This window comes from Microbacterium sp. H37-C3, assembly GCF_027157935.1.
Lineage (GTDB): Bacteria > Actinomycetota > Actinomycetes > Actinomycetales > Microbacteriaceae > Microbacterium > Microbacterium plantarum.
This window is the reverse complement of record NZ_JAPVLR010000005.1, coordinates 56,078-168,003: the sequence shown is the minus strand read 5'-3', so window position 1 is coordinate 168,003 and position 111,926 is coordinate 56,078. Positions and strand designations below refer to the sequence as shown.

Here is a 111,926-nt window from a genome sequence, read left to right as displayed (position 1 = left end):
CGTCGATGACGTCCCCGCCCATCGGGACTTCCGCCACACCCTGACCAGGCACGGCTTCGTCGTGCCGCCGAGAAAGGACTGATCCCGTGCTGGATCTCTTCCTCGCCACGCCGACTCCCGTCGTGCCGACCCCGACGACTCCTCCTCCCGGCGGTGCTGACTTCTTCAGCACGATCATGTGGCCGTTCAAGTTCCTGGTCGAGGCGATCCTGGTCTTCTGGCACTGGGTTCTCACCGCTGTCGGCATGCCGGCCGCCGCGGGCGCGACCTGGGTCATGTCGATCATCGGTCTGGTCATCGTCGTGCGTTCGGCCCTGATTCCGCTGTTCGTGCGGCAGATCAAGAGTCAGCGCAAGATGATGGAGCTCGCGCCCGAGATGCGCAAGATCCAGGAGAAGTACCGCGGTAAGCGCGATCAGCTATCGCGCGAGGCCATGAGCCGCGAGACGATGGCTCTGTACAAGAAGCACGGCACGACGCCGGTGTCGAGCTGCCTTCCGCTGCTGGTGCAGATGCCCATCCTCCTCGGCATGTTCTACACGCTGAGTGACGTCAAGAAGCACGCCGAGTGGGGCGTGGGCGGTGTCGGCCTACTCAACGTCGACCTCACGAAGCAGTTCTACGACGCGCAGCTGTTCGACGTGGCGCCGCTTCACACGAACATGATCGAGGCGATCAACCTCGGTCAGACGGCAACCGTCACCATCCTCGTGATCCTCGTCGTGCTGATGATCGCGTCGCAGTTCATCACCCAGCTGCAGATCATCTCGAAGAACCTGTCGCCCGAGGCGAAGACCGGCCAGGCGTACCAGATGCAGAAGATCATGCTCTACGTGCTGCCGCTGGCGTTCATCTTCTCCGGTGTCTTCTTCCCGCTCGGCGTCGTCATGTACTGGTTCACGTCGAACATCTGGACCATGGCGCAGCAGTTCATCGTCATCCGCAACCTGCCGACCCCCGGCTCGGAGGCGGCGAAGGCCCGCGAGGAGCGCCTCGCGCGCAAGGGCAAGGCGCTCGACGCCAAGGGTCGCGTCGTGTCCATGGAGAAGTACCAGGCCGAGCAGCAGCGACTCCTCGAAGAGGCTGAGCGTGCCCGCGCGGCTCAGCCGAAGCGCCAGCAGCCGATGAGCAAGCAGCGCGCGAAGAAGCAGTCGAACAAGGATGGCTCGCAGGGCTGACCCTGCCGGCATCCCTCATCGCACAGATCGAACCACGCGAGGAATCATGACGAACCCCACCGAGTCCCCGGCGGCTGAGCGCGCTGACACGACGGTCGAAGAGCTCGAGCACGAAGGCGACATCGCCGCTGATTACCTCGAGGGCCTGCTCGACATCGCCGACATCGACGGCGACCTCAACCTCGACGTGCGCGCCGGACGGGCATACGTATCGGTAGAGGCGGACGACCCGAGCGCGCTGCGTGTGCTGTCGGACCCCGACGTCGTGCAGGCGGTGCAGGAGCTGACGCGGATCGCCGTTCAGACGAAGACCGGACGGTTCTCACGCCTCATCCTCGACATCGGGGGATCGCGGGACGCGCGCCGGCGCGAGCTCGAGCGTCTCGTCGACCGTGCCGTCGAGCGTCTCAACGACGGTGCATCGCAGGCATCGCTGCCGGCGATGTCCAGCTACGAGCGCAAGCTGGTTCATGACATCGCATCTGAGCGTGGTGTCGTCTCGGAGTCGTACGGCGAAGGCGCAGACCGCCACACCGTCATCCGACATGGCTGATGTTTCACGTGAAACACCCGTGATCGAGCTGGAGCCGACGATTGCCGTCGAGGCGCTGTTCGGCCCTCGGGTGGACCTGGCTCGGCATTACACCGCTGCGCTGGCAGCGCACGGCGAGGAGCGCGGCCTGATCGGCCCGCTCGAGTTGCCGCGGCTGTGGACTCGACACGTCCTCAACTGCGCGGCCGCGGCGCCACTTTTCACGGGCCGTGTCGGAGATGTGGGATCCGGCGCGGGCCTGCCCGGCCTCGTTCTCGCGATCGCGCGACCGGACGTCGAATGGGTGCTCATCGAGACGATGGAACGACGAGTCACCTGGCTTACCGAGCAGGTAGCGGATCTCGGGCTCGACAACGTCGAGATCATTCGATCCCGCGCCGAAGAATGGAGCGCCGCTGGGACGCTGGATGGCGTCACAGCTCGCGCTGTCAGCGCCTTGCGGACACTCGTCCCGATCACGGCACCGCTCGTTCGGGATGGGGGAGAGCTCTTCCTGCTGAAGGGCGCGAATGCTGAAGCCGAGATCGCCGCTGCCGACAAGGTGATCCGGCGCTTCAAGCTGCGTGATGTGCGCGTGGAAATGGTGGGAGAGTCTGTCCTCGCTGAGCCGACGCGCGTTCTGCGCGCGACGGTGCGGTGATGTTTCACGTGAAACAGCGGATCCCGCACGTTGCCACCTCACGTTTCACGTGAAACAGCGCCGACGGCCGTTTCACGTGAAACGTCAGAGGCCGTCCGTAGAGTGAGACCACGAACCGAGGAGTTGAACGAATGGCAGAACCCGAATCGGGCCGCGCGTCCTTGACGTTCGATTCTCCCCTCGCACGCGAGCTGGCGGATCTGACATCGCGCCGTCGGGCCCTGGACGCCGTTTCGGTCGACTTTTCCGGGGATACGCGCGTCATCACCGTCTCTAATCAGAAGGGTGGCGTCGGGAAAACCACCACCGCGGTGAACCTCGCCGCTGCATTGGCTTCGCTGGGCGCCCGCGTGCTGGTGATAGACCTCGACCCGCAAGGGAACGCCTCGACCGCCCTGGGCGTGCCGCACAGCGCTGACGTTCCCAGCGTGTACGACGTGCTGATCGACCAGTTCCCCCTCTCGGACATCGTGCAGGCAAGTCCCGAGTCCCCCAATCTCCTCTGCGCGCCCAGCACGATCCATCTCGCGGGCGCTGAGATCGAGCTGGTCTCGCAAGTCGCACGTGAGCACCGACTGCGTACGGCGGTCGAGGACTACCTTGCTTCCACGGATGACCGCATCGACTTCGTCGTGATCGACTGCCCGCCGTCCCTCGGGCTCCTGACGATCAACGCTTTCACGGCCGCGCACGAGCTGCTGATCCCCATTCAGTGCGAGTACTACGCGCTGGAGGGCCTCAGTCAGCTTCTCGGGAGCGTCTCCATGATCCAGAAGCACCTGAACAGCCGTCTTCACCTGTCGACCATCTTGTTGACAATGTACGACGGACGTACCCGTCTGGCGCAGCAGGTGGCCGAGGAGGTGCGGTCGCACTTCCCGAATGAGGTCCTCCGCACCGTGATTCCGCGCTCGGTTCGCGTCTCGGAAGCGCCGAGCTTCGGTCAGACGGTCATCGCCTACGATGGGCAATCGGCTGGCGCGGTGGCCTACCGCGAGGCAGCCGTCGAGATCACGCAGCGTGCATCTGCGGCGGCACAAGGAAACAAGGGAGAAGCCTGATGGCCAAGCGCACCGGATTGGGCCGAGGAATCGGCGCACTCATCCCCACGTCCGAGGCAACCGAGGCTCGGCCTGTCGATGTCTTTTTCCCCGGTGGCAAGACGACGACAGCCGCCACGGAGGCGCCGGCGCCCGCAGAAGTGAAGGCGGACGAGGGCCCCGAGCTCGTCTCGATTCCCGGTACCGCACTGATCCAGGTCGATCCGAACGAGATCGTGCCCAACCCGCGGCAGCCCCGTACCCACTTCGACAGCGAAGACCTCGCCGAACTGGTGCATAGCGTTCGCGAGTTCGGCGTGCTCCAGCCGGTCGTCGTCCGCACGAACGAGGACGGCAAATACGAACTGATCATGGGCGAGCGTCGCACCCGCGCCGCTCGCGAGGCCGGTCTGACGGCGATCCCGGCCGTCCTGCGCGACACGTCGGACGAGAACCTCCTCCGCGACGCGCTCCTCGAGAACCTGCACCGCTCTCAGCTGAATCCGCTCGAGGAGGCATCCGCCTATCAACAGCTGCTCGAGGACTTCGGGATCACCCAGGAGGAGCTCGCGACTCGTATCGGACGCTCACGGCCGCAGATCAGCAACACCATCCGCCTTCTGCGCCTGCCGGTTCCGGTCCAGCAGCGTGTTGCGGCCGGCGTGCTCAGCGCCGGCCACGCGCGCGCGATCCTCTCTGTCGACGGTGCGGACGGCATGCAGCGCCTCGCCGACAAGATCGTGAACGAAGATCTCTCGGTGCGTGCTGCGGAAGCAGCGGCGAAGACGATCGAGGCCGCAGGAACTCGGCGCCCCGCCCCGAAGGCCGGGGGAGTCCGGGCGCACCTGGACGAGGTCGCCGGACGTCTCGGTGACCGCCTCGACACCAAGGTGAAGATCTCGCTCGGCGCGCGCAAGGGGCAGATCGTCGTGGACTTCGCGACCATTCAGGATCTGAACCGTATCCTCGCCGAGCTGGGCGAGGACGCGTACGGCGCACGCTGACCCTCGTGTCGGTGGCGCGACGTAGGCTTGTTCGGTGACAGACGAGCGGAATCCCAGGCGTGCCAGCGTCGAGTTGCTGCGGGCTGAAGCAGCGGATGAACTTTCCGTCCTCGTCGAAGAGCGGCTCCGCGCCGGCGAAGACCCGTGGGAGTTCATGGAGGAGCTGCCCTCCGTCGACGAGCTCGTCGTTCTCATGCTGCGCGCCGAGAACATCGCCGCTTACGGCGGGGGTCGCCCCAGCTCGTCGCGCAACTATCGCGTCCTCCGTCAGATCGCGATGGATCACCCCGAACTGACGCGAGCCGTATGGCGCCTGCTGGGCAGTGAGCCGCACCGTCGGTGGGACGCGGCGACGCGCGCCGACGCCTCCTGACGAACCGCGACAGCAGCGCGCTGACACGAAAAAGCCCCGGTCAGATCAGTGATCCGACCGGGGCTTTTTCGTGTCAGCGGGTCAGCCGATGTAGGAGGCGAGGTCCTGCTCGAGTGCGAACTTCGGCTTCGCGCCGATGATCGTCTTCTCGACCTCGCCCTTGTTGAAGACCTTCATCGCGGGGATGGAGGTGATCTGGTACTGCATGGCGAGGTTGGGGTTCTCGTCGACGTTCAGCTTGAGAACCGTGATCTTCTCGGGGTGCTCGGTGGCGATCTCGTCGAGGATGGGTCCGACCATGCGGCACGGACCGCACCAGGCGGCCCAGAAGTCGACGAGGACGGGTCCATCGGCGTCGAGGACGTCCTGCTGCCAGGTGCTCTCGGTCGTGGCCTTGGCGGTCATGGTGATCTCCTTCGAAAGGGTGTCGCCTACGTCAACGACGTGGGCGGGTGAATTGTTCCGCGGTGCGGCCGTCAGGCCGCGTCGCTCTCGTCGTTCGTCTCGGTCTCGGCGACGAGTGACTCGAGGCCCTCGTCGGGGCGACCGCGGAGCGGGGAGCTGTCGGCCGCGGGCTCGGACGCTTCGCCCAGGGCGGCGAGGTAGTGCTCGACATCGAGTGCAGCGACGGTTCCGCTGCCCGCGGCGGTGACCGCCTGGCGGTACGTCGGGTCGATGACGTCGCCGGCCGCGAAGACGCCGGGGACGGAGGTGCGCGAGGAGCGACCGTCGACCCAGACGGTGCCGTGCTCCGTGAGGTCGAGAGATCCGTGCACGAGGTGCGTGCGGGGGTCGTATCCGATCGCCACGAAGATGCCGTCGAGCGCGAGCTCACGCGTCGAGCCGTCGACCGTGTCGCGGAGGACGACGCCCGTGACGGCATCCTCGCCCAGGATGTCGGCGACCTCGCTGTTCCAGACGAACTCGATCTTGTCGTTGTTCATGGCGCGGTTCTGCATGATCTTCGAGGCGCGCAGCTCGTCGCGACGGTGGATCACGTAGACCTTCGACGCGAACTTCGTCAGGAACGTCGCCTCTTCCATGGCCGAGTCGCCGCCGCCGACGACGGCGATCGTGCGCTCGCGGAAGAAGAAGCCGTCGCAAGTGGCGCAGTACGACACGCCACGGCCCGACAAACGGCTCTCGCCTTCGATGCCGATCTTGCGCGGGGCCGAGCCGGTCGCGAAGACCAGGCTGTCAGCTTCGTGGGTGGCGCCACTGCCGAGGGTGACCTTCTTGACCGGTCCGTCGATGTCGAGCTCGACGACGTCGTCGTAGAGGACCTCGGTGCCGAACTTCTCGGCCTGCTCCTGCATCTTGGTCATGAGGTCGGGCCCCATGATGCCCTCGGGGAAGCCGGGGAAGTTCTCGACCTCGGTGGTGTTCATCAGCTCGCCGCCCGCTTCGACCGAGCTCGCGATCAGCAGCGGCTTCAGGTTCGCGCGCGCCGCGTAGATCGCGGCCGTGTAACCGGCGGGGCCGGATCCGATGATGATGACCTGTCGCACGTCGACATCCCTTTCTGGGGTCTGGAATCCGCGTCGCGGATACCCCGACACGTCCAACCCATGGTAGCCGCGAGGCATTCCCCGGCGGCCGTGGGGGAGGGGTGTCAGCGGCCGAGGATGCGGCGCACCGTGCGAACGGCCGTGGTCAGCTCCGGCGCGCGCAGAAGGGCGAGGAGGATGACGTAGACGACGAGGGTCGCCAGGCCGATGACGGCACCGCCGAACAGGGCTCCGAGGTAGCCGCCGGCGACCCAGCCCGCGCTACCGCCGAGAAGAGCGAAGACGAGCCAGCCGACCGCGGCGGCGGGGATGCCGGCGACGACGAAGCGGACGACGGCGCGGACGGCTCCGCCGAGGCCGAGCGGACCGATCTTGCGTCGCAGCAGGATGACGGCGAGAGCGAGCTGGACGACGTTCGCGAGCGACTGCCCGAGGGCGATGCCGACAGCGAGGTGCTCGAGGGGCAGGATCGCGGCGGCGATGAGGGCGGTGACGACCACCAGCACCGCTTGGGCGAGAGTGAAGAAGAAGGGAGTGCGAGTGTCCTGGTGGGCGTAGAACGTCCGCTGCAGCACGAACTGGAACGACAGCGGCAGGAGGGCCACCAGGTACGCCGCGAGGACCCAGGCGAAGGCCTGGGCGGCATCCGGGGTCTTCGTGAAGACGCGGGAGATCGGAACGATCGCCGCCACGATCGCCGCGAGGGCGCCGACCATGAAGATCCCGATGGTGCGGGTCGCCGAATCCAGGTCGGCCCGCAGTGCGTCGGGCCGGTTCGCGGAGACGTGTTCGCTGAGGCGCGTGAAGTACGGCGTGCCGATCGACAGCACGATCACCGAGAAGGGGAGCATGAAGACGAGCCAGGCGTATGACAGGACGGCGATCGACGGGCCGCTCGATGACGCCGAGCCGACGATGTTGGTCTGGATGAGCCCGGCGATCTGACCGACGACGACCATGAGGAACGTCCACCCGGCCAGTCGTCCGATGTGGCGGAGCCCGATGCCGCGCCAGTGGAAGTCGGGGCGGACGCGCAGCCCGGCACGGCGCCAGAAGAGCAGCAGGACGAGGGCCTGAAACACGATGCCGAGCGTCGCTGTGCCGCCCATGATCGCGACCATCGTCGGGGTCCAGCCCGCGGCATCCTCACGGACGCCGAACATCCAGATGAACACCAGGAAGCCCGCGATCGAGACGACGTTGTTGATGATCGGCGACCACGCGAACGGCCCGAAGACCCGGCGGGCGTTCAGGATCTCGCCGAGCAGCGCGTACAGGCCGTAGAAGAGTAGCTGGGGGAGGCACCAGTACGCGAAAGCCAGCGCCAGCGCCTGTGTCTCGGGCGCGAGCTTGTCGCCGTATGCGATCACGAGCAACGGGGCGGCGATGACAGCCAGCGCCGTCGTCACCGCCAGGGCGATTACCCCGAGGGTCAGCAGCTTGGACACGAAAGCGCTGCCGCCGTCGCGGTGCTTGGCCGCCTGGATGATCTGGGGGACGATCACGCCGGCCAGGAGGCCGGAGGAGATGATCGCGTAGATGTTGTTGGGCAGCTGCGTGGCGAGCGTGAAGGCGTCCGCCGCACCGGCGCCCACGGTCCCCAGCGCCGCGGCGAGGACGATGTTGCGCACGAGGCCCGTGACCCGGGAGACGAGTGTTCCCGCGGCGACGACCGCTCCTGCCCGGCCGATTCCGCTCACTCGGTGTTCTCCTGCTGTTCGGGGATGCCGTTCTGTCCGGAGGGGGTCTCGCTCCGCCGACGTCGGAGCTTCAGAATCGTCCGGATCACGCCGCCTGCGATGAGGACGACGACGATGATGACGATGGCGGTGATGCCGACCGACTCCCACTCGGCGCGCACGGTGAGGCCGATGCGCTCCGACGCGCCGATCGGCACGGCGGCCGTGCTCCGCAGTTGCAGGCTGAGGGTGGTCTCGCCGCTTCCGACGCGTGCCTCGACCGGCACGTCGACGCGGGTGTTCTGCTGCGCGCCCGCTTCGACGACCGTCGCCTTCTGCACGATCAGGCGGGGGTCGCCGGTCTCGGCGAAGAGCACGAGCGAGACCGGCCAGGGCAGGTCGTTACGCACGGTGACGGGGATCGGGGCACTCGTCGCGAGGAAGTTGATCGTGCCGGGGTTGGCGATGCCGACCGCGTCCAGCGTGCTCTCGGTGTTCTCCTCGTGCTGCGCCACGGCCGCTGCCCAGCCGATCGGCTCGGCCAGCCAAGCGTCGCCGATCAGCTGGAGGATGGCGGTGCGTTCCCGCGCCGTCAGTTGCGCGGGTTCGACCAAGGCCGTGGCGAAGGTCGCGAGCCGTTCCTCGTCGGCGAGGAAGCGCTGCAGGGCTGCGACGCGATCGTCATCGGCGGGGATATCGGCAACGGTGACCTGGGCACGGTCGGCGGCGCGGAGATCCTGGAGTGAGGTCGGCGTCGCTCCCGGGCTGCCGGTGACCGCCGTGATGGCCGCTCGGACGCTGGCGCGTGAGCTCGTCGCGGGACGGTCGATCGTCGCCACGATCGGACGGTCGCCGCTCAGGGCGACCTGCGCGTTCGCCGCAGCGAGCTCGGCGTTTCGAACCGATGCGTCGTCGGATGCCGCGGCGACGCGCGCCAGCTCGGCCGACACGACCTGGTCGTACACGAGCAGGTCGGCGTCACCGATAGCGGCGCGAACCCCGCCATCGCCCCCGGAGACGGTGTCGGACGGCACGAGAGTCAGCGCGTCGGCATCCGCTCCGGCCTGAGCGTCGACGGTCGTGACGACGTTCGCGCCGGCGGTGCCGCTGGCGGGCCAGAAAACGTCGCGAACCGTGTTCGCCGCGGTTCCGACCGCGAGGAGCTGACGCGTGTCGGGCACGCTGGCGGGAGCGGTGGAACCCGCTGCGGCGCTGAAGTTCGCCGGGTCCGCGTACGGCTCGAGCGTCGTGGGTTCGAGCGGGGCTGTCAGGCCGGCGTGCACCTGGGTCGCGAGGTCGGCGTCGCCGAACTGCAGGGCGAAGCGCTCGTTGGGAAGCGCCATGAGGCTCGTGAGCCAGCCCACGGCATCTGCCGGCGCGCCCGAGCCCAGCACGCGGATCGACGCCACGACCGCGGGATCGATCGCGAGAACCGCAGTCGTCCCGGTGACGGCGTCGAGAACCGCGCTGAGCGCCCCGTCTTCGGCGGTGAGCTCCGTGAGCTCGGTCGCCGTGAGCAGGCCTGTGGTGCGGGCCCCTGCGGTGATGGGGACGATGACGGTCGCCGTGCGTGCCGGGGCGTCGGGACGGGGCACGGTGATGACCGTGCGCGCCGAGCCGCCGGGGCCCGACACGGCGATCGGGTACACGCCGGGGGCGAGACCGACGAGGTTCTTCTCGGTCGCCGGGATCGATACGTCGGTGGCGCGCTCGTCACCCGCGGGGAGCTCGGCGACGTCGGCGCGCGCGACCTCTTCGAAGGCCGGCAGGGCTTCGTCAGCGTCAGCGTCGGGCCGCAGCCAGTCGACGACCGCCTGTGGGGAGGTCAGGGCCGAGCGTGACAAGGTCACCGACAGCGCGCCGGCGGGCAGCGCGCGCGGCGATCCGTTGCGCTGGTCGACCGAGATGACGGCGTCCGCGCCGGTTGCGACGATGCCGCCGCTCGCGGGAGCGGCGATGAGCGAGGCGATGCCGGGGGATCCGGGCGTCGCACTGGCCGTCGGGGTCGGCGCCGGGCTCGGCGGGGAATCGGCGAGAGCGGCTGCCGGAGAGGCGAGAGGGGCCAGCGCGATCGCGGCAGCGGCGAGCCAGCCGAGCACGCGGGCACCGCGACGGCCGCGACGGGCGCGTGTGGTGGCAGGGGAAATGTCGGTCATGGCGGCTCTCGACCCGCTGCGATACCCGACCGCAGGGTCGCACAGAGTCTAGGGCGGCCCTGCTGTGCGTCATCCGAGGCGGGCCGGGCCTGCGGCTTTTCGCGCGTCGCAGGGTTGAATGGTCGTGTGACCCTGTACCCCGAGGCCGGCCGCTGCGCGGCTCTCCGTACCGACCTGGATGCCGCGGGATACCGCGCCGACGCCGTGCGAGCCCTCTGGGGAGGGATGGTCGACACCGCGGTGGGTCACGGACTCGTCGAGCCCGCCCGTCGCGTGCTCGCGGGGCGCTCCGATGCCCTGGCAGTGCTGGCGGGGCTGCTCTTCCTGGGCGGGCCGGCATCGCGCGCTGCGGTGGATGCCGCACTGCCGTCTCTGGGAGCCACCGGGCTCGCAGAGCTCGGACTGGCGCACCTCGAAGATGATCTCGTGGTCCCCGACGCCCTGGTGCGCCCGCAGGACATCGCGGATGCCGCGGGCGAGGGCCACTGGTGGATCGCGAGTGATCTCGACGAGGCGGCAGTGGGCGGCCCGCTGCCCACGGGTCATGTTCTCGGCGTCGGCGGTGCGTCATTGACACTCGCGGGACTGCAGCTGACGTCACGGGTCGGGCGCGTGCTCGACATCGGCACGGGGTGCGGCATCCAGGCTCTTCGCGCGCGGCGCGCGGGTGACAGGGTCGTGGCCACGGACGTCTCTGAGCGCGCTCTCGCCTTCACGCGTTTGAACGCACTCCTCAACGACGTCGACGGGATCGAGACGCGGGCCGGCAGCCTGTTCGAGCCGGTCGCCGGCGAGCAGTTCGAGCGGGTCGTCTCCAATCCGCCGTTCGTGATCACGCCGCGCGTGGAGGGCGTCCCCGCGTACGAGTACCGCGATGGCGGGATGTCGGGCGACGGCCTCGTGGCGGCTTTCGTGCGCGGCGTCGGTCCGGTGCTCGCTCCCGGCGGTGTCGCGCAGCTGCTCGGCAACTGGGAGTACCGCGCCGGCGAGGACGGCCTCGATCGCGTGCGCTCCTGGGTGTCGGAGTCGCCGGTGGCCCTGGATGCCTGGGTCGTCGAGCGCGAACAGCTCGACCCGCTCGCCTACGCCGAACTCTGGGTCCGCGACGGCGGCACCGCTCCGGGGTCACCGGCGTATGCGCCGCTCGTGCAGGCGTGGCTCGACGATTTCGCCGCGCGGGGGGTCATCGCCGTGGGGTTCGGCTACATCACGCTGCACCGCCCGACCGTCATCCCCACGCTCGCCCGATACGAGCGCATCGCAGGCAGCATTCCCGGCGCCCTCGGCCCGCATATCGGAGCGTCGCTCAGCGCGTGGCAGCGACTCTCGAGCATGACGGACGCCGATCTGGATGCGGCGGTGCTGCGGGTCGCGCCAGATGTGACCGAGGCCCGCCATCACGTTCCCGGAGCCGAGGACCCTCAGGTCATCGAACTGCGTCAGGGAGCGGGCTTCGGCCGGGTGCTCGAGGTCGATCCCGCGCTCGCCGCCCTCGTCGGGGCCAGCGACGGTGATCTGCCGGTCGGTGTGCTCGTCGCGGCGATCGCCGACCTGCTCGACGTGGATGCCGTCGCCCTGCGTGCCGACCTGTTGCCGCGCGTCCGCGAGCTGCTGTTCACGGGTTTCCTGCGTTTCGCCGACTGATCGCGGACTCGGGAGCTCCGGGGGAGGGCCGGTAGGCTCGGAGGCATGCTGAACATGGCCGAGGGTGTCGCGCGCCTGGGTGCCCTGGCAGCGTCTCCCGTCGTCTCGGCGCTCGCCGACGCGTTCGAGCGCGCGGGCTTCGAGCTGGCCATCGTCGGGGGGCCCGTGCGTGATGCGCTGCTGGGACGCGCGACCAACGATCTCGACTTCACCACGAACGCCCGACCCGACGACATCCTTCGGGTCGTCGACCCTCTCGCCACCGCGACGTGGGACATCGGACGCGCCTTCGGCACGATCGGTGCGAAGGTGCGCGGTGAGCAGATCGAGATCACGACCTACCGCGCCGACAGCTACGACGGACTGACCCGGAAGCCCACGGTGGAGTTCGGCGACACCCTCGAGCAAGATCTCGCGCGCCGCGATTTCACCGTCAATGCGATGGCCCTGCGCGTTCCGGGACCATCCCTGGTCGACCCGACGGGCGGAGTCGAGGACCTCGTCGCGACGACGCTGCGCACGCCGAGTGATCCCGCGGTGAGCTTCGGCGACGACCCGCTCCGGATGCTGCGCGCCGCGCGCTTCGCCTCCCAGCTCGGCTTCTCGCTCGATCCCGCCACCGAGCAGGCGATGACCGAGCTGCGCGAGACGCTCTCGATCGTGAGCCCCGAGCGGGTGCAGGGCGAGTTGGTGAAGCTGCTCCGCACCGACGACCCCGCGCGCGGCATCCGACTGCTCGTCGACACCGGCCTCATGCAGCTCGTGCTGCCCGAAGTGCCGGCGCTGCGCCTCGAGATCGACGAGCACCATCACCACAAGGACGTCTACGAGCATTCGCTGACGGTGCTGCGCCAGGCGATCGAGCTCGAGCACGAACGGCATCCGGGCGCGGAGCCCGACGTGGTGCTGCGCCTCGCGGCGCTCCTCCACGACATCGGCAAGCCCGCGACGCGCAAGCTCGAGCCCGGTGGTGGAGTGAGCTTTCACCACCACGACCTCAAGGGCGCACGCATGGCACGCAAGCGCCTGCAGGCCCTCCGCTTCGACTCCGACACGATCTCGTCGGTGAGCCGTCTGGTCGAACTGCACCTGCGCTTCTTCGGGTACTCCGAGGGCGCGTGGACCGACTCGGCCGTACGGCGGTACGTCCGTGACGCGGGCGACGAGCTGGAGCGACTCCACATCCTCACGCGCGCCGATGTCACGACGCGGAACAAGCGGAAGGCCGCGCGCCTGAAGTCGGCGTACGACGACATCGAGCGCCGCATCGACGAGCTGGCCGCGGCCGAGGAGCTCGGCGCCATGCGCCCGGAGCTCGACGGCAATCGCATCCAGGAGATCCTCGGGATCCGTCCGGGGCGTGAGGTGGGTGAGGCGTACCGGTTCCTCCTCGACATCCGCCTCGACGAGGGGATGATCGGCGAGGATGCCGCGGAGCAGCGTCTGCGCGAGTGGTGGGCCGCACGCTCGGACGGCTGACGAGCGCGGTCAGCCCTACCGCGACGGGTTCGTCCGGCTTAGGCTGAGGGCGCTCCTTCACCGCCGATCGGAGTCGTCCGTGTCCTCGTCGTGGTCCGCGAAATGGGATGTCGCTCCCGAGTCGTCCCGTCTGCTGATCGAACGCGCGCGCGACGAGCTGCTGGCCGGGGCTGACGCCGAGCGTCGACTGAACGACGTCCGGTCGCTCGTCCGCGAATCGTGGCGCCGTTCGATGGCGAACCTCGTCGGCGCCGAGGCACTGCCACCGCTCGAGTTCGACGAACGAGCGCTGGCCGCATACCGTAGCGCCCACCCGCTCGCCGGGGTCATGGACATGGTCCGTGCGCTGCTCGTGCCGAGCACTGATTCCGGAGTGGTCGTCGCCGTGGGGGATGCCGCCGGCCGTCTGCTGTGGGTCGAAGGCGACACCAGCGTGCGGACCCTCACCGGCGACATGGGCTTCGTGGCGGGGGCGAACTGGTCGGAATCCGCCGTCGGCACCTCGGCGCCCGGGACGGCGCTTCAGCTCGACCGGTCGGTGCAGATCCGCGGGGCGGAGCACTTCAACCGCCTCGTGCAGCCCTGGTCATGCACGGCTGCACCGGTGCACGACCCCGAGACCCGCCGACTTATCGGCGTCATCGACGTGACCGGTCGGGCGGAGGCGGCCACGCCGCAGGCGCGACTGCTCGTCGACGCGACGGCGCGGGCGATCGAGAGTGAACTCCTGGTGGCGCGACTGCGTTCCCGGGTCGACCCGCCACGCGGCTTCGCCCGGCAGCGTCGACGGGATGCCGCAGCACCGACCGCCTCGACCCTGCGTGTGCTCGGTCGCGATCGCGCTCTCCTGGAGACCACTGATGCCTCCGGAGAGCGGATCGTCGAGGTGTCGGCTCGGCACGCCGACATCCTGCTGATGCTCGCCACCTACCGTCAGGGGCTCTCGGCGGAGCGACTCGCCGAGCTCGTCTACGGTCCCGACGCGACGGACACTCTTCGACCCGAGATGGTTCGGCTAAGGCGGGTGCTCGAGCAGGCCGCCCCGCACCTCGTGCCGTTGTCGCGGCCCTACCGCCTTCCGGCCGAGCTCGAGACCGACGCGCAACAGGTGGCGTCCCTGCTCGACCGCGGCGCTCACCGCGTCGCCCTCGCGGCGTACGCGGGCCCGGTCCTGCCGGACTCGAGCGCTCCCGGGACGGAGGAGGTTCGTGATCGGCTTCGCGCCTCTCTGCGTGAGGCTCTCCTGGCGGAGGCATCGGTGGACGTGCTGCTGGAGTACGCCGACACAGACGATGGCGCGGACGACGTCGATGTCCTGCGTCTCTGCCTGCAGCTGCTTCCGGCACGTTCGCCGAAACGGGCGGGCATCGTCGCACGACTGACCTCCCTCGGCAACCCCGCGGACTGACCGTTTCGTCGTGGCGCCGCCGCTGGGAGGATGGCCGGACGATGTTGCACGTGAAACATCCGAGGAGGCGACCGATGAGGACGACACGAATCTCATGGACGAGCATCGGATCCGTCGAGACGCTCGACCGGTGTACCGCGGAGTATTCCGATGACGGCATCCGCATCGTCGGAGAGGTCGATGGTGGAGACGGACCCTGTCGTTATGCGGTGCGAATCGATGAGCACGGCCTGTTCCACCACGGGGCGATCGAGTCGGGCGGGCGGACACTTCACGTCGAACTCGTGGACGGCGTGTGGTCGGTCGACGGTGAGGCGCGCCCCGATCTCGCCGGCGCGACCGACATCGACATCACGGCCACGCCGGCCACCAACGCTCTTTCGATCCGACGGCTGGGGCTCGCCGTGGGCGGCCGAGCCGACGTCGAGGTTGCGTGGGTGCAGGTGCCGTCGCTGGATGTCGCTCTGGGGCGCCAGCGCTACACGCGCGTCGGGCCGCGCGCTTACTGCTTCGAGTCGCGGGATCGCGACTTCCGGCGCACGCTCACCGTCGATGATGACGGCTTCGTCCTGAGCTACCCGGGAGTCTTCGAGCGGGTGACGGGATCGTGACCGACGTGGCGATGAGGAGAAGACGATGACCGATGCGGCCCCCGACGACGCCCCGACGCCGGCTCTCGTCTCGCTCGCCAGGGCATACGGCATAGCCACCGAATACTCGTCCTTCTCGGGCGAGCATGTCGATGTGCCCGCCACCACCCTCCGTGCGGTGCTGGCGGCCATGGGTGTGGTCGCGGATGACGACGGGGCAGCCGAGCAGGCGCTCGCCGAGTCGATAGCCGAACCCTGGCTGCGGCTCGTACCCGCCTCGACCGTCGTGCGCCGGGGTGGTGGGACGATCGAGCTGCATGTCGCCGACGGCAATGACGTCGAGGTGGCCATCGTGCTGGAAGACGGCTCGGTGCGTCCCCTTTCGATACCCGCGCAGCAGCCGGTCGCGCGCACGGTCGACGGCCGGACGCGCTGGCGGGTGCGCGTGCCGGTGCCCGAGGATGTCCCGCTGGGATGGCACACGGTCCAGGTGCGCCAGTACGGCGGGGAAGGCGATGTGCACGACAGTGGGGCGCTGATCGTCACGCCGGAACGCCTCACACCGCCACCCGCCGAACCGGGCCAGCGCTCGTGGGGACTCATGGCGCAGCTGTACTCGGTGCGGTCGCGGCGATCGTGGGGGATGGGCGATTTCGCCGACCTCGCCGACCTCGCTGCGATCGCGGGGGAGTCGGGCGCCGACTATCTGCTGATCAACCCGGTGCACGCCGCGGAGGTCACGACGCCTGTCGAGCCGTCGCCCTACCTGCCGTCGTCGCGCCGATTCCTCGCGCCGCTGTACGTCCGCCCGGAGCTCATTCCGGAAGCGGCATACCTCTCCGAGTCCGGTCTCGATCGCTTCCACCGGCTGCAGCGGGACGCAGCCGCCGCCAACACGGACGCGGAGCGCATCGATCGGGATGCGGTCTGGAGCGCGAAACGAGAGGCGCTCGCGCTCGTTCATGACGTCGATCTCTCTCCCGCCCGGCGCGCGCAGCGTGACGCCTTCGCGCGGCGGGAGGGGTCGGCACTCGCCGACTTCGCCCTGTGGTGCGCGCTGCGCGAGCACGAAGCGGAAACGGGCGACCGGCTCCCGGACGGAATCGCAATCGACGACCCCTCGGTGGGTGCGCTGAGGGAACGGCTGGCGGAGCGCGTCGAGTTCCACGTGTGGCTGCAGTGGGTCGTCGACGAGCAACTCGGCGAGGCGGCTGCTGCGGCCGCTGCAGCCGGAATGCGGATCGGCATCATGCACGACCTCGCTGTCGGCGTCTCGACGACCGGGTCGGACGCGTGGTCGCTCCGTGATCTGTACGCGCCGGGCGTCGTGGTGGGCGCACCTCCCGACATGTACAACCAGCAGGGCCAGAACTGGAATCAGCCACCGTGGCTGCCGCGTGCCCTCGCCGAGCATGCCTACGCGCCGCTGCGTGACATGCTCCGGTCGCTGCTGCGGCACGCGGGCGCCCTGCGGATCGATCACATCCTCGGATTCTTCCGCTTGTGGTGGATTCCAGAGGGGCTCGGGCCGGGCGAAGGCACGTACGTTCGCTATGACCACGAGGCCATGATCGGCGTGCTGGCTCTCGAAGCCCAGCGAGCCGGTGCGGTGATCATCGGTGAAGACCTCGGCCTCGTGGAGCCGTGGGTGCGCGATTATCTCGCCGAGCGCGGCATCCTCGGCACCTCGGTCCTGTGGTTCGAGAGCGACGACGACGGGGGACCGCTGCCTCCCGAGCGTTACCGTACCGACCTGCTCGCGACGGTCAACACGCACGACCTGCCGCCGACGGCCGGCTACCTCGACGGCGAGCACGTCGCCCTGCGCGCCCGGCTCGGCCTGCTGACCAGGTCGGTCGACGACGAGCTCGCCGATTTCGAGCGCGAGCGCGACCGGATGCTGGCGGAGCTGCGCTCCCGCGGGCTGATCTCCGACGGCGCGAGCCAGCAGGAGGTCGTCGAGGCTCTGCACGTCTTCCTCGCCGCATCGCCATCGCGCTTGCTGGGCGTCTCGCTCGTCGATGCCGTCGGCGAGAAGCGCGTGCAGAATCAGCCCGGCACCGACGACGAGTACCCGAACTGGCAGGTTCCGCTGGCGGATGCCGACGGCAGAGCCGTGCTGCTCGATGATCTCGCCTCGTCACCGAGGTACCGCTCGCTGGTGGATGCTGTCGAGCGGGCCCTGCGCGGCCGCTCGTAGAGGTCGCGCGCCGGGCTTGTCAACCCGGTACGTCTCGTACCCCGGGGAACCCGTACGGTCGGGGCGTCGGACGAGAGGAGACGCCATGGTCGACACCGCACCCCTGACGCGTGCGAAATATCCGCGGTCGCTGATCGCGGGGCCCTACGGGCACCCCTTCCACGCGATCGCGATCATCCTGCCGATCGGCGCCTGGGTGTCGGCATCCGTCTTCGACGTCATCGCCGTCATGAGTCCGGATGCCGCCGTCTTCGCCCTCGGCGCCCGCATCCTCATCGCGATCGGTCTTCTGGGCGCCGTCGTCGCGTCGGTGCTGGGGCTGATCGACTGGAGCAGCATCCCGAAGGGCACCCCGGCGCGGGCGACGGGGCTGACCCACATGATCCTCAACCTCATCGCGATGGCGGTGTTCGCAGGAAGCCTCGCGCTTCGCGTCGACGAGGAGACCGTGCCGACCCTGGCGATGATCGCGAGTTTCGGTGGACTCGCCCTGCTTTCGGTGTCGGGCTGGCTGGGCGGGAAGCTCGCCCACACCTACGGCGTCCGCGTCGCGACCGAGACGACCCAGGCCGAGGGCCTGGAACCGCTGCCCTGACCGAGGAGAGATCATGACCGACCTGGACACCCGTCCCGACAAGCGGCCCGCGAACCCCCTCGCCGGCCCCTACGGACACCCGTTCCACCCGATCGCCGTCACGATCCCGATCGGGGCGTGGATCGCGAGTTTCGTCTTCGACATCATCGGCCTGATCGTCGCCGACCCGACCCCGTATGCCGTGGGTTCGCGCGTCCTGATCGGGATCGGGCTGGTCGGCAGCGTCGTGGCTATCGTGCTGGGCATCTTCGACTACCTGCGCATCCCCGATCGGACGCGCTCGTCGAGCACCGCCACGATCCACATGGGGCTGAACTTCGTGGTGTGCGGCGCCTACCTGTTCCAGCTCTTCCTGCGGACGTCGACCGACGACATCCCCATCGCGGGCGTCATCTTCAGCGCCGTGAGCCTGCTGACCCTCAGCGCGTCGGGATGGCTCGGGGGCAAGCTCGCCTATCGCTACGGCGTCCGCGTGGCCCACGAATCGAAGCAGGCCGAGGGATTCGTCACGCGACGCAACCGGCACTGAGCGCGATCGAAACGGGCGGCGACCTTCTGGAGAAGGCCGCCGCCCGTTGGCGTCGGTGGGCGCCGGTGTCAGGCGGCGCTTGCCCGGCGTGCGGGCCGAACCGACCACAGCACGCCTCCCGCGACGAGCAGGAGCGCAGCCAGCAGCGCGCCACCGAGCGGCGCCTGAGCGCCGCTGACGGCGAGCTGCCCGGAGGCGACCACGGTGATCGCCGCACTGCCGATCACCTGACCGTCGGCACCGAAGACCACGATCGTGTGCCCGCCCGTGGCCAGATCGGCGGGGATGCGGACGTCGAACGCGACGCGCCCGTTCGCATCGGCGGCCGGGATGCCCGACACCCGGATCGGGTCGCTCCGCAGCTCGGCGGTGACCTGCTCGCGGGCCTCGAGACCGGTGACCGTCACCCGCACGGCCTGTCCGCGCTCGACCGTCGTGGCCGAGACCGACACGACCGGGGCGGCGGTGCCGGGCTCGGTCGGGTTGGGCTCGGTCGGGTTGGGCTCGGTCGTGCCGGGCACCTCGCGCGGGTCGACGCTCGCGAGCGTCGGCGTCACGGTCTGGAACAGCCCGTCCTCTCCGATCTCGAGCCGATCGATCGTCGTCTCGCGGTTGGTGCCGTTGCCGCCGGGGATGGCGAACCGGTGGTACGCGATGTACCACTCGTCCGTGCCGGGGATGTTGATGATCGAGCTGTGACCAGTGCCGAGGATCCCCTGCGACGGGTCCTTCTGCAACAGGAGGCCCCGGTAGGTCCACGGTCCGTCGATGCTGGTCGACGTCGCGTAACCGACGCGGTAGTTCTCCGAACCGGTGTCGTCGATCGAGTACGTCAGGTGGTACGTCCCGTCGCGGTAGTTCAGGAAGAGTCCCTCACGGAAGTCGACCAGTCCGTCGATCGGTGTGATCGTCCCGTTCTCGACGCTCAGCATGTCGTCGGGCAGCTCGCCGTAGACGGGTCGTCCGTTGCCCCAGAAGAGGTACGACTTCCCGGTCTCGGGGTCGGTGAACGCCGCCGGGTCGATCGCCTGACCGCTGTTGACGGCCTCGTCGTTGGTGATCATCGGCTCCGCCTGTGCGGTGAACGGTCCTTCGGGACTGTCGGCGACGGCGACGCCGATCATCTTGCGGTTCGCGTTCGGCTCATGCCCGCTGAAGTAGAAGTAGTACTTCCCGCCCTTCTCGATGATCGTCGGAGCCCACGCGTTGCCGGTGGCCCACGGAACGTTTCCGTTCGCGCCGTCCAGTGTCAGGATGGGCTCGTCCGACCGCGTCCAGTCGATCAGGTTCTTCGACGTCCAGACGTAGAACGTGTTGCCGCCCCAGCCGGGGGTGCCGTCGGTGGTCGCGTAGATGTAATAGGTGTCACCGAACACGGCGATGTTCGGATCGGCGCTAGTGCGCGGCATCCTCCCCGCCGCTCCGTGCAACGCGTTGCAACGTAGCGCGGCGTAGCGTGCCCGGCACCACCGCAGCATCGGCGCTGCGGGGAGTCGAGGAGATGACATGACCATCGTCGAAGAGGGCGTCTCGAGCGTCTACGCCGCTCCCGGTCAGCGCGGAGCCGTTGCAGAGTACCGCGCCCGCTACGGGCACTACATCGGCGGCGAGTTCGTCGAACCCGTCAAGGGGCAGTACTTCGAGAACATCACGCCCGTCACCGGAAAGCCGTTCTGCGAGGTGGGTCGAGGCACCGTCGAAGACATCGACCGCGCCGTCGACGTCGCCTGGCAGGCGTTCGCGTCGTGGAAGAAGACCACGCCGGCCGACCGCGCTGTGATCCTCAACAGAATCGCCGACCGCATGGAACAGCACCTCGAGAAGATCGCGGTGGCCGAGACGTGGGAGAACGGCAAGCCCGTGCGCGAGACGCTCGCCGCCGACATCCCGCTCGCGATCGACCACTTCCGCTACTTCGCCGGCGTCCTGCGCGCCCAGGAGGGCTCGCTCAGCCAGATCGACGAAGACACCGTCGCGTACCACTTCCACGAGCCGCTCGGTGTCGTCGGGCAGATCATCCCGTGGAACTTCCCGATCCTCATGGCGACGTGGAAGCTCGCGCCCGCGCTCGCGGCCGGCAACTGCGTCGTGCTGAAGCCCGCCGAGCAGACACCCGCGTCGATCCTGTTCCTGTTCGAGCTGATCGGCGACCTGCTGCCCGCCGGCGTCGTGAACATCGTCAACGGATTCGGTATCGAGGCGGGCGCGCCGCTCGCGCAGCACCGCCGCATCCGCAAGGTCGCGTTCACGGGCGAGACGACGACGGGGCGCCTGATCATGCAGTACGCCTCGCAGAACCTCATCCCCGTCACGCTCGAGCTGGGTGGCAAGAGCGCCAACGTGTTCTTCGAGGATGTCGCGCGCGAGCGCGACGACTACTACGATAAGGCCCTCGAGGGCTTCACGTTCTTCGCCCTCAACCAGGGCGAGGTGTGCACGTGCCCGTCGCGGGCGCTCATCCAGCGGTCGGTGTACGACTCGTTCCTCGGCGACGGCCTCGACCGCGTCGGCAAGATCGTCCAGGGCAACCCGCTCGATCCGGCGACGATGATCGGTGCGCAGGCATCCAACGACCAGCTCGAGAAGATCCTGTCGTACATCGACATCGGCAAGGCCGGGGGAGCGAAGCTGCTCGCCGGCGGCGAGCGGGTCGACCTCGGCGGTGAACTGAGCGGCGGCTACTACGTCGCCCCGACGGTCTTCGAGGGCACGAACGACATGCGCATCTTCCAGGAGGAGATCTTCGGTCCGGTCGTCTCGGTGACGAGCTTCGACGACTTCGACGACGCGATCGGCATCGCGAACGACACCCTGTACGGACTCGGCGCCGGCGTCTGGAGCCGCTCGGGTGACACCGCCTACCGGGCCGGCCGTGCGATCGAGGCCGGGCGCGTGTGGACGAACACGTATCACCAGTACCCCGCGCACGCCGCTTTCGGCGGATACAAGCAGTCGGGCATCGGTCGCGAGAACCACCTCAAGATGCTCGACCACTACCAGCAGACGAAGAACCTTCTCGTGTCGTACGCCGAAGGCGCGATGGGCTTCTTCTGAGCCGCATCCACTCGTCGACATGTCGAACGACACTTATAGCAGGGTCGCGGTGACCGACGCCGCCGCGGCCCTGCTGCGCGACCTCACCGCCCAGCACGGGCCGTTGATGTTCCACCAGTCGGGCGGATGCTGCGACGGCTCCGCCCCCATGTGCTACCCGGTCGGGATGTTCCTGACCGGCCCCGCAGACGTGAAGCTCGGGGATCTCAACGTCGGCCTCGACGACCCGATCGAGGTGTTCATCTCGCTCGCCCAGTTCGAGTACTGGAAGTACACGCACATCACGATCGACGCCGTGCCGGGTCGCGGCGCCGGCTTCAGCGTCGAGGGACCGACCGGGATGCGTTTCATCATCCGCTCCCGCATGCTCGACGACGCCGAGCTGGAAGCGTTCGGGCTGGTGCCGGCATCGCCCTCGTCTTAGGGCGGGATGAGGGCGCTGGAAATGCGGGCCGGCGGAAAAAGACAGGCTCGGTACATGGTCGCGATCGCTCTCGCCATTATTGGCATTCTCGTCGGTGTCCTCATTTCAGATGCGCGCGTTCCATCACCCCGAACGCTGCCGCTCATCGCAGCGCTCGGCGTAGGAATTGCCGTCGCTGTCGGTCTGTTCATGTGGCGGCCATCCGGTCTGATCGAGGGCATCGCTTACGCGGCAGGCGTCGTCACGGGGGCCACCCTTTACGCGGCGCGGGTGTGGAGCCTGCGGATCCCTGCGTCGCGACGCCCGAGAGCGGGAACGCTGATGTGGATGGCGGTCAGCAAGCCCGAGCACTTGCGGGCGCTAACGCCAGACGACGGTCGTCTGTGAACGGGTCGCGCATTCGGGCCGGGGGTAGCTCCTACCTGCTTCATCCATTCGGCTGATGCGTGCCGCGACTCGATCTCATTAGGGTTTCGACAGTGACCAATCGCCAAGCTGAACCTGTGATGCGCCGCAAATCTCTGGGGGCGGCCATGGCGTTGATCGGAGTCATGGCCGTCTCCGGCTGTAGTTCGGAAGTGCCCGAGACTCGAAGCGGCGTCCTCACGAACGCCGAGTATGTCAGCAGCTACCAGAAGATCGCGCGAGAATTCACGCAGGAGCCTCCTGAGGGGATTTCTCTGCCGGAAACGCCGCCGGCTCTCGACGGCGACAACATCGGCGAAGGAAATGCTGCGGCTGGTGCCTACTTCTTCTGGTCGTGCGCCTGGCAAGACGTCTATCTCAGCTCTGCCGATCCGGAAGCGCGCGCCACCGCGCTCGCCGAGTTGCGGGAGTTTCCCCGCAGCGACTGGGCCCTCCGATACTGGGACGATCCCGACGACGTGTGGGGTGCAATGCTAGATGCCGCTGAACTCGGCGATCTGACGGATCTCCGCGCGTTCTATGAGGCGGACTGCGGCCACTACCGGAGCGAGGTGGGTCGGTGAAGGAGGAGGCCCCGCCGCGCTAGCATCCTCGGCATGAGCGAGGACGTCGCGCCGGAGCCCGGCATCCGGGGACTCAGTGCCGAGCGCACCAAGGCGTTCGTCGATGCGGTCGTCGCGATCGCGATGACGTTGCTGATCCTGCCCCTCATGGAGAGCGTCGGCAAGAGCGCGGGGCACGACCACACGACGTGGGAGTGGCTCGTCGATCAGCGCGATCAGCTGCAGAGCTTCCTCATCAGCTTCGTGCTCATCGCGATGTTCTGGATGCTGCACCACCGGCTCTTCGTGTCGGTACAGCGCATCACCCCGGGGCTCATGTGGATCACGGTCGCGTGGATGCTCACGATCGTCTGGATGCCGGTCGTTACCGCCCTCACCGGCCAGGTCGCCGACGATGCCCTGCAGAAGGTGCTCTACATCGGCACGCTCGTCGTCACGAGCGGGATGCTGCTCGTCACGCGGATCTATCTGTCGCGGCATCCGGACCTGCACAGCGCGACACGGGACGATCTGCGCCTGGGGATGTCGATCGACCTATCGATGATCGTGCTGTTCCTGGTGGCGCTGGCGATCGCGCTCGTCTTCCCGGTCGTCGGCTACCTCGGGCTGTTCATCATGTTCCTCACCGGCACGATTCAGAAGCTGATGGCCCGGATGCTGCGCTGACAGGTCTTCCGTCTTCGCGGCCGCGAGACGAGGGGGCGAGTCGAACCCGGATCTTGACAGGGGAGGGTTCGGGGTGAGAACGTTTACAACGTCCAGCGTTGGAAACGTTTACAACCGCTCGAGGGAGAGCCATGGTCCGCGTCACGATCACGCAGGTCGCCGCCCGCGCCGGCGTCTCCGTCGCGAGCGCGTCCCGTGCGCTGAACGGCCTCGTCGCGAGTCCTGAGACCGCGGCGAAGGTGCGCAACGCGGCGCGCGAGCTCGGTTACGTCGCCGATGCCACGGCGCAATCGCTCAAGCGGGGCCGCACGTTGCAGCTGGGCTTCGCCGTCGCCGACATCGGCAACCCGGTCTACGTCGAGATGATGGCCGCGGTCGAACAGGTGGTCTCGGCATCTGGATACCGCCTGCTCCTGTCGTCGACCGGTACGTCGTCGTCTTCGGTGGATGTCGTCCGCGACCTCGGTCGGGGCTATGTCGACGGGCTGATCCTGTCGCCGCTGCGCGTCACCGACGAGCTGCTCACCGCGCTCGCCGCAGCGCCGATCCCGTTCGTCGTCCTCGGCCGGCTGCCCGAGTCGGCCGACTTCGACACCGTGCGCGCCGACTCGCCGACCGCGATGCGGCTCGTCGTCGACCACCTCGTCGACGAGGGGCGCCACGACATCGCGTTCGTCAACGGACCGACCGACACCACCCCGGGTGTCATGCGACGCGACGGTTTCATCGCGGCGGCGGGCCAGTACGACGACCTGCGGACGCGGCACGTCGACGCCGCCGACTTCACGATCGCCGCGGGCTACGACGCGGCGCTCCCGCTTCTCGACCGGCCCGACCGGCCGGCGGCGGTGGTCGCGGCGAACGACCTGATCGGCGTCGGAGTCCTGCGTGCCGCCGAGGACCTCGGCCTGCGGGTCCCGGCCGACCTCGCTGTGACCGGCCTCGACAACACCGAGCTCGCCGAGGTCGTCCGCCCCGGGCTCACGAGCGTCGACCTCGGAGCGAAGGAGCGCGGTCGCGCCGCCGCCGAGATGCTCCTCGCTCGGATCGCCGACGACACTCGGCCGGCCCGCACCGTCACGGTTCCTCCCGCGCTGGTCGTGCGCGGGTCGACGTCGGCATCCGTCCCCGCGGCCCTCCGCCGCCCCGAGCCCATCGATGAAGAGAAGGCACACGGATGACCACGCTCGCAGAGACGAAGACGTCCTCGCGCCCACCCCGCGTCCGGCAGATCGGACCGCGCGCCCGCGCTCAGCGCAAAGAGGCGATCGCCCTCGTCGCCCCCGCGCTCCTGCCGATCATGATCTTCTCGGTCATCCCGCTCGTCAGCGGAGTGCTCCTCGGATTCACGGATGCCACGCTCGCGCGCAACGCCGAGATTTCGTTCATCGGGCTCGACAACTTCATCGAGCTCGCCGGTGATCGTCGGTTCTGGCAGTCGTTCGGGATCGGGATCGTGTGGGCCGGGTCGGTCGCCCTCCTCACCCTGGTGAGCGCGATGGGCCTTGCTCTGCTGCTCAACAGCAACCTGCGGCTGAAGGGCCTGACCCGCGTTCTCGCACTCATCCCTTGGGCGATGCCGCCGGTGGTCATCGCGATCGTCTGGCGCATGATCTACAACCCCAACTCGGGCCCGCTCAACGGCGTGCTCGGCTGGCTCGGCATCCCGGGTGTGAACTGGCTCGGCGACTTCTCGACCGCCCTGCCTGCCGTCATCGTCGTCGGCGTCTGGGCCGGCATCCCGCAGACGACCGTCCTGCTTCTCGCGGGTATGCAGTCGATCGCCCCCGAGCAGCACGAAGCTGCCGCCGTCGACGGCGCGGGAGCGGCACGCCGGTTCTGGCACGTCACGCTGCCCGCCCTGCGGCCCGTGATCATCGCGGTCACCGCGCTCGACTTCATCTGGCAGTTCAACTCGTTCGGCCTCATCTACGTGCTGACCGAGGGCGGCCCGGGCGGCCGCACGATGATCCCGCCGCTGTTCACCTACCTCGAGGCGTTCCGCAACCGCGAGATCGGGTACGCGTCGGCGATGGGCAACGTCCTCGTCGTGGCGATCCTGGTGATCCTCTCGCTGTACCTGATCAACCAGTTCCGGCAGAACAAGGGGGCCCGCAAGTGACCACCAAGCGCCCCCTGTACGCGACCGTCCTGATGTACCTGGCGCTCGCGGGCTACCTGATCTTCCTAGGCTTTCCGCTGCTCTGGCTGCTGTCGGCGTCGTTCAAGTCGACCCGAGAGCTCAACTCGCTCGCTGTGAACCTCATCCCGCAGCAGTGGGACTTCGGCAACTACATCGCCGCACTCGAGCGGCAGAATCTGATCACCGCGGCCGGCAACTCGGTGCTCGTCTCGATCGTCACGATGATCGTCGCGGTGCTGCTGTCGATGCCGATGGCCTACGCTCTCGCCCGGCTGAAGGGCCGGCTGCGCGCGGCCGGCACGGTGTGGATCCTCGTCAGCCAGGTGTTCCCGACGATCCTCATCATCATCCCGCTGTTCCTCGTGCTGCGGAGCCTGCAGCTGAACGACACCCTGTTCGGCCTCATCCTCGTCTACGTCACCTTCACGATGCCGTTCACGCTCTGGATGCTGCAGGGGTACGTCGCGGCGATCCCGCCGGAGCTCGAGGAAGCCGCCGAGATGGACGGTGCCGGCCGGTTCACCATCCTCCGCACCGTGATCCTGCCGCTGCTGGTGCCGGGACTGGTCGCCACGGCGATGTTCACCTTCGTCTCGGCCTGGAATGAGTTCTTCCTCGCGCTCGTGCTCATCCAGAGCCCGGAGCTGTACACGCTGCCCATCGCGTTGCGCTCGTTCCTCGGCGCCGAGGGGCAGACCCAGCTGGGGCCGCTGGCCGCCGGCGCCATCCTCGCCACGATCCCGTCGCTCATCATCTTCGGGATCCTGCAGAAGAAGCTCACCGGCGGCATGCTCGCCGGTGCCGTCAAGGGCTGACCTCCCCGTGACGACGAAACCCGAAAACCAGAAAGGCCACACCATGAGAAGAATCCGCGGCATCGGCGCCGTCGCATTCGTGGGCATCGCAGCCATCACGCTTGCAGGATGTCAGCAGGGCAGCGCGAACAGCAGCGGGGGAGACGGCGACGTCGTCACCCTCCAGTTCCAGTCGCTGTCGGACCAGCCCGCGACCCAGGCAGCCATCAGCGAGATCGTCGACGCTTGGAACGCCGAGCACGACGACGTCCAGGTCAAGATCATCCAGGCCGGGTGGGATGGCACCTACGACAAGCTGATCACCCAGTTCTCGGGCGGCACCGCGCCCGACATCATCCACTTCGAGGCGAGCTCGATCGTGTCGTTCGCGGCAGACGGCTACCTCGCCGACCTGACCGACCTGATCGACCCCGAGCTGAAGTCGGACATCTCCGACGGCATCTGGGAGTCGGTGACCCACGACGGGCAGATCGTCGCGTACCCCTCGACCCTCCAGTCGTACATGGCGTTCGCGAACGCCGACCTGCTGGCCGAAGCGGGCGTCGAGGTGCCCACGGGCGACACGATGACGTGGGATCAGCTCCAGGAGATCGCGAAGGCGACGACCACGGCAGACCACTACGGCCTCGGCTGGGGTCTCGGTTCGCCCACCGCGACGATGATGAGCCTGTCGATGGGCTTCGACGGCGGCTACTTCGACGGTGAGGGCGACGACGTGACGATCGAGGTGGGCGACGACGAGCTCGCCGTGCCCGAGCGCATCCACGAGATGGCCTACACCGACCGGTCGATCGACCCGACCTCGCTCACGCAGTCGGGCTCGGACGTGCTGCCGTCGTTCTACGGCGGCAAGGTCGCGCTGACGGTGCAGGGCTCGTTCCAGGCGACGAACATCGCCGCGGATGCTCCCGAGGGCCTCAACTGGGTCGCGCTTCCGCCGCTCGAAGGATCGGCTGGCGCCATTCAGGCCGCGAACCCGCAGACGTACTCGGTGAACATCGACTCGGAGCACGTGGAGGAGTCGGCGGAGTTCCTGAACTTCTTCATGGACGGCGAGAACCTCGCGAAGATCGCCTACGCCGACGCGCTCATCCCCTCGTCGGGTGCCGCCCGCACGCAGGTTGCCGAGCTCGCCGGCGACGACGCCGCGTGGAAGCAGGTGCTCGCGTCGGGCGAGGGCCTGGAAGGTCCGCCGTTCCTGAAGGTGTCGAAGTACACCGAGTGGAAGGACACGATCGCGACGCCGGCGTTCCAGCAGTACCTGGCGAACCAGATCGACCGCGACCAGCTCGCCGCGCAGCTCAGCGACGGCTGGGCCGACGTCGCCGGATGACGATCCGCGGGGGCGGGTCGATCCGATCCGCCCCCGCCTCACACGCTCGAACGAAGAGAGGGACGTAATGGACGTGTTGCACGATCGGGTGGCAGCAGTACTGGCGGGAGCCGCCGTGGGCGATGCGCTCGGCGGTGCGACGGAGGGCTGGACCCCCGAGCAGATCGAGGAGCGCCACGGCGGACGTGTCGAGGGGATCGTCGGTCCCTTCCTGCCCGACTGGCGCACGGCTCGCCCCATCGCGCCGTACCACAAGGGCGACGGTCACGTCACAGACGACACCCTCATGACCCACGCGCTCATCGAGGTGTACGCCAAGCAGCGTCGGCACCTCGACGCCTACGACGTCGCGAGCGACCTCGTGCCGCTCATGATGGGTGAGCGCCGCTGGATCCCCGAGCTCGAAGACGAAGCGCTCATCCTGCAGCGCGTCTTCCTCGCCGAGAAGTGGCTCGTCATGAAGCTGCACTACGGCCACGCCGACCCCCGTGAGGCGGGCGTCGGAAACGTCGTCAACTGCGGCGCGACGATGTACATGGCGCCCGTCGGCCTCGTGCACATCGGCGACCCGCGCGGCGCCTACGCCGAAGCCATCGACATCGCCGGCGCCCACCAGTGGTCGTACGGTCGCGAGGCCGCCGGCGTGTTCGCCGCCGCGGTCGCGGCATCCGCCACTCCCGGAGCGACGGTCGACGACGTTCGACGGGCGGTGCTGGATGTCGCGCACGACGGCACCGCCGCCGCCATCCGCGCCGTGTTCGAGGCCGTCGATGCCTTCCGTGCCGCTGGCGGGTCGGACGATCCGCGTGAGCTCGGTCGCGTCGTCCGTGACGCGGTGCGGCCCTTCGACACCGTGGGCGAGGCCTACCGGTCGCCGGCCATGGACGCGCGTCTTCCCTCGCGGACGAAGGCCATCGAGGAGCTCCCCGTCGCGCTCGGCTTCGTGGTCGCTCACGACGGCGACCTGCGTGCCGCCGTGCTGGACGCGGTGAACTACGGCCGAGACGCCGACTCGATCGCCACGATGGCGGGCGCGATCTGCGGTGGGCTCCACGGCAGCGCCGCCGTTCCCGAGGAGTGGGTGCGCGAGGTCGTGACCGCGAGCCGCCTCGACCTCGATGGCGTCGTCACCACGATGGTCGAGGTCGTGCGCGACGTCGCCCGTGCCGATGCCGAGTGCGCCGCCGCCCGCGCGGAGTCGCTGTCGTCGCTGCTGTCGGTGGGGGCCGGGGCGTGAGACTGACCTGGGCACAGCCCGAAGACCTCGTCGCCGCCGAGCTCGCCGCATTGCGCGAGCAGGGGGCGCCCGACGACGAACTGTCGGCGATCGAACGGGTGTGGACGCAGGCAGGCGGAGCGACGGTCCTCGCGCCTTCCGGGGCCAGCGCGACGCCGGCTTCGCCCGAACTGCGCGCGGAGGCGCGTCGCGTGCTCGATGAGCTGCAGGGGCTGCAGCGCCCGAGCGCGGACGAGCCCGACGAGTGGGATGCGATCGCGGCGCTGCTTCCCGCGCAGCCCGAGCCGAGCGTCGGCGACGCAGCTTTCGACCGCGTGCACGGCGCGTGGCTGGGGCGGTCGGCCGGGTGCCTGCTCGGCAAGCCGGTCGAGAAGATCCCGCGCGAGGGCATCGAGCAGATCGCCCGTGCCACCGGAAACTGGCCGATCGGCGGCTACTTCACCGCGCGCGGGCTGCCGGCAGACGTCGCCGAGCGCTGGCCCTGGAACCGTCGCTCGGCGCCGACCTCGCTCGTCGAGAACATCGCCGGGATGCCCGAGGACGACGACCTGAACTTCCCTATCCTCGCCCTCGACCTGCTCGAGCAGCACGGCTCCGCGCTGACGACCGACCACGTCGCCGAGGCGTGGCTCTCCGCCCTCCCGGCGGGGCGCGTCTTCACGGCGGAACGCGCCGCGTACCGCAACATCCTCGACGCACGCCCGGTGCCCGAGACCGCGACGCACCGCAATCCGTTCCGCGAGTGGATCGGCGCCCTCATCCGTGCCGACGTGCACGGGTGGGCGAACCCCGGCGATGTCCGGGCCGCGGCGCATTCGGCATGGATCGACGCGCGGCTCAGCCACACCCGCAACGGCCTGTACGGCGCCATGTGGGCGGCCGCCCTGTGTGCGGCATCCCTCGTCGCCGACTCGATGGACGACGTGCTGGATGCCGCAGACACCGTCGTGCCGCCCGCATCCCGCCTGGCCGCGGCCGTGCGGTTCGGCCGTGAGACCGGTCGGGCGCTTGCCGCGGGCGAGCTCACGACGGCGGGTGCGCTCGACGCCCTGCACGCTGAGTTCGCCGGGATGCACTGGGTGCACACGCTGAACAACGCCGCGCTCACCGCGTGCGCGCTGCAGGCCCACGGTCGCGACTTCGGCGCCGCCGTCGCGCTCGCCGTCGCCGGTGGCTGGGACACCGACTCGGTCGGTGCCACGGTCGGCTCGGTGGTCGGCGGCCTCGTCGGTGCCGACGGCATCGGGCCCGCGTGGACCGCGCCCCTGAACGACCGCATCGCGACCTCGATGCCCGGCGGTCCGCAGCGGTCGATCCGCGAGCTCGCCGAGCGGACGGTCGCCCTCGCGGAGGGAAGCTCGTGAGCGTCGTCGTCGTCGGCAGCATCAACCAGGACGTCGTCGCCCGGGTCGCCCGCATCCCCGCTCCCGGCGAGACGCTGCTCGCGTCGTCGCTCGTCCGCACCGGCGGGGGGAAGGGGGCCAATCAGGCCGTTGCCGCCCGGCGTGCCGGGGGAGCGGAGGTCGCCTTCGTGGGCGCGGTGGGAACGGATGCCGCGGGCGCGGCGCTGCGCGCGGCGCTCGAGGCCGACGGCATCGACGTCTCGGGTGTGGTGCAGGTCGACGAGGTGACCGGAACAGCGCTCATCTCGGTCGACGCGTCGGGTGAGAACGCGATCGTCGTCGCCGCCGGGGCCAATGCCGCGCGCGACTCCCTCACCGACGCGCAGCGGGCGGTGGTCGCATCGGCGTCGGTTCTGCTCACTCAGCTCGAGATCCCCGTGGCCCTGGTGCGGGACGCCGCCGCGGCCCGGGGTGAGGGCGCGTGGCACGTGCTGAACGCGGCGCCGTCCGCACCCTTCGCCTCCGCCCGCGACGCGCTGCTCGCGGCGACCGACGTGCTGATCGTGAACGAGCACGAGGCACTCGAAGCGGCGGGCGTCGAAGCCCTCGACGAGGCCGTCGCCGAGCTCGCCCGTACGGTGCGCGGACTCGTCGTCACACTCGGTTCTCGCGGATGCCTGGTCGTCTGCGGTGACGAGCGCACCGAGGTGCCCGCCCATGTCGTGACGCCGGTCGACACGACGGGCGCCGGCGATACCTTCTGCGGTGTGCTGGCCGCGGCGCTCGCCGCCTCCGGACGCCGCCCCGACGCCGTCGGTCTCGATCTGCTCGCGGATGCCGCGCGCGCCGGTGCTGCGGCATCCGCTCTTGCCGTCACGCGCCCCGGTGCGCAGGACGCGGTGCCCACGAGCGATGAGGTCGCCGCCTTCCGGAAGGAGAACCGACCGTGAGCGGTGGATTCGATCCCCTGGTCCCGCGCGAGATCGATCGCCCGACGCCGGTGCCGCTCGACGCCGACGTGCGCTCGGGCGACGCCGCGACGGTGCTCGATGACGCGAAGATCTTCGTCGCGCCGACGGATCCGGCCGACCTCGGTGCGTGGCGTGCCCAGCTGACGGTGTGGCGCGAAGGCGCTCGCGAACGGCACGGCGTGCCGACCCGCTACGAACAGGCCGGGTCCGCGTGGGCGAGCCGGTGCTTCACGGTCGCCCAGGTATGGCTCTGGGACGAGCTGTTCTTCGACTTCGACGAGCAGCGCTTCACGCCGGAACGCTTCCTCGCCGACGCGCAGCGCCGGTTCGGCGGTCTCGACGGGATCGTGCTGTGGCACGCCTACCCCGTCATCGGCATCGACGGCCGCAACCAGTGGGACTTCTACGCGGTTCCGGGGCTCGTCGAAGCCGCCGAGGCTCTGCGCGCCGCCGGTGTCGCCGTGTTCGTCGACTACAACCCGTGGGATGTCGGCACGCGACGCTCGGGAGACGACGCCGCCGAGCTGGCCGCCACGGTGCGGCGCCTCGGGGCAGACGGCGTCTTCCTCGACACGCTGCGGAAGGCCGATCCCGATCTCGTCGCGGCCCTGGATGCCGCACGCCCGGGCATCGGACTCGAGGGCGAGTCGAAGCTCGCGACCGAGCGCATCGCCGACCACACCCTGTCATGGGCCCAGTGGTTCGCCGACTCGGAGGTGCCCGGCGTGCTGCGCGCCCGGTGGTTCGAGCGCCGACACATGCAGCACCACATCCGCCGGTGGCACCGCGACCACGCAGAAGAGCTGCGCTCGGCATGGCTCAACGGCGTCGGGGTGATGGTGTGGGAGGTCGTCTTCGGCGTCTGGGTCGGCTGGAACGACCGCGACGCCGCGACCCTGCGGCGGATGCTGCCCGTGCAGCGCGGCATGCACCGCTGGCTGGTCGAGGGGGAGTGGACGCCTCTCGCCGTGCACGACGCACCGGTCTTCGGGTCGGCGTTCGAACTCGACGGCGTGACCCTGCTGTGCCTCGTCAACACGTCGGGGTCCGATGTCGAGTTCGAGCTCGAGTCCGGCGGTCGATACGTTCCGCTGCATGAGCCCGGCGATGAGGTGTCGTCGGTGACGGTGCCGGCCGGTGGGGTCGCCGCCGTCGTGCGGCTCACCGCGGATGCCGCGGGTACCCCTGTGCCGCCGGTCGTCGCCGAGGTGAAAGCCGCGCTGCGCGATGAGCCGCCGGTGGCGGACGTGTCGTTCCCGCACCGCCGAGCGCGGCGCCTCACCGCTCCGGCATGGGCCGGGCCCGTGCGAGACGCTGCTGCGGATGAGGAGGAACCGACCGTCGCGGTGCCGCCCGGCACACATGCGCTGACCGTGCGTTTCCGCGCCCGCGAGACCGGGATGTACGAGGGCGCACCCTACGTCGACGAGTGGAAGCCGCTGCCGCCTCGCCTGCACGACCAGCGCACACTCGAACGCGTCGTCGAGGTGCGGCATCCGGTGCACGTCGGCGCGGCCGAGGTGACCGAGGCCGAGTACGCGCGGTTCCTCGACGCGATCGGTGAAGACGCGGATGCCCGTGACCCCGAGCGCCCGGCGACCGATGTGACCTTCGCGCGGGCTCGGGAGTACGCCGCGTGGGTGGGCGGGCGGCTCCCCACCGAGGACGAGTGGCAGCTCGCGGCATCCCTTCCGTCGTTCCGCCGACGTGCGCCGGAGGTGTGGAACTGGACGGAGTCGGAGCACTCCGACGGCCGCACCCGGTTCGTGATGCTGAAGGGCGGCAGCGCCCACCGCAGCGAGGGGTCGGACTGGTACTTCGACGGCGGTGTGCGGTCGCCGGAGTTCGCGGCCAAACTGCTGCTGCCGGGGCTCGGACAGGACGCGTCGCCCTCGATCGGATTCCGCGTCTGCTGGGAGGAGCGCTCGTGACCCCGCTCGACGGACTGCGCGTCATCGACGCCTCGACGCTGTTCGCCGGTCCCATGGCCGCGATGCACCTCGGCGACATGGGAGCCGAGGTCGTCAAGGTCGAGCACCCGACCCGGCCCGACCCCGCGCGCGGCCACGGTCCGAGCAAGGACGGGCAGAACCTGTGGTGGAAGACGCTCGGCCGCAACAAGCGGACCGTGGCGATCGACCTGCACACCGCCGACGGGCGCGAGGCGTTCCTGCGCCTCGCCCGCACCGCCGATGTCGTCGTCGAGAACTTCCGCCCCGGAACCCTTGAGCGCTGGGGACTCGGGTACGACGAGCTGTCTGCGGAGAACCCCGGTCTCGTTCTCGCCCGCGTGACCGGATTCGGTCAGATCGGCCCGTACCGCAGTCGCCCCGGCTTCGGCACGCTCGCCGAGGCGATGAGCGGGTTCGCCGCCGCGACGGGCGAGCCCGACGGTCCACCGACCCTTCCCCCGTTCGGCCTCGCCGACGGCATCGCCTCGCTCGCCACCGCCTACGCGATCATGACTGCGCTGCACGCCCGCGCGCGCGACGGGCGCGGGCAGGTGGTGGATGTCGCGATCATCGAGCCGATCCTCGCGATGCTCGGCCCGCAGATCACGCGCTGGGATCAGCTCGCGACCGTGCAGCCCCGCACGGGCAATCGGTCGGCGAACAACGCGCCGCGCAACACCTATCGCACGGCCGACGGTTCGTGGGTCGCCGTGTCGACGAGCGCTCAGTCGATCGCCGAGCGGGTGATGGCTCTCGTCGGCCGCCCCGACCTCGCGGCCGAGCCGTGGTTCGCGAGCGGATCGAGCCGGGCGCGGCACGCCGACGAGCTCGACGAGGCCGTGGGCAGCTGGATCGCGCAGCGCACGCGCGATGAGGTGATCGAGGCGTTCGAAGCCGCGCAGGCCGCGGTCGCCCCGGTGTACGACCCCTCTGACGTCGTCGCGGACCCGCAGTTCCAGGCGCTGGGCACGGTCCACCGCATCCACGACCCCGATCTCGGCGAGATGGCGATGCAGGGACCGCTGTTCCGGATGTCGCGCGACGAGGCGACGATCGCTTTCACCGGGCGGGCTCACGGCGCCGACACCGCCGACGTGCTGGCCTCTCTCGGCTACGCCGACGACGACATCGCTCGCATGCGTGCGGAGGGATCGATCGCATGACCCGCCCGATCCTGGTCGCGCTGTACGCGCCCGCCGACCGCCCCGAGCGCTTCGAGAAGGCGCTGGATGCGGGAGCGGATGCCGTCATCGTCGACCTCGAGGACGCCGTGGCACTCTCGCGCAAGGCGCAGGCGCGGGCGGCGCTCGCCGAGTTCGCCGCGGTTCGGGCGTCGCGAGGGGCTGCCGCACCGGCGGTGCAGGTGCGGGTCAACGCGCGCGGGGCGGACGCGCACGACGCGGATGTCGCCGCCGTCTCGGACCTGCCCGCCGCCTTCGGCATCCGGCTTCCCAAGACGCAGTCGGCGGATGACGTCGCGGCGGTCCGCGCCGTCGCGCCCGGGCGCGAGGTGCATGCCCTGCTCGAGTCGGCGCTGGCGATCGAGCGCGCGTTCGAGATCGCGCAGGCCGGGGTCGCGTCGATTGCGGTGGGCGAGGCCGACCTGCGCGCGGAGATCGGCGTGCCCGCGGGGCGTGCCGGGGAACCCGGGCTCGCATGGTCGCGCGCGCGGCTCGTGAACGCGGCGGCTGCGGCCGGGCTGCCCCTTCCGCTCATGGCGGTCTGGGCCGATGTCGCCGACCTCGAGGGCCTGGAGCAGAGCTGCCGGGCCGGGCGCGCGCTCGGCTACGCAGGCCGCACCGCCATTCATCCGCGGCAGATCGAGGTGATCCGGCGGGCCTTCACCCCCGGCCCGGAAGAGGTCGAGCGAGCGCAGCGCATCGTCGAGCGGGTGCGCACCGCGGCGGCGGATGGGACGGGCGCGTTCGTGCTCGATGACGGCACCTTCATCGACATCGCGATGGTCAAGGCCGCCGAGCGCATCCTCGCCGCCGCGCCCTGACCCGCTGCATCCGCGGGGCCCGCTGCATCCGTCGCATGCGAGGTCCCGGTTGGGCCGGTTATCGAGCCGGGATTCCCGGCCGAAGTGGGACTTCGCAGCGATGGCGGGATGTGCGTGAGTGGCGGCCCCGGGTCACGCCCTCAGCAGGCTGGTTGTGGCTCGACGTGCGCGTACGGGGCTGGTGCGGGTGCTCAGCCTGTCGGGGGCGCGCGCGGCCGCTCAGCCTGTTCGCGTCACGCTCCCGGTCAGCGCATGGCGGCGAAGAGTCCGCCGATGAAGGCGATGACCGGACCGATGGCGCCGACCGTGACGATCAGCAGCACTACGACCACCGCCATCCACGGCACGCTCTTCTTCAAGCGCTGGCCGGACGCGGCGACACCGGGCGGCGGGCGCAGCAGTCCCGGCGGCGGCGTGACGGGCAGCGCGGATGCGGCGCCGGCGGCCGCACCCTGTCCCGCCGTAGCCGGCCCCGCGGGACCGGGTTGCGCCGGTACGGCCGGCACCGCGCCAGCACCGGATGCCGCAGGCGGCGCGAGCCGGTCGTCACGCCAGCGCTCCCACTGCTCGAACTTGTCGATCATGGCGCCGACCGCGCCGAACAGCCACGACCACGTCGCCGGGTCGAGGGTCGAGAAGTCGCGCTTGCCGTAGAAGAAGAGCCAGTCGTCGACGATCTCGACATCCAGTGCCGCGGCGTTGTCGACGAAGCGCGCCATGATGTCGGGCGTGAACAGGTACAGCGCGTCGCGCTCGTAGCCCCGCGGGCAGTAGAGGCGGAAGTGCCGGTCGAAGTCGCCCTCGAGGCTCAGGTGCTGGTCGCGGTCGAATGCGACCGGCAGGTTCGAGCCGAACAGTCCGTTGTTGCCGAGGGCGTCGAGCACGATGTGCGGCAGCGGCGTCGACAGGTGCACCGCGACGTAGCCCCACGTGTGCGTCTGCTGATTCTTGCCCGACCCGGTCGTGTAACGGTAGTTCGCGAACTCGACGAAGCGCGGCTGGTCGCCGCGGACGAGATTGGATGCCATCCGCCCCGACCCCTGCGAGAAGATCATCCCCGGCAGCGGGGGCTGGGGCCGCTGCGGCTCGAAGCTCATGCCGTTGGCCCGCGCGAACCGGTCGAGCCGGTACCAGACCGCGGCTTGCGCAGCGCGCTGCCGGCGGACGAAGAAAGGGATGAGCGCCGCGAGGGCGATGATGATGACGAGGGGGATGACGGGCGCCAGCGAGACCACCGCACCGGAACCCGACTGCGTCCCGACGGCGAACACCAGGCCGCCGATGATGGCGGACAGGACGCCGCCGAACACGAGCACCACGAAGACGATGACGACGATGGCGATGATCACGCCGGCGGTGCCCGACCCGCCGGGGAGCCGGCCGCTGGCGGCCAGGTGTTTCCGGAATGCACGCGCGGTGGCGGGCGACACCGGATCGAGGAGGGGTCGGGGATCGAACGGAACGCTCATCGATTGACCTCGTCTGCTCCCCAGGACAGGGATGCGTCGGCCGGCAGGGGCAGGGCTTCGAGCTCGGGCGAGCGGCAGATCGCGTCGACGAGCTCTCGCGAGCCGCCGACGATGGTGGAGTCGAAGTCGACCTCCGACACCATCACCCACGCGCGGTCTGCGGGCCAGAGCAGGCTCGGGCTCTGCGCCGTCGGCACGGCTCCCGTCGCCTCGGCGGCGAGGTCGCGCCACGGCATCCGCAGCTCCCAGTCGTCGTCGGCGAACTCGTCGACAGCGCCGCGGAACAAGACGAAGGCCCGCTCCGGCAGCCTCAGTCGTGGTCCTTCCGAGATCTCGCGCGAGAGAATGCCCTCCTGCCAGGTGGGTTTGCGGAAGACGTTGTTGAAGCGGTCGCCGATCGACGACCCGAGCATGCGGTTGTGGCGGGCGAGGGTCGCGTCGTCGGGGTCGCCGGGCTGGAAGACCGTGCGCGACGGCGCGCGTCCGAGGTGCCCGAGCAGGCCGCCCCGGCCTTCCCAGAGGCCCGCGGTCACGTCATCCGCTGTCGACGTGTGCCCGATCAGCTCGCGCGCGAGAACCGCCATGCGGTGCGGGTCGAGATCGCCCATCCCGGGTGCGGCGAACCATCGGCCGTCGGGCGCGCTGCGCTGGTTCGACCCGAACTCGGGCGAGCGCACGAGCGAGTCCCACTGCGCCAGCGGATGCAGCGTCGTCCCGAAGGCGGCGGCGGTCTCGGCCCACGTGGCGGGATCGGTGACGAGGTCTGCCGTCACCTGCTGCGACTGCTGCCACGGCATCTCGACCCACGCGTCGAACGGGGGGAGGCGTTCGCCGCTCTCGCGTGACTGGACGGATGCCGGATGCAGGATGCGCGCGTACGCCTCGAAGCCCCGCGGCACGACGTCGTGGAACGTGCCCCGCCACGGATCGTCGACGCGTTCGCGCAGCCATTCGCCGGTCGAGACGTCCGCGGTCCACTCCATGTGCCCACGCTACCGGTGACCGGTCGGCGGGATCACGCGCGATCAGGTAAGCTGTTGTGGTTGTCCGACCTCGGTCGGGCACGTGCTACACACCCTCCTGCTTCCGGGAAACGCCCGGGAGCCGTTCTAGTCCGAAGGAGGTGGGTCAGTGACGCACACGTACCAGTACGAGCTCATGGTGATTCTCCAGCCCGAGATCGATGAGCGTCAGGTTGCTCCCAACCTTGACAAGTTCCTCAAGGTCATCACGAATGACGGCGGAACCATCGAGAACATCGACATCTGGGGCCGTCGCCGCCTGGCGTACGAGATCCAGAAGAAGAACGAGGGCATCTACGCCGTCGTCAACTTCACCGCGACGAGCGAGACCACGCAGGAGCTCGACCGCCAGCTGAAGCTGAGCGAGTCGATCATGCGCACCAAGGTCCTGCGCGCCGAGGAGGCCATCGCACAGGTCGCCGCCGAGAAGGCGCGCTCCGAGGCGAAGGCCGCTCGCAAGGCTGCCGCCCCCGCTAAGGCTGCGAAGGCGTAAGGCTCATGGCCGGCGAGACCGTCATCACCGTCGTGGGCAACCTCACGGCAGACCCCGAGCTGCGTTACACGCAGAACGGCCTGCCGGTGGCGAACTTCACGATCGCCTCGACTCCTCGCACCTTCGACCGTCAGGCGAACGAGTGGAAGGACGGCGAAGCGCTGTTCCTCCGCGCGTCCGTGTGGCGTGACTTCGCCGAGCACGTGGCGGGTTCGCTGACCAAGGGCATGCGGGTCGTCGCGACCGGCCGCCTGCGTCAGCGCTCCTACCAGGACCGTGAGGGCCAGAACCGCACCGCGATCGAGCTGGAGGTCGACGAGATCGGCCCCTCGCTGCGCTACGCGACCGCACAGGTCACGCGCGCCGCATCCGGCTCCGGTGGTGGTGGCGGCGGAAGCTTCGGCGGCGGTCAGCAGTCGCGCCCGCAGCAGCAGGTGCAGGAGGAGCCGTGGGCGACCCCGGGTTCTTCGGCTCCCGACGCGTGGAGCGCACCGGGTACCAGCGGCGCCTCCTACGGCGACGACACCCCGTTCTGAATCGGATTCCGGGTGCTGCGTGCAGCGGCATCCGATCATCACTCTCGTAAGGAAAAACAATGGCTGGAAAGGCAACCGGCGACCGCCGCAAGCCGCGGAAGGGCGCGAAGAACGCTGCCCCCGCGAAGGCGATCCGCGTCGGCGTCATCGACTACAAGGACGTTTCGACGCTCCGCAAGTTCATCTCGGAGCGTGGGAAGATCCGCGCCCGTCGTATCACCGGTGTCTCGGTGCAGGAGCAGCGTCTGATCGCCAAGGCGATCAAGAACGCGCGCGAAATGGCGCTCCTGCCTTACGCCGGCGCTGGCCGGTAAGGAGCACCGACATGGCAAAGCTGATTCTCACGAACGAGGTCGCCGGGCTCGGAAGCGCCGGTGACGTCATCGAGGTCAAGAACGGGTACGCCCGCAACTACCTCATCCCCCAGGGCTTCGCTGTGGCCTGGACCCGCGGTGGCGAGAAGCAGGTGGCGTCCATCCGCGCCGCTCGCGACGCCCGCGCGATCCACGACCACGAAGAGGCCGTGGCTCTCAAGAACAACCTCGAGTCGAACAAGGTCAAGCTGTCGGTCAAGGCCGGCGCCGAAGGCCGTCTGTTCGGTGCGGTCAAGCCCGCCGACGTGGCTGACGCCGTCAAGACCGCTGGTCTGGGCGACCTCGACAAGCGCAAGATCCACATCACCTCGCCGATCAAGGCCGTGGGCGAGCACGAGGCGACCATTCGCCTGCGCGACGACCTCACCGCTGTGATCACCCTGCAGGTGGTCGCCGCCAAGTAATCCCTGGCGCACCGTACGGATGCCGCGGACCTTCGGGTTCGCGGCATCCGTCGTTTTCGGGTGCGTGCCGCGGGCCGGGATGCAAGGTTTCCGGGCCGACACCCCGAGAGCGGATGCCGAGCCCCGGGGTGTCGGTGCAGATCCCTTGCCTCCCGGTGCGATGCGTGCGCGTCGGCAAGGTGCCCCGCGGGCAGGCCGGAGCGGATGCCGCAGGCCGAGGCCCACGGCATCCGCTGTGTCCGAGACTGACTCCTGTCGGGATCAGACCGTCGCGCGACGGCGCAGAGCGACGAGGACGAGCCCCATCAGCGTCAGCGCCAGGGCGCCGATGCCGAGAGCCACCGGGGTCTCACCACCCGTCTTGGCGAGCATCAGCGGGCGAGCCGACGCTGCCGAGGCCGGCGTGCCGACCACAGCGGTGTCCGTCATGCTCGACGCGGTCGAAACCGCGGGGGCTCCGCCGTTGCCGTCCGTGCCGGGGGTGGTGCCGGGGTCGGTTCCCGGGTCGGTGCCGGGGTCCGTGCCGGGGTCCGTGCCCGGGTCGGTTCCGGGGTCGGTTCCCGGGTCGGTTCCGGGGTCGGTGCCCGGGTCAGTGCCGGGGTCCGTGCCCGGGTCGGTTCCGGGGTCCGTGCCCGGGTCGGTTCCCGGGCCGGCCGGGGTGACGACCTCGGTGGTCGAATCGCCGATCACCGAGATCGCGGTTCCGGTCAGCGAGATCGGGGCAGTGATCGGGAGCACCAGCTGGGTGCCGCCGAGGACGCTGTCCGAGCCGCTGGCCGACGCGCCGGGCGTGGTGCCCGTCGTGCCGCCGTTGCTGCCGGTGGTGGTGTCACTGGTGGCGTCTCCGATGACGGAGATGGCGGTGCCGGTGAGGTCGATCGGTGCGGTGACCGGGGCGACGACCTGGGTGCCGCCGAGGATGCCGTCAGTGCCGCTGGTCGACGCGCCGGGCGTGGTACCCGTCGTGCCGCCGTTGCTGCCGGTGGTGGTGTCGCTCGTGGCGTCCCCGATGACCGAAACGGCGGTGCCGGTGAGGTCAATCGGTGCGGTGACCGGTGCGAGCACCTGGGTGCCGCCGAGGATGCCGTCGGTGCCGTCGGTCGACGCGCCGGGCGTGGTACCCGTCGTGCCGCCGTTGCCAGCGGTGTTGCCGTCGGTGGTGGTGTCGCTCGTGGCGTCTCCGATGACCGAGACGGCGGTGCCGGTCAGGTCGATCGGTGCGGTGACCGGTGCGAGCACCTGGGTGCCGCCGAGGATGCCGTCGGTGCCGTCGGTCGACGCGCCGGGCGTGGTACCCGTCGTGCCGCCGTTGCTGCCGGTGGTGGTGTCGCTCGTGGCGTCCCCGATGACCGAAACGGCGGTGCCGGTGAGGTCAATCGGTGCGGTGACCGGTGCGACGACCTGGGTGCCGCCGAGGATTCCGTCGGTGCCGTCGGTGGTTGCCTCGGGCGTGGTGCCCGTGGTGCCGCCGCCGTTGCCAGCGCCGTTGCCGCCGGTGGTGGTGTCGCTGGTGGCGTCTCCGATGACCGAGACGGCGGTGCCGCTGACCTCGATCGGCGCCGTCACCGGAGCGACGACCTGGGTGCCGGAGGCGACGCCATCCGACCCGTCCGTCTCGGCAGCGGGTGCCGGAGCGGGCTGCGCCGGAGCAGGGGCCGGCTCGGCGGGTGCGCTGCCGCTGTCCGTCGACGACGTGCTGTCGCCGATGACGGCGACGGAGGTGCCCTCGACGGTCACGGGCACGGAGACGCTGATGAGCGCCTGCGACCCAGAGCCGACGCCGTCCGAGCCGCTCGTCGAGCCGCTGGGCGCCGGTGCCGACTCCGGTGCGCTCGAGCTTGACGTCGAGCTGTCCGCGTCGCCGAGGACGGCGACGGACGTCCCGCTGACCGTGATCGGAGCGTCGACGGAGACGATGCCTTGGGTGCCCGAAAGCAACCCGTCCTCTCCCGTGGTGTCGGCCGCGTGGGCGACCGATGCGCCGAGGATCGTGATCCCCCCGGCGACGAGCGTGCCCCAGATGGCACGCGAGACGATGGTGTTCATGATTGTTCTCTCCTTGAGAATGACGAATGGATGGCGCTGCGCGCCGATGGTCGTGCCGCTCGAGCGCGGCCGGCCGTTCGTCAGTCAGGAGAGACGTCGGTGGGGTAGACGGGCGAGATCGGGCCCGTCGAGTTCGTGAGGCGTCCGCGGCGTCCGGGGAGCAGGAACGCTGCTCCGGCGAATGCGAACAGGGCTGCGGCGATACCGCCTCCGGCAGCGGCGGCGCTGGCCGAGGCCGCGCCCGGAGCGCTGACGGCGAGGCCACCCGACGCCGGTGCGCCCAGAGCGAGCGCATGACCCGCGACGGCGGGTGCCGCGCTGGCCGCCGCGGCGAACAGTTCGGATGAGGGCGCGAGAACCTCGGCCGACGTCGCCAGGACGCCGACAATGCCGAATGGGCCGTCGGCCGACGTGGACGTAGCCAGGTCGCGTGCCAGACCGAGGGCGACGGCGGAGATCGCGTCCAGTGGCGAGCTGGTGGCGATTCCGGGCTCCGGTGTCTCGCCGGGAAGCAGGGGAACGAGCGGCTGCGAACCGCCGGGTACAACGGCATCCGTGATCGGGACGATGACGGGAGTCAGCGCGTCCGTGACGGGCGCGAGGGCATCGGTCACCGGAGCGAGCACCGCCACGACGGGTGCCAGGGCGCCGTCGAGGATGCCGAGCACGGGAGTCACGGGGGCGCCGACGGCATCGGTCACCGGAGACAGTGAGCCGACGATCGGTGCGACGACAGGCGCGAGGTTCTCCGTGACGGGCGCCGCGACATCCGAAACGGGCTCGATGACGGGAGCCACGGTGTCGGCGACCGGCTCGACCACGTCTGCGACCGGCTGCACGGCCGGAGCGATGACGTTCTGCGCGACGGGCTCGACCACCTCGCGGACGACCGGTTCGACGACCGGCGCGACGGCGGGAGGGGCCGACTGCACGACGGGGGCGACAGCCTGCACGACGGGGTCTGCGACGCGGGCCACAGGCTGGACGACAGTGTCGAGCACCGGAGCGACGACGTCTTCGACGGCACGGTCGACCGGATCGGTGACGGCGGAGACTATGCCCTGCAGGGGCCCAGTCTCTTCGTCGGCCGCGTAGCTCGCGGGCGCGAGTGCGAGGGAGAGCGCCGTCCAGGCGAAGGCGAGACCGACGCCGGTGCCGAGGATCGGCACCCAGCGAGGCGCACGGCGGTGCTGGGCCATGACGAGCGATCACCTCCCCCGAGAGCGTCGACATCGTTCGCACGGGAGACCCCGTGCCGTCGGGTACTGCTTGGCGAAGAAAGATACTCCTGTCTCGGGCGACTGTCTAGGGTTCCGCTGAGTTGGTCATGAGCCCGTCCTGAGGATGCCGCGCCGGGGGCGCCGAGTCGACTTGACAAGGCGAGCGTTTTACACAAGTGAGTCCCCAGATGAACAACCTTCAAGTGAGACTTCAACCACGATCTTCATCCACAGGTTGGGGAAACTTAAACCCCTGATCAACGGATACTTACTCGTGGACTTTCCACGTATCCCCGGGCGTTTTCCACAGGACTTCTTCACAACCGTCGCGGCGTTTCCCGCATCCTCTCCACAGAGTTATCCACAGGCCGGTTTGCGGGTGTCGGATGCCCTCCATACCGTGTACTCCGGCTCGGTCATAGGCCAGGATGCGGGGGTGCGGATGTCGATCGCGGACATCTCTGACGACAGGCTCGGCGGACGGCGCGAACCCGATCGCACCCCGCCGCACGACATGCTCGCCGAGCAGAGCACGCTCGGCGGAATGCTGCTGTCGAAGGATGCCGTCGCCGACGTCATCGAGACGCTCCGGGGCACCGACTTCTATGTGCCCAAGCACGAGCTCATCTACGAGGCGCTGCTCTCGCTGTACTCCCACGGTGAGCCGACCGATGTCGTGGCCGTCACCGACGAGCTCATCAAGAACGGCGAGCTGCAGCGCGCTGGCGGGGCCGACTATCTGCACACGCTGACCTCCATCGTCCCGACCGCGGCGAACGCCGGCTACTACGCGACGATCGTCAACGAGCGCGCCCTGCTGCGCCGCCTCGTCGAGGCCGGAACCCGCATCGTCCAGATGGGCTACAACGGCCAGGGCGACGCGGTCGACCTCGTCAACAACGCACAGGCCGAGATCTACTCGGTCACCGGTGCCGAGAAGGCCGAGGACTACGTCCCCCTCGAGGTCGCCGTCACCGCTGCCATCGACGACATCGAAGCCGCACGTGGTCGCGATGGCCAGATGACCGGCATCCCGACCGGCTTCTCCGGGCTCGACCAGCTGACCAACGGCCTGCATCCCGGTCAGATGATCGTCGTCGCGGCGCGTCCCGCCATGGGTAAGTCGACGCTCGCGCTCGACTTCGCCCGCGCCGCCGCGATCAAGAACAACTCGCCCACGATCTTCTTCTCGCTCGAGATGGGGCGCAGCGAGATCGCGATGCGCCTCATGAGCGCCGAGGGCGCCGTGCCGCTGCAGTCGATGCGCAAGGGAACCCTCGACTCACGCGACTGGACCACCGTCGCCGCGACGCGTGGCCGCATCAACGACGCTCCGCTCTACATCGACGACAGCCCCAATATGACGCTCGTCGAGATCCGCGCGAAGTGCCGCCGCCTCAAGCAGCGCGTGGGCCTCAAGATGGTCGTGATCGACTACCTGCAGCTGATGACCAGCGGTAAGCGCGTCGAGTCGCGCCAGCAGGAGGTCTCGGAGTTCTCGCGTGCGCTCAAGCTGCTCGCGAAAGAGCTGCAGGTTCCCGTCATCGCGCTGTCGCAGCTGAACCGTGGTGCCGAGCAGCGTGCCGACAAGAAGCCGGCGATCAGCGACCTGCGTGAGTCGGGCTCGATCGAGCAGGATGCCGACATCGTCATCCTGCTGCACCGCGAGGCGGCCTACGAGAAGGACAGCCCGCGTGCCGGCGAGGCCGACCTCATCGTCGCGAAGCACCGCAACGGTCCGACCGACACGGTGACCGTGGCGTTCCAGGGCCACTTCTCGCGCTTCACCGACATGGCCGTGGGGATGGACTGAACGGTAAGCCGACGACCGTTATAGTCCAGTGCGCGCGATCACGCGCATCCGCCCTCGGCCCGTTGGGAGCCTGATGCCGTTCCGCAGTAAAGAGACGCTCGAGCGCTGGCTCGGCGAGTTCCACGAGCAGCGGGGAGCGGGTGAGCTCATCCGCGTCCTCGTGCAGGACGGTTCGGAGGGATCGGACACGGGGCTCGTCGTCGTGCCCCTCGCGAACTCGTCCGTGTCGGTGTTCATGGAACCGATCGAGATCGGCGATGCGCGCTGGCGAATCACCATCGAACCGCAGCCCGACTTCACCATTCTGAGCAGCTTCCAGATGCACTCGCTCGCCGCCGAGTTCACGGTCGCCGCTGAGCTCTGCGCGTTTCTCGAGGCGAAGTCGATCGGTCACGAGGAAGACGACCTCGACGAATCGTGACCCCGCGCCGTCATGGCGTCCGTTGGCGCGAGCGCAGTCGGCTGGTCCGGATGCTGCGCCTGTGGCGGACCCGCAATCCGACGACGTTCCGCGAGAAGGTGCGGTACAAGATCCTGCGCGACCGCCGCAGCCTCATCGTCACCTTCGCGGACAAGGCCGCCGTGCGCGACCACGTCGCCGCGGTCATCGGCGAGCAGTACCTGCCTCGCGCCTACGCCATCGTCGACGACCCGCAGAGCCTGCTGGACCTCGACTGGCCCGATGCCTACGTCGTGAAGCCGACGCACGGGAGCGGCGCTGCGCTCGTCGTCTCGCCGGCCGCGCCGGACGATGCCCGGCTTCCGGAAGCGCGCTGGGGCTGGGTCTACCGGCACGTGCGCCCGGAGCACGCGAACCCGCACGAGATCGCGGCGATCGCCGCGGGCTGGCTCACCAAGCTCTACGGTCAGGGGCCGAACCGCGAGTGGGTCTACGGGCAGGTGCCGCGCCGGGTCATCGTCGAGGAGTTCCTGGTCGGTGCCGATGGCGGCATCCCGGACGACTACAAGTTCTTCGTCTTCCATGGGCGATGCCATGTCATCCAGGTCGACGGCGGACGCTTCGGCGGCCGGACGCAAGACTTCTTCCGACCCGACTGGAGCCGCATCCCGATGAGCGGCGGGCCACCCTGGGCGGATCCCGAGCGCCCGCGGCCCGCGCATCTCGACGAGATGATCAGCATCGCCGAGCGGCTGGGCGAGGGCACCGACTTCGTGCGCGTCGATCTGTACGACGTCGACGGTCGCGTCGTGTTCGGCGAGCTCACGAGCTTTCCCGCCGGCGGCGACAGCCCGTTCGATCCGGAGTCGTACAACACCGAGTTCGGCCGCCCCTGGGCAGTGCCGCGGCGCTACCGCTGACGTCGCGCCTCACCCGTGCGCCGGATGCTCGCGCGCGAGGTTTCCGCCGTACGGCGGAGGCGCGGCCCACTCAGCCTGCATAGCGTCGTATCCATGAGCACCGCCACCGCGAGCCAGCCCACCGACCGTGCGACGCGAGAGGCGTCTCGTCTGCAGATGGCGAGGATCTGGCTGTCGGTCGGATCGGCCATCGCCGTGCTGGCCCTCATCGTTTGGGCGATCGTCGCGGGCGTGAGCGGATCGCCTGCGGGCGTCATCGCGGCGACCTCGGGAGCGGCGGCGGTCGCCGTGGCCGGGAGTACGGGCCTCGTCGGCATCACCGCGCGGTTGCGTCAGCTCGGCGTGGTGCGGGCCCGCCACCCCCGCACTCGTCGGCTCCGTAGCTGACTCAGTCGAGCGCGGCCGCGATGGCGCGGTCGAGGTCGCGGACGTATGCCTCGGGTTGCTCCCACGAGGGAAAATGACCGCCCACCGGGTGCTCCTCGAAAGCCTCGAGGTCGAAGAGGCGCTCGGCGAAGTCGCGCGGGGCGTTGACGAGGTCGCCCGGGAAGATCGAGAGCACGACCGGGATGCCGCCGGGTATCTTCGTGTTCGGCGGCACGGTCCGCAGTGCATAGGGGCCGAACGACGAGCCGATCGCGCTGGTGAACCAGTATGCCGATACCCAGGTGAGAACCTCGTCGTGCGAGAAGACGCTGGTGATGTCATCGCCGTGGTCGGTCCAGGTCCAGAGCTTCTCTCCGATCCAGGCGAGCAGTCCGGTGGGGGAGTCGGTGAGCGCGGCGGCGATGGTGGCGGGTTTCGTCGCGTGTTCGAGGCTGTATGCGGCCTCGGTGGTCTGCCACCGGTTCCAGCGGTCGACGTAGTCGCGCTCCGTTGGACTGAGGTCATCGGGGATGCCGCCGGCGAGGTGTCTCTGCGACACGTCGGTCAGGTGTGCCGCCGCGACCATCGAGGGGTGATTGCGCATCAGCGCCTCGGCGACGTTGCATCCGATGTCGCCGCCGCTGACCACGAAACGTGTGTACCCGAGTCGGTGCATGCCGGCGGCGACGACGTCGGCCATCTCGTTCGCCGACATCCCCTCGGCCGGGGCGTCGACGCTGAACGGATAGCCCGGCAGCGCGGGCGCGACCACCGTGACATGCCGGAGCAGTGGCAGCACCTTCTCGAACCGAAGCACCGAATCGGGCCATCCATGGAGGAGGAGAGCCACGGGGGCGTCCGGTTCCGCCTTCTGGTGGATCACGCGAAGCGGGTGTGGCGCGTCGACGAGCTCCCACGGCAGGGCGAGGATCCGGTCCTCCTGCGTGCGCCAGTCGAACCCGTCCGTCCATCGCGCGACGAGCGTGTCGAGCCAATCCAGATCGACACCGGCCGGGGGTTGCCCGCCGAGGAGCGCGGCGAACCGACGCCGACGGCTGAGACGCGCATGCAGGTCGGCGATCGCCTCGTCGCTGACACGATCGGGGGCGTGGTGCTCGTTGGTCATGCCCCGAGTATCCCGCTCGCGTCGCCGCACCGCAGAAGCTTGTCAAGCCGCTACGGGTTTCGGGATGCCGCGATCTAGCGTTCGCGGAATGAGCAAGACCGATACCCCCGCGCCCACTCGCCTTCGGCGAGGAATCGGCGGACCGCTGCTGTTCGCCTTCATCCTCGGTGACGTTCTGGGCGCAGGTGTCTATGCGCTGATGGGGGTGCTGGCCGAGCGTGTCGGCGGAATGCTGTGGGCGCCCCTCCTCGCCGCCCTCGTGCTCGCGCTGCTCACCGCCGGGTCGTACGCCGAGCTGGTGACGAAGTACCCGCGGGCCGGCGGCGCGGCCGTCTTCGCCGAGCGCGCGTTCAAGAACAGGCTCGTGTCGTTCCTCGTCGGCTTCTGCATGCTGGCCGCGGGTGTCGTGAGCGCGGCGGGGCTGTCGATCGCCTTCGCCGGTCAGTACCTGCAGACGTTCGTCGAGGTTCCCGTGGTGCCGGTCGCCATCGTGTTCCTCGCCGTGCTCGCGGCTCTCAATGCCCGCGGCATCCGGGAGTCGATGGGTGCGAACTTCGTCATGACCGCCATCGAGGTCTCCGGGCTGGTGATCGTCGTGGTCGTGGTCGGGTTCCTCCTCGCCGGCGGTGGCGGGGATGTGTCGCGCGTCACGCAGGTGCCCGAGGGCACCGGCGTCGCGTCGGCCGTGCTCGCTGGAGCGATCATCGCGTACTACTCCTTCGTGGGCTTCGAGACGTCGGCGAACATGATCGAAGAGGTCAAGGAACCCTCGAAGATGTACCCGCGAGCGCTGTTCGCCGCTCTCGGTGCAGCCGGGCTGGTCTACGTGCTGGTCGGCCTCGCGAGCAGCATCGCTCTGCCGCCCGAAGAATTGTCGAGCTCGAGCGGCCCCCTCCTCGCGGTCGTCGAAGCGAGCGGCGTCGCCATCCCCTCGTGGCTGTTCAGCCTCATCGCGCTCATCGCCGTCGCCAACGGTGCGCTGCTGACGATGATCATGGCGAGCCGTCTCACGTACGGCATGGCAGAGCAGGAGCTGCTGCCGCGCGCTCTGTCGCGGGTGCTGCCCGGGCGGCAGACGCCGTGGGTGGCGATCCTCGCCACGACGCTCGTCGCGATGCTGCTGACGCTCGTCGGCGATCTGGCGCTGCTGGCCGAGACGGTCGTGCTGCTGCTGCTCTTCGTCTTCCTGAGCGCGAACATCTCGGTGCTCGTCCTGCGCCGCGACCGCGTCGATCACGATCACTTCCGCGTCTGGACGTTCGTTCCCGTGCTCGGCGTCGCGTCGTGCCTGCTACTGCTGAGCCAGCAGACCCTCCGGGTATGGATCTTCGGCGCCATCCTCATCGTGGTCGGCGTCGCGCTGTACTTCCTGGCGTGGTGGGCGCGCGGTCGCGGGGAGCGGGAGCAGGCGGTAATGCGATGACGCGGTAGCCGGTGCCACCCGAGATGTTTCGTGGGCAGATCGTTAGTAGGCTAACGATATCCATGAGAAGGAGGGCGTCAGCGTGATCGTGCTGTTCCTGGTTCTGTTCCTCGGCGGCATCTACATGATGGGCGCCGCTTTCAACGTCACCGAGTTCCCCGGCCTCGTCTTCAGCGGCGGGCTGCTCATCACCTCGGCTGCCGTCGGCATCCCGTTCCTCATCGCCGCGGTGGAGCACCGCGGCGCCGACAATCGCGGATGACTCACGAAGGCGCGGGAAGCTGCGCCGCAACGGAGGAGATCTGCGTTTCGGAGGGCTGAAGCCCTGCGCGACGTCCTCCCGACAGCAGATCTCCTCCGCTGTCTGCCGGCTCAGGCCGGATGCCGCTTGAGCAGCTTCGCCGCGACGATCATCGCGCCGCCGAGCACGGCGGGGATACCGCCGCCCGGGTGGACCGAGGCGCCGACCCGCCAGAGCCAGGGTGCGCGGAGGTCGTGCTGTGCGGGCTGGTGCAGCGGGCCGCTCATCCACAGCGGTCGCGATGCGCCGTAGAGGGCGCCGTGGGGTTCACCGAACGAGCCGAAGTAGCGGGGGTCGAGCACGGTCGTCTCGGTCATCGCATCGGTGAGGAGTCCGTCGAGGCCCATGGCCCCCGAGATGCGCTCGATCTCGCGCGTCACGAACGGGTGGTCGAGCGAGTAGCCCTGGCCATCGGCGGGGCTGGTCAGCAGGACGGCGAGGGTGCTGCGCTCGTTCGGGTAGATCTCGCCGGCACGGTAGTGGTTGACGAACGCCATCGTGTCGGCGGGCTCGTCGCCGGCGGCGAGACTGCGGTGCAGGGCGGCGGGCTTCGTGGGGAGGATGACGCTGTGAGCGGCGATCCGCTCGGGGAGCGGCTTCTCGAGCACGCCGTAGATCGCGACGGCCGAGCACGACAGCGACGGTGAACCGGGAGCCAGGCGCCGCCGCCCCAGCAGCCCGTCGAGTCGTGACGCATCGAGACCGCTGACGACGACATCCGCCTCGTGCACATCGCGCTCGGTCGTGACCCGCCCGCGTTCGATGCGCGTGACGCGCTCGCCGGTGCGGATCTCGACGCCCGCGGCATCCGCCAGCCGCTGCAGGGCGACGACGATCTCGAACACCCCGCCACGGGGCACCCAGACCCCGTCGGCGGCCATGACGGCGGGCATGCTCGCGTACAACGCCGGGGTGCGGGAGGGGGAGACGCCGGCGTTGAGGGTGTGGATCGCGATGATCTCGCGCAGTCCCTCGGGCATCCAGGTGAGGCTGTCGAGGTAGGCGCGGGTGCTGAGGCGTCGACCGTACACGGCGAGCAACCGCTGCAGTGCGGGCAGCGACGCGCGATCGAGCGGGTCGGCGACGAGCAGCGCGGCGACGTCGCCCGCGAGGGGTGCGTGCTCGTCGCTGAATCGCTTCCATGCCGGGTACCAGGGGTGCCCTTCCGGCACGGGCAGCGACACCTCTTCGCCCCGGTAGTAGTAGCGGCCGACCTCATCGAGACGGACGAGGTCGAGCCCACCGTCATCCGTGCCCGTTCGCGGCCCCGCGCCCAACCGGCGCAGCAGCTCATCCCAGACGGACGGGAAGGTGACGAGCGACGGCCCGGTGTCGATGCGCTCGCCGTCGAGCTCGATGCGCCGGCTCTTGCCGCCGACGGTCTCGGCCGCTTCGAGCAGCGTCACGCGGTGGCCGGCGTGGGCGAGCAGGGCGGATGCCGCGAGCCCGCCGAGGCCCGCGCCGACGACGACGATGCGGCTCATGGATAGATCCCCAGGAACATGGCGGCGAGCAGCAGCCCGCTCGCGACCGATCCCGCGATGTACGGGAAGGCGACGGACAGCGGATACAGCCTGCGGCCGGTGGCGGGTGTCGGGCGCAGCAGCATCCAGACGACGAGGGTCCCGGCGAGGGCGAGGTTGACGAGCGCGACGGGCAGGCTGACGAGCGCGAACAGCACCGTCGAGACCAGCCACCAGGCGCCACTCCACAGGGCCGTGCCGCGCGGGCCGAGCAGCACCGCGGTGGTGGTGATGCCTGCCTCGCGGTCTTCCTCGATGTCCTGCACGGCGTCGTAGGCGTGCTTCGCGACGCTCCAGGCGAGCAGCCCGACGACGGCGGGCCAGACCGGCGGCGCCTCGAGGGCGACCGGCAGGATCAGCAGCGGCAGGCCGTAGGCGGCGTTGCTCAGCGAATCGAGGAACGGGCGCGCCTTGAACCGCAGCGGTGGGGCGGAGTAGAAGACGAACACGCCCGCGTAGAGCAGGATCAGCCCGACGGCGGCGAGCGGAAGCGCGATGACGAAATAGATCAGGAACGGGATGTTGGTGACCGCCACCGCCCAGGCGATGAGCTTCACCTCGCGCGGCTCGATGCGCGCGCCCTCGATCGAACCCTTGCGCGGGTTCAGCGCATCCGTGTCCTGGTCGAAGATGTCGTTCACGCCGTAGATCAGCAGGTTGAACGGCAGCGTCAGCCAGATCAGCAGCGGGATCGCGGCGACGTCGATGAGCTGACCGGTCAGCCACATGCCGAGCGCGCCGGTGCCGATCGTGTTGATCCACAGAACGGGCCGCGAGATGTGGACGAGGCGCGCAAGCGCCGATGTCGGACGGGTGATGGCGTCGCTCCTGGGTTCGGGTGTCGTCACTATCTCACCATCGGCCGGATGGTGGTGAATCCGCCGTCGACCGGGATCACCTGGCCGGTGATGCGAGATGCGTCGGACGAGAGCAGCCAATCCATGACCGCGGCGACCTCGTCGGCAGACTGCACGCCGCCGAGCGGGTACTGCTTCTCGGCGCTCTCGCGCAGCATGGGCGCCGAGAGCATGCCGGCGGTCAGAGGTGTGTCGGTCATGCCGGGAGCGACGGCGTTCACCCGGATGCCGCGCGCGGCGTAGGTCGCGGCGGCGCTGCGCACGAGAGCCTCGACACCGCCCTTCGCCGCGGCGATCACCTCGTGGTTCGCGACGCCGATACGGGCGACGACCGAGCTCGCGAAGACCGCGGCGCCCGGCGCCTTGCCCGTCGCGTCGAGCCAGGCGTGCAGGATCCAGAGGCTGCTCTCGAGGTTGACGCGCAGCACGTCGCGAGCCTCGTCGGTCTTCGTGCGGTGCAGTGGCGTGATGAGCGTGCTGCCGACCGCGTGAGCCAGGAGCGCGGGTGCCCCGCCGAGCTCGTCGCGGCACTCCGCGAACGCCCGCGCGGCACCCTCGGGTGTCGTGACGTCGGTCTCGATGTGCGCGTCGGCGTCGACGTCTGCGAGGGAGGCGGCATCCCGGCCGACGGCGGCGACACGCACGCCGCGGGCGCGCAGGCGTGCGACGAGCGCGCGGCCCACCCCGCCCCGGGCGCCGGTGACCAGCGCGATGTCGTTCTGTGCGGCGTTCCCGTCGGTCATCGGATTCCCCCCGGTGCGGTGACGTCGCCGCGCCGGATGGCGTCGGCGCGGTCGCGGATCTGATCGATCTCGTCGTCGCCCAGGCGCGAGAGGTTCTTCACCTGCAGCGCCATGCGGTGGTTCTCGGCGAGGGGCGCCTCGTGCCGGATGAGGTAGTCCCAGTAGAGAGTGGTGAAGGGGCAGGCATCCTCGCCGATCCGCTTCGCCGGGTCGAACGGGCACGTCTTGCAGTACGGGCTCATGCGGTCGATGTACTTGCCGGTCGCGGCGTAGGGCTTGCTGCCCATGAGCCCGCCGTCGGCGTACTGGCTCATGCCGAGCGTGTTCGGAAGCTCGGCCCATTCGACCGCGTCGACGTAGACGGCGAGGTACCAGGCGTGCACCTCGCGCGGGTCGACGCCGAGCAGCATCGCGTAGAGCCCCGTGACCATGAGGCGTTGGATGTGGTGCGCGTACCCGTTCTCGAGCGTCGTGTCGATGGCATCCTTCAGGCACGCCATCGGGGTGTCACCCGTCCAGTACCAGTCGGGCAGCGGTTCGAACGCCTCGAAAGCGTTCCGCTGGATGTAGCCGGGCATCTGCGTCCAGTAGATCCCGCGCACGTACTCGCGCCAGCCGAGGATCTGCCGGATGAACCCCTCGACCGCGGGCAGCGGCGCGCGCTGCGCCCGGTACGCCTCTTCGGCGGCCGCGACGACCTCGCGCGGATGCAGCAGCTTGAGGTTCATCGACGACGACAGGTGGGCGTGCCAGAGCCAGGGCTCGCCCGGCCACATCGCGTCCTGCGCGTCACCGAAGCCCGGCAGCCGCTCGTCGATGAAGAGGTCGAGCGCTTCGAGCGCCTGCGCGCGGGTCACCGGCCAGGCGAAGGTGTCGAGTGAACCGGGGTGCTCGCCGAACTCCTTCTCGACGAGCGCGATCACCTTGCGTGTGATCTCATCGGGCGCGAAGGTCGCGCGGGGCGGCACGAGCCCGGGGCCCTGCTTCGGGAACGCTCCGCGGTTGTCGGCGTCGTAGTTCCACTGCCCGCCCACGGGCTGTCCGCGGCCGGTCATGAGGATGCCGTGCCGCTTACGCATCTCGCGGTAGAAGTACTCCATCCGCAGGGTCGCCCGGCCCTCGGCGTGCTCGGTGAACTCCGCCACGGTCGAGAAGAAGTGCCGGTCGATGCGGACGTCGAGGGGGATGCCGGCGGCTTCTGCCGTCTTCTCCAGCGCTTCGCGCACCCGCCATTCGCCGGGCTCGGTCATCACGAGCGCCTCGGGCTCCAGCTTCTCCAGGTCGGCGGCGAGCTGGCCGGCGAACGTGCCCTTGTTTCCCCGTGCGTCGAGCTCGGTGTAATGCAGGGTGTGTCCGGCGTCGCGCTGGTCGGCGGCGAAGTGGCGCATCGCGGCGAGGAACACCGCGGTGCGCTGCTTCGAGCTCCAGACGTGGGTGGATTCTTCGGCGACCTCCGCCATCCAGACGGCATCCTGCGCCGGGTCGAAGTCGTCGAAGGCGCTCGCGTCGGGGTCGAGCTGGTCGCCCAGGACGATCACGAGGTTTCGGAGCACGGTGTCAGCGTAGGAAGGGCCTCGGATGCGGCCTATCGGTTGTGCGTGAGGCGGGCCTGCGCTAGTTGCGTGCTTCGCCGAGCAGTCCGCCGAGGAATCGGGCGATCTCGCGCGGCCCGGATGCGTGAGCCGAGGCCTCGACGTCGGGGTTGTAGTTCGTGTTCGTGTTGAGGTCGTAGGTGACGAGTCGCCCGTCGATCGTCTCGACGAACTCGATCCCGGCGATGCGGATGTCGACGGCGCGGAGGAAGTCGCGGTGCTGCACGACCAGGGGATCGTCGGCGGTGATCTCGTCGCGCAGCGCGAAGGGCGGATACGCCGGGGTGGCGCCCGTGCCCGCGGCGGGGTCGACGACGCACGCATCGGCGGGGCAGAGCTCGAAGCTGCCGGCGCTCGTGTCGACGCGCACGGCGTAGACGAACTCGCCGCCGACGTACTCGGCGCGGGTGACGAACGGCTCACGGGCGAACAGGAACTCCTGGATCAGTGTGATGCCGTCGGGGGATGCCTCGAACTCGGGGCCGTCGACCCAGGCGTCGAACTCGTCGTGGGAGTCCCAGCGGCGGACGCCGAGACCCTTGCCGCCCTGGTTGTGCTTGCTGATGAACGGCACCGGGAACTGGCGTGCGCGCTCCTTCAGGTCACCGGTGCCGAAGACGGCGACGGTGTGCGGGACGTCGATGCCGCTCGCGCGCAGGGCGGCATGCTGGGCGACCTTGCTGACCTCGAACTCGAGGACGTGGCTGCCGCCGATCACCGTGCGGCCCCACGACTCGAGCCAGCGGAGCACCGCCCGGCCGTACTCCTTCGACTGCGCGTGATCGCGCGTGTGCGCCGATGCCGACAGCCGCGACCAGAAGATCCCGTGCGGCGGCTCGGCGGACAGATCGATGGATCCGTCGGTGAGCAGCCACTGCTCGGCGGGGACATCCTCGGCGGCGAACGCGGCCGCGAAGGGCGCCCACCACTCCGGGTTCTCGTGGATCACGTACACCTTCGGCGACAACGACATCCCGTCAGGCTAAGCCGATCGGGCTGGGTCACGGGCTGCGTGACCGACGATGACGCCCCCTGCTCGGGCATCTGTCAACGGCCCGCGCCGACGTCCGGAATGCGCGCAGACTGGGCGCGTGTCCCGATCGTCCAGCCGCGCAACCGCCCCCACCCCGCCGCCGAAGACGTGCGCGTCGTGCGGTCGCGAGATGCAGTGGCGCGCGAAGTGGGCGAAGAACTGGGACGAGGTCCGCTACTGCTCGGATGCGTGCCGCCGTCGCGGCATCCGAACCGTCGACGCGCAGCTGAGCGAGAAGATCCTCGAGCTGCTGAGCGCTCGCGCCGCGGGGGCGACGATCTGCCCCTCCGAGGCGGCGCGCGCCGTCGGCGGCGAGGAGTGGCGCGACCTGATGGAACCCGCGCGCCGTGCCGCGCGGCGGCTCGTCGCCGGCGGTGAGGTCGAGATCACGCAGCGCGGTGCCGTCGTCGACCCGTCGACGGCGAAGGGGCCGATCCGCATCCGCCGCACCCGCTGACGCCGCCGCGCCGAACCCCTATCTCATATCGGGTCTGCGCGATATCATCGCTCTGTGGCGATGAATGAATCACTCGATGGCCGTGTCCCGGTAGAGCTGGACGCGCGCGCGACCGAGGTCTACGCACACCTCTTCCAGGCGCTCGCCGACCCGACCCGGCTCGCCGTGCTGCAGCATCTGTCGTACGGCGAGCACCGTGTTCGCGATCTCGTCGAGCACGTCGGGCTCGCGCAATCGACCGTGAGCAAGCACGTCGCCTTCCTGCTCGAGTGCGGGCTCGTCTCGGTGCGACCCGACGGGCGATCGTCCTGGTACGCCCTCGCCGAGCCGGAGGCGACCGCGCGACTCATCAATGCGGCCGAGGCGTTGCTGGGCGCGACGGGGACGAGCGTGTCGCTGTGCGGGCACCTCCGGCGGCCCCGCGCCGTCGCCGGCGAGGCCGAGGCCAGCTGATGGGCGCCGGACACGACCACGGTCCCGTGAACACGGCGCAGGCGGGCCAGCCCGCGGACTTCCGGGTGAAGCTCTGGATCGCGTTCGGGATCACGGCGGCGATCGTCGTGACCCAGGCGGTGGGTTCGATCGTCACGGGCAGCCTCGCGCTGCTCACCGACACCGCCCATGCCCTCACCGATGCCTCGGGCCTGCTCGTCGCGCTCGTGGCCGCGAACCTCATGATGCGGCCCGCCAACGCCCGCCGGACCTGGGGCTTCCGCCGCATCGAGGTGATCGCCGCCTTCGCCCAGGCAGCGCTGCTGCTCGTGGTGGGCGTGTACGCCGCCATCGAGGGCATCCGTCGCCTGTTCGAGCCGCCCGAGGTTCCCGCCCTCGAGCTGCTCGTCTTCGGCGTCGTCGGGCTCGTCGCCAACATCGTCGCGATCGCGGTGCTTTCCTCGAGTCGCGGCGCGAACTTCAACATGCGCGCGGCGTTCCTCGAGGTGCTCAACGACGCGCTCGGGTCGGTCGGCGTCATCGTCGCGGCGATCGTCATCGCGACGACCGGATTCGCGCAGGCGGACGCGGTCGCCGGGCTGTTCATCGCCGCCCTCATCGTGCCCCGCGCGGTGAAGCTCATGCGCGAGACGGCGTCGGTGCTGATGGAGTTCACGCCGCAGGGGCTCGATCTCGACGACGTCCGCGCACACATCCTGCGCTTGGACCACGTGACCGACGTGCATGATCTGCATGCGTCCACGGTCGCGTCGGGGCTTCCGACCATCACGGCGCACGTCGTCGTCGAGGACCGGTGCTTCACCGACGGCCATGCGGCCGAGGTGCTGCAGGAGGTGCGCTCCTGCGTCGCGGAGCATTTCGAGGTATCGGTGCTGCACTCGACGTTCCAGATCGAGAACGAGCGCATCCGCGACGAGGAGCCCGATTCGGTCCGGCACGACTGACGTCGGGCGTGGGGGCCTCAGTCGTGCGCGTCCAGCACCGTCCGCGCGAGGCGGGTGGAGCCGGCGACGGCGGCCGGCATCGCGACGACGGCCCCGAGCGGGACGAGGAAGCACAGCTGCGTGGCGACGCCGAAGCCCAGGAACCGGGCGCGGTGGGTGCGGCGCAGACGGCGCCGCTCCGCAGCCAGGATGCCGCGCGCGGACAGGGCGCGCGAGGTCAGCTCATCCGCGAGCAGCCAGCCAGTCAACGACACCGCCGTGACCGACCCCAGCACGCCACCGACGACGGGGATGAGTCCGACGAGGGCCGCGATGACCGCCGCGAGCAGACCGCGGGCGATGAGTCCGACCGCATCGCCGACCGAGCGCCAGAATCCGCCCTCGCTGTGGGGAACGTCCCCGCCGGCGTCGGCTTCGGCAGCGCGCCAGATGCGGTCGTAGAACGGCTCGCCCACCATGAGGGTGAGCGCCGTGAACGACACCGCGACGAGCACGATCGCGCCGCCGAGGATCGCGGTGCCCGCGGCGATGCGCACGAGCGTCGCCCACAGGTCGGGCCACGCGTCGGCGAAGGGGGTGAGGGTGTCGACGATCTGAGGCAGGAACGTGCCGAGAGCGATGAGCCCGCCGAGCAGCACGAGCCCGACGATCGCGGCGGGGATGAGGCCGAGGGCCATGACCCCCGGCCGGCGCGACCAGAAGCCGAAGCCGCGCGCGAGGTCGGCGGCGCCGCGGAGGAACGAGCGAGCGGGGGCATCGGACATGTCTCACATCCTGCCTGTATCGGCGCCGCCCCGTGGCAGGTGCACAACCACAGATCACGCGCCGATGCCAGGGGTTGTCCGAATTCGGGGTGAGGCGCTGAAGTGATGCGATGACCAACGACACCAGTGCGCCGATCGCTGACGATCGGCCTGGACTGAAACGGGCCATCGGAACCCCCCTCCTGTTCGCCTTCATCGTGGGCGACACCCTCGGCGCCGGCATCTACACGCTCGTCGGAACGATGGCGACGGATGTCGGCGGTGTGATCTGGCTGCCGCTGCTGATCGCGCTCGTCGTCGCGCTGCTCACCGCCGGCACCTACGCGGAGCTGATCACGAAATACCCGCACGCGGGCGGCGCCGCCCGTTACGTCGACAAGGCGTTCGGCATCCCGTTCCTGTCGTTCCTCGTGGGCTTCCTCATGATGGCGTCGGGCATCACGACGGCGGCGGCGCTCGCGAACGCGTTCGCGGGCGACTACTTCGCCGCGCTCTTCGACATCCCGCCGATCCCCGTGGCGATCGCCTTCATCGCGGTGCTCACCCTCATCAACCTGCGGGGGGTGCGCGAGTCACTCGCCACGAACTTCGTGGCGTCGATCATCGAGGTCTCGGGCCTGGTCATCGTCATCTTCGTCGCGGCGATGGTCTTCGCCGGGGGCGGTGGCGAGCCGGCGCGCATCTTCGAGTTCGCCCCGGATGTGCCTCCGCTGCAGGGAGCGTTCGCGGCATCCATCGTCGCCTTCTTCTCGTTCCTCGGCTTCGAGGCGGCGGCCAATATGGCTGAAGAGGTGAAGAACCCGTCGAAGTCGTACCCGCGGGCCCTCTTCGGCGCCATCATCACGGCGGCGGTCGTGTACCTGCTCATCGCGATCGGCGCCGTCATCGTCGTGCCGCCGGCCGAGCTCGCCGAGTCGACCGGCCCGTTGCTGGATGTCGTGACCGCGAGCGGCGTCGCCATCCCGCCGTGGCTGTTCAGCCTCATCGCCCTTGTGGCCATCGCCAACGGTGCCCTGCTGTTCATGGTCATGGCCAGCCGCGTGGGCTACGGTCTCGCCGAGTCGGGTCTGCTGCCGCACGCCTTCGGCCGCGTGCTGTCGAAGCGTCGCACGCCGTGGGTGTCGATCCTCGTCGTCGCCGGTGCCACGATGCTTCTCACGGTCCTCGGCGACATCGGAACGCTCGCCGAGACGACGGTCCTGCTGCTCCTGCTCGTCTTCCTCTCGGCGAACATCAGCGTCCTGGTGCTGAAGAAGGACAAGGTCGAGCACAAGCACTTCTCGGTGCCCCGGGTCGTGCCCGTGCTCGCGATCATCGCCAGCGTCGTGCTGCTCACCCAGCAGACGGGGCCGGTGTGGCTGGGCACCGCCGGTTACATCGTGGTCGGCACGGTCCTGTTCTTCATCGCGCGTGCGGGCCGTCGCCGGTCGGACCGCAAGGCTCAGGCCGGGCCCTGATAGCCGAGGCCCGAGCTGATCCGGTCGGCGGTCTCGACGACCGTCCGGCCCAGCTCGGCGCCGCGAGCCTCGAGGTCGATCGCCGTGAGCGGACCGGAGATGGATACGGCCGCGACGATCTTCCCGCTGCGGTCGAGGATCGGCGCGGCGGTCGAGGCCCGTCCGAGCACGAACTCCTCGACCTCGATCGCGTAGCCGCGTCTCGCGGTCAACGCGACCTCGCGGTCGAGCGCTTCGTGCGTCGTGATGGTCGCCTCGGTGAAGCCGGGCAGCTCCGGCAGCAGTCGCAGGCGCTTCTCGCGATTCGTGCCGATGAGCGTGGCCTTGCCGATGCTGGTCGCATGCAGCGGCACGCGCTGCCCCATCAGCGTGTGCGACTTCGGTGACAGCGGCCCTTCGAAGTTGCAGAGGTAGACCAGCTCCGCGCCGCGGAGGAGGGCGATGTTGACGCCGAGACCGATCTCTCCGGCGAGGCTCTGCGCGATCTGACGGCCGACTCGGTGTACCCGGTTCTGATTGATCGCGATGCCCGCGAGGGTCATGAGCTCGGCGCCGAGGAAGTACAGCGACGTCTGCGGATCGCGCTCGACCAGCCCGCCGGCCTCGAGAGTCGCGAGCAGGCGGGACGCGGTCGACTGACCGATCCCGGCTTCGCGCGCGACATCGCTCACGCGCATGGGCTCACCCCCCGAGAAGGTCTCGAGAACCGTGATCGCCTTCTCGACGCTCTGATTGGCGCCCTTCTCCGCAGCCATGCTTCCTCGCTTTCGCCGCCGATGTCCGTCACCCCATTATGCACATAGTGCATGACAGTTGCGCACTGTGCGCACGTCGTGCACTCTGAGTTCGGCGACGCGGATAGTCGCCACCCCCGGGAGTCGCAGACGACGGCCCGGACGACGAAACGAAGGACGACGATGACCTCTTCGAGCGTGACCGCTCACGAGAGCCCCGGGCGGGGCCGACTCGGCTCGCGGCTGAGCGAGCGCACCTTCCTGGTCTTCCTGCTGCTGCCCGGGTTCGTGCTGCTCTGCGCGATCGTGCTCTATCCGCTGCTGCGGTCGCTCGTCTCGGCGTTCTTCGACGAGAATCTGCTCTATCCGGGCATGGAGTTCGTCGGGCTCGAGAACCTGTCCGCCGTCCTCGCAGATGACTTCGGTCGGCTCGTCTGGCAGACCCTCATCTTCACCGTGGGCGCGACCATCGCGCCGTTCCTGATCGGGCTCGCGCTCGCGCTCGTGCTGAACCAGCGCTTCCCGGGCCAGCGCATCCTGCGGGGCGCCTTCCTCATCCCGTGGCTGATTCCCGGCGTCGTCGTCTCGTTCCTCTGGATGTGGATCTTCGACGCCAACTACGGTGTGCTCAACGGCATCCTCATGAGCCTCGGCGCCATCGACAGTCCGGTCGCCTGGCTCTTCCAGACCGACACTGCTCGCGGCGCGCTCATCATCGCGAAGACGTGGAACACCTTCCCCTGGGTGATGGTCATGCTGCTGGCCGCACTGCAGACGGTCCCCGGCGAACTGCACGAGGCGGCCTCGATGGACGGAGCCGGAGTCGTCCGCCGATTCTTCGCCGTGACGTGGCCGCACATCCGCGGCGTCGCCGCTCTGGTCGTGCTGCTCGAGTTCATCTGGAACTTCCAGCACTTCGACACGATCTTCGTGCTGACCGGCGGCGGTCCCGCGGGCACCACCAGCACTTTCGCCACCGAGGTGTACGACACCGCTTTCCGCGGTTACGACCTGGGTCACGCCGGCGCGCTCGGCATCGTCTGGATGGCGCTGCTGACGGTGCTCGTCGTGGTGTACGTCTGGCTCTCCGAGCGCGGCGAGAAGGAAGGCTCACGATGAGCACCATCACCCCCGTTCCCACGCCCGCACCCGCGGCATCTCACTCGGCCGCCCCGGCGCAGCCGGCTCCGACCCGCCGCCGACGCGGTCGCATCCGCTGGGGCATGTGGACCGCGCTCGCGGTGATCGTCCTCTTCGGCTTCGCCCCCGTGTACTGGCTCCTCGTGACTTCGCTCACCCCGAGCGACCGCGTGTTCGCCTTCCCGCCGTCCCTCTTCCCCACACAGGTGACGTTCGAGCACTACGCGACGGTCTTCGGCAACGAGCAGATCTTCGGCTACCTCCGCAACAGCGTGATCGTGTCGGTCGTGACCGCCGTGCTGTCGGTCGTGGTGTCGATGTACATGGGATACGCCTTCTCGAAGTACCGCTTCGCGGGCCGCAAGTCGCTGATGTACTTCGTGCTGTCGAGCCAGATGTTCCCGCAGGCGCTGCTGCTCGTCACGCTCTACCTCGTCTTCGCGCAGTTCGGTCTCCTGAACACCTACCTCGCGCTCATCCTGTCGTTCACGACCTTCACCCTGCCGCTGTGCGTCTGGATGCTGAAGGGCTTCTTCGACGCGCTTCCCGACGACCTCATCGAGGCGGCGCGCATCGACGGCGCCGGTCCGTGGCGCATCTTCCACTCGGTCGTGTTCCCGCTGGCGGCGCCGGGGTTGGTCGCGGCCGGCCTGTTCGCCTTCGTCCGCGGGTGGAACGACTTCATCTTCGCGCTCACCCTCGCTGGGCCCGATCGGCAGACGCTGCCGCCCGGCCTCGTGAACACCTTCATCTCCGAGGCCAGCACCTCGTGGCCCGCGCTCATGGCGGCATCCCTCGTCGTGTCGGTGCCCGTGTGCGTCGCGTTCATCCTGCTCCAGCGCTTCCTCGTCGGCGGCATCACCGCCGGCGCGGTCAAGGGCTGATCCACCCACCCGATTCGAAGGAGAATTCATGGTCCAGGACATCTCGCGGCGCACGCTGCTGCGGTACTCGGTGTTCGGCATCGGCGGCGCCGCCGTGCTCGGGCTCGCCGGCTGCGCCCCAGGTGGTTCCGGTGCGCCTGCCGCGACACCCGGCGGCGGCACCGCCACCGACTTCACGTTCTCGTCGTGGAGCCTGTCGGAGGAAGCGGCGAAGCCGGCGATCGAATCCGCCCTGTCGAGCTTCCGGCAGGCGGAGGGCATCGAGATCGACACGGTCGCCTATCCGTACAACGACTACCTCAATCAGCTGACGCTGCAGGTGCGAGGCGGTCAGTTCGCCGGTGCCGCGCAGCTCGACGTCGCCTGGCTGTCGGCACTCGCCGCGCTCGGGAAGCTCACCGACCTGTCCGCGTTCACGCAGGGCAAGGGGTACACCGACGCCGCACTGGGGGCGGGCAAGTCGGACGGCAAGCAGCTTGGACTGCCCTGGACGATCGGCGCCGTCGGCCTCATCGGCAACGCCGAGCTGTACGACCGTGCCGGGGCGTCGCTCACTCCGGCCACGATCGAAGAGTTCGAGGAGGGCTTGCGAGCACTCAAGGGCATCGGTGTGATCCCCTACGCGGCGAGCACCAAGGCCGCGCAGCTGAAGGACATCGTCGTCTGGATGCAGACCTTCGGCTCGCCGATCGTCGACGGTGACGCCTCCGCGATCGGAGACGAAGCGTCGATCAAGGCCGTCGAGTGGTACAAGAAGCTCTACGACGAGGGACTCATCGCTCCCGACGTCGACCGGGCTGCGGCGCGCACCCTCTTCGCGCAGGGATCGACGGCGTTGTACGACGATGCGCCCGTGGGCAAGTCGGCCGTCCTGTCGCAGTCGCCCGACACGTCGCTCGGCGACAAGATGACCCCGATCGCGCGGCCCGTGCTGAAGGCGGGTCAGACGCCGCAGCACGTGCTCTGGGGGCACCTCATCGTCGTCGTCGACGGCGAGGGGGCGCAGACGGCGGCCGACTTCGCGTCGTGGCTCACGAGCGACACTGCGCAGAGCGAGACGTACTTCACCGCGCTCGGCCTACCGCCGACGACGGATGCCGCGCTGTCGTCGAATGCGGTGACCTCGAACGCCTTCGTCGAGGCGTTCACGTCATCGGTCACCGCGACGGCGAAGCCCAGTCCGTTGTGGAAATACCCCGCCTACGGACAGATGGAGACCGCGATCGCCGAACAGGTGCAGGCGGTGCTCATCGGCCAGGCCCAGCCCGCCGCGGCGATGAAGAGCGCGGGGGAGGCGATCTCCCGCCTGCTCTGAGCCCGTCCTTCTCACCGCTCGATCAGACCGCCATCCGACCGGCGGGAGCCGTCTCGCTCCCGCCGGTGATCCCCCCTGCCCTGAAGGAACCATGCGCACTCAGAACATCGAATCCGACATCACCGTGGTCGGCGGCGGCCTCGCCGGCGTCTGCGCCGCGATCAGCGCCGCGCGGCTGGGAAAGCGGGTGGCGCTCATCGGCAACCGGCCGGTTCTGGGCGGCAACTCGTCGTCGGAGGTGCGGGTCTGGGTCGTCGGCGCGACGTCGCACGGCATCCAGCGGTTCGCTCGCGAGAGCGGCGTGATCGGTGAGCTCTACGTCGAGAACCAGTACCGGAACCCGGAGGGCAACCCGATCATCTGGGACGAGGTCGTGCACGACGCGGTGCGCGCGGAGCCCAACATCCGGTTGTTCCTCAACACGGATGTGCGCGAGATCGACACCGACGAGGTCGACGGCGAGCGGGTCGTGACCGCCGTCCACGGGTGGACGATGGGATCGGAGATCGCCACGACCTTCCGGAGCCCGTACGTCCTCGACTGCACCGGTGACGGACTCATCGGGTATCTGGCGGGCGCCGACTTCCGCATCGGCCGCGAGGCCCGCGAGGAGTTCGGCGAGGCGTGGGCGCCCGAAACGGCTGACGACGAGCTGCTCGGCTCGACGATCCTCTTCTATACGAAGGACCTGGGGCGGCCGGTCGACTTCGTTGCGCCGGACTCCGCGAAGGACATCACCACCACCCCGATCCCGACGTCGAGAATCCTGCGGTCCGGCGACTCGGGCGCGCACTACTGGTGGATCGAGTGGGGCGGCCACCTCGACACCGTGCACGACAACGAGGCGATCCGCGACGAGCTGCGCTCCGTCATCTTCGGCATCTGGGACTACATCAAGAACTCGGGCCGCTTCGACGCCGACACCCTCGATCTCGAATGGGTCGGCACGATCCCGGGCAAGCGCGAGTACCGCCGATTCCTGGGGGACCATGTGCTGACCCAGAACGACATCCTCGATCAGGTCGACCACCACGACGCGGTCGCGTTCGGCGGCTGGTCGATCGACCTGCACCCGGTCGAGGGCATGTACGCCACCGAGGCCGGGGCTCACCAGCGGTACTCGAACGGCATCTACGGCATCCCGTTCCGCAGCTACTACTCGCGCAACGTCGCGAACCTGCTGGTGGCGGGGCGCGACATCTCGGCGAGCCATGTCGCGTTCGGCTCGACCCGTGTCATGGCCACATGCGGCGCGGGCGGCGAGGCGGCGGGAACCGGAGCCGCGCTCGCGCTCGACCTCGGGGTGCGTCCGCGCGCGCTGGCAGCCGACCACGCCGACGAGCTGCGCCAGGTGCTCCTGCGCCAGGATGCCTCGGTGTTCGGCGTGCGCAACACCGATCCGGCCGACCTGGCGCGGCAGGCCCGCGTATCAGCGTCATCGGTGGCGACCACGCTCGACCCCGTCGAACTCGTGCCGGATGCCGCTGTCGCCGAGCACCCGCTCGACTCCGACCTCGGCGTGCTCGTCCCGGTGGACCCGCAGCTCGACGGCGTCGACGTTCTGCTGAAGGTGGCCCGCGCTGCCACCCTCACCGCCGCGCTGTGGACCACCGGGCGGCGGCAGAACGCGGTTCCCATCGACGAACGGATGCGGGTCTCGGTCGACGTGAGCGCAGCCGCCGACCCGCAGTGGGTGCGGTTGCCGCTCGTGTGGACCCCGGATGAGCCCGAGAACGTCGTCGTGGTCCTGGGGGCCGATCCCGATGTGAGCGTTGTCCTCGCCGAGGTACAGGTGCCGGGAGTGCTGACCCTGCCGCACCGGCCTCAGGCCGACGGTGACCAGAACGTCGCCGTCGACGAGTCCGAGAGCGTCATCGCGTGGCCGGCGATCCCGATGCGAGGACGCACGCCGCGCGTGCGTCTGCATCCTGAGACGACGGCCTTCGCGGCCGAGCAGGCGGTCGGCGGCTATCAGCGGTTCTTCGGCGGTCCGAACCTGTGGATGTCGCGTCCCGACGACGCGGCGCCGCACCTCGCCCTCGCCTGGGATGACGAGCAGTCGATCACGGCCGTGCGACTGGTGTTCGATGACGACACCGACGTCGAGCTCAACACGCTGCATCACCACCGCACGCCCGACCGCGTGTTCCCCGAGCTCGTCCGCGACTACGTCGTGGAGACCTGCGGCGCCGACGGCGTCTGGGTCGAACGGGTGAACGTGACCGCGAACCGCCGACGACAGCGTGTTCACGACGTCGAGGTCGACGGGGTCAGGGGCCTGCGGGTGCGGGTGACGGCCACGAACGGTGCCGCGCAGGCGCGGATCGTGTCGCTGCGCGTGATGTGAACCCCGAAGACCCCGACGAAAGGTACGACATGAAGAATCGATGGAGATTCTCGCTCGCTGTGATCGGAGTCGTCGCGCTCGCGATACCGGCTCTGCCCGCGGTCGCCGCTGCGGCCCCGTCCGCGACGATCGAGGACGGGTGCGACGAGCTGACTCCCGACTGGCTGCCCGCAGCCGGGACGTGGGAGGCGGCGGACGGCGTCGCCAGAGTCGTGCAGCCGGGGGCGTCACGCGGGTCGATCCTCGCGCTGACCGGCCGCGGCCTCGACGGGGAGGCGACGGCGACGGTGACCTTCGCCTCTGCGGGCGGGGGAGCCAGCGCGTGGGCGGGCTTCACGGTGCGGCGCACCGGCACGGCCGACGACTACACGCAGTCCGGTTACACCGTTTTCGTCCGCAACAGCGGCGAGCTGGCAGTCATCCGCGCCGCCGGCGACGGGCAGGTCGCCGTGCTCGGCACAGCGCAGACCGATGCCCGCCCCGGGTCCGGCCCGGTCACGGTCACGGCGTCGCTCGACGGCGAGCGGATGCGGGTCGGCCTCGGCGACGTCGGCGAGGCGACGACGCTGATCGATGTCTCTGACGCCGCCTTCTCGGGCAGCGGGTTCGCGCTCGCGGCGCATCGCGACGTCCGGATGTCGGTCGACTCCGTGCAGCTGTCGGGCGTCATCGACCGCGCTGAGCCAGTGCCGACCGACTGCGTCGGCTGGTCGGGTGCACCGGTGACGGATGCGGGTCGCGGCGAGGTGCTCGTGAGCGACGCGCGCATCGAGGCGGTGTCGGCGCGCATCGCGGCGGGGGAGCAGCCGCAGACGTCTGCGTACGCGCGTCTGCTCACGGCCGCCGACGCGGGTCTCGAGCGAGCACCTGCTCCTCCGACGACCTTCTTCGTGCCGTTCTTCTACAACGATCCGACCGCGCACCGTGCGGCGCGGGACGGGCTGCAGAACGACGCGAACACCGCCTACGAGCTCGCATTGGCGTATCGCCTGTCGGGTGATGCCCGCTACGGCGCGCACGCCGCGCAGTTCATCGATTCCTGGACCACGACGGTCGAATGCGTTCGCACCCGTGAGGACTCCGCGCTCGCCTTCAGCTACCACTTCCCGGCCTTCGTTCACGCCGCTGAGCTGCTGCGCGGCACTTCCGTGTGGAGCGCGGCGTCCGAGGCCGTGTTCGCCGGCTTCCTGCGTGAGACGGCGACGCCGGTCGCGGCGTCGATCCTGCATCGCACGAACAACTGGGGCAGCTGGGCCCTCGAGACGACGACCGCCGTCGCGGCCTACCTCGACGACGAGGCGGGGCTCGACGCTGCGAACGCGCGCGCCGTCGAGCTGCTCGAGCACCAGATCGACGAGAACGGGCACCTCCCGGAGGAGGTCGACCGGAACAACGGCGTCGGGGACTACGGCATCTGGTACACGCACTTCTCCCTGCTGCCGCTCTTCCTCGTCGCCGAGACGCTGTCGGCGCACGGTTACGACGTGCACGATCACGTCAACGCGAACGGGCGCGGGCTCGCGGATGCCGCGGACGCCGCGACAGGGTGGGTCGCCGACCCGGCATCCTTCCCCTACTACACGGGCGACCCGGCGAAGCTCGCGAACGTGCGCACGATCGATTACCTGCGTGACGCGGGGTTCACGGCGCACAGCATGAGCTACTTCGAGCTCGCGCAGAACCACTTCCCGACCGACGAGCGCGCAGCGCTGCTGGCCGAGGAGGGGCCCATGACGACGATCCACTCGGCGCCGTACCTGAGCCTCACCCACGGTGGACTCGCCGACGTCACGGCGGCGCCGGGAGAGGGTGAGCCGGGCGAAGGCGAGCCGGGAGAGGGTGAGCAGGGTGGCCCGGGCGAAGCGCCGGGGGCCGGAACGCCCGGTGGCACGGGCTCGTCGGGTGGCGCACCGAGCGGCGGACAGTCGAGTGCGCCCGCCGGCGGCCCGGATGCGGGAGCGACCGGCTCGCTCGCAGCATCCGGTGGTGAAGCCTCGCCCGCACCGCTGGTGCTCGCCGCCGGGATGATGCTCGTCGGACTCGTCCTGGTCGTCGCGCGGGTGCGTCGGCGGGCGGCCGTCGCGGCCGGCGACTGAGCCCGGTCTGCCGCGATCCCGGATGCGAGGGATCGCGGCAGACACCCCGGGTGAGCGGCATCCTCGGCGGCGTGTCGGATCGGATGCCGTGGATCCCGGCACCGGTCGGAGGGCGTTCCGATCAGAGGGTGAGCAGCACCTTCGTCGCGCGGCGCTCGTCCATGGCCCGGTAGCCTTCGGCGGCGTCGTCGAGGGGCAGGGTCAGGTCGAACACGGCACCCGGGTCGATCGTCCCCGACATGATGAGGTCGATCAGTTCGGGCAGGTACTGCCGCACCGGGGCGGGGCCGCCGTGCAGGTGCACGCCCGATCCGAAGAGCTCGGCGCCGGGCAGCTCGACGTCGTGCGAGACGCCGACGTAGCCGACGTGGCCGCCGGCGCGGGTGGAGCGGATCGCCTGCATCATCGATTCCTGCGTGCCGACCGCCTCGATGACGGAGTGGGCGCCGAGGCCGTCGGTCAGCTCCTTGATGCGCGCGACGCCGTCGGCGCCCCGCTCCTCGACGATGTCGGTGGCGCCGAAGCGGCGGGCGAGGGCCTGGCGGTCGGCGTGACGCGACATCGCGATGATGCGCTCGGCCCCGAGCTGCTTGGCCGACAGGATGCCGAGAAGTCCGACGGCGCCATCGCCGACGACCGCGACGGTCTTGCCGGGGCCGGCCTGCGCGGCGACGGCGGCGAACCAGCCGGTGCCGAGCACGTCGGATGCCGCCAGGAGGCCGCGGATCTGGTCGTCGGTGGGCTGGCCCGGGACGACGACGAGGGTGCCGTCGGCGAGGGGCACGCGCAGCCGCTCGGCCTGCGAGCCGAGGCGACCCATCGGAACGCGGTCGACGCAGTGCGACTGGTAGCCGTCGCGGCAGATCTCGCACGTGTTGTCCGAGGCGATGAACGAGCCGACGACGAAGTCGCCGACCGAGAGCCCGCTGACGTCGTCGCCGATCTGCTCGACGACGCCGACGTACTCGTGCCCCATCGGGATCGGGCGCTTGATGGGGTCTTCGCCGCGATAGGGCCACAGGTCGGAGCCGCAGATGCAGGCCGCGGCCACCCGGATGACGGCATCCGTGGGCTTCTCGATCGTCGGGTCGTCGCGTTCCTCGACGCGGACGTCGCCGGGGGCGTGCATGATGACTCCGCGCATGGTGGCTGTCCTTCCGTAGCGGTTCTCCCATTCCACCTCATGCGACGGCTGCCGGGGTGCTTCTGGCCTCCGGTGCGGCATGCTGGCATGATGCGGGCGCTCGCGGTGATCGAACGGCACCAAGCGGCGATGTTCCTGGTGGCGCTGGTCGTGGGCGGGGTCGTGGGGCTCGCGATGCCGCGCTTCGCTCAGGCGATCGAACCGGTGCTCACCCCGGTGCTGGGCGTCCTGCTGTTCCTCACGTTCCTCTCGATCCCGCTCGTCGGGCTGCGGGAGGCCGTCCGTGACGCACGGTTCATCGGGGCCGTGATGGTCGCGAACTTCGTCGCGGTCCCGGTGGTCGTGTGGCTGCTGTCGCGGTTCGTCGCCCATGACGCGGCGCTTCTGCTGGGCGTGCTGCTGGTGCTGTTGACACCCTGCGTGGACTACGTCGTCGTCTTCGCGGGCCTCGCTGGAGGATCGCGTGAGCAGCTGCTGGCGGCGACGCCGCTGCTCATGATCACGCAGCTGCTGCTTCTGCCCGCGTACGTGTGGGCGATGGCCGGGGGCGAGGCTGTCGCAGTCATCGATCCGCGCCCGTTCGCCGAAGCGTTCGTTCTGCTCATCGTCGTTCCGCTTGCGCTCGCCGCGGTCGCGCAGGCGGCAACGCGCCGTTCGCCGCGCGTCGGGTCGGTGTCGTCCGGGCTGCTGCGTGCCATGGTGCCGGTGATGATGCTGACGCTATTCGTCGCGGTCGCCTCGCAGACGGCCGCGGTCGGGGATGCGATGGTGTCGCTGGCGCCCGTCGTGCCGATCTTCGTCGCGTTCGTGCCGTGCGCAGTGATGGTGGGGATTGTCGCGGGCCGTCTGGCCGGACTCGATGTCTCGCGCCGGCGGGCGGTGGTCTTCAGCACTGTGACGCGCAACTCTCTCGTCGTCCTGCCGCTCGCACTCGCCCTGCCGGCGTCATTCGCGTTGACTCCGCTCGTCGTGGTCACGCAGACGCTCGTCGAGCTCGTCGCGATGTTCGTGCTGGTCGCGGTCGTGCCCCGGCTCATGCGCGGCCGCGGCTGCGGCCATGGCGCGCAACGGTCAGGGTCGGCGGGGTGAGACCCCGCCCGGAGCGGCGCCCGCCGCGGGTGTCGTTGTCGTGTCCACGCGAGCGGTGAGCGAGACGACGTATCCGGATGTCGTGTCGCCGGTGACGGTGGCCAGTTGGAGGGCGCCTGCGTCGTCGCCGAACACGTTGTCGGAGGCGAGCGAGACCTGCGCAAGATTGCGCGCGGAACCGCTGTAGGCGGGGAGCGCGTAGACGGTGCTGCAGACGTCCCCGGGGAGGGCGACCTGTGACGTCGCGATGGCATTCGCGGCGTCGGTCATCGCCGCCGCGTCCGGGTAGACCTCGAAGTGGATGTGCGGCCACCGGCCCGTGTAGCAGGCGGGAATGATCGAGGTGAAGGTGACGACGCCGGACGCGTCGGAGACCTGCACCCCTCGCAGGTAGGTCTCGTTCTCGATCCCGTTCGAGTACATCGAGTACCCGCCGTCGGCGTCGCAATGCCACACGTAGACGGCGGCCCCGGCGAACGGCACATCGCCTCGGGCAGTGTCGAGGATCGTGAGCCGGAGGGTCATCGGCACGCCGTCCGCGGTCGCGCCGCCCTCCAGGGACGATCGGATGTCGCTGCGGACGATGCCGGAGCGCTCGAGGACGTCGGGCCCGTTCGAGCCGTCGCCGGGGTAGGGGCCGGCGGTCTCGTCAGGGATCTCGCCGGCGGGCAGGCCCGAGTTCGCGACGGCTGTCGCGGACGGTGTTGCGGTGGGTGTCGCGGTCGGTGTCGCCGTGGGTGATGCGGCGGGCGAGGCCGTCGCCGTGGGAGTGCAGGCCGCGAGAGCCGCGGCGCCCAAGCCGAGGCCGGCGAGGCTCAGCATGGAACGCCGGGTCATCAGCGTGCGGATGTCGAACGGGGCGCCCTGATCGACGACCTCGTCGTCGGCGCGGTCGAGCAGGCGGCCCTCGTAGGCCGGTCCCGCGGGCGTGTGATCGGGTTCGGGGATGCGGCTCACGTCTGACTCCTCGGTCGGTTGTGCACCGAGCATCGCCCGCCAGCCCATCCGTATCGTTGGATAGACCTATGCGCCGGATATGAGACCCGCGCGAGACCGCCGCGCTGTCAGAAGGGTGGTCTCTCCGGTGGTCCGCCCGTGTCGATGGTGAAGCAGACCGCGGGTATGGGGACGTCTTCGCGGTAGACCCGGCCGAGGGGTGAGGTCCATTCGAGGACCCCTCCGCCGACCTGCCGGACCTCCCACTTGGTGAACTGCTTCATGGAGTGGTGTCTTTGGCAGAGGTGGGCGAGGTTGAAGATGTGGGTGTGCCCGCCCAGGGCATGGTCGATGGTGTGGTCGAGTTCGCAGCGGATCGCGGCCCGTCGGCATCCGGGGAACCGGCAGTGCTGATCCCGTGCCATCAGGAGCTTCTTCATCGAAGCCGTGGGCCGGTAGGTGTCGATCTCGACCGGTGTGCGGGTGACGGGGTCGATGAAGAGCCGGTCCCACTCGCTGACCTGCCCGGCGAGCTCGCGCGCCGTGTCGGCATCGATCAGCGCAGCGCCCACGGCTTCGGCGGGGTTCTCGTCACGCCCCATCAACGTCTCGGCGGTGACGGCGACCTGAACGCGTGCGCGGATCGCGCCGAGCCCACCGGCCCGGTCGGTTCCGTAGGTCGGGTCAACTACGGGCGCCCCGCCGAGGACGAGGTCACCGAGGATGTCGGCCCGCAGCTGATCCATCGTCCGGGTATCGTCGGGCTCGCCTTCCCCTGCCCCATCAGCACGGGCATCCTTCACGGACTGTCCCATCTGCGTGAGCCGGTCAAGCATCCCCGCGGCAATGACCGTCGGAAGGTTGGCGACGAGGTTCGACATCCCGTCCGTTCCGTGGAACACGCGAACGCACCGCTCCGCTGCCGCAGCCTTGTGCCGCTCGGTGAAGTTCTGCGGGTGAAGCCGGGCCGCCAGAGCCTCCAGCGCACCCCGCACCCGCGACGGCACATCCCGCTCGCACACCGTGATCGCGGCTGCATCGTACGCCGACCGCACCTCGTCAGGCACCCGCGCGCCGACCCGCACGACCACATCCACGTGTCCGCGTTCGATCCGCCGCTGGGCCCACGCCTCGAACACGGCCGGGTAGTCGTCGATGACCGTCATCGCGTGGTCGATCTCGCCCTGCAGCCGCCGGTCCGTCAACCGCGCCATGCCCGCTGCTTCGGCCGCGACCGACCGCAGCTCCATGTCCGACGCCATCCCCTGCACGCCGTCACGCCGCGCCTCACGCAACGCCGACCGGCCCAGTTCCGTCAACGCCCGAACCCGCGCGACATCCCCGGCGTGGACCAGGTCGAGCGCCTCCGCGAACACGGAGAACGCTTCGGCATGCGGCGACGCATCCGCGACACCGTCACCCCCGAGCCCGCTACCGCTGTTCGATGTCATGTTCCCATGATGTCAGCACCCTCCGACATCCGCATCGAATATTCGTTCCACGGTGGATAAGTCGCTGAGCAAGCGAATTGTGCAGGAAACGCCCAACCCGCCGACGACAAAAACCACGAAAAGGCGGCATAAACGCGCTGACTCATCGTGCTGTCAAGAGGATGCGGCCGGGCAGACGCCGCGGGCACCATCGCACCATGAGCGACGACGACGACCAGACGCGGCACGACTTCCGCGACGCCGTGAACATGAGCCCCGCCGAGCTCGAGAAATGGCTCGACACCGACGAGTCGAAGGAGGTCGGTCAGAAGGACGGCGGCGGTGAATCGACGGGCCACCAGTCGGGCCGGCGCATCGTCGACCTCCTGCGCACCAAAAAGGACGACCTCACCGAGTCGGACCTGAAGCACATGCGCAAAGTCGTCGGCTACGTCAACCGGCACCTCGCACAGCGCCCCTCGGGCGACATCACCGAGACCGCCTGGCGCTACTCGCTCATGAACTGGGGTCACGATCCCGCGAAGAAGTGACCGCCTCCGCCGAGCAGGCCTCCGCTGAGCAGGAGAATGGAACCGTGAGCATCCCCGCGTCCTCCGGTCTGACCGAGCTGCCCGAACCGCGATTCGTCCTCGTGGGCGAGGACGGCCACCGCATCGCCACCTACTCGTGGGGAGAGGACGACCTTCCGACGGTGGTCGTCGTGCACGGCTTCGCGTCGAACACGAAGGACAACTGGGTCTCGACCGGTTGGGTGCGCGACCTGCAGCGCGCCGGCTTCCGCGTCCTCGGCCTCGATCAGCGAGGACACGGTGCGAGTGACAAGCCGCATCGTGCCGCCGACTACGACCTGCACCAGCTCGCCTCCGACGTCGAGGCGGTGCTCGACACCTACCTCGTCGACACGGCGATGTACGTCGGGTACTCCCTGGGAGCGCGCGTGGGCTGGGAGGTGCTGCAGGACTTCTCCGCGCGCATCACCCGCGGCGTGCTGGGCGGCGTGCCCGACGGCATCCCGCTCGCCCGCCTCGACATCGATCAGGTGCGAGCGCTCGTCGAGAACGGTACCGAGGTGACCGATCCGGTCACGCAGAACTACGTGCGGCTCACCGAGCGCGTTCCCGGCAACGACCTGCGCGCGCTGCTCGCGATCGCCGGCGGGATGCGCGCCTCGGGCACGGTGGACCCCGACCCCGCCAACGCGCCGGAGCAGCCCGTGCTGTTCGCCACAGGTTCTCGTGACGCGATCATCGAGGGATCGAAGGCCCTCGCCGCCGCCACCCCGCAGGGACGCTTCGTCGAGATCCCCGATCGGCATCACTTCAATGCGCCCGGCTCGCGGGTGTTCCGTCAGACCGCGATCGAGTTCCTCACCGGAGGATGACGCGGCGGCGGACGTCGCCTCACGACGACGCCCGTCGGTAGGCGTCGCCGAGCCAGCGGTCGTAGGCCAGCCACGGCTCGGATGCCGCTGCCCGCAGCGTCTCGATGTGCGCGGTCAACGGACCGGTGAGCGTGAACCACTCGCCGCCCTCTCGCAGTGCCGCGAACTCGCGGTGTCGCTGCTGTTCGAGGGGCCGACCGCCGCGCTCGAATGCGAGGAGCTCGTCATGTCGGATGGCGGCGAGCCGCTGCCGTGGCCGCTCGCTCGTGCCGATCTTCACGCGGGCGCCGAATCGCAGGTAGTAGACGACGGCCACGACCGGGCGGGGCAGGTCGGCATCGAAAGCGTCGCCGAGTCGCCACCCGCAGCGCTGACACAGCCAATGCCCCGTGTCGGCGTCGACCTCGCCCACCCGCCCGCCGCAGACCCGGCACGGGAACGGCATCTCGGATGCGTCGAGGCTCGAGGCGGGCACGACTCCAGGATCCCGCCCGCCTCCGACATCCACCCGCCGTCAGACCGTGACGACGATCTTGCCGCGAGTGTGCCCCTCTTCCAGCCGCGCGTACGCCGCCGCGGCGTCGTCGAGCGGGAAGGTCTCGGCGACCTCGACCCGCAGCGAGCCGTCGGCCGCAAGACGCGCGAGCTCGGCGAGCTGGGAGGCATCCGGGCGCACCCAGATGTAGTTGCCGCCGAACTCGGATGCCGCGCGCGGGTCGGCGATCGAGGTGACGACGCCGCCCTCGCGCAGCAGGTCGTTCGTGGAGTCGAGCGAGCTTCCGCCGGCGAAATCGAGCACGACGTCAACGCCCTCGGGAGCGATCTCGCGCACCCGGTCGGCGAGGCCGTCGCCGTAGACCACGGGCTCGGCGCCGAGCTCGCGGAGGTAGTCGTGGTTGCGCTCCGACGCGGTGCCGATCACGCGCGCGCCGCGCAGGCGCGCGAGCTGCACGCCGAACGAGCCCACGCCGCCGGCCGCGCCGTGGATGAGCACGGTCGCCCCCTCGCCGACGGCCGACCGCTCGATCGCCTGCAGCGCGGTCAGGCCGGTGAGGGGGATCGCGGCGGCCGCGGTGAACTCGAGACCCTCCGGCTTGCGCGTGGCGGTGCGCACGGGAACAGCCATGTATTCGGCGACCGATCCGCCGCTCACGACATCGGCGCGGGCGTAGGCCAGCACCGGGTCGCCGACCTCGAACTCGGGAGTGTCCAGTCCCACCTTCTCCACGACGCCCGCGACATCCCAGCCCGGCACCGCCGGCAGCTGAACGTCGAGCAGGCCCTGGAGGTATCCCTCGCGCACCTTGTAGTCGACGGGGTTCAGGCCCGCGGCCACCACGCGCACCACCAGGGTGTCGGGTCCGATGTGGGGCATCTCCCGATCGGTGATCTCGAAGCGGTCGTTGCCGCCGAACTCGTTGTACGTCAGTGCCTTCATGCGCAGGACAAACGCCGGGGCGGCCGACAGGATTCCCGACGGGATGCCGCTGACGGGCGCTCTCTCGGGGCGGACGCGTAGAATCGGGGGCATCCCGTTCTGAAACGCGAGAGTCCGCCGTGTCTGCAGCATCCGCCGCCCGCACCTTCGAGGTGCGGCATGTCCAGCTCGCGCGCGCCCTTTTCGCGGCCGTCGCCGCCGTCATGATCACGTTCTCGCCCGATCACTCCGCCGCCGTGGGCATGTCGGTGTTCGGCGGGTTCGCCACCGCGACGGCGATCGTCTTCTTCGTCGGAGCGTGGCTGACGCGCCGCGCGGGCCGGCGTGCGCTGCCGATCGCCCTCGGGGCGGTCACCCTCGTCGCCGCGATCCTCGCTGGCATCCCGCCGTTGCGGACGACGACCGGCTTCTTCGTCATCGTCATCTCGTGGGCCGCGATCACGGGGGCCATAGAGCTGATCGGCGGCATCCGCGGTCGCCGCTCCGGAGCTCCGGCCGCGCGCGACGAGGTGCTCATCGGTGCGATCACCCTCCTGCTGGTGGTCGGCCTGCTGCTGGTCAACCCGGCCTACCGCCTCGATTACGTCATCGAGGAGGCCGGCGCCTTCACGCTCACCGGCATCACCATCGGCGTCGGGCTGTTCGGCGGCTACGCCGCGATCGTGGCGGTCTTCCTCGGAATCGCCGGCTTCTCGCCGCGGCGCGAGGAGCTCGCGCCCGCGGCATCCGTCCCGTCATCCCCCTCGTCCGATCCGGAGGTCGCATCGTGAGCGGCGAACACCCCACCCGCCGCGAGATCATGCGTCCGGTCCAGCTGCTGGGCCTCGCGTTCGTCGCGGCGATCTTCTCGGGTGTCATCACCCTCGTGTCGATGGGCGCGTTCCAGGCGCTCCCGCGCGAGTCCGTCGAGCGTGCCGTGGTCGTCGCCCTGATCGTGGCGGGGATCGCCTTCATCGCGACGCTCGTGATCATCGCGCTGCTGATGCTCGCCGTCGATCCTGCTCAGGTGAGCAAGCGCGTCGACCGCCCCGTGCTGTACCCCGACGAGTCGGAGACCCCCGACGACTCGGCGTCCGGCTCGTCGCCCCGGCGCTGATTCAGCCGCCGAGCGCGTACCGTTCACACGAAAACGCACCGCCCCCCGAGCGTGCTCGGCGGGGCGGTGCGTTTTCGGCGTCAACCGAGGCGTGAGACCAGGTCGTCGGCGAGGCCGGCGTAGCCGGCGGGGGTCAGGGCGAGCAGGCGCTCCTTGGCGGCATCGCCGATGTCGAGGCCGCGCACGAACTCGGCGAGCTCCGGTCCGCCGACGCGGCGACCGCGGGTCAGGTCCTTGAGGAGCGCGTACGGGTCGGTGATCCGCGAGCGACCGGCGGCGATCTCGGCGCGGACGACGGTCTGGATCGCCTCGGCCAGCACCTCCCAGTTGGCGTCGAGATCGGCGAGCAGCACGTCGCGCGACAGCGAGATCTCGGTGAGCCCGCGCTGCAGGTTGTCGAGGGCGAGCAGCGAGTGGCCGAAGGCGACGCCGATGTTGCGCTGCGTCGTCGAGTCGGTCAGGTCGCGCTGCATCCGGCTCGTGACGAGCGTCTGCGCGAGCGTCGAGAACAGACCGCCGGAGATCTCGAGGTTCGCCTCGGCGTTCTCGAACCGGATGGGGTTGATCTTGTGCGGCATCGTCGACGACCCGGTCGCGCCGGCGACGGGGATCTGCGCGAAGAAGCCGAGCGAGATGTAGGTCCAGACGTCAGTGGCGAGGTTGTGCAGGATGCCGCCGGCGTGCCGCACCCGGTCGTAGAGCTCGACCTGCCAGTCGTGCGACTCGATCTGGGTGGTCAGGACGTTGAAGTCGATGCCCAGTCCCTCGATGAACGAGCGCGAGAGCTCGGGCCAGTCGACGTCGGGCTCGGCCGCGAGGTGCGCGGACCAGGTGCCGGTCGCGCCCGAGAACTTCGCGAGGTACTCGCCGCCCTCGATCTGCTTCGCGACGCGGGCGAGGCGCCATGCGAACACGGCGATCTCCTTGCCCATCGTCGAGGGGGTGGCGGGCTGGCCGTGCGTACGCGAGAGCATCGGGGCGTCGCGGTGCTCGCGGGCGAGGTCGCCCAGTGCGTCGATGACGGCATGCAGCTTCGGCAGCCAGACGTTCTCGACGGCGCGCTTGACGGTGAGGGCGTAGGAGGCCGAGTTGATGTCCTCGCTCGTGCACGCGAAGTGCGTCAGCTCGGCGATCGCGTCGAGGCCGAGGGCCGACAGCCGGTCGCGGACGAGGTACTCGACGGCCTTCACGTCATGGCGAGTGACGGCTTCCTTCGCGGCGAGCCAGTCGATCTCGGCCTGACCGAAGTCGCGGTAGAGCCCACGGAGCTGGGTTTTCTGCTCATCAGAGAGCGGTGAGCTGCCGAACAGGCTCCGGTCGGTGAGGGCGATGATCCACTCGACCTCCACCTCGACGCGGGCGCGGTTGAGACCGGCTTCCGAGAGGTAGTCGGCGAGGGATCCGACGGCGGCGGCATACCGGCCGTCGAGCGGGCTCAGGGGCTGCGGGGGCAGAGAGGTCACGAGGCTCCATTCAGTGTGAACGGGCGCTCAGGACGTGGTGCGGATCGCGGGTTCGAGCTGCCGGAAGAGCGCCCGGCTCGCGCTCTCGATCATAGCGAGCACCTCGTCGAACATTCCGGCGTCGCCGTAGTAGGGGTCGGGGACGTCCAGATCGCCTCCCGCTTGCGCGTCGAACGACATCAGCAACCCGAGCTTGTCGGTGTCGGCCGTCGTGCGCGCCCAGTTCGACAGCACGCGCTCGTGCGACCGGTCGAGCGCGACGATCAGGTCGGAGCGATCGAAATCCGTCAGCGTGAAGCGACGGGCCCGATGCCCCCGCCCGTCGTAGCCGCGGCGTTCGAGCGCCTCGAGCGTGCGTCCGTCGGCGGGCTCGCCGACGTGCCAGTCGCCCGTTCCCGAGCTCGCCGACACGACGCGGTCGCCGAGCCCGGACTGGTCGATGAACCAGCGGAAGACCACGTCGGCCATGGGGGAGCGGCAGATGTTCCCCGTGCAGACGAACATGACGCGGAAGGGCTCGGCGCGTCGGGTCACCGTCCCATTCTGGAGGATGGAGCCTTTCCTGCACAGACGTATCGGCGCACGCGCTCGTCCCCGGTGGCGTCGAATGAGGATGCCGCGTCCGCGCGGGCGGGCATCGTGGCGGGATGACCTCGCCTCTCGTCCTCTCTTCCGGTCCCCTCTCCTCCGGTCTCGGACGCGAGTCCGCCGCAGCGCGGACCCTCGAGATGATCGCGTCGTTGCGGGCACGGCTCCCCGCTCTGCGCGACGAGCTCGACGCGATCCGTCGCGGCGCGGCGGACCTCGACCACGACACCGCCTGGCGCGCCCGCGCGGCCCGCGGCTACCGTGACCGCCTCGCCGACTGGCGCGCGCGAACGGATGACGCCTCCGCCCGAATCGAACGCCTCGACGACGAACTGCGCCACGTGCAGGCTCGCCTCGTGATGGGTGGCCCGTGAGCGATGACTCCCTCGACATCCGCGATGGCGGGGTCATCGCGGTGGACACGGAGCGGCTCCGGATGGCGGCCGCCGTGCTCGTGAGCCTGTCGACGGGCTGCGGTGGACTGGGCCGCGCCTTCGAGACCACGACGCGCGAGCTCGCCGCGCACGAGGCGACCGCGTGGCCCGCGGCGGCGCTCGGCGCCGACCTCGCACGACTCCTCGACGAGCTCTCGGCCGAGGCATCCGCCCTCGCCGGAAAACTGCGGGATGCCGCAGACGTCTACGACATCGTCGAGCTCGAGGCGGCGCGTCGGGCCGCTGCCGGCGGTGACCGGCGGGTGACGGATTCGCTCGACCGGCGCATCGACGAGGCGCGCGAGCGTTCGTCCGAGGCGGCCGCACGCGCCGACCTGCTACTGGCGACGTGGCCGCTGCTGCGGCACGGCGAGCTCCAGCGCCAGATCGGCGGCGCTGTCGTGCCGCTCGGGCTGCTGGGCGGGGCCGCCGTCGCGGGCAGCGGCCTCGCGTTGACGGCGCTCGGCGCCCTGGGCCTGGGGCGTGCGACGCCCGACCGGGGCGGGAACGCGTCGCCGCCGCTCGTCGAGGTCACGCGATCAGCGGCGCCCGTGGCGGGGGCGGCTCCGACCACGCTCGCTGCGCTCGCTGCTCGCATCCCTCAAGAAGACGACCAGATCCGTGTCGAGCGCTACGGAGGTGACGGAAGTGAGCGCCGCTTCGCCGTCTACGTCGCGGGAACCCGATCGCCGCTCGGGTTCGGCGGCCGCGAGCCCTTCGACATGTCATCAAACGTGCAGCTCTACGCGGGCCGCAGCTCGGCGTCGTATGAATCGGTGGTCAGCGCCCTCCGCGCCGCTGGCGCGCAGCCGGGAGACGCCGTGCTCGCCGTCGGGTACTCGCAGGGCGGCGCGATCACGTCACGGCTCACCGTGGGCGGACCTTTCCGCGTCGTCGGCAACGTGACCTTCGGCTCTCCCGTGCAGGCGGATCCCGGCGACGCCACGCTGCAGGTCACGGTGCGGCACACCGACGATCTCGTCCCGGCCCTGCAGTCGGGCGGTCACCCCGATCGCGCCGGCGCGGCGGGCAGCGTCGTCGTCGAACGGGTCGCCGATCCGCCGCCCGGCATGGCGGACGTCGCCCTCGGCGCCCACTCGATGGACGCCTACGCCGACACCGCCGCTCTCGCCGACGCCTCGGGCGATCCCCGCGTCGATGACATCCAGGAGCGCATCGCGGCCTTCGGGGGCGACGAGCCCGCCGAGGTCACGACCTACCGCGTGCGAAGGCCCGACTGATGGCGCGTGCGTGCGCTCGTGCGGGCGTCAGCGGCGGTCGCGGTCGCGGTCGCGACGAGGACGGAACAGGATGCCGGCGACCCAGTTGATCAGCGCGATGACGATGGCCGCGAGCACCGCGAGCCAGAAGCCGCCGATGCGCAGGCCCCAGTCCCAGCCCGAGGTGACCCAGCCGGTGAGCCACAGCAGGAAGCCGTTGATGACGAACGAGATCAACCCGAGGGTGAGGATGTACAGCGGGAACGCCAGCACCTTCAACACGGTGCCGACGATCGCGTTGACGAGTCCGAAGATGAGCGCGATCAGCAGCAGCGTGAGGACGAGCTGCAGGTCGCCGCCCGGCGGGAACGCCACGACCGACACCTCCAGCGCCGGGATCAGCGTCACGATCCAGACCGCGAAGGCGTTGACGATCAGGCGGATGATGAGGCTCATAGTGCCGACAGTCTCCCACGGGGCCTTCGATCCGTCATCCGGCGGAGGTGGCGGCATCCGTAGACTCGCATCGTGACCGACCTGCCCGTGCGCATCCGACCCGAGATCGCGGCGCTGCCCGCATACCGCCAGGGCCGTCAGGCCTCCGCCGACGCCTTCAAGCTGTCGAGCAACGAGAACCCGTTCGACCCGCTGCCCGGCGTCGTCGAGGCCGTGCGCGCGGCGACGACCTTCAACCGCTACCCCGACGCCTCGGCGGGCCGGTTGCGCGCGCGGCTCGCGGATCGCTACGCGGTCGCGCCCGACGGCGTGCACGTCGCCGCCGGTTCGGTGTCGATCCTCTACCAGCTCGCCTCGGCGACGAGCGGCCCGGGCGACGAGATCATGTTCGCCTGGCGATCGTTCGAGGCCTATCCCGGGCTCGCCGCCGTCGCCGGGGCAACCGCCGTCGCGGTGCCGCTGACCGCCGACGCCGGGCACGATCTCGACGCGATGGCGGATGCCGTCACCGACCGCACGCGGATGATCATCGTCTGCAGCCCCAACAACCCCACCGGTCCCGTCGTGAGCCAGGCGGCGTTCGATGCGTTCGTGGCGCGCGTTCGCTCCGACGTCCTCATCGTCCTCGACGAGGCCTACGCCGAGTTCGTGACCGATCCGGATGCCGTGACCGGCGCTGCCGTGCTCGCCGCGGGCCACGCCAACGTGGTGGTCCTGCGCACGTTCTCGAAGGCATACGGTCTTGCCGGACTGCGCGTCGGGTACGCCATCGGCGACCACCGCATCCTCGATGCGGCGCGCAGCACCGGCATCCCGCTCTCGGTCACGGCCCAGGCTGAGGAAGCCGCGCTCGCGAGCCTCGACGCCGAGGACGAGCTGCTCGAGCGGGTGCGTCACATCGCCGTGCGACGCGATGCGCTCGCCGACCGGTTGCGCGAGGCGGGGTGGGACATCCCGGTCGCGCAGGGCAACTTCGTGTGGCTGCCCGCGGGCGAGCGAGCCCTCGAGATCGCCGAGGCTTTCGATGCGGCCGGACTGATCGTGCGAGCGTTCGCCGGCGACGGAGTGCGCATCTCGATCGGCGAGGAGGAGTCGATCGAGCGGATCGTCGCGGCCGCGGCATCCGTCGTCGGCTGAACGGCGCGGCGGGGCCGCGGCTCGCTAACGCCCGGTACGGCCGCCTCGGCTCAAGGCGCTGAGGTAGCGCGTTCGCACGATCACCTGCACGACGCGGACCGCCGGATAAGCGAGCCGCCAGAACGAGGTCGGCGCCGGCCGCGAGAGTGATCGCAGCGTGAAGAGCACCTCGTCGCCGCGCCGGGTGATGAGGAACGTCTCCTCGCCTTCGAGCGGGTGGCCGGGCAGCGCGAGGTAGACGTACCCGACTCGATCCGGCTCGTCGACGAATGCGACGACCTCGACCGGCTCGCGGAGTGTGAGAGGCCCGCATCCGACCTCGAGCCAGTGCCGCCCGCCGACCACGGCAGGAACGTCGGGCACCACCCGGAATCCGCTGCGGGTCTTGACGCGCCAAGCCAGGAGGTCGGCCCGGGCCTGCCGCCACGCGGCATCCCCCGATCCCACGCGCACGGTTCCCTCGAATCGACGGAAGCCTCGCGGACGGGCGTCCCACTCATCGCGGTGCGGCAGGCTCATGCGACCAGCATCCCACCCCGCGCCCCGGGCGCCTGTGCGCGGATGCAAGACCCCGCCGGCGACACCCGGATCCGGATGCCGTGGCGGCGGGGTGTCGGTCAGGATCCCTTGCAACGGGGCACGCGCGCGACGCGGGTGCGCAGAGCCCCGGGTCAGCCGGACAGCGTCGTCGCGAGATGCTCGCCCCGCCGGGTGAGGAGCCGGCGCAGATAGGGCACCAGCACGAGGCGTTCGGCGAGTCGGCCGAGGACGGGCGACGCGAGGGTGACCCGATCGGTCATGACCGTCATCCCGTCGCGCTCGACGCAGAGGTGCTCGTGGCGGAACAGGCGGAACGGGCCGGCGATCTGCTCGTCGACGAAGCGGTGCGGACGCTCGAGCGCGGTGACCCGCGACGTCATCCGGAACGGGATGCCGAAGTGCCACGCCCGCCAGGTCACCGTCTCATCGAGCCCGATCAGGCCGCTCGTCACCCCATCGATCGCGCGCTCGCCGGTGCCGCGCATCGACGCGACGTGGGCCCCGATGTCACGCGATGCGTCGAACAAGGCCTCCGCCGGCACCGCGGCGCGGGTCACGATCTCGAAGGACGACGTCATCCGCCGATCCTCTCACCGCCCCTTAACCCGTCGGCCCGCGGCATCCCGGCCCTTCCGTTCGACGAACCGCGATGCAAGGTATCTGTCACGACACCCCGGTGGGGATGCCGCCCGCCCGGGGTGTCGGCCACGATCCCTTGCATCCGGGCCCCGCCCGCCCGACCCGCCTGGCTTGTACCGCGCCCACCGCGAATCGCGGCATCCGTTGTCGACCGCATGCAGATGGGGCCATACCGGGGGCGTTAGCGTGGGAGGGTGACCGACGCAGAACTCGATCCCGCTCTCGTCCGCGTCCTCGCGGCCGACGGCTCACTCGACCCGTCGCCCGAAGCCGAACGCTACCTGCCGGTGATCGAGGCGCTCTCCGAGTCCGAGCTCGAAACGTTCTACCGCGACATGGTGACGGTGCGGGCCTTCGACCGCCAGGCGACGAACCTGCAGCGCCAGGGGCAGCTCGCCCTCTGGCCGCCGTCCTTCGGGCAGGAGGGCGCTCAGGTCGGCTCCGCGCGTGCGGCCCGACCCCAGGACCACCTCTTCCCGTCGTACCGCGAGCACGTCGTGTGCACGATCCGCGGCGTCGATCCGATCGACATCATCCGGCTCATGCGCGGCCTCACGCACGGCGGGTGGGACCCGACGGACCCCAAGAACGGCAACACCCACATCTACACGCTGGTGCTCGGCTCGCAGACGCTGCACGCATCCGGCTACGGCATGGGCATGGTCTTCGACGGACGCACCGGCACGGGCGACCCCGAGCGCGACGAAGCGGTCATCGTCTACTACGGCGACGGCGCGTCGAGCCAGGGCGACGTGCACGAGGCGATGGTCTTCGCCACGAGCTACAACACCCCGCAGGTCTTCTTCCTGCAGAACAACCACTGGGCGATCTCGGTGCCCGTCTCGACGCAGTCCAAAGTCCCGCTCGTGCGGCGCGGCGCCGGATACGGGATGCCGTCGATCCGCGTCGACGGCAACGACGTGCTCGCCAGCTACGCCGTCACCAAGCTCGCCCTCGACGAGGCCCGTTCCGGCGAGGGGCCGCGCGCGATCGAAGCGCTGACCTACCGCATGGGTGCGCACACGACGAGCGACGACCCGACGAAGTACCGCACGAGCGACGAAGAGGCCTTCTGGGCGCAGCGCGACCCGATCGCCCGCATGCGCGCCTATCTCGAGGGCCGCGGCGCGTCGGCATCCTTCTTCGACGACGTGGATGCCGCGGCCGCCGCCTACGCCGACGACGTCCGGGTCCGCACGAACCAGCTCACCGCTCCCGAGGCCGACAGCATGTTCGCGCACGTCTACAGCGAGCAGCATCCGCTCATCGACCGGCAGCGGAAGTGGCTCGCCGACTACGAGGCATCCTTCGAGGAGGGACGCGCATGAGCGTCGAGACGCTGCCGTTCAGCAAGGCGCTCAACGCGGGCATGCGCGCCGCGATGCAGCAGGACGACCACGTCCTCATGATGGGCGAGGACATCGGCCGCCTCGGCGGCGTGTTCCGCGTCACGGAGGGGCTGCAGGCGGAGTTCGGCGACCGCCGCGTGCTCGACACCCCCCTCGCCGAGTCGGGCATCGTCGGCACCGCGATCGGCCTCGCGATGGCGGGCTTCCGCCCGGTGTGCGAGATCCAGTTCGACGGGTTCGTCTTCCCCGCCTTCGACCAGATCACGACGCAGCTCGCGAAGCTCACCAACCGGCACGACGGACGGATGACGTTCCCCGTCGTCATCCGCATTCCCTACGGCGGCCACATCGGCGCGGTCGAGCACCATCAGGAGAGCCCCGAGGCGTACTTCACGCACACCGCGGGCCTGCGGGTCGTGTCGCCGTCGACGCCGAACGATGCCTACTGGATGATCCAGGACGCCATCGCCTCGAACGACCCGATCGTGTTCCTCGAGCCCAAGTCGCGCTACTGGTCCAAGGGCGAGGTCGACCTCACCGCACGCGCACTGCCGCTGCACGCCTCGCGCGTGGTCCGGCGGGGCACCGACGTCACGCTCGTCGGGCACGGCGCGATGGTGAACGTGCTGCTGCAGGCCGCCGCGCTCGCCGAGAGCGAGGGCGTGTCGTGCGAGGTCGTCGACCTGCGGTCGCTGTCGCCGGTCGACTACGGCCCGATCGTCGAGTCGGTGCGCCGCACGGGGCGGATGGTCTACGGGCAGGAGGCCCCCGGCTTCACCTCGCTGGGGTCCGAGATCGCCGCGACCGTCACGGAGCAGGCGTTCTTCTCGCTCGAGGCTCCCGTGCTGCGGGTGTCGGGCTTCGATGTCCCGTTCCCGGCGGCGAAGCTCGAGGGCGCCTACCTGCCCGACGCCGACCGCATCCTCGAGGCCGTCGACCGCGCCCTCGCCTACTGACCATCCGACGCGCCTGCGAGAGGATTCCCTCATGAGCACCCAGACCTTCCACCTGCCGGACGTCGGCGAAGGCCTCACCGAGGCCGAGATCGTGCAGTGGCGCGTGGCCGCGGGCGACGAGGTCGCGGTCAACGACGTCCTCGTCGAGATCGAGACCGCGAAGTCGCTCGTCGAGCTGCCGTCGCCGTTCTCGGGAACCGTCGGCGAGCTGCTCGTCGACGAGGGGACGACCGTCGAGGTCGGGGCCGCGATCATCACGATCGCCCCGGGGGGTGGGTCCGGAGGAGCGGATGCCGCGAGCAGCCCGGCCGTCGCTGCCGAGAAGCCTGCGGCAGCCGGCGACGCGTCGGAGGAGAACGGGTCGGTGCTCGTCGGATACGGCGGAGCCGGACAGGTGCAGTCGCGCCGCCGCAAGCCCGCCGAGCCCCCCGTGCGCGCGGCCGTGGGCGTCGTGGCGAAGCCCCCGATCCGAAAGCTGGCACGCGACCTCGGCGTCGATCTCGCCTCGGTCACGCCGTCGGGCGCCGCGGGCGAGGTGACGCGCGAGGACGTCGTGAACCACGCGTCGCAGGCATCCGTCTTCCGGAACCTGCAGACGCCGGCCCGATCCGAGGTGCGCGAGCAGACGATCCCCGTCCCGCCGGCCGTCATCTCGGCCGGGCCGGCCGACGACCGCGAGGAGACGATCCCCGTCAAGGGTGTCCGGAAGGTCACCGCCAAGCACATGGTCGACTCCGCGCACACCGCACCGCACGTGTCGGTGTGGACCGACGTCGACGCGACCCGCACGATGGAGGTCGTCAAGCGGATGAAGGCGTCGCCCGACTTCGCCGACATCAAGGTCTCGCCGCTGCTGATCATGGCACGCGCGGTCGTGTGGGCGGTGCGCCGGACGCCGATGGTGAACGCCGCGTGGGTCGAGACCGAGAACGGCGCCGAGATCCGGGTACGCCACTACGTCAACCTCGGCATCGCCGCCGCGACCCCGCGCGGCCTTCTCGTGCCGAACATCAAGGACGCGCAGGACCTCAACATGCGCGGCCTGGCCCGCGCTCTCGAGAAGCTGACCCTCACTGCCCGCGAGGGCAAGACCGCGCCCGCCGAGCAGCAGGGCGGCACGATCACGATCACGAACATCGGCGTGTTCGGCATGGATGCCGGTACCCCGATCATCAACCCCGGCGAGTCGGGCATCGTCGCGATGGGAACCATCCGGCAGAAGCCGTGGGTCGTCGACGGCGAGGTGCGTCCCCGCTACGTGACGACCGTGTCGGGCTCGTTCGACCACCGCGTCGTCGACGGCGACGGCATGAGCCGGTTCATCGCCGACGTGGCCTCCGTGCTCGAGGAGCCCGCGCTGCTGCTCGAGTGACGTATTGGACGGCTTCAAGGTCGCTTGTTCTCCAACCGAAGTTGAACCGCTCGAACGAAGGTGATCCCCCAACGACTTAGTTGATCCCGGTGGACGCAGGGCTGGCGGGTCGGAGGCTGCGAGATGGCAAGTGAGGAAGCTCGGGCAACGCCCGCCACGCTGTCTTCGTGATCGCTGGACGGCCCGTCGACAGATCCCGTCGGTGAGGCCGCGGGCCGGTTCGGTTTGAACCTGAAGGCTGTGATGGGCGAACGCTCGGATCGCGAGATTGCGCACGCGGCCGGCATCGACGACGGGACAACTCGCAAGATCCTGCTGAATAAGTCCTGGCCAGATCGTCGCACTATCGGGTCGGGACTCAGCTCCACTAGCGCTGACCAGGGCCTTGGGTGTGGTCCTCCTGCCGCACTAAAGACTGGTCGGTCATATCTCCCGCTATCATCCGAAGAGGCCGCCGCGGGGCGGCCACAGCAGGGGGAAACGAATGATCGGGCCGTTACCGGATCCGACCGCCGTATTCGAGGCACTGCGTGCTGACACGGACGCCGAGCGTGCCAGCGAGCGTCTCACGGCGCTCGTCAGAGACGTGGTCGGTATCGTCCACCGAGATGTTCAGGACATCGTCGTCGACGACGCCACTTGGGGAAGCGGGGTGTACGCCGGCGAGTTCGGCAGTGGAGACCGAATACGCGTCTGGCAGGCAGGCGTCGACATCAACGACTTCACGACCAAGACCCGAGCGAAAGTCGACGGCCTGTTCCGGCGAGCCCTGAGCGCTGCTGGTTCCTGGGGGTATCAGATCAAGTGGTGGACCCTGGCTCTTCCGGCCGAGCTCGGAGTCCCAGATCTGAAGCGATGGCACGCGTGGGCGAGAGCGACCAAGAAGGAAACAGGAGTGACCATCGTCCTGTGGACCGCGAGCACCATTCGCCGGCACCTCCTCAGTCGCGAAGGGGAGACCATTCGACGCGAGCACCTCAGCTCGATTCTCGCCGCAGCACCCCGGACGGTTCAGGAACTCGATGATGAAGCGAAGTATGAAAACACACTTTTCGTTCGTCAACTCAAGGAAGCAAAGGTGAGCGAGACGGGGCCAGCGAAGGCCGCGTTTTTCAACGCGGAGATCCTGAACCGGGAAGTATCCGACAAGAGCGTCCCCGCGGAACAGGAACTCTTGCGCGAATGGCGGATGCAAGTGCATGCGACATGGGCCGATGTGTTCAATGAGGCGTGCCTCGCCTCAGATGAGAACGTGCTCCCTGGTGTGGTGAAGGCGGTCTCCGACCTCATTCATGAAGATAGGGCGGACTACAGCGCCCGTATGCGCGCATCGACCATTCACGGCGTCGGCATCATGCACCAGACGGTTGAGGCAGGTAGGGCCGGGTGGGTTCGCGATTGGCGGAGCGTCGTAACAACGCACAACGAGGAGAGGACGACAAGTCCGCTCGGTGTCGCCGCGACAGGAGGAACTAGTGGCAGCGCCTGACCCGGCATCTCCCGTGCATTTCCACCTGCGCCCGGAGTCGTACCGACAGTTCCGGTTCGCTCAACTGCTGTTGGCGCTGGACGCGGCGGAGAGCCTCGGGCGCTCGCTCGACTTGGAGAAGGTCGCCGCTGTCGACTTCCTCGCCGCCAACCCATTTCTCGTGTTCGACCCCGAATCAGACCGTGGCGAGGAACTGCAACTTCTAGGGTTCGGCATGCATTCCGTGTCCTACGCGTCGCCGGGCCAGCGGTTCGCGTCCCGCCGCGGCCGCATCTCTACCGACCTCGCCTTCCTCGTCGCCACAGCGCTCGCCGATGTCCGCATCGTGGACGGATTCAGGACGATCTCGATAACACCCGAAGGGAAACGTGCCGCTGGGGAACTGGTGTCGGTTTATGCCGACGCGTACAGGCAAAGTGCGACACTCATCGTCAAAGAAGTCGCGAAACTCACTCCCCAAGGCCTCTATAAGAAGCTCGAGCAATGGTTGCAAGCTGACCCAATACTTTTCGACCTCGTCGACACGAACCTCGCCGGCGAACTCGTAACAGAATCGTTCCCATTGTGGATGGAGACCAATGAGTAAGCCCGTACCCCTGCGGCTCCGCAAACTGCGGCTGGTGGGGGCAAGACGCGACTACGAAATCAACTTCTCGGAGGCTCCAGGTCCGCGGAACCTCAGTGTCATCGCCGGCCAGATCGCAACCGGCAAGACCACAGCTCTGGAGTTCGTCGACTGGTGTCTGGGCGCCAAAGGTCACCCGGAGCACGAGGAAGTGATGGCGAACGTACGCACCGCGCAGCTGGCCATTGACGTTCTCGACACAGAGACCACCGACGGGGATGCCCCGCGGTACATCGGCTACGTGATCGACAGGCCTCTGGGTCCCAGCTCCACCAAGGCTTGGCTATACGGCGGTGCCTTCGACGACATGTCCGAGGTGCCCCTGCGTCCCTTGGCCGCGGACCCCGCGGACCCCGAGTCCCTGTCACAGTGGCTGTTGAGGGCGTGTGGTCTGAGCGGACTGCATTTGAAGCAAGCGCCGACACAAGAAGAGTCGAAGACGAGCGTTCTGAGCTTCCTCGACCTGCGACCACTATGGTTCCTATCGAACCGACGCATGGGGTTTGGTGACCTCGCACTCGAAAGCAACGTGCACCGGTCTATCAAACTCAACCAGGTGGTCGACCTGCTATTTGGAGCGACCGACGACGAGGCGTCCGCTCGCAATAGACGGATTGATGAACTCTCATCACAAGAACGGGAACTGCGGACGAGCCTCGTCACCCTGCGACGCTTCCTGGATGACGCCGATTTTGACTCGCTGGAGCAGATCACGGCCAAGAAGGACGAGTTGAACGCGGAACTCGCTCAGGTGGTGGCGCGGCGCCGTACCGCAGACGCGCACCTCCGAACGGAATCGAGCTTCGCGGAGGAGCTACGAAAAGACTACGAGCAGGCCGTCAATGACGTAAATGAGTTGTCCACAAGGTTGCGCGACCGGGAAACTCTCCTGCGCCGCTTAGCGCCTCTGCGAGCACAGTACGCGGATGAACTCCGACGGTTGGAGTTGTTGGACGAGTCTTTGACCTTGTTCGACTCCCTCACAGTCACCACATGCCCCGCGTGCCAGTCCACGCTGTCCAAGCGCGTTGAACTCATCGCTGGCCAATGCACTTTGTGCGATGAGACCGTGACCCCGGCGCTCGGCACGTCGCAGGCCGAACTGGTCGAATCACCCCAGGTAGACCTAGCTTCTGAACGGCGGAGTTTGACTCGGCGCCTCAATCAGCTGAAGGAGTTCAGCCACGAAGTCCGCCACGAGGCCACGAAGCTCGAGGGAGAAATTTCTCACGCGCACGGAGTCGTGCGGGAGCGCCAATCGGCTATCGACAACGCGACCAGGGGCGCGGTGTCACCGTTCCTCGCCGCGCGTGACCAGCTATCGCAGAAGCAGACGGAACTCATGTCCTCAATCCGCGTACTGAAGCAGTCGGAGAGGGTCATGGAACAGTACGCGGAGATCGAGCGGGAGCATCGCCGCATTCAGGCGCACCTGGCAGGGGAGAAGGACCGTCAACGGAAGCATGCAGCCACCAGCACGCCCCGAGACGTCGTCATCGCACGCCTGGGCGCACGCATGGAAGCCATCCTGCGAGACTTTCAGTTTCCGAAGCTTGACCTGGTTCACATCGAGCGCAACCTAGTCCCGCACGTTCGGGGCCGGAGGTACGACAAGGTCGGCTCGTCTGGCGCGATGACTCTAATCGCTCTTGCGTGGACGCTTTGTATGTTCGAACTCGCCGTCGAGGAAGGGAGCGGCCACCCGGGCTTCCTGCTGATCGACAGTCCGCAACAGAACCTCCTTCCCGACAATCCTTCCCAGGACGCTGACGCGGAGCTAGCGGACGAACTTGTCGCTGCGCGCGTGAATATCGCATCGAATATCTATAAGCACGTGAACGTCTGGTTGAAGAAAAACCCCACGGCGCAGATTGTCATGGTGGACAACGGTCCGCCGGCGGGGGCCGATAGCAACATCGTCGTTCGCTACTCCGGAGACCCATCGCGACCGCCCTATGGGCTTATCGACAACGAGGACGGGAGCGCACCGAACGACTAGATCCGGTGGTGTCGGCCGATGAGATGCCACCGCTGGAACTTGCTGAGGTATCCACCGGTGAGAAGATCCCGGGTCCAACGGCGACTGGCACCGTCCGTGAACTGTATGTAGACCCTTGTCGCTTCCGCGTCTTTCCCGCGCAACGCGATAGATGCGGAGCTGCCGGCTTTGATAGACCGCGCGGTCTCGGGCACGTCCCGTCGGTGGAGGGCGCCGGCACGATGGAGCACCGCCGTCGCGTTAACGACCGGGAGGTCAGCGCCATTGTGCGCGTGGAGAGTTTTCGTGCCGGTCTCGCCGTCCTCTTCCAACCACGTGGCGAAACGGTCCGCGAGCTCCCGGGTCTGGCGCTGCTTGTCCCGAGCGAAGATGAGGAAACCGAATAGAAACGCACCGGCCGTGCCGACGGCTCCAACCCAGTCGGCGGCGGTTCCCCACTCCCATCGGTCGTATCCGAAGAATACAGCCACCGAGTCCCAGAACTCCCTCACGGGGCTGAGCTTATCGCCGGTTAGCGTACCCTCTGCGGTGCGTCCTCGCAGGGCGGGTGCGAGAACGCACCGTCGTCGCGAACACGCACCCTCGACGGTGCGCCCTCGCGGCGACGGTGCGTTCTCGACGCCGGGCGGGGGAGTAGCCTCGGGCCCATGAGTGAGCGTCGCGTTTCGGCTCCGGACATCGACCCCGCGAACAAGCCGAAGGGGCCGGCGTCGTACTTTCCGAGTATCGAGAAGACGTACGGCCTGCCGGTCCAGCATTGGCTCGACATCGCGGCGGACCAGCTCGGCGAGGGCCGGTCGCATATGCAGGTCGTCGAGTCGCTCAAGACCGAGCACGGCCTGGGCCATGGTCACGCGAACGCCGTCGTGGCATACGTCAAGGCGAAGCTCGCGGACTGACCCGCGCGACGGCCGGCCGTCAGCCGGCGACCAGGTGCTCGATGAGGATCTGGGTGCCGATGCCGATGAGGACGATGCCGCCGATGATCTCGGCGGGCTTGCGCCACCGCGTGCCGATGCGGTGGCCGATCAGCACGGCGACGAACGACAGGGCGAACGTGACGAGGCCGATCGAGACGACCGCGATCCACAGCGGCACGTCGAGGAAGGCGAAGGACAGCCCGACGGCGAGGGCGTCGATGCTCGTCGCGAGAGCGAGCAGGATGATCTCGCGCGCCGACAGGCCGGATGCCGCGTCCGCGTCGTCATCGTCGGGACGGAACGCCTCCCACAGCATCTTCGCGCCGATGGCGGCGAGCAGGACGAAGGCGATCCAGTGGTCGAACGGGGCGATGGCCTCCGCGAAGGTGCTGCCGAGCAGCCAGCCGATCAGCGGCATCACCGCCTGCGCGAGGCCGAAGGCGCCGGCGATGAGGAGTGCGCCGCGCACGACGTGAGCCCGCAGCTGCAGGCCTTTCCCGAGAGCCACGGCGAAGGCGTCGGCCGAGACGCCGACGGCCAGGATGAAGAGCGCCCAGGGCGACATGGCTCCTCCTCGAAGCGGGATGACGGGATGGCGGGCGATCGTCCCGGGCACCGTCGAACGGAGATCGGCCGCTCTCGAGCTTGCCAGCCGCAGGCCGTCGAAAATGACGAAAAGCCCTGATTGACAGCATTTCGGGCGAGCGAATCCTTCGGTCCGCCGAAAGGTGGCCTCCCAGCGGACGTGTACGGAGAACGATTATCAGTAACGTACAATCGACGGCATGACCCGTCGACTCCTCCCTGCCGCCGCGCTCGTGGCAGCGGCATCCCTCGCTCTCGCCGGCTGCGCCGGCACCTCGTCGCCGGCCGCGAGCGGTTCGGACGACGGCAAGATCAGCGTCGTCGCCTCGACCAACGTGTACGGCTCACTGGCCGCCGAGGTGGGCGGCGACGCCGTCGAGGTGACCTCGATCGTGACCTCGCTCGCGCAGGACCCGCACTCGTACGAGGCGTCGGCGCGCGACCAGCTGACGGTGTCGCAGGCCGACCTCATCATCGAGAACGGCGGGGGCTACGACTCGTTCCTCGACGGGCTCGTCGAGTCGAGCGGCAGCACGGCACCGGTGCTCACGGCGGTCGAGTTCTCGCACGACTACCCCGGCGCCGAGGGCCACGCCGACGAGCACGCCGCGGATGAGCACGCCGCGGACGAGAGCGCCGAGGCCGAGCACGACCACGAGCACGACCATGAGGGTCACGATCACATCGAGGGCTTCAACGAGCACGTCTGGTACGACCCGCACACGATCGCTCACCTCGTCGAAGACATCGCGCACGAGCTCGGTGAGCTCGACGCGGCCCAGGCCGACACGTTCGAGGCGAACGCGAAGGCGCTCATCGAGCGGATCGACGGCCTCGAGACATCCCTCGACACCATCTCGGCGGCGCACCAGGGCGAGAAGATCTTCGTGACCGAGCCGGTGCCGCTGTACCTCGCCGCGGCGGCGGGTCTGGAGAACGCGACTCCGGAGGCGTTCAGCGAAGCCGTCGAAGAGGGGCAGGACGTGCCTCCCGCGACCCTCCTCGAGGCGCAGCAGATCCTGCGTTCGGGCGAGGTGCGCATCGTGATCGTCAACGCGCAGACGGGCGGCGCTGAGACCACGGAGATCACGAAGGTCGCCGGAGAGCTGAACATCCCCGTGCTCGAGTTCACCGAGCTCATGCCCGACGGCGTCGACTACGTCGGCTGGATGCAGCAGAACATCGACGAGATCTCGGGCGCCCTCGCGGGCTGACCCGCCGCCGTCATCCCTCTCCGTCCGCCGTCGGGGCCCCGCCCTGGCGGCGGACGAGTGCGTTCAGGAGCGCCGCCTGCTCGTCTGCGGACGTGCGGGCGGCCGAGACGTTCTCGGTCTCGACGGCCGCCACGATCTCGGCGCGCTGGATGCGGGTCGACCGCGGCGCTTCGATGCCGAGCCGGACGCTGTCGCCCTTGACCTCGAGCACCGTGAGCTCGATGTCGTCGCCGATGAGCACCTTCTCACCGACTCGTCTCGTCAACACCAGCACTCGATCACCCTACTTTCCGGAAGCCGTGCCCGCCCCGCGCGCTCGACGCGAGTCTCACGCGGGCGTGATGGCATGCGCGTCGCCGATCGTGTCTCGGACGACGCCCACCGTGTCGATCGCCAGGCCCCCGGCCGTCGCCTCGGTGTACGACAGCACCGGCAGCCCGTCGGTCTGCGACGAGATGAGGCGCCGTACGGCGGAACGCAGCGACGGCGCACACACGAGCACAGGCTCGGGGCCCGGGCCGGCCGCCTCGAGGGCGGCGCGAGCCGAGGCCACGACCGCCTCGAGCCGGTGCGGGTCCAGGGCGATGTGCGGACCGTCCTCGCTCGGTCGCATCGCCTCGAGCATCGACTGCTCGAGCAGGGGGTCGATCATGACGATGCGTAGCCGCCCCTGTTCGGCGAAGCGCGTCGCCACGGCGGGACCGAGCGCGAGACGTGCCGCCTCGATCAGGGCGTCGGGGTCGGTCGTCGTCTTGGCGCGCAGCGCGAGCGCCTCGTAGATCCGCGAGAGGTCGTTGATCGGGATGCGTTCGGCGAGCAGGCCCTGCAGCACGCGCTGCACCTCCGCCAGCGAGAGCAGCGCCGGCGTGAGCTCCTCGACCGCTGCCGGGCTGGACTGGCGCAGCGTCTCGGTGAGCTGACGCACGTCCTCTCGGCTGAGCAGCCGGGCGGCGTGGGCCTGGATGACCGCGGACAGGTGGGTGATGATGACGCTCGCGCGGTCGACGACGGTCGCTCCGGCGAGCTCGGCGCTGTGCCGCATCTCGAGGGGAACCCACTTCCCGTCGATGCCGAACACGGGGTCGGGCGACGCCCGCCCGGGCAGGGTCTCGAGGCCCGACCCGAGCGCGAGGAGCGAAGCCCGGGGCGCGACGCCGCGACCCGCCTCGACCCCGGCGACCCGGATGACGTAGGTCGAGGGCGGCAGCTCGATGCTGTCGCGCGTGCGCACGGGCGGAACGATGAGTCCGAGCTCGAGCGCGGTCTTGCGCCGCAGCGACCGCACGCGTCCGAGCAGGTCGTCGGGACCGCCGGTGACGAGGTCGACGATGTCGGGAGCGAGCAGGATCTCGAGCGCGTGGACCCGCATCCGCTCGGCCAGCTCCTCGGGGGTGTCGACGGCGCCGCGCGGGTCGACGGCGGGGGCGTCCTCGTCCGCCTGCGTCTGCTCGCGCCGGCCGACCCGCTGTGCGATGAGCAGCAGGGTGGCGCCGATGACGAGGAACGGCAGCATCGGCATCCCGGGGATGAACGACATCACGATCGCGGCGCCGCCCGCGATCGACAGGGCGTTGCGCGACTGCGTCAGCTGCGCCGCCGCGGCCGTGCCCATGTCGGACTCCGCTCCCGAGCGGGTGACGATCATGCCCGTCGCGACCGCCATCAGCAGCGCGGGGATCTGCGTGACGAGGCCGTCGCCGATCGTCAGGAGGGCGTAGGTGTTGAGGGCCTCTCCCGCCTCCATGCCCTTCGAGAGCATGCCGATCGCGACGCCGCCGACGAGGTTGATGATGATGATGACGAGTCCGGCGATCGCGTCGCCCTTGACGAACTTCGAGGCGCCGTCCATCGCGCCGTAGAAGTCGGCCTCCGCCGCGATCTCGGCGCGCCGGCGCCGCGCTTCGGCGTCGCTGATGAGGCCGGCGTTGAGGTCGGCGTCGATCGCCATCTGCTTGCCGGGCATGGCGTCGAGGGTGAACCGGGCGCCCACCTCGGCGACGCGCTCGGCGCCCTTCGTCACGACGACGAACTGGATGACGATGAGGATCAGGAACACCACGATGCCGATGACGAGCGATCCGCCCACGGCGATCGCGGCGAACGCGTCGATGACCTGCCCCGCGTGCGCCTCGCCCAGCACGAGCTTCGTCGAGGCGACGTTCAGGCCGAGCCGGAACAGCGTCGCCACCAGCAGCAGCGAGGGGAAGACCGCGAAATCGAGCGGCCGCTTCACGAACATCGCCGTCAGCAGGATGAGCAGGGCGAACAGGATGTTGGTGATGATCAGGACGTCGAGGATCGGCGGCGGCACCGGCACGATCAGCAGCATGATGATGCCGACGACCCCGATCGGCACGAGCGACCTTCTCAGGATGTTCATCGGGGTGCCTTCCTCTCGGGAACGGTGTGGACGCCGCGCGCCGCGCCGCGGCGCTTGAGCCCGTCGACGAAGACGAGCACGCGGGCGACGGCGGTGTAGAGATCGCCGGGGATCTCCTGGCCGAGTTCGCACGCCCCGTGCAGGGCACGGGCGAGCGGGATGTCGCGGACGAGCGGGACGCCGGCCTCGTGCGCCCGCTCGCGGATGCGCTCGGCGATGAGGCCCTGCCCCTTCGCGACGACGCGCGGCGCCGACTTGCCCGGCTCGTAGCGCAGGGCGACGGCGATGTGCGTGGGGTTCACGAGCACGACATCCGCATCTCCGACGGCGGCGATCATGCGGTTGCGGCTCATCGCCATCTGCCGGGCGCGGCGTTGGCTGCGGATGAGCGGGTCGCCCTCGGAGTTCTTGTGCTCGTCGCGCGCTTCCTTCTTGGTGACGCGGGTGTGCTTGCGGTTGCGCCGCATGACGACGAGGACGTCGATCGCGGCCAGCAGCACGCCGACGGCGACCGCGGTGATGAGCAGCGCGGTTACGACGTTCGAGGCGATCTCGAGCAGCCGGGTGATCGGGTGGGCGCCGCTCATCGTCAGCACGGGCATGAGCCCGGCGACGACGAACCACAGGGCGAGGCCGATCGCGGCGGTCTTGAGCAGCGCCTTCGCGCCCTCCCACAGCGCCTGCACGCCGAACAGCCGTTTGACGCCGTTCAGCACGTTGAACTGCTCGAAGCGCGCCGGCACGCCGCGCAGATGGATGCCGCCCTGGGCGACCGACCCGACGATCGCGACGATCGCGACGGCCAGCAGCGCCGTGCCCAGGATGGCCGGGATGCTGCCGAGGGCCGACGACAGGACGGCGACGGCGTGCTCGGGGTCGGGGTGGCGGATCACGGCGGCGATCTCGACGAACTGCGCGGCCCCGGCATCCGCACCCGCTCCGATCATGGCGGGGAGGACCAGCGCGACCGTGCCGATCGCGAGCCAGGCGGACAGGTCCTGGCTGCGCGACAGCTTGCCCTTGCGGTGTGCCTCGCGCAGCTGCCGGCGGCTGGCCTGCTCGGTGCGTTCCCCGCTGTCGCTGCTCATGACGCGCCGCCGTTCATCGGGTTCCGCCGATCAGCAGCCCGGTCGCCTGGTCGGTGAGCGCCCCGACGACGGCGGGCAGGGCGAGGATGACGCTTCCCGCGAGGAGGAAGGTCAGGATGATCTTCAGGGGAAAGCCGAGCGCGAACGCGTTGAGGGCGGGGGCGACGCGGCTGACGAGCCCGAGCGCGATGTCGGCGAGGAAGAGGACGAGCAGCAGGGGACCGGCGATCTGCAGCGCGGCGACGAGCAGCTGCGACGCGGTGTCGACCAGCAGCTCGGCCGGGCGGGCGAGGTCGAGGACCCCATCGACGGGGATCGCCGTGAAGCTCCGGGCGAGCCCCGCGAGGATGAGCTGGTAGCCGTTGCTCGCGAAGAGCAGGGCGAGGGCGATCATCTGGAACAGGCGCGTGAACTGGGCGCCGTTGACGTTCATCTGCGGATCGAAGGCCTGCGCGAGCTGAAAGCCGCCGAAGACGTCGATCAGCCCGCCGGCCGACTGCACGACGGCGAAGCACGTCATCACGAGGAATCCGAGCAGCGCCCCCGTGACGACCTGAGCGGTCAGGGCGAGGAAGAACGGGCCGGTGCCGAGGCTCTGGTAGCCCGGCGCCACCGTGCCGCTGAGAGCGAGGGCGACGCCGATCGCGACCATCGCCTTGATGCGCGCGGGGAAGGCGCCGTACGAGAAGGGTGGGGCGGTGAAGACGAAGGCGGTCGTGCGGACCGCGGCGAGTCCGGTGGCCTCGATCCAGGCGAAGTCGAGGAGCAGCTGCATCTCAACCGCCCGAGAGCAGGTGCGGGATGCGGTCGAACATGGTGTGGGTGAAGGCGATCGCCTCGGCGATCATCCAGTGCCCGCACACGACGAGTGCGATCGCGACGGCGACGGCCTTCGGCACGAACGAGAGCGTGACCTCCTGGATCTGCGTGATCGACTGCAGGAGCGAGATGGCGAAGCCGACCACGAGTGCCGTGATGAGCAGCGGAGCGGCGAGCTTCGCGGCGAGCACGACGCCCTCCATGCCGATGTCGAGGACGGCCTCAGGGTTCACGCGTACCCCCGGTCATCCGCCCGCTCCGTAGCTCTCCATGAGGGTGCGGAGGATGAGTCCCCACCCGTCGACGAGCACGAACAGCAGGATCTTGAAGGGAAGCGAGATCATCACCGGCGGGAGCATCATCATGCCCATCGACATCAGCGCTGCGGCGACGACGAGGTCGATGACGAGGAACGGCACGAAGATGACGAAGCCGATGATGAAGGCCGCGCGCAGCTCCGAGATCATGAACGCCGGGATGAGGGTGATCATCGGGACGCTCGCCGGGTCCTCGGGGTTCTCGGCGCCCGCGAACCGGGTCATGAGCGCGAGATCCTCCTCGCGCGTGAACGACAGCATCCAGGTGCGCAGTGGGTCGGCGCCGACGCCCACGGCATCGGTAAACGTGATCGAGCCGTCGACGTAGGGCTGAACGGCGACCGTGTTGATCTCGGTCAGCACCGGCCACATCACGAAGAGGGTGAGGAACAGGGCGAGGCCGGCGAGCACCTGATTGGGCGGGATCGTGGGCAGCGAGAGGGCGTTCCGGGTCATCGCGAGCACCACGAAGATCTTCGTGAACGACGACATCATGAGCAGCAGTGCCGGGGCCACCGACAGCAGCGTGATGCCGATGAGGGTCAGGACCGACGACGAGGGTGTGCCGTCGATGCCGTTGATGTCAACGGAGATGCCGCCGTTCGGCGGGGGCGTCGAGGCGGCGACGAGCACGAGCGCGCCGAGCGCGCCGCCGGAGATCACGCGCCCAGGGCCCGGCGCAGCACCTGTGCGGCATCACGCGCGGTCATGGTCGCCGGGCGGGTGGTGCGGGCAGTGCGTTCGGCGCGGGCCTGCGCACGGAGCAGGGGCACGGGCGGTGCGAGGGGCGCGTCGTCCGCGACATCCCGCAGGACTGGGCGCGCCGTGTCGTCGCCGTGCGCGGCATCCGCTGTCGCGTGGGGCCCCGACGTGGTGCCCGGCGTCGGGTCGATGCGGTCGAGCATCGACACCCCGCCCTCGGTGATGCCGAGCACGTAACGGGCCCCATCGATCTCGACCACGGCGACCTGGGCCTTCGGCCCGATGCCGCGCTTGGCGACGACGGTGATGTCGGCGACGGCATCCGAACGTGTCGACTTGAGGCCTCGCGGGCGGTTCGCGCGTGCTCCGTTAGTGCTGCCGCGAGAGAAGCGACGCTGCAGCACCCACACGATCGCGAGCACGACGCCGAGGGAGACGACGACGCGCAGCGCGAGCAGCAGATCGTCGATCTCAGGCCTCCGCGTTCTCGATGATGCGCGTGATGCGCACCGCGTAGTCCTGGTCGACGACGACGATCTCGCCATGGGCGATCAGCCGCCCGTTGAGCTTGACGTCGGCGGGGGCGCCGGCCGAGCGGTCGAGCTCGATGATGCGCCCGGGCTCGAGATCGAGTACGTCGCGGACGGTCATGCGGGTGCGACCGACCTCGACGGTCAGCTCCATCTCGACGCCGGCGATGCGCTGCAGGCGGCGCGGCGAGGCCGCCGCGGGGTGCGACACGCGCACGGCGAGGCGTCCGATCACGCGGGCATCCTCGTCGACGAGGTCGAACACCTGCGCGGCGGGGTGCGCGAAGAGCGCCGAGGCGTCTCCGATCGTCGCCTCGCCGAGCACGCTCGGGCCGAAGGCGGTCGCCGCGGCGTCGAGCGCGTCGCGGAGTCGTTCGGGCAGCGGCAGGGCGGCGTCCGCGCCGAGGAGCGCCGACTCATCGAGGACCACGACCGCGAGCGCGGCGCTCGTGTCGCCGACCGACGAGACGATGACCGCGTCGCCGGTCTCGCCCGCGCTCGTCCCGGGACGGGCGGTGATGCGCGAGGCGGTGGGCAGCCGGTCGGCGAACGCGGCTGCGGCTGCGGCCTCATGGGTGGTGGTGCTGGTCATGGCGACTCCTCGGACAGTGCGGGGGAGAGATCGGATGCCGTCACGACGCACGCGAGCCGCGCGCCATGAGATCCCACGGCGGCGGAAGCGACGACCTGCTCGTCGACGGTGAGATCGAGGGGGCGGTCGGCGGCGTGCGCGAGCGAGATGACATCGCCGACGGCGAGGTCGAGCACCTCGGCGGGGCGGACGGCACGCGGCGCGAGCCGCAGCGTCACCTCGACGGGCGTCTGCTCGACGTGCCGGCGGACGAGGCCCGGGTCGTTCGTCGCCCGCGGCGCCGAGGCGCTGTCGGACAGGCGCTCGAGCAGTGTCGCGGCGGGGAGGGCGATCGTCGCGGTCTCGGTGCGGTCGGCCAGACGCATCGAGAAGCGGGCCACGACCACGAGGTCCTGACCGCCGACGACCTGAGCGAAGGCCGCGTTGTACTGCACCGCGCCGACGCTCAGCTCGCGAGGCAGGAGGGAGCCGAGGGCTGTGCGCAGGTGGCCGAGGGTCTCGTCCATCAGCGACCGGATGAGCGCCTGCTCGATCGCCGTGAGGGCGCGGGCCTCGGGGCGCTGCGAGCCGTCGCCGCCGAGCATCTTCACGATCCACGACAGGGCCGACGGCAGCGGGAACTCGATGACCGCACGATCGTCCGAGGTCGCATCCGAGCACAGCACGAGCGTCGTGGTCGGCGGGATCGTCGCGACGTACTCGTCGTAGGTCTCGAGGCTCACCCGTTCGAGGGCGATGTGCGCGCGCACGCGAGCCTTCGCGGCGAGGAGCATCGCCCACTGGCGCGCGAACGCGTCGAAGGCCCCCGCCAGAGCGCGCGTGTGCTCACGGGACAGCGCCGCGGGTCGGCCGAAGTCGTAGCGTTCCGGGGCCGCGGTCGCGGCATCCTCGGTTCGCACGCTCGGGGCGGTCGGCACGGTCTGCACGCCACGGACTATCGGTCGCGTGTCGCCCGCGGTTAGGCCCGGGCCTCGCGGGTGGGCGCGGGCTCAGGCTGGGTTGGCAGGTTGTGCCCACTCAGCGCACGGGATGGGGCGGGGGCTGCCAGGTGAAGGCCGAGCCCGGAGTCAGCCGTCGGCGGCGGCGAGAGCGGGGAGCTCGCCGCGCACCTGCGCGTCGGCGTCCGAGAGCACGACGATGTCGACGCGACGGTTCTGCGCGAGGGCCTCGGCGCTCGAGCCCTCCGCGAGCGGTCGCGACGACCCGAACCCGACGGAGCTGATGCGCTCCCTCGCGACCCCGCGTGCCTCGACGAGGTAGCCGAGCACACCGTTGGCCCGCGCGATCGAGAGCTCCCAGTTGTCGGCGAACGGGGCGATGGCGGGGCGGGCGTCGGCGTGGCCCTCGACCGAGATGAGGTGCGCGTCGGCGGCGAGGACGGACCCGGCGGCGTCGAGCACGGCCCGGGCCCGGTCGCTCAGGTCGGTGCTGTTGGTGTCGAAGAACGTCTCGGCGCTGACGAGACCGATGGTGAGGCCCCGGTCGTCGATGGTGAAGGTCGCGGCGTCGCCCAGGCCGTGCTCGGCGAGAGCGCCCTCGAGGCGTGAGCGCAGGTCGTCGAGCGAGCTGTACTCCTGCTCGGCCGGGGTCGGGGCGGTCGGGGTCTCGACGAATCCCTCGCCCTCCTCCTCGACCAGCTCGGGCGGCACGACGACGCCTTCCGAGACGTCGCGGGTCTCGGAGATCTCCGAACCGAACCCGGTCGCGAGCGAAGCGCGCAGCTGCTCGAACTTCTCCTGGTCGACGTTGGACATCGCGAACATGACGATGAACATGCACATCATCACGGTGATCATGTCGAGGTACGACGCCATCCAGCGCTCGTCGGGGCCCTCGTGCGAGGACTCCATGACCCGGCGGCGACGCGGCGCGCTCATACTCCGGCGTCCGCTGGCTCGTCGGCCGCCGCCTTCGCGCGGCCGCGGCCGGGCTTGGTCTCGGGCGCGAGGGCCCGCAGGCGCTCGGCGACCAGCATCGGCGGGTTCCCCGCCTGGACGGCGAGCATCCCCTCGGTCACGAGCGTCATGCGGTCGACCTCGATCTCGGCGAGGCGCTGCAGCCGCGTGCCGATCGGCAGCCAGATGAAGTTCGCCGACAGGAGGCCCCACAGGGTCGCGACGAAGGCGGCGGCGATGAGGGGCCCGAGCTGGTCGGGCTTGTCGAGGTACTCGAGCACGTGGGTGAGCGAGACGACCGTGCCGACGATGCCGACCGTCGGGGCGTACCCGCCGAGGGCCGAGTAGAAGCGCGAGGCCGTGCGGCGCTCCGCGGCGACGGTGGCGACGCGGTCTTCGAGGACGACGCGCAGGTCTTCGGCATCCGTTCCGTCGGCGATGCTCTGCAGGGCATGGCGCAGCAGCGGGTCCTTCTCGTCTGCCACGGCGCTCTCGAGCGCGAGCAGCCCCTCGGCGCGAGCCTTCTCGGCATACCCCACGACGGTGTCGATGAGCGCCTCGGTCGATCCCTTGATGCCGACGAAGGCTCGCGGCAGGGCGCGCACCGCCCCCGCGGCATCCCGGAGCGTGCCTCCCGCGATGCCGATCGCGATGGTCGCGCCGAAGACCAGCACCATCGGCGCAGGAAGGAGCAGGGCGTTGAGGCTCGCCCCCTCGAGCTGGATCATCGCCCACAGGCCGCCGAAGGCCAGCAGGATGCCGATGAGGAGTGACGGATCCATCAGCGCTCACCCTCCGGCGCGGCGGCGGCGGCCGTGGAGGCCGACTGGGATGCGGACCCGGATGCCGCGGCATGGCCGAGGGCCGTCGCGAGCACGCGGGCGCGGAACTCGACGATGCTCTGGATGACGGCATCCATCGTCTCGGCGACGACGAACGTCGCCCCGTCGACCAGGGTGAGCGTCGTGTCAGGGCTCGCCTGGATGCGTTCGACGAGGTCGGGGTTCACGGCGAACCGGTGACGGTTCAATCGTGTGAGAACGATCATGTCGCCCTTCTCGTCGGTCAGCGCGCGGGGGAACGGGTCGTCGCGGGTACGGCGGCTCCGAGGAGACTGTCGGCAGAGGGCGGCGGTCGGTTAGCGTCGCGGCCGCGTGCACAACTCCTCAGAAACCGGCGCGCTCGGCACCGCGCGCGGGCCGCGAGGCCGAACCAGGACGGATTCTGAGGAGTTGCGGGCCGCCGCGATCAGCGCTTGAGGTTGGTCAGCTCTTGCAGCACCTCGTCGCTCGTGGTGATGATGCGGGCGTTCGCCTGGAAGCCCCGCTGAGCGACGATCAGGTTCGTGAACTCCTGCGAGAGGTCGACGTTCGACATCTCCAGAGCCCCGCTGACGAGCCCGCCGCGGTCGTCGGTGCCCGCGGTGCCGACGGCGGCCGCGCCCGAGTTGGCACCGGCGCGGTACTGCGACGACCCGGCCTTCTCGAGCCCTTCGGGGTTGTCGAACGAGGCGAGGGCGATCTGCGCGAGCACCGATGTCGCTCCGTTGCTGAACGCGCCGACGAGGCTGCCGTCGGCCGACAGGGTGTACGACACGAGGCTTCCGGGCGCGCGGCCGTCCTGACCGCCGAGCTTGACGGTGCTGAGGTCGGCGTAGCCGGTGATGGCCGAAAGGTCGACCGCGACACCGCCCGAGGCGATCGTCGCGGGCGTCGTCGTCAGGCGTCCGTCGGCGAAGGCGAGCTGCGTCGTCGTGGCGCCGTCGGTGACGTCCCAGCCGCCCGCGGTGCGGGTGAAGGTGAGTGCGAGCTGGCGGGACTCGCCCTGCGCGTCGTAGACGGTGACGTCGCGGACGAGCTTCTCGCCGACCGCGGCGCCCGAGGGCAGGTTGCCGGTCACCGCGGCGGACGTCGTCGCGCGCCCGGGCGAGGTCGCGCCCACCGGGAGCGCGATGTTGCCGACCGGCCCGCCCGTCGGCACGACACCGTCGACGGCGGTCCAGCCCTGCACGAGCGCGCCGTCCTTGGTGGTCAGGCGCCCCGCGGAGTCGAAGCCGAACGAGCCGTTGCGCGTGTAGAGCGTCTCGGCGCCGTTGCGGACTACGAAGAAGCCGTCGCCCGCGATCATGAGGTCGGTGGGCACGCCGGTGGCCTGCTGCGATCCCTGCGTGAAGTTCGTGCGAACCGCGGCGACCTGGGTACCGAGGCCGACCTGCGCGGCGTTCGTGCCGCCGGCGTCCGCCTGAGCGGCGCGGGAGTTCTGGACGATCTGCGAGAGCGTGTCCTGGAACTGCACCGAGCCCGCCTTGAACCCGACGGTGTTGACGTTGGCGATGTTGTTGCCCGTGACGTCGAGCATGGTCTGGTGCGAGCGGAGACCGGAGATCCCGGCGTAGAGCGAGCGGAGCATGGGGTGTCCTTCGGTGAGGGGCTGACGTGGTCGTGGGGTAGCCGGAGTGGCCGTGGCTCAGGATGCGGATGCCGCGGGCGGCGCCGTCGCGGCATCCGACACGGAAATCCCCGATACGACGTCGAGGGGAACCGCGGTGCCGCCGATCGTCACGAGCGGGACGCCCTTCTCGAACGAGACCTGGGTCACGCGACCGCTGCGGGTCGTGCCGTCGGCGTCGACGTACGAGGCCTGCTGGCCGACGAGCGCGGCGGCGGTCTGGCGCATCGTGAGGGCGAAGTGCTCCGATGACGTCGTGGTGAGCGCGACGAGCTGCTCCATCATCGCGAGCTGCGTCGTCTGCGCCATCATCTCGTTGGTGTCGAGCGGCGAGCTCGGGTCCTGGTTCTTCATCTGCGCGACGAGCAGCTGCAGGAAGACCTCGGAATCGAGGGTCTGCTTCGGCGCGGGTGGCGGGGCGGCTGCCGTGGGCGTGGCACCCACGACGCCGACGGGCGGAATGCTGCTCATGGTGATTCTCCGATTCAGGCGTAGAGGTCGATGCGACCGGCCTCGAGAGGCGCGGGATGGGCGGGGTCGTCCGTGCGGTCCGCGGGAGCGGCAGGCCAGGCGGGCCCGTGACCGGGGCGCCCGCCGCTGCCCGGGTCGTCGGCGGGCTGCTGCGGCGTCCGGCCGGATGCGCCGCCGTCCGACGGGTGGCCGCCCGACCCGCCTGCTCCGCCCGCCGCCGCGTGCTGTGCCGGGGTGGGGAGCTGCGACGACGCCCGTGACGGATCGTCGTCCGGGGTCAGGCTCACGGACGAGAAGGGGGCGAGCACGGCGAGCTCGCGGCGCAGGTCGCCGAGGACCGCCCGGATCGCGTCGTGCGCCGCCGCCGTGCCCGAGCTCAGCTCGACGGTGATGGACGACCCGGAGATGTGCGCCGTGACGGTGATCGGTCCGAGGCTCTCGGGCGAGACCCGCAGCACCATGGTGCGGCGGCCGGGCTCGGCGGCGACGAGCGAGAGGACGGGGCCGCGCAGCTGAGGCGCGAGGGCCGGCGCGGATTGCGCATGAGCGCCTTGCGTGGGCGTGGGCGTGGGCGTGGGCGCAGGCGCGGACTGAGCCGGGCCGGGCTGAGCGGGCGCGGGCTGCGAACCGGGCGTCGGCGTCACGGATGCCGTTGCGGACACGTCCGCGGATCCCGGCACGGGCTCCGGCGCGGTCCGCGCCGTCGGCGCGGCCACGGCGGGGATCGTGCTCGCTGCGTCCGGCGGTGACGCGCTCATGGCTGCGGGTGTCGCCCCGGCGGACGTCGTCTCTCGTGCTGTCGTCTTCTCGGGCGCCGTCGTCGGGGCTGCGTCGGTCGCCGTCGCCATCGCGGCTGCTGTCTCCGTCGCGGCTGCCGTCGCTGCTGTCGCCGTCGCGGTTGCCGTCTCCGCCGTCGCTGTCGTCTTCGGCGCTGTCGGCGCATCTGCCGTCACCCCTACCGCTGGCGCGCCCGTTGTTCCTCCCAGCGCTCCTCCTGCCAGCGCTCCTCCGGCCATCGGTGTCGCGCGATCGGCGCCGACCGGCACAGTCCCGGTCGACGGCAGCGTCTCGGCGCCGAGTTCTCTGCTTGTCATCCCCGCAAGCGGACCCGCATCATCCGAGACCCCGATGCCCGACATTCCGCCCGTGGGCCCGGCGCCTGTGCCCGCACCCATGACGGCGAGCAGCGCTGCCGCATCGCCCGTTGCCGCGTCCGCGTCGTCGTCGAGAGCTGCCGCCTCCGCCGCGTCGGACGAGTCGATGCCGAATACCCCGCCGAATGCCCCGCCGCCCGCTCCGACGCCGGCCCCGGCAGCGTCCACTCCGCCCACGGGCACCGCGACCGCGGCCTGCCCGGCGAGCACGAGCGCGAAGGCATCCGATGCCGTCGCGCCGTCGCCCCCGTCGTTCGAGGCTCCGCCGCCCCGCGGACGCACCGCAGGGCTCGTCGTTCCGAGCGCGAGGCCCCACAGACTCATGACGCCCCCTCTGTCCGGTCCGGCGCGTCCGGTGCGCCCGACGTCCCGCTCGCCGAGCGCAGCGCGATCTCGTCGAGAACGGCCTGCTCGGCGGCATCCCGTCTGGCGCGTTCCCGTTCGTGGAACGCATCGGCCAGCCGCTCGATGCCTCGCTCGGCCCGGCGGGCGTCGTCGAGGCCCGCGCGAGCCGCGTCGACTTCCGCGCGCTGCGCTCGCCGGAGCGTGTCGAGGTCGGTCAGCAGGCTGCGCGCGGCCACACGGCTGGCGGCGAGGGCCGCGAGCGTGCGGATGTCGCCGGGCGTCTCGGCCGACGTCGTCAGAGCCGCCCGCAGCTGCCGGTCGCGCGCCTCGGTGCGCTGCTCCTCCATCGCGGCGCGCGAGAGGTGCGCCGCCGCGGCACGCTGCTGGATGCCGCGGATGCGCAGCAGCCCGGCCAGGGGGAAGCCCCGCTTCATGAGACGTCCCCGAACGATGCGACGAGCTCCCCGAGGCGGCGCCACGACTCGGCGGCGGGGGAGCGGTCGTCGAGGTCCTGCCGGAGGAAGGCGTCGATCGCCCGCGCCGAGGCGACGGCGGCATCGACCCGCGGGTTCGCTCCGGACTGGTACGCGCCGACGCCGATGAGGTCCTGCGCCTCCTGGCGTGCCGCGAGCACGGCCCGCAGCGTCGTCGCGAGGCGTCGCTGATCACCGGTCGCGACCTTGCCCGCGAGCCGGGACACCGATCCGAGTACGTCGATCGCGGGGTGGTGCCCGGTGACGGCGAGCGTCCGGTCGAGCACGAGGTGTCCGTCGAGGATCGAGCGCACGGTGTCGGCGACGGGCTCGTTGTGGTCGTCTCCCTCGACGAGCACCGTGTAGATGCCCGTGATCGAGCCGTGCCGGTCGGTGCCGGCGCGCTCGAGCAGCCGCGCGAGCACGGGGAAGGTCGAGGGCGGGTAGCCGCGGGTCGCGGGCGGTTCGCCGGCGGCCAGTCCGATCTCGCGCTGCGCCATGGCAACGCGGGTCAGCGAGTCCATCATGAGCACGACGTGCTGACCGTCGTCGCGGAACGACTCGGCGATGCGCGTGGCGGTCGAGGCCGCCCGCAGGCGCGCCATGGCGGGCTGATCGGAAGTCGAGACGACGACGACCGAGCGTGCGAGCCCCTCCGGCCCGAGATCGTCCTCGAGGAACTCGCGCACCTCGCGGCCGCGCTCGCCGACGAGCGCGATGACGTTGGCCGAGGCCGAGGACCCCCGCGCGATCATCGACAGCAGGGAGGACTTGCCGACGCCAGATCCGGCGAACAGCCCCACGCGCTGGCCGCGGCCGAGCGGCGTGAGGGTGTCGATCGCGCGCACGCCCGTGATGAGCGGCTCGGTGATGCGCTCGCGTCCCATCGCCGAGGGAGGCGCATGGTCGAGGTCGACGTGAGGCGCGACGAGAGGGCCGCGACCGTCGATGGGTCGGCCGCGCCCGTCGAGCACGCGCCCGAGCACGGCGGCGCCGACCGGCACGCGGGCGCGGCCGGAAAGAGCGCGGGCCGTGTCGCCGACGCGCAGTCCGTCGGTGACGCCGAGCGGCATGCAGCGCAGGATGCCACGGTCCGCGGCGACGACTTCCGCGGGGATGCCGGCGGCCCCGCGATCGGCCGTCCCGCCGAGTTCGACCAGGTCGCCGACGGCCCCGTGCACGCCGCGGATGTCGACACCGAGCCCGACGATGCGCGAGACCGTGCCGGTCCTCAGCGGACGCGCCGCCTCGATCACCGCCGGCCAGCCCCCGCTCACGCGCTCTCCTCGAGAGCCCGGCGGGCCCGCGCGAACGCGGCGGCGATCCGCAGGTCGATCGCGCCATCGGCGAGACGGATCGTCGCGTCGCCGGGCGCGAGTCCCGGGTCGACCTCGACCTCGACCGATCGCGGCAGCGTGGCGGTCCCGCTCACGGCGGCATTCGCGGCGCCGGTGAGGATCGCCGCGTCCGCGGGGGAGAGCCGGACCACGGGCGCCTCCGCAGCCTCGAGGTCCGAAACCGCGTTCCCCACGCGCGCCGCGGTCGTGAGCGCCGCGCGCACGGGGTCGGACAGCTCGCGCTCGACGATCGCCTGCGCCAGCTCGATCGCCATCGCGTGGAGCTCGGCGACGACAGGCGCCGTCAGTTCGGTTGCGCGGGCGTCGAACCGGGCGGACGCGCGCTCGAGCGCCGCGACGGCGGCAGCCACGCGCGCCCGGGCGGCTGCGTCCGCCGCCTGCTCCCGTTCGGCACGTTCCGCTGCCTCGCGTTCGGCGTGGGCCGCGGCCTGCCGCATCCCCTCGGCGTACCCGGCGGCGTGACCGCGGGCGCGGGCCCGATCGCGTTCCTCGGTGAGAGCCGGGCCCGACAGTCGGGGGATCTCGAGGCGGGTGAAGGCGTCAGACGACATACTCCTCCTCGACCCGTTGCACCCGGATGTCGCCGGCGGCCTCGAGCTCGCGGATCGTCCGGACGATCGCCGCGCGCGCCTCCTCGACCTGCGAGACGCGGACGGTGCCGAGCAGACGCGACTCCTCCTGCAGCGCCTCGCGGTTGCGCTCGGTCATATTGCGGAGGATCACGTCGGCCACCGGGCCCGACGAGCCCTTCAGCGCCAGAGCGAGCACACGGACGTCGATGCCGCGCAGCACGCGCTGGGCGTCGCGATCGTCGAGCACGACGATGTCGGCGAAGGTGAACATGCGCGAGCGGATGTCTTCGGCCAGGGCGCTGTCGCGGGCCTCGATGCTCGCGAGCAGGGCCTTCTCGACGGTCGCATCCGACCGGTTGATGATGTCGACGAGGGGCTGCACGCCGCCGAGGGTCTCGCGGGCGTCGCGAGTGGTCAGCGCCCCCGAGCGAGCGCGCAGCGCGGTGGCGACGACGGCGACGGCATCCTGTGTCGCGGTTCCCATCGTCGCGATCGCCTGCGCGACATCGGTGCGGGCGGGGTCGGTGATCTCGGCCAGGACGGCCGCGGCACGCTCCACCGGCAGGTGCGCGATGACGAGCGCGACGGTCTGGGGCAGCTCGCCGTCGAGGATGCTCGCCACCTGGGCCGGCTCGACGGCGGTGAGGAACTCGAACGACGAGCTCGTCATCGACGACGACACCTTCGTCAGCACACCGGCGGCGCGCTCGGGGCCGAGCGAAGCCTCCAGCAGTCCCGTCGCGAGGTCTCGCCCGCCGCGGACGGGCGGCAGGTGTCCCCGCACGACCCGCTGGAAGTCGGTCAGGGCATCGCGCGTGGTCTCGAGGTCGAGGTCGCGCAGCCGGATGATCTCCGCCGCGATCGCCTCGGCCTCGTCGTCGGAGAGGTGCTTGAGGACTTCGACGGCCTGCGCCCGGTCGAGGTTCATGATGACGACGGCAGCCGTCTGGGTCCCGGTGAGCTCGCTCATGCGTCGGTCGAGTCCCGGACGAGCCGGCGCAGCAGGTCGGCGGTGCGGGCGGGGTCGCGGCGGGCGAAGTCGCCGATCTCGGCGCGTCGGCGGTCGAGGGCGACCTGCACGGGCTCCGGGTCGGGCTCCGGCTCGGGATCGACCGACATCGCGGGCAGGGGGACCGTCGGCGCCTCGTCGAGGAGCGGGGTCGCGAGGCCCCGGGTGAGGGCGTCGAACCGATCGAGCGGCTCGTCGACCGGCGTGAGCGTCATGACCGACTCCGCCTCGGCGGCAGCGCGCCGGCGGCGGGCGATCACCAGGCCCGCGATCGTCGCGCCGACCAGTCCGAGCACGACGACGACGGCGATGATCGCGGTGCGGAGCGTCTCGGCGGCGCGCTCGGCCTCCTCCGCCTCGCGCGCGGCGTCGAGTGCCGCCTGGGCGGCCGCGGCGCCCTGATCGCTGAAGGCGACGAGCTCGACGGTCACCTGGTCGCCGCGGGCGCGGTCGATGCCGGCGGCCGACGTCACGAGGGCCTCGAGCTGCGCGACGTCGACGACATCGGTGCCGTCGGCGTTGACCGCGACGGCGACGGTCTGCCGCGCGACGGCCCCCGCCGGCGTCGAGGTGCTCTCGACGGTCTTGTTCACGACGTTCGAGCGATTGGTCTGGGTCGACTCGTAGGTGCCCGCGCCGCCGACTCCCGCCGGAAGCTCCGTGCCCAGCACGCCGGTCTGACCCCCGGTGCCCGTGTAGGTCTCGGTGCTCGACTCCTCGGTGGCCGGCAGGGCACCTTCGACCGGCGTGTAGGTCTCGTCGACGCGCTCGGTCGCGGCCTGCTGCATCTCGGCGGCGACTGACACGGTCGCATTGCCGGTGCCGAGCACGGTGTCGAGCATCTGCTGCACGCTGGCGGCCATGCGGGTCTCGTAGGCCCCCGCCTGCTGGTCGGCGTTGCGCGTGCCATCGCCGCCGATCGCCGAAAGGGTGCGCCCGGCGGCATCCACGACCGCGACGTTCTCGGGCTTCATCCCGCTGACGGCCGCCGAGGTGAGGTGCACGATCGCCTCGACCTGCTCGGGCGGCAGCGCGACTCCGCGGGAGGTCTCGATGAAGACGGATGCCGTGGGCTCGACCTTCTGCGAGACGAACACGCTCTCCTCGGGCAGCGCGAGCTGCACCGAGGCCGTCGTCACGTTCTCGAGGGCGCCGATCGTGCGGGCGAGCTCGCCCTCGATCGCGCGCTTGTAGGTGACCGACTGCTGGAACTCCGAGCTGGTCACGCCCATCTTGTCGAAGAGCGAGTACCCCGACGACTCGGCGCTGGGAAGTCCGGCCGCGGCCGCGGCGAGGCGCTGCTCGTACACCGCGGTCTCGGGCACGAGCACGGTCGAGCCGCCGTCGGTCAGCTCGTAGGGGATCGAGCCCGAGCGCAGCTGCTCGACCACGGCGCTGGCGTCCGAGGCCGACAGACCCGAGAACAGCGGGGTGAGGGTCGGACGCGACATCCAGCTCGCCAGGGCGAACACGCCCATCGCGAGCACCGCGATGCCGATGATCGCGATCGTGCGCTGAGCCAGGGTGAACCCGGCGATGGTCGTGCGCAGGCGCGTCCAGAGCGACGTGACGGCGGCGGGCATCAGGCCTGCATCCGCATGATGTCGTTGAACGCCTCGATGCCCTTGTTGCGTACGGCGGCGACGAGCTCGAGGGTCACCGACGCGCGCGACGACGCGATCATCGCGGAGTGGATGTCGTCGAGGTCACCGGTGACGGCCGCGACGGCCAGCTCGTTCGACGTCGACTGCATCGCGCGGAGCTCGTCGACGGCGCCGGTGATGCTCGCGCCGAAGTCGGCGCCGTCGGTCTGCTGGGGCGGGCGGGTGCTCGACGTGAGAGCGGATGCGGCCGCGCCCAGGGCGTCGATGCCCGACAGCGGCGGCATCAGCGGCGTCCGATCTGGAGGGCGGCTTCGTAGGTCGTCTTCGCACGGTCGACGACCGCCGCGTTGGCCTGATAGCCGCGCTGCGCGAGGATCAGGTGGCTCATCTGCTCGCCGAGATCGATGTCGGGGTAGCGCACGTAGCCGTCGGCGTCGGCGAGCGGATTGTTGGGCTCGTGCACGAGCCGGCCCTCCGTGCCGCCCCAGACGGCGCCCGCGACGCGCACGCCGCCGGGATCGCCGGCCGACTCGACCGCGATGTAGCGCTGGCGGAACGCGTCGTCGCCGGGCGCGACGGCGGTGTTGATGTTGGCGATGTTGTCGCTGAGCGCGTCGAGCCAGGTGCGGTGGGCCGTCAGGCCTGACCCGGCGATGCCGATGGCGTCGAAGGTCATGAGGTCCTCATCGCGGTCTGGAGCGAGCTGAAGGTGCCGCCCACGGCCTGCGCTGCGAACTGGTACCGCAGCACCGCCTCGATGTTGGCGAGCGTCTCGGTGTCGAGGTTGACGTTGTTGCCGTTCAGTCGGGTGGGGGCGGTCGACTCGCGGACGGTCGCCGTCACGGCGCCGTCGCCGCGCTCGACCGAGCGAGCCAGAGCGCTCTCGAAGCT

At 70.0% G+C, this 111,926-nt stretch carries 116 protein-coding genes (2 of these 116 running past the window's edge); 64 read left to right on the top strand and 52 right to left on the bottom strand.

Translation table 11 applies throughout. From position 1 onward, the window contains the following. The 7 genes from yidD to O1W71_RS13865 form a co-directional block, all read left to right on the top strand. Positions 1 to 82, top strand: partial view of a membrane protein insertion efficiency factor YidD gene (yidD, locus tag O1W71_RS13895; protein WP_269268416.1) — the 3' portion only. It extends 275 nt beyond the left edge of the window; only the last 82 of its 357 coding nucleotides appear in the window; its start codon lies beyond the left edge, outside the window; the stop codon is at positions 80 to 82. A 7-nt stretch (positions 83 to 89) separates the two neighbouring features. Then, positions 90 to 1,178 carry a membrane protein insertase YidC gene (gene yidC, locus O1W71_RS13890; protein WP_112616914.1) on the top strand — a complete coding sequence of 363 codons (1,089 nt, stop codon included), beginning with the start codon at positions 90 to 92 and terminating at the stop codon, positions 1,176 to 1,178. 46 nt (positions 1,179 to 1,224) lie between these two features. After that, positions 1,225 to 1,731 carry a Jag family protein gene (locus tag O1W71_RS13885; protein WP_269268415.1) on the top strand — a complete coding sequence of 169 codons (507 nt, stop codon included), beginning with the start codon at positions 1,225 to 1,227 and terminating at the stop codon, positions 1,729 to 1,731. Further along, positions 1,724 to 2,371 carry a 16S rRNA (guanine(527)-N(7))-methyltransferase RsmG gene (rsmG, locus tag O1W71_RS13880; RefSeq protein ID WP_269268495.1) on the top strand — a complete coding sequence of 216 codons (648 nt, stop codon included), beginning with the start codon at positions 1,724 to 1,726 and terminating at the stop codon, positions 2,369 to 2,371. Before O1W71_RS13885 ends, rsmG begins: the two co-directional genes overlap by 8 nt. A 131-nt stretch (positions 2,372 to 2,502) precedes the next feature. Further along, positions 2,503 to 3,432, top strand: coding sequence for a ParA family protein (locus O1W71_RS13875; protein WP_269268414.1), 930 nt, complete (start codon positions 2,503 to 2,505; stop codon positions 3,430 to 3,432). After that, a complete protein-coding gene (locus O1W71_RS13870; RefSeq protein WP_269268413.1) occupies positions 3,432 to 4,415 on the top strand; it encodes a ParB/RepB/Spo0J family partition protein in 984 nt (327 codons plus the stop codon). Before O1W71_RS13875 ends, O1W71_RS13870 begins: the two co-directional genes overlap by 1 nt. A 34-nt stretch (positions 4,416 to 4,449) precedes the next feature. Beyond that, a complete protein-coding gene (locus tag O1W71_RS13865) occupies positions 4,450 to 4,788 on the top strand; it encodes a tryptophan synthase subunit alpha (RefSeq protein ID WP_269268412.1) in 339 nt (112 codons plus the stop codon). Positions 4,789 to 4,869: 81 nt separating this feature from the next. On the opposite strand, the gene trxA is transcribed toward O1W71_RS13865, so the two are convergent. From trxA to O1W71_RS13845, 4 genes are all read right to left on the bottom strand, one after another. After that, positions 4,870 to 5,193, bottom strand: coding sequence for a thioredoxin (trxA, locus tag O1W71_RS13860; protein WP_023953450.1), 324 nt, complete (start codon positions 5,191 to 5,193; stop codon positions 4,870 to 4,872). Between the two features lie 71 nt (positions 5,194 to 5,264). Next, the gene (gene trxB / locus O1W71_RS13855) at positions 5,265 to 6,296 is read right to left on the bottom strand and encodes a thioredoxin-disulfide reductase (protein WP_269268411.1); all 1,032 of its coding nucleotides are present in this window, start codon (positions 6,294 to 6,296) and stop codon (positions 5,265 to 5,267) included. Positions 6,297 to 6,400: 104 nt separating this feature from the next. Then, entirely contained in the window at positions 6,401 to 7,996 is a 1,596-nt protein-coding gene (gene murJ, locus O1W71_RS13850; protein WP_269268410.1) for a murein biosynthesis integral membrane protein MurJ, read from the bottom strand. After that, the gene (locus tag O1W71_RS13845; RefSeq protein ID WP_269268409.1) at positions 7,993 to 10,131 is read right to left on the bottom strand and encodes a DUF6049 family protein; all 2,139 of its coding nucleotides are present in this window, start codon (positions 10,129 to 10,131) and stop codon (positions 7,993 to 7,995) included. Before O1W71_RS13845 ends, murJ begins: the two co-directional genes overlap by 4 nt. Positions 10,132 to 10,257: 126 nt before the next feature. Here O1W71_RS13845 and O1W71_RS13840 point away from each other — a divergent pair, with 126 nt between their 5' ends. The 7 genes from O1W71_RS13840 (at position 10,258) to O1W71_RS13810 (ending at position 18,576) form a co-directional block, all read left to right on the top strand. Further along, positions 10,258 to 11,775, top strand: coding sequence for a DUF7059 domain-containing protein (locus O1W71_RS13840; protein ID WP_269268408.1), 1,518 nt, complete (start codon positions 10,258 to 10,260; stop codon positions 11,773 to 11,775). Positions 11,776 to 11,820: 45 nt separating this feature from the next. Then, on the top strand, positions 11,821 to 13,254 hold the full coding sequence (locus O1W71_RS13835) for a CCA tRNA nucleotidyltransferase (RefSeq protein ID WP_269268407.1): 1,434 nt from the start codon (positions 11,821 to 11,823) through the stop codon (positions 13,252 to 13,254). A 79-nt stretch (positions 13,255 to 13,333) separates the two neighbouring features. After that, positions 13,334 to 14,662, top strand: a complete 1,329-nt coding sequence (locus tag O1W71_RS13830) for a GAF domain-containing protein (protein WP_269268406.1) — start codon at positions 13,334 to 13,336, stop codon at positions 14,660 to 14,662. A 74-nt stretch (positions 14,663 to 14,736) separates the two neighbouring features. Next, positions 14,737 to 15,273, top strand: a complete 537-nt coding sequence (locus O1W71_RS13825; RefSeq protein WP_269268405.1) for a putative glycolipid-binding domain-containing protein — start codon at positions 14,737 to 14,739, stop codon at positions 15,271 to 15,273. A 25-nt stretch (positions 15,274 to 15,298) separates the two neighbouring features. Further along, positions 15,299 to 17,452 (top strand): 4-alpha-glucanotransferase, encoded by a 2,154-nt coding sequence (gene malQ / locus O1W71_RS13820; RefSeq protein WP_269268403.1) that lies wholly within the window; start codon positions 15,299 to 15,301, stop codon positions 17,450 to 17,452. Between the two features lie 85 nt (positions 17,453 to 17,537). Next, positions 17,538 to 18,047 carry a DUF2231 domain-containing protein gene (locus O1W71_RS13815; RefSeq protein WP_112615451.1) on the top strand — a complete coding sequence of 170 codons (510 nt, stop codon included), beginning with the start codon at positions 17,538 to 17,540 and terminating at the stop codon, positions 18,045 to 18,047. A gap of 13 nt (positions 18,048 to 18,060) precedes the next feature. Next, entirely contained in the window at positions 18,061 to 18,576 is a 516-nt protein-coding gene (locus tag O1W71_RS13810) for a DUF2231 domain-containing protein (RefSeq protein WP_114587537.1), read from the top strand. Between the two features lie 68 nt (positions 18,577 to 18,644). Here the strand turns inward: O1W71_RS13810 and O1W71_RS13805 are convergent, their stop codons facing one another. After that, on the bottom strand, positions 18,645 to 19,985 hold the full coding sequence (locus O1W71_RS13805; RefSeq protein WP_269268402.1) for a family 43 glycosylhydrolase: 1,341 nt from the start codon (positions 19,983 to 19,985) through the stop codon (positions 18,645 to 18,647). Positions 19,986 to 20,082: 97 nt separating this feature from the next. On the opposite strand from O1W71_RS13805, the gene exaC reads away from it, so the two are divergent. From exaC to O1W71_RS13730, 15 genes are all read left to right on the top strand, one after another. Then, the gene (exaC, locus tag O1W71_RS13800; protein ID WP_269268401.1) at positions 20,083 to 21,630 is read left to right on the top strand and encodes an acetaldehyde dehydrogenase ExaC; all 1,548 of its coding nucleotides are present in this window, start codon (positions 20,083 to 20,085) and stop codon (positions 21,628 to 21,630) included. 19 nt (positions 21,631 to 21,649) lie between these two features. Then, complete coding sequence (locus tag O1W71_RS13795) at positions 21,650 to 22,054, top strand: DUF779 domain-containing protein (protein WP_269268400.1); 405 nt, start codon at positions 21,650 to 21,652, stop codon at positions 22,052 to 22,054. A 54-nt stretch (positions 22,055 to 22,108) separates the two neighbouring features. Continuing rightward, complete coding sequence (locus tag O1W71_RS13790; protein ID WP_269268399.1) at positions 22,109 to 22,441, top strand: hypothetical protein; 333 nt, start codon at positions 22,109 to 22,111, stop codon at positions 22,439 to 22,441. Between the two features lie 92 nt (positions 22,442 to 22,533). Next, positions 22,534 to 23,043 carry a hypothetical protein gene (locus tag O1W71_RS13785; RefSeq protein ID WP_269268398.1) on the top strand — a complete coding sequence of 170 codons (510 nt, stop codon included), beginning with the start codon at positions 22,534 to 22,536 and terminating at the stop codon, positions 23,041 to 23,043. Between the two features lie 33 nt (positions 23,044 to 23,076). Continuing rightward, complete coding sequence (locus O1W71_RS13780) at positions 23,077 to 23,709, top strand: TMEM175 family protein (protein WP_269268397.1); 633 nt, start codon at positions 23,077 to 23,079, stop codon at positions 23,707 to 23,709. A 131-nt stretch (positions 23,710 to 23,840) separates the two neighbouring features. Beyond that, positions 23,841 to 24,890, top strand: a complete 1,050-nt coding sequence (locus O1W71_RS13775) for a LacI family DNA-binding transcriptional regulator (protein WP_269268396.1) — start codon at positions 23,841 to 23,843, stop codon at positions 24,888 to 24,890. Continuing rightward, the gene (locus O1W71_RS13770; RefSeq protein ID WP_269268395.1) at positions 24,887 to 25,831 is read left to right on the top strand and encodes a carbohydrate ABC transporter permease; all 945 of its coding nucleotides are present in this window, start codon (positions 24,887 to 24,889) and stop codon (positions 25,829 to 25,831) included. The genes O1W71_RS13775 and O1W71_RS13770 overlap by 4 nt, the downstream gene beginning before the upstream one ends. Continuing rightward, on the top strand, positions 25,828 to 26,667 hold the full coding sequence (locus O1W71_RS13765; protein WP_220118278.1) for a carbohydrate ABC transporter permease: 840 nt from the start codon (positions 25,828 to 25,830) through the stop codon (positions 26,665 to 26,667). The genes O1W71_RS13770 and O1W71_RS13765 overlap by 4 nt, the downstream gene beginning before the upstream one ends. Positions 26,668 to 26,710: 43 nt before the next feature. Then, positions 26,711 to 28,000 carry an ABC transporter substrate-binding protein gene (locus tag O1W71_RS13760; RefSeq protein ID WP_269268394.1) on the top strand — a complete coding sequence of 430 codons (1,290 nt, stop codon included), beginning with the start codon at positions 26,711 to 26,713 and terminating at the stop codon, positions 27,998 to 28,000. 67 nt (positions 28,001 to 28,067) lie between these two features. After that, complete coding sequence (locus O1W71_RS13755; protein ID WP_269268393.1) at positions 28,068 to 29,237, top strand: ADP-ribosylglycohydrolase family protein; 1,170 nt, start codon at positions 28,068 to 28,070, stop codon at positions 29,235 to 29,237. Next, positions 29,234 to 30,601, top strand: coding sequence for an ADP-ribosylglycohydrolase family protein (locus tag O1W71_RS13750; protein WP_269268392.1), 1,368 nt, complete (start codon positions 29,234 to 29,236; stop codon positions 30,599 to 30,601). Before O1W71_RS13755 ends, O1W71_RS13750 begins: the two co-directional genes overlap by 4 nt. Then, positions 30,598 to 31,530: a ribokinase gene (locus O1W71_RS13745; RefSeq protein ID WP_269268391.1), complete on the top strand. Its 933-nt coding sequence runs from the start codon at positions 30,598 to 30,600 to the stop codon at positions 31,528 to 31,530. The genes O1W71_RS13750 and O1W71_RS13745 overlap by 4 nt, the downstream gene beginning before the upstream one ends. Continuing rightward, complete coding sequence (locus O1W71_RS13740) at positions 31,527 to 33,482, top strand: SUMF1/EgtB/PvdO family nonheme iron enzyme (RefSeq protein ID WP_269268390.1); 1,956 nt, start codon at positions 31,527 to 31,529, stop codon at positions 33,480 to 33,482. Before O1W71_RS13745 ends, O1W71_RS13740 begins: the two co-directional genes overlap by 4 nt. Further along, positions 33,479 to 34,666, top strand: a complete 1,188-nt coding sequence (locus O1W71_RS13735; protein WP_269268389.1) for a CaiB/BaiF CoA transferase family protein — start codon at positions 33,479 to 33,481, stop codon at positions 34,664 to 34,666. The genes O1W71_RS13740 and O1W71_RS13735 overlap by 4 nt, the downstream gene beginning before the upstream one ends. Then, a complete protein-coding gene (locus tag O1W71_RS13730) occupies positions 34,663 to 35,505 on the top strand; it encodes an HpcH/HpaI aldolase/citrate lyase family protein (protein WP_269268388.1) in 843 nt (280 codons plus the stop codon). Before O1W71_RS13735 ends, O1W71_RS13730 begins: the two co-directional genes overlap by 4 nt. Before the next feature lie 245 nt (positions 35,506 to 35,750). Here the strand turns inward: O1W71_RS13730 and O1W71_RS13725 are convergent, their stop codons facing one another. Beyond that, positions 35,751 to 36,974, bottom strand: a complete 1,224-nt coding sequence (locus tag O1W71_RS13725; protein WP_269268387.1) for a hypothetical protein — start codon at positions 36,972 to 36,974, stop codon at positions 35,751 to 35,753. Next, the gene (locus tag O1W71_RS13720) at positions 36,971 to 37,957 is read right to left on the bottom strand and encodes a hypothetical protein (RefSeq protein WP_269268386.1); all 987 of its coding nucleotides are present in this window, start codon (positions 37,955 to 37,957) and stop codon (positions 36,971 to 36,973) included. The genes O1W71_RS13725 and O1W71_RS13720 overlap by 4 nt, the downstream gene beginning before the upstream one ends. A 175-nt stretch (positions 37,958 to 38,132) precedes the next feature. Here O1W71_RS13720 and rpsF point away from each other — a divergent pair, with 175 nt between their 5' ends. From rpsF to rplI, 4 genes are read left to right on the top strand one after another with little or no spacing between them, the layout of a single operon-like run. Beyond that, entirely contained in the window at positions 38,133 to 38,489 is a 357-nt protein-coding gene (gene rpsF / locus O1W71_RS13715) for a 30S ribosomal protein S6 (RefSeq protein WP_036305492.1), read from the top strand. Between the two features lie 5 nt (positions 38,490 to 38,494). After that, a complete protein-coding gene (locus O1W71_RS13710; RefSeq protein ID WP_023953543.1) occupies positions 38,495 to 39,025 on the top strand; it encodes a single-stranded DNA-binding protein in 531 nt (176 codons plus the stop codon). A 59-nt stretch (positions 39,026 to 39,084) separates the two neighbouring features. Further along, positions 39,085 to 39,339, top strand: a complete 255-nt coding sequence (gene rpsR / locus O1W71_RS13705; RefSeq protein ID WP_023953545.1) for a 30S ribosomal protein S18 — start codon at positions 39,085 to 39,087, stop codon at positions 39,337 to 39,339. 11 nt (positions 39,340 to 39,350) lie between these two features. Then, on the top strand, positions 39,351 to 39,803 hold the full coding sequence (gene rplI / locus O1W71_RS13700) for a 50S ribosomal protein L9 (RefSeq protein ID WP_023953547.1): 453 nt from the start codon (positions 39,351 to 39,353) through the stop codon (positions 39,801 to 39,803). Between the two features lie 261 nt (positions 39,804 to 40,064). On the opposite strand, the gene O1W71_RS13695 is transcribed toward rplI, so the two are convergent. Together O1W71_RS13695 and O1W71_RS13690 are read right to left on the bottom strand one after the other, a co-directional pair. Continuing rightward, positions 40,065 to 41,849: a chaplin family protein gene (locus O1W71_RS13695; RefSeq protein WP_269268385.1), complete on the bottom strand. Its 1,785-nt coding sequence runs from the start codon at positions 41,847 to 41,849 to the stop codon at positions 40,065 to 40,067. Positions 41,850 to 41,929: 80 nt separating this feature from the next. Next, entirely contained in the window at positions 41,930 to 43,048 is a 1,119-nt protein-coding gene (locus tag O1W71_RS13690; protein ID WP_269268384.1) for a hypothetical protein, read from the bottom strand. Between the two features lie 463 nt (positions 43,049 to 43,511). Here O1W71_RS13690 and dnaB point away from each other — a divergent pair, with 463 nt between their 5' ends. From dnaB to O1W71_RS13670, 4 genes are all read left to right on the top strand, one after another. Beyond that, positions 43,512 to 44,882 carry a replicative DNA helicase gene (gene dnaB / locus O1W71_RS13685; protein WP_036304736.1) on the top strand — a complete coding sequence of 457 codons (1,371 nt, stop codon included), beginning with the start codon at positions 43,512 to 43,514 and terminating at the stop codon, positions 44,880 to 44,882. 73 nt (positions 44,883 to 44,955) lie between these two features. Then, entirely contained in the window at positions 44,956 to 45,303 is a 348-nt protein-coding gene (locus O1W71_RS13680) for a hypothetical protein (RefSeq protein ID WP_269268383.1), read from the top strand. A gap of 50 nt (positions 45,304 to 45,353) precedes the next feature. Then, positions 45,354 to 46,202, top strand: a complete 849-nt coding sequence (locus O1W71_RS13675) for an ATP-grasp fold amidoligase family protein (RefSeq protein ID WP_269268382.1) — start codon at positions 45,354 to 45,356, stop codon at positions 46,200 to 46,202. Positions 46,203 to 46,295: 93 nt separating this feature from the next. Continuing rightward, positions 46,296 to 46,589 (top strand): hypothetical protein, encoded by a 294-nt coding sequence (locus tag O1W71_RS13670; RefSeq protein ID WP_269268381.1) that lies wholly within the window; start codon positions 46,296 to 46,298, stop codon positions 46,587 to 46,589. A 1-nt stretch (position 46,590) separates the two neighbouring features. Here O1W71_RS13670 and O1W71_RS13665 read toward each other — a convergent pair whose 3' ends face one another. Beyond that, on the bottom strand, positions 46,591 to 47,694 hold the full coding sequence (locus O1W71_RS13665; RefSeq protein ID WP_269268380.1) for an epoxide hydrolase family protein: 1,104 nt from the start codon (positions 47,692 to 47,694) through the stop codon (positions 46,591 to 46,593). A gap of 88 nt (positions 47,695 to 47,782) precedes the next feature. On the opposite strand from O1W71_RS13665, the gene O1W71_RS13660 reads away from it, so the two are divergent. Both O1W71_RS13660 and O1W71_RS13655 read left to right on the top strand, forming a co-directional pair. Next, on the top strand, positions 47,783 to 49,117 hold the full coding sequence (locus tag O1W71_RS13660) for an APC family permease (protein WP_269268379.1): 1,335 nt from the start codon (positions 47,783 to 47,785) through the stop codon (positions 49,115 to 49,117). An 82-nt stretch (positions 49,118 to 49,199) separates the two neighbouring features. Next, positions 49,200 to 49,379: a hypothetical protein gene (locus tag O1W71_RS13655; RefSeq protein ID WP_269268378.1), complete on the top strand. Its 180-nt coding sequence runs from the start codon at positions 49,200 to 49,202 to the stop codon at positions 49,377 to 49,379. A 110-nt stretch (positions 49,380 to 49,489) separates the two neighbouring features. Here O1W71_RS13655 and O1W71_RS13650 read toward each other — a convergent pair whose 3' ends face one another. The 5 genes from O1W71_RS13650 to O1W71_RS13630 all read right to left on the bottom strand — a co-directional run bounded on the left by O1W71_RS13650 (position 49,490) and on the right by O1W71_RS13630 (position 55,106). Next, positions 49,490 to 50,902 (bottom strand): phytoene desaturase family protein, encoded by a 1,413-nt coding sequence (locus tag O1W71_RS13650; RefSeq protein ID WP_269268377.1) that lies wholly within the window; start codon positions 50,900 to 50,902, stop codon positions 49,490 to 49,492. Continuing rightward, positions 50,899 to 51,789: a UbiA family prenyltransferase gene (locus tag O1W71_RS13645; RefSeq protein ID WP_269268376.1), complete on the bottom strand. Its 891-nt coding sequence runs from the start codon at positions 51,787 to 51,789 to the stop codon at positions 50,899 to 50,901. Before O1W71_RS13645 ends, O1W71_RS13650 begins: the two co-directional genes overlap by 4 nt. Then, positions 51,789 to 52,541 carry an SDR family NAD(P)-dependent oxidoreductase gene (locus O1W71_RS13640; protein WP_269268375.1) on the bottom strand — a complete coding sequence of 251 codons (753 nt, stop codon included), beginning with the start codon at positions 52,539 to 52,541 and terminating at the stop codon, positions 51,789 to 51,791. The genes O1W71_RS13645 and O1W71_RS13640 overlap by 1 nt, the downstream gene beginning before the upstream one ends. Next, positions 52,538 to 54,094: a cryptochrome/photolyase family protein gene (locus tag O1W71_RS13635; RefSeq protein ID WP_269268374.1), complete on the bottom strand. Its 1,557-nt coding sequence runs from the start codon at positions 54,092 to 54,094 to the stop codon at positions 52,538 to 52,540. Before O1W71_RS13635 ends, O1W71_RS13640 begins: the two co-directional genes overlap by 4 nt. 61 nt (positions 54,095 to 54,155) lie before the next feature. Continuing rightward, positions 54,156 to 55,106, bottom strand: a complete 951-nt coding sequence (locus O1W71_RS13630) for an ATP-grasp domain-containing protein (RefSeq protein ID WP_269268373.1) — start codon at positions 55,104 to 55,106, stop codon at positions 54,156 to 54,158. 118 nt (positions 55,107 to 55,224) lie between these two features. Here O1W71_RS13630 and O1W71_RS13625 point away from each other — a divergent pair, with 118 nt between their 5' ends. The 3 genes from O1W71_RS13625 to O1W71_RS13615 are packed head-to-tail and all read left to right on the top strand — an operon-like array spanning position 55,225 to position 57,020. Next, positions 55,225 to 55,623 (top strand): DUF2256 and DUF3253 domain-containing protein, encoded by a 399-nt coding sequence (locus O1W71_RS13625; RefSeq protein WP_269268372.1) that lies wholly within the window; start codon positions 55,225 to 55,227, stop codon positions 55,621 to 55,623. Between the two features lie 60 nt (positions 55,624 to 55,683). Beyond that, the gene (locus O1W71_RS13620; RefSeq protein ID WP_269268492.1) at positions 55,684 to 56,076 is read left to right on the top strand and encodes an ArsR/SmtB family transcription factor; all 393 of its coding nucleotides are present in this window, start codon (positions 55,684 to 55,686) and stop codon (positions 56,074 to 56,076) included. Then, positions 56,076 to 57,020, top strand: coding sequence for a cation diffusion facilitator family transporter (locus tag O1W71_RS13615; RefSeq protein WP_269268371.1), 945 nt, complete (start codon positions 56,076 to 56,078; stop codon positions 57,018 to 57,020). Before O1W71_RS13620 ends, O1W71_RS13615 begins: the two co-directional genes overlap by 1 nt. Positions 57,021 to 57,037: 17 nt before the next feature. Here O1W71_RS13615 and O1W71_RS13610 read toward each other — a convergent pair whose 3' ends face one another. Beyond that, a complete protein-coding gene (locus O1W71_RS13610; protein ID WP_269268370.1) occupies positions 57,038 to 57,784 on the bottom strand; it encodes an EI24 domain-containing protein in 747 nt (248 codons plus the stop codon). Positions 57,785 to 57,894: 110 nt separating this feature from the next. On the opposite strand from O1W71_RS13610, the gene O1W71_RS13605 reads away from it, so the two are divergent. Further along, on the top strand, positions 57,895 to 59,241 hold the full coding sequence (locus O1W71_RS13605) for an APC family permease (RefSeq protein WP_269268369.1): 1,347 nt from the start codon (positions 57,895 to 57,897) through the stop codon (positions 59,239 to 59,241). On the opposite strand, the gene O1W71_RS13600 is transcribed toward O1W71_RS13605, so the two are convergent. Further along, a complete protein-coding gene (locus O1W71_RS13600; RefSeq protein ID WP_112615303.1) occupies positions 59,226 to 59,996 on the bottom strand; it encodes an IclR family transcriptional regulator in 771 nt (256 codons plus the stop codon). The two genes, O1W71_RS13605 and O1W71_RS13600, sit on opposite strands and share 16 nt — an antisense overlap. A 162-nt stretch (positions 59,997 to 60,158) precedes the next feature. Between O1W71_RS13600 and O1W71_RS13595 the strand changes: the two genes are divergently transcribed. The 5 genes from O1W71_RS13595 to O1W71_RS13575 all read left to right on the top strand — a co-directional run bounded on the left by O1W71_RS13595 (position 60,159) and on the right by O1W71_RS13575 (position 67,757). After that, positions 60,159 to 61,094, top strand: coding sequence for a carbohydrate ABC transporter permease (locus O1W71_RS13595; RefSeq protein WP_023953611.1), 936 nt, complete (start codon positions 60,159 to 60,161; stop codon positions 61,092 to 61,094). Further along, positions 61,091 to 61,999 carry a carbohydrate ABC transporter permease gene (locus O1W71_RS13590; protein ID WP_269268368.1) on the top strand — a complete coding sequence of 303 codons (909 nt, stop codon included), beginning with the start codon at positions 61,091 to 61,093 and terminating at the stop codon, positions 61,997 to 61,999. Before O1W71_RS13595 ends, O1W71_RS13590 begins: the two co-directional genes overlap by 4 nt. Positions 62,000 to 62,027: 28 nt before the next feature. After that, positions 62,028 to 63,314, top strand: a complete 1,287-nt coding sequence (locus O1W71_RS13585) for a sugar ABC transporter substrate-binding protein (protein WP_269268367.1) — start codon at positions 62,028 to 62,030, stop codon at positions 63,312 to 63,314. A 91-nt stretch (positions 63,315 to 63,405) separates the two neighbouring features. Continuing rightward, entirely contained in the window at positions 63,406 to 65,661 is a 2,256-nt protein-coding gene (locus O1W71_RS13580) for an FAD-dependent oxidoreductase (RefSeq protein WP_269268365.1), read from the top strand. A gap of 29 nt (positions 65,662 to 65,690) precedes the next feature. Further along, positions 65,691 to 67,757 (top strand): alginate lyase family protein, encoded by a 2,067-nt coding sequence (locus tag O1W71_RS13575; protein WP_269268364.1) that lies wholly within the window; start codon positions 65,691 to 65,693, stop codon positions 67,755 to 67,757. A gap of 121 nt (positions 67,758 to 67,878) precedes the next feature. On the opposite strand, the gene O1W71_RS13570 is transcribed toward O1W71_RS13575, so the two are convergent. Further along, a complete protein-coding gene (locus O1W71_RS13570; protein ID WP_269268363.1) occupies positions 67,879 to 68,901 on the bottom strand; it encodes a zinc-dependent alcohol dehydrogenase family protein in 1,023 nt (340 codons plus the stop codon). Between the two features lie 87 nt (positions 68,902 to 68,988). Between O1W71_RS13570 and O1W71_RS13565 the strand changes: the two genes are divergently transcribed. Then, a complete protein-coding gene (locus O1W71_RS13565; protein WP_269268362.1) occupies positions 68,989 to 69,990 on the top strand; it encodes a bile acid:sodium symporter in 1,002 nt (333 codons plus the stop codon). Here the strand turns inward: O1W71_RS13565 and O1W71_RS13560 are convergent. Together O1W71_RS13560 and O1W71_RS13555 are read right to left on the bottom strand one after the other, a co-directional pair. After that, entirely contained in the window at positions 69,973 to 70,947 is a 975-nt protein-coding gene (locus O1W71_RS13560) for an intradiol ring-cleavage dioxygenase (protein WP_269268360.1), read from the bottom strand. The genes O1W71_RS13565 and O1W71_RS13560 overlap by 18 nt on opposite strands. A gap of 107 nt (positions 70,948 to 71,054) precedes the next feature. After that, the gene (locus O1W71_RS13555; protein ID WP_269268358.1) at positions 71,055 to 72,377 is read right to left on the bottom strand and encodes an HNH endonuclease signature motif containing protein; all 1,323 of its coding nucleotides are present in this window, start codon (positions 72,375 to 72,377) and stop codon (positions 71,055 to 71,057) included. A 197-nt stretch (positions 72,378 to 72,574) separates the two neighbouring features. On the opposite strand from O1W71_RS13555, the gene O1W71_RS13550 reads away from it, so the two are divergent. Beyond that, entirely contained in the window at positions 72,575 to 72,907 is a 333-nt protein-coding gene (locus O1W71_RS13550; RefSeq protein WP_269268357.1) for a DUF3140 domain-containing protein, read from the top strand. Positions 72,908 to 72,951: 44 nt separating this feature from the next. Next, the gene (locus O1W71_RS13545) at positions 72,952 to 73,758 is read left to right on the top strand and encodes an alpha/beta fold hydrolase (protein WP_269268355.1); all 807 of its coding nucleotides are present in this window, start codon (positions 72,952 to 72,954) and stop codon (positions 73,756 to 73,758) included. A gap of 19 nt (positions 73,759 to 73,777) precedes the next feature. Here the strand turns inward: O1W71_RS13545 and O1W71_RS13540 are convergent, their stop codons facing one another. Both O1W71_RS13540 and O1W71_RS13535 read right to left on the bottom strand, forming a co-directional pair. After that, positions 73,778 to 74,233, bottom strand: a complete 456-nt coding sequence (locus O1W71_RS13540) for a GIY-YIG nuclease family protein (RefSeq protein ID WP_269268354.1) — start codon at positions 74,231 to 74,233, stop codon at positions 73,778 to 73,780. Between the two features lie 39 nt (positions 74,234 to 74,272). After that, entirely contained in the window at positions 74,273 to 75,196 is a 924-nt protein-coding gene (locus O1W71_RS13535) for an NADP-dependent oxidoreductase (protein ID WP_269268353.1), read from the bottom strand. Positions 75,197 to 75,315: 119 nt separating this feature from the next. Between O1W71_RS13535 and O1W71_RS13530 the strand changes: the two genes are divergently transcribed. Continuing rightward, the gene (locus O1W71_RS13530; RefSeq protein WP_269268352.1) at positions 75,316 to 75,966 is read left to right on the top strand and encodes an acyl-CoA synthetase; all 651 of its coding nucleotides are present in this window, start codon (positions 75,316 to 75,318) and stop codon (positions 75,964 to 75,966) included. Continuing rightward, positions 75,963 to 76,292 (top strand): amino acid transporter, encoded by a 330-nt coding sequence (locus O1W71_RS13525; RefSeq protein WP_112615279.1) that lies wholly within the window; start codon positions 75,963 to 75,965, stop codon positions 76,290 to 76,292. Before O1W71_RS13530 ends, O1W71_RS13525 begins: the two co-directional genes overlap by 4 nt. Positions 76,293 to 76,372: 80 nt before the next feature. Here the strand turns inward: O1W71_RS13525 and purB are convergent, their stop codons facing one another. After that, complete coding sequence (purB, locus tag O1W71_RS13520; RefSeq protein WP_112615277.1) at positions 76,373 to 77,755, bottom strand: adenylosuccinate lyase; 1,383 nt, start codon at positions 77,753 to 77,755, stop codon at positions 76,373 to 76,375. A 27-nt stretch (positions 77,756 to 77,782) separates the two neighbouring features. Then, a complete protein-coding gene (locus tag O1W71_RS13515; protein WP_112616901.1) occupies positions 77,783 to 78,259 on the bottom strand; it encodes a low molecular weight protein-tyrosine-phosphatase in 477 nt (158 codons plus the stop codon). A 143-nt stretch (positions 78,260 to 78,402) separates the two neighbouring features. Between O1W71_RS13515 and O1W71_RS13510 the strand changes: the two genes are divergently transcribed. Together O1W71_RS13510 and O1W71_RS13505 are read left to right on the top strand one after the other, a co-directional pair. Then, positions 78,403 to 78,717 (top strand): hypothetical protein, encoded by a 315-nt coding sequence (locus O1W71_RS13510; RefSeq protein ID WP_269268351.1) that lies wholly within the window; start codon positions 78,403 to 78,405, stop codon positions 78,715 to 78,717. Continuing rightward, positions 78,714 to 80,018: a hypothetical protein gene (locus O1W71_RS13505; RefSeq protein ID WP_269268350.1), complete on the top strand. Its 1,305-nt coding sequence runs from the start codon at positions 78,714 to 78,716 to the stop codon at positions 80,016 to 80,018. The genes O1W71_RS13510 and O1W71_RS13505 overlap by 4 nt, the downstream gene beginning before the upstream one ends. A 27-nt stretch (positions 80,019 to 80,045) precedes the next feature. On the opposite strand, the gene O1W71_RS13500 is transcribed toward O1W71_RS13505, so the two are convergent. Next, the gene (locus tag O1W71_RS13500) at positions 80,046 to 80,453 is read right to left on the bottom strand and encodes a phage holin family protein (protein ID WP_023953629.1); all 408 of its coding nucleotides are present in this window, start codon (positions 80,451 to 80,453) and stop codon (positions 80,046 to 80,048) included. A 72-nt stretch (positions 80,454 to 80,525) separates the two neighbouring features. Here O1W71_RS13500 and O1W71_RS13495 point away from each other — a divergent pair, with 72 nt between their 5' ends. Continuing rightward, positions 80,526 to 81,590 carry a histidinol-phosphate transaminase gene (locus O1W71_RS13495; RefSeq protein ID WP_112615269.1) on the top strand — a complete coding sequence of 355 codons (1,065 nt, stop codon included), beginning with the start codon at positions 80,526 to 80,528 and terminating at the stop codon, positions 81,588 to 81,590. 24 nt (positions 81,591 to 81,614) lie between these two features. On the opposite strand, the gene O1W71_RS13490 is transcribed toward O1W71_RS13495, so the two are convergent. Continuing rightward, positions 81,615 to 82,109, bottom strand: coding sequence for a DUF1990 family protein (locus tag O1W71_RS13490; protein WP_269268348.1), 495 nt, complete (start codon positions 82,107 to 82,109; stop codon positions 81,615 to 81,617). Positions 82,110 to 82,261: 152 nt separating this feature from the next. Then, positions 82,262 to 82,708 (bottom strand): SRPBCC family protein, encoded by a 447-nt coding sequence (locus O1W71_RS13485; RefSeq protein WP_269268347.1) that lies wholly within the window; start codon positions 82,706 to 82,708, stop codon positions 82,262 to 82,264. Positions 82,709 to 82,963: 255 nt separating this feature from the next. Here O1W71_RS13485 and O1W71_RS13480 point away from each other — a divergent pair, with 255 nt between their 5' ends. From O1W71_RS13480 to O1W71_RS13455, 6 genes are all read left to right on the top strand, one after another. Then, on the top strand, positions 82,964 to 84,097 hold the full coding sequence (locus O1W71_RS13480; RefSeq protein WP_269268346.1) for a thiamine pyrophosphate-dependent dehydrogenase E1 component subunit alpha: 1,134 nt from the start codon (positions 82,964 to 82,966) through the stop codon (positions 84,095 to 84,097). After that, positions 84,094 to 85,074: an alpha-ketoacid dehydrogenase subunit beta gene (locus tag O1W71_RS13475; protein WP_269268345.1), complete on the top strand. Its 981-nt coding sequence runs from the start codon at positions 84,094 to 84,096 to the stop codon at positions 85,072 to 85,074. Before O1W71_RS13480 ends, O1W71_RS13475 begins: the two co-directional genes overlap by 4 nt. A 31-nt stretch (positions 85,075 to 85,105) precedes the next feature. Beyond that, complete coding sequence (locus O1W71_RS13470) at positions 85,106 to 86,446, top strand: dihydrolipoamide acetyltransferase family protein (protein ID WP_269268344.1); 1,341 nt, start codon at positions 85,106 to 85,108, stop codon at positions 86,444 to 86,446. A gap of 484 nt (positions 86,447 to 86,930) precedes the next feature. Continuing rightward, the gene (locus O1W71_RS13465) at positions 86,931 to 87,935 is read left to right on the top strand and encodes a hypothetical protein (protein WP_269268343.1); all 1,005 of its coding nucleotides are present in this window, start codon (positions 86,931 to 86,933) and stop codon (positions 87,933 to 87,935) included. After that, complete coding sequence (locus O1W71_RS13460; RefSeq protein ID WP_269268342.1) at positions 87,922 to 88,521, top strand: hypothetical protein; 600 nt, start codon at positions 87,922 to 87,924, stop codon at positions 88,519 to 88,521. The genes O1W71_RS13465 and O1W71_RS13460 overlap by 14 nt, the downstream gene beginning before the upstream one ends. Further along, on the top strand, positions 88,514 to 90,559 hold the full coding sequence (locus O1W71_RS13455; RefSeq protein ID WP_269268341.1) for a hypothetical protein: 2,046 nt from the start codon (positions 88,514 to 88,516) through the stop codon (positions 90,557 to 90,559). The genes O1W71_RS13460 and O1W71_RS13455 overlap by 8 nt, the downstream gene beginning before the upstream one ends. Here the strand turns inward: O1W71_RS13455 and O1W71_RS13450 are convergent. Next, positions 90,556 to 91,050: a hypothetical protein gene (locus O1W71_RS13450; protein ID WP_269268340.1), complete on the bottom strand. Its 495-nt coding sequence runs from the start codon at positions 91,048 to 91,050 to the stop codon at positions 90,556 to 90,558. The two genes, O1W71_RS13455 and O1W71_RS13450, sit on opposite strands and share 4 nt — an antisense overlap. Positions 91,051 to 91,206: 156 nt before the next feature. Between O1W71_RS13450 and O1W71_RS13445 the strand changes: the two genes are divergently transcribed. Next, the gene (locus O1W71_RS13445) at positions 91,207 to 91,458 is read left to right on the top strand and encodes a DUF4287 domain-containing protein (RefSeq protein WP_210006505.1); all 252 of its coding nucleotides are present in this window, start codon (positions 91,207 to 91,209) and stop codon (positions 91,456 to 91,458) included. 19 nt (positions 91,459 to 91,477) lie between these two features. Here the strand turns inward: O1W71_RS13445 and O1W71_RS13440 are convergent, their stop codons facing one another. After that, positions 91,478 to 92,044, bottom strand: a complete 567-nt coding sequence (locus tag O1W71_RS13440; RefSeq protein ID WP_269268339.1) for a manganese efflux pump MntP — start codon at positions 92,042 to 92,044, stop codon at positions 91,478 to 91,480. Positions 92,045 to 92,264: 220 nt separating this feature from the next. On the opposite strand from O1W71_RS13440, the gene O1W71_RS13435 reads away from it, so the two are divergent. Next, positions 92,265 to 93,278: a metal ABC transporter solute-binding protein, Zn/Mn family gene (locus tag O1W71_RS13435; protein ID WP_269268338.1), complete on the top strand. Its 1,014-nt coding sequence runs from the start codon at positions 92,265 to 92,267 to the stop codon at positions 93,276 to 93,278. A gap of 10 nt (positions 93,279 to 93,288) precedes the next feature. Here O1W71_RS13435 and csrA read toward each other — a convergent pair whose 3' ends face one another. The 23 genes from csrA to O1W71_RS13320 all read right to left on the bottom strand — a co-directional run. Then, positions 93,289 to 93,546, bottom strand: coding sequence for a carbon storage regulator CsrA (gene csrA / locus O1W71_RS13430; RefSeq protein ID WP_442924440.1), 258 nt, complete (start codon positions 93,544 to 93,546; stop codon positions 93,289 to 93,291). 60 nt (positions 93,547 to 93,606) lie between these two features. Then, positions 93,607 to 95,658 (bottom strand): flagellar biosynthesis protein FlhA, encoded by a 2,052-nt coding sequence (locus O1W71_RS13425; protein ID WP_269268336.1) that lies wholly within the window; start codon positions 95,656 to 95,658, stop codon positions 93,607 to 93,609. Next, positions 95,655 to 96,746, bottom strand: a complete 1,092-nt coding sequence (locus O1W71_RS13420) for an EscU/YscU/HrcU family type III secretion system export apparatus switch protein (RefSeq protein WP_269268335.1) — start codon at positions 96,744 to 96,746, stop codon at positions 95,655 to 95,657. The genes O1W71_RS13425 and O1W71_RS13420 overlap by 4 nt, the downstream gene beginning before the upstream one ends. Positions 96,747 to 96,759: 13 nt before the next feature. After that, complete coding sequence (locus O1W71_RS13415; RefSeq protein WP_112615241.1) at positions 96,760 to 97,521, bottom strand: flagellar biosynthetic protein FliR; 762 nt, start codon at positions 97,519 to 97,521, stop codon at positions 96,760 to 96,762. Position 97,522: 1 nt separating this feature from the next. Further along, entirely contained in the window at positions 97,523 to 97,798 is a 276-nt protein-coding gene (gene fliQ / locus O1W71_RS13410; protein ID WP_023953659.1) for a flagellar biosynthesis protein FliQ, read from the bottom strand. A 12-nt stretch (positions 97,799 to 97,810) separates the two neighbouring features. Then, positions 97,811 to 98,545, bottom strand: coding sequence for a flagellar type III secretion system pore protein FliP (gene fliP, locus O1W71_RS13405; protein ID WP_114588711.1), 735 nt, complete (start codon positions 98,543 to 98,545; stop codon positions 97,811 to 97,813). After that, the gene (locus O1W71_RS13400) at positions 98,542 to 99,006 is read right to left on the bottom strand and encodes a flagellar biosynthetic protein FliO (protein WP_269268334.1); all 465 of its coding nucleotides are present in this window, start codon (positions 99,004 to 99,006) and stop codon (positions 98,542 to 98,544) included. The genes fliP and O1W71_RS13400 overlap by 4 nt, the downstream gene beginning before the upstream one ends. 49 nt (positions 99,007 to 99,055) lie before the next feature. Continuing rightward, entirely contained in the window at positions 99,056 to 99,706 is a 651-nt protein-coding gene (gene fliN, locus O1W71_RS13395; RefSeq protein WP_269268333.1) for a flagellar motor switch protein FliN, read from the bottom strand. Further along, entirely contained in the window at positions 99,703 to 100,632 is a 930-nt protein-coding gene (locus O1W71_RS13390; protein WP_112615233.1) for a flagellar motor switch protein FliM, read from the bottom strand. The genes fliN and O1W71_RS13390 overlap by 4 nt, the downstream gene beginning before the upstream one ends. Positions 100,633 to 100,773: 141 nt before the next feature. Next, entirely contained in the window at positions 100,774 to 101,583 is an 810-nt protein-coding gene (locus O1W71_RS13385) for an OmpA/MotB family protein (protein ID WP_269268332.1), read from the bottom strand. Then, a complete protein-coding gene (locus O1W71_RS13380) occupies positions 101,580 to 102,383 on the bottom strand; it encodes a motility protein A (RefSeq protein WP_023953665.1) in 804 nt (267 codons plus the stop codon). The genes O1W71_RS13385 and O1W71_RS13380 overlap by 4 nt, the downstream gene beginning before the upstream one ends. Next, positions 102,383 to 102,649, bottom strand: coding sequence for a flagellar FlbD family protein (locus tag O1W71_RS13375; RefSeq protein ID WP_269268331.1), 267 nt, complete (start codon positions 102,647 to 102,649; stop codon positions 102,383 to 102,385). Before O1W71_RS13375 ends, O1W71_RS13380 begins: the two co-directional genes overlap by 1 nt. Positions 102,650 to 102,849: 200 nt before the next feature. Next, positions 102,850 to 104,010, bottom strand: a complete 1,161-nt coding sequence (locus O1W71_RS13370; RefSeq protein ID WP_269268330.1) for a flagellar hook protein FlgE — start codon at positions 104,008 to 104,010, stop codon at positions 102,850 to 102,852. 57 nt (positions 104,011 to 104,067) lie between these two features. Then, complete coding sequence (locus tag O1W71_RS13365) at positions 104,068 to 104,520, bottom strand: flagellar hook assembly protein FlgD (RefSeq protein ID WP_269268329.1); 453 nt, start codon at positions 104,518 to 104,520, stop codon at positions 104,068 to 104,070. 14 nt (positions 104,521 to 104,534) lie between these two features. Continuing rightward, positions 104,535 to 105,998: a flagellar hook-length control protein FliK gene (locus tag O1W71_RS13360; RefSeq protein ID WP_269268328.1), complete on the bottom strand. Its 1,464-nt coding sequence runs from the start codon at positions 105,996 to 105,998 to the stop codon at positions 104,535 to 104,537. Continuing rightward, a complete protein-coding gene (locus tag O1W71_RS13355; protein ID WP_269268327.1) occupies positions 105,995 to 106,453 on the bottom strand; it encodes a hypothetical protein in 459 nt (152 codons plus the stop codon). Before O1W71_RS13355 ends, O1W71_RS13360 begins: the two co-directional genes overlap by 4 nt. Next, the gene (locus O1W71_RS13350) at positions 106,450 to 107,769 is read right to left on the bottom strand and encodes a FliI/YscN family ATPase (protein ID WP_269268326.1); all 1,320 of its coding nucleotides are present in this window, start codon (positions 107,767 to 107,769) and stop codon (positions 106,450 to 106,452) included. Before O1W71_RS13350 ends, O1W71_RS13355 begins: the two co-directional genes overlap by 4 nt. Continuing rightward, positions 107,766 to 108,401, bottom strand: coding sequence for a FliH/SctL family protein (locus tag O1W71_RS13345; protein ID WP_269268325.1), 636 nt, complete (start codon positions 108,399 to 108,401; stop codon positions 107,766 to 107,768). The genes O1W71_RS13350 and O1W71_RS13345 overlap by 4 nt, the downstream gene beginning before the upstream one ends. Beyond that, a complete protein-coding gene (gene fliG / locus O1W71_RS13340) occupies positions 108,391 to 109,392 on the bottom strand; it encodes a flagellar motor switch protein FliG (RefSeq protein WP_112615215.1) in 1,002 nt (333 codons plus the stop codon). The genes O1W71_RS13345 and fliG overlap by 11 nt, the downstream gene beginning before the upstream one ends. Next, positions 109,389 to 111,014: a flagellar basal-body MS-ring/collar protein FliF gene (gene fliF, locus O1W71_RS13335; protein WP_269268324.1), complete on the bottom strand. Its 1,626-nt coding sequence runs from the start codon at positions 111,012 to 111,014 to the stop codon at positions 109,389 to 109,391. Before fliF ends, fliG begins: the two co-directional genes overlap by 4 nt. Then, positions 111,014 to 111,319, bottom strand: coding sequence for a flagellar hook-basal body complex protein FliE (gene fliE, locus O1W71_RS13330; protein WP_269268323.1), 306 nt, complete (start codon positions 111,317 to 111,319; stop codon positions 111,014 to 111,016). The genes fliF and fliE overlap by 1 nt, the downstream gene beginning before the upstream one ends. Continuing rightward, a complete protein-coding gene (locus O1W71_RS13325; RefSeq protein ID WP_023953675.1) occupies positions 111,319 to 111,711 on the bottom strand; it encodes a flagellar basal body rod protein FlgC in 393 nt (130 codons plus the stop codon). The genes fliE and O1W71_RS13325 overlap by 1 nt, the downstream gene beginning before the upstream one ends. Next, a protein-coding gene (locus O1W71_RS13320; protein WP_023953676.1) for a flagellar basal body rod protein FlgB crosses the window boundary here: on the bottom strand, positions 111,708 to 111,926 show its 3' portion. The gene runs 123 nt beyond the window's last position; 219 of the gene's 342 nt are visible here — the last part of the coding sequence; its start codon lies beyond the right edge, outside the window — the gene reads right to left on this strand; the stop codon is at positions 111,708 to 111,710. Before O1W71_RS13320 ends, O1W71_RS13325 begins: the two co-directional genes overlap by 4 nt.

Coding starts and splice junctions, on each gene's coding strand:
- O1W71_RS13365 (WP_269268329.1), bottom strand. CDS start 104,520: ATGAGCAGCATTCCGCCCGTCGGCGTCGTGGGTGCCACGCCCACGGCA.
- O1W71_RS13870 (WP_269268413.1), top strand. CDS start 3,432: ATGGCCAAGCGCACCGGATTGGGCCGAGGAATCGGCGCACTCATCCCC.
- O1W71_RS13360 (WP_269268328.1), bottom strand. CDS start 105,998: ATGAGTCTGTGGGGCCTCGCGCTCGGAACGACGAGCCCTGCGGTGCGT.
- O1W71_RS13660 (WP_269268379.1), top strand. CDS start 47,783: ATGAGCAAGACCGATACCCCCGCGCCCACTCGCCTTCGGCGAGGAATC.
- O1W71_RS13475 (WP_269268345.1), top strand. CDS start 84,094: ATGAGCGTCGAGACGCTGCCGTTCAGCAAGGCGCTCAACGCGGGCATG.
- fliN (WP_269268333.1), bottom strand. CDS start 99,706: ATGACCAGCACCACCACCCATGAGGCCGCAGCCGCAGCCGCGTTCGCC.
- O1W71_RS13835 (WP_269268407.1), top strand. CDS start 11,821: ATGCTGAACATGGCCGAGGGTGTCGCGCGCCTGGGTGCCCTGGCAGCG.
- dnaB (WP_036304736.1), top strand. CDS start 43,512: ATGTCGATCGCGGACATCTCTGACGACAGGCTCGGCGGACGGCGCGAA.
- O1W71_RS13455 (WP_269268341.1), top strand. CDS start 88,514: ATGAGTAAGCCCGTACCCCTGCGGCTCCGCAAACTGCGGCTGGTGGGG.
- O1W71_RS13600 (WP_112615303.1), bottom strand. CDS start 59,996: ATGGCTGCGGAGAAGGGCGCCAATCAGAGCGTCGAGAAGGCGATCACG.
- rsmG (WP_269268495.1), top strand. CDS start 1,724: ATGGCTGATGTTTCACGTGAAACACCCGTGATCGAGCTGGAGCCGACG.
- fliF (WP_269268324.1), bottom strand. CDS start 111,014: ATGCCCGCCGCCGTCACGTCGCTCTGGACGCGCCTGCGCACGACCATC.
- O1W71_RS13615 (WP_269268371.1), top strand. CDS start 56,076: ATGGGCGCCGGACACGACCACGGTCCCGTGAACACGGCGCAGGCGGGC.
- O1W71_RS13770 (WP_269268395.1), top strand. CDS start 24,887: ATGACCACGCTCGCAGAGACGAAGACGTCCTCGCGCCCACCCCGCGTC.
- O1W71_RS13535 (WP_269268353.1), bottom strand. CDS start 75,196: ATGAAGGCACTGACGTACAACGAGTTCGGCGGCAACGACCGCTTCGAG.
- O1W71_RS13325 (WP_023953675.1), bottom strand. CDS start 111,711: ATGACCTTCGACGCCATCGGCATCGCCGGGTCAGGCCTGACGGCCCAC.
- O1W71_RS13815 (WP_112615451.1), top strand. CDS start 17,538: ATGGTCGACACCGCACCCCTGACGCGTGCGAAATATCCGCGGTCGCTG.
- O1W71_RS13605 (WP_269268369.1), top strand. CDS start 57,895: ATGACCAACGACACCAGTGCGCCGATCGCTGACGATCGGCCTGGACTG.
- O1W71_RS13515 (WP_112616901.1), bottom strand. CDS start 78,259: ATGTTCGTCTGCACGGGGAACATCTGCCGCTCCCCCATGGCCGACGTG.
- O1W71_RS13565 (WP_269268362.1), top strand. CDS start 68,989: ATGATGCGGGCGCTCGCGGTGATCGAACGGCACCAAGCGGCGATGTTC.
- O1W71_RS13805 (WP_269268402.1), bottom strand. CDS start 19,985: ATGCCGCGCACTAGCGCCGATCCGAACATCGCCGTGTTCGGTGACACC.
- O1W71_RS13555 (WP_269268358.1), bottom strand. CDS start 72,377: ATGACATCGAACAGCGGTAGCGGGCTCGGGGGTGACGGTGTCGCGGAT.
- malQ (WP_269268403.1), top strand. CDS start 15,299: ATGACCGATGCGGCCCCCGACGACGCCCCGACGCCGGCTCTCGTCTCG.
- O1W71_RS13725 (WP_269268387.1), bottom strand. CDS start 36,974: ATGAGCGTTCCGTTCGATCCCCGACCCCTCCTCGATCCGGTGTCGCCC.
- O1W71_RS13790 (WP_269268399.1), top strand. CDS start 22,109: ATGGTCGCGATCGCTCTCGCCATTATTGGCATTCTCGTCGGTGTCCTC.
- O1W71_RS13470 (WP_269268344.1), top strand. CDS start 85,106: ATGAGCACCCAGACCTTCCACCTGCCGGACGTCGGCGAAGGCCTCACC.
- O1W71_RS13795 (WP_269268400.1), top strand. CDS start 21,650: ATGTCGAACGACACTTATAGCAGGGTCGCGGTGACCGACGCCGCCGCG.
- O1W71_RS13590 (WP_269268368.1), top strand. CDS start 61,091: ATGAGCACCATCACCCCCGTTCCCACGCCCGCACCCGCGGCATCTCAC.
- O1W71_RS13585 (WP_269268367.1), top strand. CDS start 62,028: ATGGTCCAGGACATCTCGCGGCGCACGCTGCTGCGGTACTCGGTGTTC.
- exaC (WP_269268401.1), top strand. CDS start 20,083: ATGACCATCGTCGAAGAGGGCGTCTCGAGCGTCTACGCCGCTCCCGGT.
- O1W71_RS13780 (WP_269268397.1), top strand. CDS start 23,077: ATGAGCGAGGACGTCGCGCCGGAGCCCGGCATCCGGGGACTCAGTGCC.
- O1W71_RS13485 (WP_269268347.1), bottom strand. CDS start 82,708: ATGACGTCGTCCTTCGAGATCGTGACCCGCGCCGCGGTGCCGGCGGAG.
- O1W71_RS13845 (WP_269268409.1), bottom strand. CDS start 10,131: ATGACCGACATTTCCCCTGCCACCACACGCGCCCGTCGCGGCCGTCGC.
- O1W71_RS13675 (WP_269268382.1), top strand. CDS start 45,354: ATGCTGCGCCTGTGGCGGACCCGCAATCCGACGACGTTCCGCGAGAAG.
- O1W71_RS13355 (WP_269268327.1), bottom strand. CDS start 106,453: ATGAAGCGGGGCTTCCCCCTGGCCGGGCTGCTGCGCATCCGCGGCATC.
- O1W71_RS13465 (WP_269268343.1), top strand. CDS start 86,931: ATGATCGGGCCGTTACCGGATCCGACCGCCGTATTCGAGGCACTGCGT.
- O1W71_RS13680 (WP_269268383.1), top strand. CDS start 44,956: ATGCCGTTCCGCAGTAAAGAGACGCTCGAGCGCTGGCTCGGCGAGTTC.
- O1W71_RS13650 (WP_269268377.1), bottom strand. CDS start 50,902: ATGAGCCGCATCGTCGTCGTCGGCGCGGGCCTCGGCGGGCTCGCGGCA.
- O1W71_RS13550 (WP_269268357.1), top strand. CDS start 72,575: ATGAGCGACGACGACGACCAGACGCGGCACGACTTCCGCGACGCCGTG.
- O1W71_RS13695 (WP_269268385.1), bottom strand. CDS start 41,849: ATGAACACCATCGTCTCGCGTGCCATCTGGGGCACGCTCGTCGCCGGG.
- O1W71_RS13885 (WP_269268415.1), top strand. CDS start 1,225: ATGACGAACCCCACCGAGTCCCCGGCGGCTGAGCGCGCTGACACGACG.
- O1W71_RS13810 (WP_114587537.1), top strand. CDS start 18,061: ATGACCGACCTGGACACCCGTCCCGACAAGCGGCCCGCGAACCCCCTC.
- O1W71_RS13755 (WP_269268393.1), top strand. CDS start 28,068: ATGGACGTGTTGCACGATCGGGTGGCAGCAGTACTGGCGGGAGCCGCC.
- O1W71_RS13500 (WP_023953629.1), bottom strand. CDS start 80,453: ATGAGCCTCATCATCCGCCTGATCGTCAACGCCTTCGCGGTCTGGATC.
- O1W71_RS13580 (WP_269268365.1), top strand. CDS start 63,406: ATGCGCACTCAGAACATCGAATCCGACATCACCGTGGTCGGCGGCGGC.
- O1W71_RS13420 (WP_269268335.1), bottom strand. CDS start 96,746: ATGAGCAGCGACAGCGGGGAACGCACCGAGCAGGCCAGCCGCCGGCAG.
- O1W71_RS13640 (WP_269268375.1), bottom strand. CDS start 52,541: ATGACCGACGGGAACGCCGCACAGAACGACATCGCGCTGGTCACCGGC.
- O1W71_RS13415 (WP_112615241.1), bottom strand. CDS start 97,521: ATGCAGCTGCTCCTCGACTTCGCCTGGATCGAGGCCACCGGACTCGCC.
- O1W71_RS13730 (WP_269268388.1), top strand. CDS start 34,663: ATGACCCGCCCGATCCTGGTCGCGCTGTACGCGCCCGCCGACCGCCCC.
- O1W71_RS13345 (WP_269268325.1), bottom strand. CDS start 108,401: ATGTCGTCTGACGCCTTCACCCGCCTCGAGATCCCCCGACTGTCGGGC.
- O1W71_RS13490 (WP_269268348.1), bottom strand. CDS start 82,109: ATGAGCCTGCCGCACCGCGATGAGTGGGACGCCCGTCCGCGAGGCTTC.
- fliG (WP_112615215.1), bottom strand. CDS start 109,392: ATGAGCGAGCTCACCGGGACCCAGACGGCTGCCGTCGTCATCATGAAC.
- O1W71_RS13595 (WP_023953611.1), top strand. CDS start 60,159: ATGACCTCTTCGAGCGTGACCGCTCACGAGAGCCCCGGGCGGGGCCGA.
- O1W71_RS13720 (WP_269268386.1), bottom strand. CDS start 37,957: ATGGAGTGGACCGCGGACGTCTCGACCGGCGAATGGCTGCGCGAACGC.
- O1W71_RS13710 (WP_023953543.1), top strand. CDS start 38,495: ATGGCCGGCGAGACCGTCATCACCGTCGTGGGCAACCTCACGGCAGAC.
- O1W71_RS13610 (WP_269268370.1), bottom strand. CDS start 57,784: ATGTCCGATGCCCCCGCTCGCTCGTTCCTCCGCGGCGCCGCCGACCTC.
- rpsF (WP_036305492.1), top strand. CDS start 38,133: ATGGTGATTCTCCAGCCCGAGATCGATGAGCGTCAGGTTGCTCCCAAC.
- O1W71_RS13575 (WP_269268364.1), top strand. CDS start 65,691: ATGAAGAATCGATGGAGATTCTCGCTCGCTGTGATCGGAGTCGTCGCG.
- O1W71_RS13825 (WP_269268405.1), top strand. CDS start 14,737: ATGAGGACGACACGAATCTCATGGACGAGCATCGGATCCGTCGAGACG.
- O1W71_RS13670 (WP_269268381.1), top strand. CDS start 46,296: ATGAGCACCGCCACCGCGAGCCAGCCCACCGACCGTGCGACGCGAGAG.
- O1W71_RS13620 (WP_269268492.1), top strand. CDS start 55,684: ATGAATGAATCACTCGATGGCCGTGTCCCGGTAGAGCTGGACGCGCGC.
- O1W71_RS13385 (WP_269268332.1), bottom strand. CDS start 101,583: ATGAGCGCGCCGCGTCGCCGCCGGGTCATGGAGTCCTCGCACGAGGGC.
- O1W71_RS13445 (WP_210006505.1), top strand. CDS start 91,207: ATGAGTGAGCGTCGCGTTTCGGCTCCGGACATCGACCCCGCGAACAAG.
- trxA (WP_023953450.1), bottom strand. CDS start 5,193: ATGACCGCCAAGGCCACGACCGAGAGCACCTGGCAGCAGGACGTCCTC.
- O1W71_RS13775 (WP_269268396.1), top strand. CDS start 23,841: ATGGTCCGCGTCACGATCACGCAGGTCGCCGCCCGCGCCGGCGTCTCC.
- O1W71_RS13760 (WP_269268394.1), top strand. CDS start 26,711: ATGAGAAGAATCCGCGGCATCGGCGCCGTCGCATTCGTGGGCATCGCA.
- O1W71_RS13375 (WP_269268331.1), bottom strand. CDS start 102,649: ATGATCGTTCTCACACGATTGAACCGTCACCGGTTCGCCGTGAACCCC.
- O1W71_RS13435 (WP_269268338.1), top strand. CDS start 92,265: ATGACCCGTCGACTCCTCCCTGCCGCCGCGCTCGTGGCAGCGGCATCC.
- O1W71_RS13570 (WP_269268363.1), bottom strand. CDS start 68,901: ATGCGCGGAGTCATCATGCACGCCCCCGGCGACGTCCGCGTCGAGGAA.
- fliE (WP_269268323.1), bottom strand. CDS start 111,319: ATGCCGCCGCTGTCGGGCATCGACGCCCTGGGCGCGGCCGCATCCGCT.
- O1W71_RS13510 (WP_269268351.1), top strand. CDS start 78,403: ATGACCTCGCCTCTCGTCCTCTCTTCCGGTCCCCTCTCCTCCGGTCTC.
- rpsR (WP_023953545.1), top strand. CDS start 39,085: ATGGCTGGAAAGGCAACCGGCGACCGCCGCAAGCCGCGGAAGGGCGCG.
- rplI (WP_023953547.1), top strand. CDS start 39,351: ATGGCAAAGCTGATTCTCACGAACGAGGTCGCCGGGCTCGGAAGCGCC.
- O1W71_RS13630 (WP_269268373.1), bottom strand. CDS start 55,106: ATGTCGTTGTCGCCGAAGGTGTACGTGATCCACGAGAACCCGGAGTGG.
- O1W71_RS13690 (WP_269268384.1), bottom strand. CDS start 43,048: ATGGCCCAGCACCGCCGTGCGCCTCGCTGGGTGCCGATCCTCGGCACC.
- O1W71_RS13665 (WP_269268380.1), bottom strand. CDS start 47,694: ATGACCAACGAGCACCACGCCCCCGATCGTGTCAGCGACGAGGCGATC.
- O1W71_RS13440 (WP_269268339.1), bottom strand. CDS start 92,044: ATGTCGCCCTGGGCGCTCTTCATCCTGGCCGTCGGCGTCTCGGCCGAC.
- O1W71_RS13370 (WP_269268330.1), bottom strand. CDS start 104,010: ATGCTCCGCTCGCTCTACGCCGGGATCTCCGGTCTCCGCTCGCACCAG.
- O1W71_RS13875 (WP_269268414.1), top strand. CDS start 2,503: ATGGCAGAACCCGAATCGGGCCGCGCGTCCTTGACGTTCGATTCTCCC.
- O1W71_RS13380 (WP_023953665.1), bottom strand. CDS start 102,383: ATGGATCCGTCACTCCTCATCGGCATCCTGCTGGCCTTCGGCGGCCTG.
- O1W71_RS13425 (WP_269268336.1), bottom strand. CDS start 95,658: ATGAACATCCTGAGAAGGTCGCTCGTGCCGATCGGGGTCGTCGGCATC.